Below are 109,678 nucleotides of genomic sequence, written 5' to 3'. Positions count from 1 at the left end.
GACCGGCATCGGCAGGTTCGGGCCGGCGTGTCCGAACTGGACGTTGCCCAGGACCGGGATGTCGCGGTCGCCGAGCACGTCGAGGACGATTTCGGCCAGCGTGGGGGAGTCCGGGGGCTCGGCCAGCCCGTCGATCGCGTGCGGGACACCCACGACCATGCCCGAGATCCGGTCGAGGATCCCGTGGTGGCGCAGGACGTGCAGGTAGCTCCACACGTACGACGCCAGGCCGCCCATCTCCTCCCAGAACAGCACCGCGCCGTCGAACCGGTCGAGCGGCAGTGCGAACTGCGTCGCCTGCACCAGCGCGATGCGGTTGATCACGCCGCCGACCAGCCGCCCTTCGGCCCGCCCGGCGCGCCAGCACTCCCACGACGGGGTGGCCGGCAGCGCACCGATCGCTTCGGTACTGGTCAGCAGCTTCGAGTAGAGGCTCTCCAGCTCGGCTCTGCGCGGTGCGGACGCCGTCTGCCAGTGGCCGCCGAGCCCGGGCGTGGCCAGGTCGGCGTGGAACCCGATCAGGCCCGTGCGCGCGTGGAGCACCAGGTGCAGCAACGAAATGTCGCTGTAGCCGAGGATCGGCTTGGGATCGGCGACGATCGCGTCGAAGTCGATCAGGTCCAGGTAGCCGAGCACCGTCTGGCCGCCGTCGTGCGCGATGATCGCGCGCACCTCGCGATCACGCAGGAGCCCGTTGAACTCCGCGGCGATCTCCGCCGGCGCCGCCGCGCTCCACCACCGGTGCCGCCCCGCTTCGAGCAGCGGCGCCCGGCGCACGCGGAAACCCATCCGTTCGAGCACGTCCACCGCCTGGTCGAGGTCGGCCTCGTAGGCGGCGTGCAACGGCCCGGACAGCGCCGCGATGACGACGAGATCCCCAGGCTCGACGGCGCGCGGGCGAAGCAGAGCCGATCCGGTCACCCGGCGCAGTATCCGCGGCCCCGCAGCACTTCGCGACGTATTTACCCGCGTGAGCTCAGGCCGACGGCAGCCGCGCGGCCACCACCGCGGCGATTGACTTCGCGGTGGCGCAGATGACGTCGAGCTTTCCCTTGTTCGCCTCGTCCGTGAGCTCCACGAGGACGACCTCGTCGCGTTGGGCTGGCGTGCCCTTCACGGTGGGCAGGGTGGGTGTGTAGGTGCGGTGGACGACGGTGACGTCGCAAACGTCGCCTTCGTCGTGCGGGTCGACGTACGCCGAGCGGCCGCCGACGGTCGTGGGGGTCTGGCCGTCGGGCGGGTCGGTGGCCAGGGGCCATTGGCGGTCGTAGTACAGGTCCACGGATTCCGCGTCGTCGCCCCAGGAGCAGGCCCAGTTCGCGAAGTACCGGTCCGTCGGGTGGTCCGGGCCGACGACGCGGCGGAGCGTGGCGTCGTCGACGAGGGTGCAGGCGTCGACGCTCGCCAGGGACGCCGGCGGGAACGGCTGGGCGCGGCGGGCGATGGGGCCGCGGACGACGCGCGCGTAGGCGTCGCCGACCACGGCGTCGGACATGGCGCACAGTTGCGGGGAGTCGCCGCCGTCGGCGCGGACGGTGCTGACGGTGACCAGCCGCAGGTCGGGCAGGACGAAGTAGCGGCGGCACTTGCCGGGGTCGGCGTTCGGGCGCTGGATGTCGCCGAGGCGGCCGCGGACCGGCGGCACCTGCGGGTACTCCTCCGGCGCGGTCAGTTCCAGGCTGGTGACGATCGTGCTGCCGTCGGCGAGGGTGGTGTCGAGGTCGCAGCGGGCGAACGTGCCGAGGTTGGGCTCGAGGAAGACCTTGCCGTACGGGGCCAGGGAGTTCACCGTCAGCAGCGAGCACGGGTCGGCGGTACGCGGGTCGCCGACGAGGTCCGACGTCGCGTTCGCGGACGGCGGCTCGCTGCGCGTGAAGACGAGGAACCCGGCCACCAGAAGGACCACGGCTCCGAGCACCCCGGCGGCGACGAGCTTGAGGCGCCGGGGGTGCCGCCGGCGGGGGAGCCGCGCGGTCGGGGCTCCGCTGAGGAGCGCTTCGGCCTCGGCGGCGGTGGGCCGGTTCGCGGGCTGCCGGTCGAGCATCACCGCCAGCGTGAGGGCGAGCGGGCCGGCGTTGCGCGCGGCGTCGACCTTGCCTTCCGCCGCTCGCCGCAGCTGCCCGAACGGCCCGTTTTCCCCGCTGCCCCAAGGCGAAACACCCTCGACGGCGGCGAACAGCGTCGCGCCGAGGGAGAAGACGTCCGCGGCGGGGCCGGCGGCGTAGCCGTTCGCCACCTCCGGCGCGAGGTAGCCCGCGGTGCCGCCGACGCTGGCGCTGCCGGTGAGCGTGACCTCGTCCCAGCGGGAGATGCCGAGGTCGGCGAGCTTGGCCGTGCCGTCCTCGGTGACCAGGACGTTGCCCGGCGTGATGTCCCGGTGCACCATGTCGCGCGCGTGCATCGCGACGAGCGCGGACGCGATCTGCGCCCCGATGGCCGCCGCGCGCTCCGGCTTCAGGACGCCGTCGCTGCGCACGACCTCCTCCAGGCTGCGCGCCGGCAGGTACTCCATGACCAGCCACCGGTCGTCCCCGTCGACGACGGAGTCGAACACCGCCACCACGTGCTGGTGGTGCAGCGACGCACCCAGCCGCGCCTCACGCCGGATCTGCCCGCCGTCACCGTCGAGCGACCGCTTGAGCGCGACCGTCCGCCGCAGCTCCAGATCCGTCGCGCGCCACACGACCCCCATCCCGCCCGCGCCGAGGCGCTCCTCCAACCGATACCGCCCGGCCACCACCTGCGCAGACACGCGCACAGTGTAGGGGCTGGACGGCCACCGATTCACGCCAATCCGATGCTTGGCTCCGGCGCGGACCCGTGGCGAGATGCCAGGGCGGTGGCGCGGATCGGCCAGGACGCGGGAGCGGCCCGTTGCTCCGGGGTGGTTCCGGCCGGAGTCGGTCGCCCGCCCGAGGCCGTGGACGGGAGGGGCCACTGGCTTTCCGGCGATCGTGGTCGCCGTGTCGGTTCTCTCGCCGGGCCACCCACTGTCCTATGAGGACGACGCCGGCACCCTCGGCGTCCCGGACCGCGGTGGTCCGGGACGGACGGTGGGTCAGCTGAAAACGACCTCGGCGTCGAGGAACTGGCGCAGGTTGGCCAGGAACACCTTCGGGTACTGGAACTGCGAGGCGTGGCCCGAGTCCGGGTAGATGATCAGCTGCGAGTTCGGGATGTGCTTCGCGAGGATGTGCGAGTTGACCGTCGGCAGCATGATGTCGCGGTCGCCGTTGACGATCAGGGTGGGCTGGGTGATGGCCTGCAGAGCGGTGTCACGGTCGGCCTCGGGCCACTGCGCCCAGCTCACCACGGCCTGCTGCTGACGCTCGCCGACGGCAGTGGTGGCCTCGGGGTCGTAGTCCGTGGTGCGCTGGTGGCGGCGCTGCCAGAAGTCGCGGCCGGCTTGCTTGGCGGCATCGCTGCGGCCGAAGAAGAGGTAGAGGTAGTCGTCCAGGGTCAGGTCGGGGTGCATGACGACGTCGAGGACCTTCGTCTCGGCCTCGCTCATGTCGCCGGCGGGCGGGATGGTGCCCAGCAGCACCAGCCGGCGCACGAGTTCGGGGTGCCGGAAGGTCAGGGCCTGGGCCACGGCGCCGCCGATGGAGAAGCCGACCACGTCCACCAGCGCGAGGCCGAGGGTACGCAGGAAGTCGGCGGCGAAGTCGGCCATGCCTTCGAAGGTCACCGGGACCTCGCCGGCCGATCCGGAGACGCCGACGCTGTCCAGCAGGATCACGGGCCGGTCGGCGGCCAGGCCGTCGGTCAGCAGCGGGTCCCAGTTGTCGAGGCCGCCGCGGAAGTGCTGCAGCAGCAGGACCGGTGTGCCGGTGGCGGCGCCGAAGCGGCGGTAGGCGATGCGGTCGCCGTTGACGGTGATGTGCTCGGTCGGGGCGGTGACGTGTGTGGTCATGTCTTCTCCTCAGCAGCTGGCTTTCAATCAACAAGCTAGCCGCCCGGGAAACCGATCGGTACCCGTAGAAGCCATGGCGATGATCACGTAGAAACCACGAACTTCACCACGATTGAGAGCTAGAGTGGTACCGATCGGTACCCGGAAAGAGTGGTGAGATGGCACAGGAGACGGCCGGCCCGCGATCGCGGATCCTGGCGGTGGCGACCGAGCTGTTCTACCGCCACGGCATCAACACCACCGGCATCGCCGAGGTGGCCGACCGTGCCGGCGTGTCCAAGCGAACGCTCTACCAGCTGTTTCCCGGCAAGGACCTGCTCGTGGCCGCCTACCTCGACGGCATCGCCGCCACCACCGAGCGCGACACCGGCGACGGCAACAACGAGTACAAGCTCTTCGACCTCGCCCTTTCCCCCCGCGAACGGCTGCTCGGGCTCTTCGATCGCCCCGCCCCCGTCGCCCGCTACCGAGGCTGCCCGTTCCACGACGCCGCCGTGGAGCTGGCCGGCCTCGACCACCCCGGCCTGCCGCTGGTCATCGAGCACAAGCACGGGATCCTGCGCCGCCTCATCGACACCGCCCGCCAGGCCGGCGCCACCGATCCGGACCTGCTCGGGCGCCAGGTCGCGGTCCTGTTCGAAGGTGCCATGGCACTGTCCACTTCGCTCAACAGCACCGAGGCGTTCGACTTCGGGCGCACCGCTGCCGTCGTGCTGCTGGACGCTGCATTGCCGGCCTAGTGGTGCGCCGGTCGATTCCCGAAGTACGCCTCACTCGGCGTTGTACTTGGCCTTCCACTCCGGCACCAGCGCCTCCTCCGTCGCGCCGCCGAAGGTGTAGGCGGGGGAGAGGATGGGGTGGACCTCGGCGACGTGGATGAGCACGGCGTGATGGAACGGGTAGCCCGGGCCGTTGGCCGCCAGCAGCCAGTCGGAGAGCCACGTGTGCACGGGGTCGCCCGGGGGGAGGATCTCGGCGGTGCCGCGGAAGCGGTAGCCGCGGCGGCGGAAGAAGTCGATCGAGTTCACCTCGACCCGCGGGTCGAGCCGCAGGTTCTCGACGGTTCCCGGCGAAGCCATGTCCATGAACGCCAGGTGCTCGTCGTCGTACACGCTCACCGAGCCCTTGGGCGAGAGGTTCGGTGCGCCGTCGGGGCGCACGGTGGCCACGAAGGACAGTTTCGCGTCGGCCACCACGCGGCGCATGTCGTCGTCGAGGACGGTCATGGGACTACCTCTTTTCGGATGCGGCCGCGAAACAGCCGGTCGAGGCTGAACGCGAACGCGCGGGCGGGCGCGAGGGCCAGGAGCAGAGCCGCGGCGCAGGCGCTGAAGACCGAGGCGCTCAACGGCGCTTCCCAGCCGAGGAACAACGCCATGGACAACCCGAACACGAGCTGCAGGGCCGTCGCCGCCCAGGCCGACCATCGCAGCGCGACCCCGGCCAGCAGCGTGAGGCCCAGGGTGAGCTCCGCGACGGTCGCGGCCCACGCGGCGACAGTGGCCAGGCCGTCAGGCAGGTATGGGACGAGCTGGTGCGTGTACGCGGTGAAGGCCGCGAAGCCGCCCCACGCCACGTTGCCGGTGTGCGGCGGGCCCCAGAGACCGAAGCGGTCGGCCACCGAGGAGAGGAAACCGGCGGCCAGCGCCAGCCGCGCGAACACGGTCGCGACCGGCCACGCGCGCGACGGTACGGCGGTGGTCGCCACCTCGTCCGCCACCTCGTCCGACACCGACATCAGGCCTCCTCCTCCGGCGAGGGCCGACCGTCCGGGTCCGTCCTCCCCTCGCGAACACCCTCGAGGCTAAGTCCTCGCACGCCGTGAGGGGAAAGACCGACCGCGGGCGAATTGAGTACTTTCGAGTTATGGATCTTGAAGCACGGCACCTGCGCTACGTGGTGGCGGTGGCGGACACGCTCAACTTCACCCGCGCCGCGGAGCAGCTGAACGTGTCGCAGCCGGCGTTGTCGGCGCGGGTCAAGGCGATCGAGCGGCACCTCGGTGTCGCGTTGTTCCGCCGGACCACCCGTTCGGTCACGTGCACGGACGCCGGCGCACGGTTCGTCGAGCGCGCCCGCGAAATCCTCGGGCTCCTGGGCGATGCGGAACGCGAGGCCCGGCAGTCGGTGTACGGGCGGATGCTGCCGGTCGGCTTCTACGGCGTCGCGGCCGGCGACCTGACCGCCGAGATCATCGACCGCTTCCGGGAACGCAGCCCCGGCGTCGAGGTGGAGCTCAAGCGCCACGGCTGGGCGGATCCCTCGGCCGGGCTGCGCGACCGCACGACGTCGCTCGCGTTCGTGCGGCCGCCGTTCCGGTCCCACGGGCTGCGCCTGCTGGTCCTGGGCACCGAACCCCGCGTGGCCGGCCTGCCGTCGCGGCACCGGCTCGCCGGGCGCGACAGCGTGGACGTGACCGAACTGCTCGGCGACCCCGTCGCGGTCCGGCGCACGACGGACCCGGTGTGGGCCAAGTTCTGGTCCGGGGGCAGCGTCCGGCCGGCCGCGCTCAAGCCACGGCTGGTCGAGGTCGGCGACGTCGACGAAGAGCTGCAGGCGGTCGCCGCCGGTCGCGCGATCACGTTGACCGCGGCGGTGGCCGAGACCTACTTCCCGCGCGCGGGCGTCACCTACGTGCCTCTGACCGGGCTGCCACCCAGCCGTCTCGCTCTCGCTTGGCACGCGGACGAGACCGATCCCGTCTGCCACGCCTTCGTCGCCGCCACCCGCGACGTGCTCGCCCGGCGACGGGTCGCCCGCTGAGCTCAGTGGCCGGACATCCCGCCGTCCACCGCGAGGGTCGTGCCGGTGATGTAGGACGACGCGTCGCCGGCCAGGAACACCACGGCGGCGTCCAGCTCGTGCTGCTCGCCCAGCCGCCCGAGCGGGCTGTGCTGTTTCACGAACGGCAGGAGCACGTCGTCGGGGATGGCCTCGGTCATCTCGCTGGCGAAGTAGCCCGGCGCGATCGCGTTGACCCGGATGCCGCGGCGGCCCGACCACTGCTGGGCGAGGTCGCGGGTCAGCCCGATGACGCCCGCCTTGCTCGCCGCGTAGGCCGCCTGCGGCGCGTAGGACTTGATGAGCGCGAGCACGCTGCTGATGTTCACGATGCTCGACCCGGCCGCCATCACGCGCCCGCACGCCTGCGCGGCCCAGTAGACGCCGTTGAGGTTCACGTCGACGACCCGGCGGAACTCCTCGGGCGTCTCGCGGAGAGCCGGTACGGCGGTGCCGACGCCGGCGTTGTTCACGAGCACGTCGATGCGCCCGAACTCGGCGAGCGCGGCCTGCGCCATGGCGTCGCAGCCGGACGGGTCCGAGACGTCGGCAGTCACCACGGCGGCGCGCCGGCCCAGATCGCGAACGCTTGCGGCGACCTCGACCAGGCGGTCGGCGCGGCGGGCGGCGAGGACGACGTCGGCGCCGGCTTCGGCCAGCGCGCGGGCGAACCCCGCGCCCAGCCCCGAACTGGCGCCGGTGACGACGGCGACCTTGCCGTCGAGACGGAAGAGATCGAGTACCCCGGTCACGGTCACCCCCGGCCGATCCGCGCGGCGGCGCGCAGCCCGGCGGCGGCGAGCGGGGCGACGGCGCCGCCGACCGACTCGAAGCCGGAGCCGCGCGTGAGCCCCTGCTGGTAGCGCGCGTGGATGCCTTCGGCGATCACGGCGATCTTGAAGTAGCCGAGCGCGAGGTAGAAGTCGAGCCGGCCCAGGTCACGGCCGCTGATCTCGGCGTAGCGCTGCGCCAGGTCGCCCACCGCGGGCAGCCGGTCGCTCGTGGACGCGGCCGCGCCGGCGAGCACGGGCGCGAACGCGGGGTCCGAGTACACCAGGTGCAGGCCGAGGTCGGCGAGCGGATCGCCCAGCGTCGCCATCTCCCAGTCCACGACCGCGCGGGCCGTCGCCGGGTCGTCCGGCGCCAGGATGATGTTGTCGATGCGGTAGTCGCCGTGCACGATCGACGCGCCGCTCTCGGCCGGGCAGGTCTCGGCCAGCCGCGCGTGCAACGCCTCGATGTCGGGCAACGGGCGGGTCTGAACCCGCTGCCACTGGTCGTGCCAGCGGCGGACCTGGCGGCCCAGGTACCCCTCGGGCCGGCCGAAGTCGCCGAGCCCCACCGCGTGCGGGTCGACGGCGTGCAGGCGGGCCAGCACGTCGACGAGGCCTTCGGCGCAGCGGCGGATGTCGTCGTCGGCGAATGCGTCCAGCTGTTCCGTGGTCCGGATGACCACGCCGTCGACGTGCTCCACGACCGAAAACGGCACCCCGATGACGTCTTCGCCGCCCAGCACCACGGCGCGGGCCACCGGCACGTCGCTGTCGCGCAGCGCCGCCACGACGCGGTATTCGCGGCCCATGTCGTGGGCCGAGGGCGTGAGCCCGCCCAGCGGCGGCCGGCGCAGCACCCAGCGGCTGCGGCCGTCGGTGAGCACGTAGGTGAGGTTGGACCGGCCGCCCTGGAGCATTTCCGCGCTGAGGTGACCCCCGAAGCCGGGGACCTCGGCGGAGAAGAACGTCGCGAGCGCTTTCAGGTCCAGACCGTCCACTGTGGACGTCATCGCACGGCCTTCGAGTGGCGGCGCAGCACGCGGCGCGCGATGGCCCAGCGGTGGGTCTCCGACGGGCCGTCGTAGATGCGGAACGGGCGGACCTCGCGCAGGAACCGGCCGAGCAGCACGTCGCCGGAGATGCCGAGCGAGCCGCAGATCTGCACCGCGCGGTCGACCACGCGCCAGATCGCCTCGGCGCAGAACGTCTTCGCGATCGCCGTTTCCTGCGACGCGGGCCCGCCCCGGTCGAGCTCCCAGCACGCTTGCCGGATGAGTCCGCGCGAGGCCGCGATGTCGATCTCGTTGTCGGCGATCATCTGCTGCACCATGCCCAGGTCGCCGAGCCGCGAGCCGAACAGCTCGCGCTCGGCCGCGCGGGCGACGGCGATGTCCTGCGCGCGGCGGGCGATGCCGAGCCAGCGCATGCAGTGGGTCATGCGCGCCGGGCCGAGGCGGACCTGCGCGTAGCGGAAGCCTTCGTCGATTTCACCGAGCACCGCGTCCTCGGGGACGACGCAGCCGTCGAAGTCGAGCTCGATGTGGCCGCCGAAGAGGCTTTCGTCGAGCGTGTCGATGTGCCGGACCACCTTCATGCCGGGGGTGTCCGCGTCGACGAGGAACATCGTCGCGCCGCCCGTGTGGCCGGGTTCGCCCGAGGTGCGGGCCATGCAGATCGTGAACCCGGCGCCCTCGGCGCCGGTGATGAACCACTTGCGGCCGGTGATGCGCCAGCCGTCCTCGACGCGTTCCGCGCGCGTGGCCAGTGCGCCCGGGTCGGAGCCGGCGCCTGGGGCGGGCTCCGTCATCGCGAAGCACGAGCGGACCTCGCCGCTCGCGAGCGGGCGCAGGTAGCGCTCCTTCTGATCGTCGCTCGCGATCGCCTCGAGCATGTGCATGTTGCCCTCGTCGGGCGCGGCGATGTTCAGCGCGAGCGGGCCGAGCAGCGAGTAACCGGCCTCCTCGAACACGACGGCGCGCCCCCGCATGTCGAGCCCGTGGCCGCCGTACTCGGCGCTCACGTGCGGGGCGAAGACGCCCGCGTCCTTCGCGGCCTGCTGCAGCTGCCGGCGGACGTCGTCGGAATGCACCACGCCCTTGTGCTCTTCTTCGACGGGGATCACCACGTCGCGGACGAACTTCGCGGTGCGCTCGGCGAGGTCGGCGACCTCCGGCCCGGGCGAGAGGTCGACGGCCATGGCGCTCTCCCATCGGCTAATGACTATTAGCCGGTGACTATAGGCGGGTTCTCGGGCTGTGTCACAGTGCGGTGGCATCAGTCACCCTGGTGGCCGTGAGTCGGCTATCCTGCGTTAGCCGAAGGGAGGTCGCGTGGACCGGTCCGGCCACATCCGTGAGGCCGCGCTCGAGCTGTTCACCCGCAAGGGGTTCGAGAGCACCACCATGGGTGACATCGGCGCCGCCGTGGGAATCCGCGGCCCCAGCCTGTACAAGCACGTCGCAGCCAAGCAGGACCTGCTGGTGGCGATCATGGTCACGACCATGGACGACCTGCTCACCGCGCACCGCGCCGCCGTCACCGGCGTCGCCGACCCCGTGGAACGCCTCCGCCGCGCCACCGAGGCCCACGTCCGCTACCACGCCCGTCACCGGCTGGAGGCCTTCGTCGGCACCCGCGAGATCCGCAGCCTGGCCGAGCCGCACCTGACCCGGGTGCTCGCCCTGCGCGCCGAGTACGAGGCCTGCTTCCGCGCGGTCGTCCAGTCCGGTGTGGACGCGGGGGCGTTCCAGGTGGACTCCGTTCGCCTCGCCTCGTACGCGATCCTCGACCTGGGCATGGGCGTCGCCGTCTGGTATCGCGCCGACGGCGAACAGTCCGAGGACGCGCTGGTGTGGCAGTACAGCCGGTTCGCGCTCCGGTTGGTGGGGGTCGCGGGCTAGTCCCGGTCGCGAAGCCACCCTCGGATCCACTGTGGACACCCTCGCCGAAGGCGGGCTGTGTGCTGCCCTTGACAGCGATTGAATCGCGGTTCACCATTGAACCACGGTTCATTCCTGCGTCACTCAGCCCGGAGGTCGAGACGTGACGAAACCCGGCAAAACCGACGCCCGACTCAGCCCTCGGGTGGCGGCGCGCCAGGCCGACGCGCGGCGGCGCATCCTGGAAGCCGCGCGCGTGGTGGTGGCCGAGCACGGGTTCGCGGCGGCGCAGGTCGCGGTGGTGGCGTCGGTGGCCGACGTGGCGACCGGCTCGATTTATCGCCATTTCCCGTCGAAGGCGTCGCTGTTCTCGGAGATGCTGCGGGTCGTCTGCGAACGTGAGCTGGAGGTGGTGCGCGCCATCGCCGGTGAGGGCGGGCGCAGCGCGGGGGAGCGGATCGGCGACGCCGTGGCGACCTTCGTGGACCGGGCGCTGCGCGGAGACGGCCTGGCCTACGCCGTGATCGTCGAGCCCATGGATCCCGAGGTGGACCAGGTGCGGCTGGAGGCCCGCGCGGGGCTGGCGGAGGCGTTCGCCGGCCTCATCGAGGAAGGCGTCGAGTCCGGCGAGTTCGCGGCGCAGGACGCGCGCGTGCGCGGTGCGGCGATCGTCGGCGCGTTCCTGGAGGGCGTCGTGACCCCGTTGGCCGAACGCGAGACGCAGCCGCCCGACCGGGAGGCGATCAGCGGCGAGATCGCCCGGTTCTGCCAGGCCGGCGTCGCCCACCCACACCCTGGAGGCAATCGATGACCGGCTTCACGCAGCAGCGCCCGATCCCGGACAACCTGATCCCGGATCTCAACGGGGTCAACGCGTTCACCACCGACAAGGTCGCCTCGTGGATCGTCGGGCAGTACTCGCCGTGGGCCGCGGAACGGGCGGCGGCGCTCGGGGCGAAGGTGTGGGATCCGCCCGTGCTCAAGGCCGCGCGCGACGCCCAGCGCCACACCCCCGAACTGCGCACCCTGGACCGGCTCGGCAACGAGGTCCACGACGTCGACTTCCACCCCGCCTACCACGAGCTGATGGCGCTGGGCTTCGGTTCCGGCGTGCATTCCCTGGCCTGGACGGCGGACCAGCCGGGCGCGCACTCGGCGCGCGCGGTGCTTTCCTACCTGTGGAACCAGATCGACGGATCCACGGCCTGCCCGCTCGGGATGGCCTACGCGTCGATCCCCGTGCTGCGCAGCCAGCCCGAGCTCGCGCCGTGGGCCGAGGCGATCGCGGCGGAGGGCTACGACCCCGCCGACGTCCCGATCGCCGGGAAGTCCGCCGGCACCATCGGCTACTTCATGACCGAGAAACACGGCGGTTCCGACCTGCGCGCCAACGTCACCGTCGCGCGCCCGGTGAACCGCCGCGGCCCCGGTGAGACGTACTTGCTCAACGGCCACAAGTGGTTCGCCTCGGTCCCGATGGCCGACGCCTACCTCACCGTCGCGCAGACCGAAGGCGGCGTCTCGTGCCTGCTCGTGCCGCGCCGGCGCCCCGGCGGCGAGCTCAACGGCATCAAGATCAACCGCCTCAAGGACAAGCTCGGCAACCGCGCCAACGCGTCCTCGGAGATCGAGTACCACGACGCGCACGCCGTCCTCGTCAGCGAGGAAGGCAAAGGCGTGCGGACGATCCTGTCCTCGGCGGAGTACACGCGCCTCGACTTCGCCGTGGGGTCGGCCGGGCTGATGCGTGCGGCGCTGTCCCAAGGTCTGCACTACAACGACCGGCGCACGGCGTTCGGCGCGCGGCTTTCGCAGCTGCCGATCCAGGCGCCGGTGCTGGCCGACCTCGCGCTGGAGTGGGCCGGGGCCGCGCACCTCGGGTTCCGCGTGGCCCGCGCGGAGGACCACGGCGACGACGTGGCCGAAGGGCTCGTCAGCCGGCTGCTGACCCCGGTGGCGAAGTTCTGGAACTGCCGCCGCGTGTCGAGCGTGACCGAGGAGGTCATCCAGTCCATCGGCGGAAACGCCTACATCGAGGAGCATCCCTGCCCGCGCTACTACCGCGAGGCGCCGCTCAACGCGATCTGGGAGGGCACCTCGAACATGATGGTGATGGACGTCGGCCGCGTCCTCACCCGCGAGCCGAAGGCGATCGAGCCGGTGCTCGACGAGATCCGCCCGGTCGCCGCCGAGCACCCGTTGCTGGCCGCCGTCGTGGCCGAGGTCGAAGAGCTCGTGACGGCCCCGGAGGACACGGCCCGCTACCTCGTCACGCGGCTCGCGCTCGGCGTGCAGGCCGCGCTCCTGGTGCGGCACGCGCCGACGGTCGTCGCCGACGCGTTCGTCGCTTCCCGTCTGGGTTCCGGCTGGGGCCCGGGTTACGGAACCCTGCGCGGGCACGACTTCGAGGCGATCATCGACTACGCCCGGCTCGGCTGACGGTTCAGCGCCGGGCCCGCCGGCGCGAACGAGCCGACAGCAACGCGAGAGAACCGAGCCCGACCTCCAACCCGAGGAACGCCCAGTAGCTCGCGTCGGTCTTCGGGTGGTCGACGGCGAGCGAGCCGAGGCGGACGGCGGCGGCACCCAGCCACGTGGCGCCGACGGCGACGTCTGCCGCCGGCTGCTTGCTGGCCAGGGCCCAGCCGCCGAGGGCCGCGTACGTACCGCCGAGCCCGGCGCGGATTTCCGTGCTGCCGCGCGGGTCCGCGGCGGTGATCCGGAGGGTCTCGGCGACGTTGCCCGGAGCGACGACGCTCGCGACGCCCGAGAGGAACAGGCCCAGGCTGCTGATTTGTCCACTGTGCACAGTGCGAGGATACCGGAGCCGGCGGGGCCGGGGTGTCCATTGTGCCCGTTCGTCCGCCGTCGTGGCCCGTTCACATCGGCAGCGGCCGGTCCTCCACGACGTTTTTCATGACCAAGGTCGAGCTGATGCGCTGAACGCCGGGCAACGTCGCGAGCCGTTTGTCGTAGAGCTGCTGGAACGCGGGCAGGTCGCGGGCGACCACGCGCAGCAGGTAGTCCGGGTCGCCGAAGAGCCGTTGCGCCTGAACGACGTTCTCGACGTCGGCGACGGCTTCCTCGAACGCGGCCACGGTGGCGCCGTCGGACTCGCGCATCGTCACGAACACCAGGCAGTCGAAGCCGAGCCCGAGGGCCTGGGCGTTCACGTGGGCGCGGTACCCGGCGATGATGCCGGATTTCTCCAGGGCGCGGACCCGGCGGTGACAGGGGGAGAGGCTGAGCTGCAGCCGTTCGGCCAGCTCGGTGATGGTCTGGCGGCCGTCGCGCTGCAGCTCGGCAAGAATCTTCCGGTCCAGGGCGTCCATGGCTGCAATTCTCCCTCATGAGCGGCGGATCCGGGGAACTTTGGAAACATTTCCCGGCCGGTTCGCCATAGCCTTTCCGCAGGTGGGGGACCTGGAGAAAGGAATATCGATGGCGATCGGCGGCATCTTCGCGTTCTGGGGTGTGTCGTTCCTGCTGGTGCTCACGCCCGGCGCGGACTGGGCGTACCTGATCAACGCGGGCCTGCGGAACCGCTCGATCCCGCTCGCGGTGGGCGGGCTGCTCGTCGGCTATGTGGCCCTCACCGCGGTGGTCGCGGCGGGCGTCGCCGCGCTGGTGGCCGGCTCGCCGGTCGTGCTGACGGTGCTCACCGCCGTGGGCGCGGTCTACCTGATGTGGCTGGGCGCGACGGCGCTGCTTCGCCCGGCCACGCCCGGGTCGGCGGCGGACGACGAGACCGGTTCGTGGCTGCGGCAGGTCGCGAAGGGTGCGGGCATCAGCGGCCTGAACCCCAAGGCGCTGCTGCTTTTCCTCGCGCTGCTGCCGCAGTTCACCGATCCGTCGGCGGCGTGGCCGGTGGCCGGCCAGATCCTCGTGCTCGGCCTGGTGCACACCCTCAGTTGCGGACTCGTCTACACGGGAGTCGGGCTGGGTGCCCGGGTGGTGCTGTCGGCGCGGCCGAGCTGGGCTCGCGCCGTGTCGCGGTTCTCCGGCGGGGCGATGATCGCGATCGGCACGACGCTGCTGGTCCAGCAGCTCGCGGCGTGACCGTCAAGGACGGTCCTTCTTGACCGGTCGCGTGGGATCGTTCGAGGCCGCGGAGATGACGGTGTCCATTTCGGACGCGGTCAGCGGAGCGTGCGTGAACGCCCGCCCCGCCGGCGCGAAACCGGCGAGCAGCACCTCCACATGTCGTTGCCACGCCTGGACTCCGGTGGCCCGCGTGGTGTCGGCGACGCCCTGCAGCGACCAGCACGCGACGGCGACGTCTTCGGCAGTGAGCTCCTCGCGGGCCAGGCCGTGCCGCTGCGCGCCGGCCAGGAGCAGGCCCTGCAGCTCCCGCGAGCGCCGCAGCAGGGGACCGGCGTCGGGCATGGTCCAGCGGTGCGCCATCAGGCCGCTGTGGGTGGCCAGCAGCTCGCCGATGTCGTGGAAGTACCCCGCCAGACCGGTGCCGTCGGCATCGTCGAGGTGGCGTTCGCCGATGGCGACGACGTCACGCAGGAGCCGACGGCCCAGCTCGTCCAGGAGCGCGTTTTTGGTCGAGAAGCGCCGGTAGATCGTGCCGAGCCCGACCCCCGCCCGCTGGGCGACGACCTCGATGCTGGTCTCCACGCCGTCCTCGTTGAACGTGGCCGCGGCGGCGTCGAGGATGCGCGCGAGATTGGCTTCGGCGTCCCGCCGCAGCGGGCGCGGGGTGTCAGGCAAGCGAAGGCTCCTCGGCGTCGGTCACACGTACTCGCCCGGCCGGTGGGCGGAGTCGGGGAAGTCGGCTCCCCGCGCCACATCCTCCCAGGCGCGCGTCTCGGCGAGCATGGCTTCCAGCTTCGCGGTGACCTGCTCGAACCCCAGCCCGCCCAGCACCAGCCGGTGCGGCGGACGGCCCGAGGCCACGGCGTCGACGACCGCGCGGGCCGCCCGCTCCGGATCACCCGGCTGGGTGCCGTTCATCTTCACCAGTGCGTCGCGCAGCACGCCGACCGTGCCCTCGTAGTCCTCGCGGATCGGCGTGGCGCTGTGCGAATACCCGACGCTGCCGGTTTTCGTGCGGAACGCGCCCGGCTCGACGACCATGACCCGCAGCCCGAGCGGTTCGACCTCCTGCCGCAGCGATTCCGAGATGCCCTCGACGGCGAACTTGGCGGCGTTGTAGTACCCGACGCCGGGAAACGCGCGAACCCCGCCGACCGACGAGACGTTCACGACGCACCCGCGCCGGCGGGCTCGCATGCCGGGCAGCACCGCGCGGATCATGGTGGTGGTCCCGAAGAAGTTGACCTCGAAGACCTGCCGCAGCTCGCGTTCCCCGGTGTCCTCGACCGAGCCGTGCGAGCCGCCGCCGGCGTTGTTCACGAGCACGTCCACCGAACCGAACCGGGCCTCGGCGGCCGCGACCACCTCGGCGGCCTGCCCGGCGTCGGTGACGTCGAGCGGCAGGACCAGCACGCGCTCGCCGGCCCGGTGCGCGAGCCCGTCCGGCCGGCGGGCGGTCAGCACCACCCGGTCGCCGGCCGCCAGGGCCGCGTCGGCATACGCCTGCCCGAAACCGGAGTTCCCACCGGTGATCAGCCACGTCCGCACGGCAACCCAACTCCTTCCGTCAGCTCTGGAAGCGGAAAGGAATTTCCGGTTCCAGGGCTGACCATACGCTAAGCGGGAAGGTTTTTCCGCTTAGAGCTGTGCGAGCCCGCCGTCGACGGCGAGCTCGGCACCGGTGAGGTACGACGAGGCCGCGCCGGCCAGGAAAAGCGCCGGCCCGGCGGCTTCGAGCGGGTCGGCCGGCCGCTTGACCGGGACGTTCGCCGTGGCCCAGTCCCGCATCGCCCGGGCAACGTCCGGGTTGTCCGCGCCGGTCAGGGGAGTGGCGACGGCGCCGAAGCCGAGCGTGTTGACGCGGATGTGCCGATCCAGGAACGCCCGCTGCCCCGCGAAACCGCGGCCCAGCGCCCGCACGCCGGCCTTCGCCGCGGTGTAGAGCGGGTCGCCGAGGGTGCCGCGGTGGAAGCCGACCGACGACGTCAGGATCACCGAAGCGCCGTCGGCCAGGAGGTCGAAGCACGCGGTGACGGTGAAGAACGCGCTCTTGAGGTTCGCGTCGATCACGGCGTCGAAACCGTCCTCCGTGGTCTCGAACAACTCGGGGGCATTGGCGGCGCCGGCGTTCGCGAACAGCACGTCGACCCGGAGACCGAGTCCGGCGAGCTGGGCGGCCAACGACCGTGCGCCGGCTTCGCGCGCGAGGTCCGCCGCGATCCACGACGCCCGCGGCCCGATGCTCTCGGCCGCGGCCCGCAGCCGGGCCTCGTTGCGGCCGGTGATCACCACGCGGGCACCCTCGTCGGCGAACAGCCGCGCCGTGGCGAGGCCGATGCCGCTCGAACCGCCGGTGACGACGGCGGTCCGGGACTCGAGAGTCGTACCCATGTCAGCACTGCCCCCGCCCGCTGGTGGCCAGTGCGAGCAGACCTGCCGGACCCTCGGGCGAAAGCAGCAGGTCCTGCGCGGCGTGCGTGGCGGCGACCGCGTCGGCCATCCGCGGCAGCATTTCCGCTTCGTACGCGGCGATCGCGGAGTCGACGTCGACGTGGTCCGGCGAGGTCAGCGCGGTGACGAGCACCAGCGCGTCGAGCAGGCCCATGTTCACGCCCTGCCCGGTGAACGGGGGCATCACGTGTGCCGCGTCGCCGACGAGGGTGAGGCCGCTTCGCGCAGCCCAGCGCTGCTCGGTGGGCACGGTGTAGAGGGGCCACCAGACGAACTTCGCCTCGACCTCGTCGAGGATCCCGCGCATCTTGGGCGCCCAGTCCGCGAACTCGCGGTCGAGCTCGCGCCGGATGAAGTCCGGGTCGGCGAGCGTGGTGCCGGTGGCGCGGCTGGGATCTTCCGCGCGGCGCTGAGCGAAGTACACGCGGATCGACCGGTCGCCGTTGCGCTGGCACAGGAATGCCTTGTCGTGGCCCAGAACCAGGCCGGAACCCTCGCCCACGACCTCGGCCGCGTACGAACCGGGCCGCGGGTGCGTGATCTCGCCGGCGATGAACGTGACCCCGGTGTAGACGGGCGCCTCACGCGCCACGGCCGGGCGGGTCCTGGACCCGATGCCGTCGGCGCCGATCACCAAGTCGGCATCGACCGTCTCCCCCTGGGCGAGGGTCAGCCGCCACCGCTCGCCGCGGCGCTCGACGGACGTGAGGGCGCGGCCCCACTCGACCGTGCCCGCGAGCAGGGAGTCGAGCAGCAGCGAGCGCAGCTGGAGGCGGTCGATCTCCGGGCGGACCTCGTCCTCGTCGGACTCGTCGGTGGCCAGGAGCAGGTTCCCGTCGGTGTCGAAGTAGCTCGTGCGCTGGCCTTGCGGCCGGGCGAGGCGCGTGAATTCGCCGGCCAGCCCGGCCGCCGCGAGCACCCGCAGCCCGCCGTCCTCGCCGAGGTCGAGCGAACCGCCCTGCGTGCGGGCGCTGCGGTCGGCGTCGCGTTCGAGCACCTTGACGCCGACGCCATTCAGGTGCAGCAGGCGCGCGGCGGCCAAACCGGCCGGACCGGCGCCGGCGATGACGATGTCGAGCTCCTTCAGACCTGCTGGTGTGGGCATGGTCAGGTTCCCTTCAGTCGGTAACTCACTTTAAAAGGTAAGTGACTAACCTGAAGTTGCCCACTGCTCGTGAGGTGAGTCTCACCCATAAGGTGACTCGCTCACCTTTTGGGTACGGTGGCGGGATGGTGAAGCGCATCGAGCCGGCGGACCTGCCGCTGCGGGAACGCAAGAAAGCGCTGACGCGCCAGGCGATCCTCGACGCGGCCGCGCGGCTGTTCGCCGAGCACGGCTACGACAACGTGACCGTCGCCGACATCGCCGACGCGGCGACCGTGTCCGTCAAGACGCTCTTCGTCTACTTCCGCTCGAAGGAAGACCTCGTCTTCGCCGAGTCCGACCTGCTCGACGCGCTGCTGGCGGGCCTCGACGCGCGCGAGCCGGGGGTTTCGGCCGCGCAGGCCGTGGCCGACGTGCTCATCACCGTGATCCACGACGAGGCCGGCGCCGCCCGCGGCATCGAGGACTACCACCACGCGTATGGCGGCTCGGTGTCGCTGCGCTCCGGCCTGCTGCGCATGTGGTCGGAGTGGGAGGACCGCGTCACCGAGCACCTCGCCGGCGACGCCCCGGCCACGCCGATGGACCGGCTGCACGCGATCCAGCTCGTCGGCCTCGTGCGCACCACCACATCACCGGAGCTGCGCGCCGTGATCGACCCCGCGGACCCGCAGGCGCTCGAACGCTGGCTGCGCGCGGCGGCGAAAGCCGTGGAAGCTTCGTCACCCGCCGGGTGACCCCGTCCCGTGGTAGAACCGGCTGACCGTTCCCGGAACCCGACTGGCAGGATCGCGCGGATGATCGTCGACGCACACGTGCACCTGGCGCGGCTCCCGACTTTGAAGCTCGCCTGGGACACCTGGCTCAGCCCCGCGTCGGACCGGGCCGAGGTGGAGTCCGTGTACGGCCCCGACGGCGCGATCGTCCCGGAGCGGATCGACGCGCTGTTCGCGGCCGGCGGCGTGGACCGCGCGCTGCTGTTCACCGAGCACAGCCCGCGCGTCACCGGCATGCAGCCGCCCGAGGATCTCCTCCCCGTGCTCGAGTACAACCCGACGCGGTTCCGCCTGGTGGCCAACGTCAACCCGCACCTGCACTACCCGGTCGCGGCCGAGCTGCGCCGGCAGCTGGACCTGGGCGCGGTCGCCCTGAAGATCCACCCGGTCCACGGGAACTTCGCGCCGAACGACCGCGAGCTGTACCCGGCGTACGCCGAATGCGAGCAACGCGGGATCCCGGTGATCACGCACACCGGCCCCAGCTCGTTCCCCGGCGCGAGCGGCCGCCGCGGCGACCCGGTGCTGATGGACGACGTGCTGCGCGACTTCCCGGACCTCACCGTCGTGCTCGCCCACGGCGGCCGCGGCTGGAGCTACGAGGTCGCCGGCTTCATGGCGCTGGCCCGGCCGAACGTCTGGCTCGACATCGCCGGCCTGCCGCCGCGCAAGCTGCCGCAGTACTACGACCGGTTCGACCTCGACCGCATCGCCACGAGGTGGATCTTCGGCACGGACTGGCCCGCGTCCCCCGCCATGGGCGTCAACCTCAAGGCCGTCGCCGACCTCGGCCTCGCGCCGAACGTGCTCGACGCGGTGCTCGGCGGCAACGCCGAACGCGTGTACCGGCTGACCTGACGTTCAGGCGCTCACGAGGCTGTCGCGCAGATACGCGGCCAGCCGGATCCGCAGGCCGCGCAGATCGGCGAGCGCGATGGTGAAGCTGTAGACGGGGCGGTAGCCGACGACGTCGGACGCCTCGCCGCACGGCCCGCTCAGGTACACGAACCCGTCGTCGGTGTCGGTGTGCGGCTCGGCCCACAGCTGCTCGGCGCCCCGGCCGGTGCCGCGGTAGGCCCGCCAGAACAGCGGCGTCTTCATGATCTCGCCCAGCGTCGCGGCGAACCCCGCGACGTCGTGCTCCGGCAGGCCGAGCCCGCGCCCGTCCCAGGCCCGGGGCAGCGCACGCACCGCCGTGTGGTCCTCGACCAGCGGTGTGCACGCGAACACCGCGACGTCTCCGCATAACCGGACCGTCCACCGCCGCATGTCCGCGGTCACCGGAATCTGGAACATCCCTCGCCCACCCTCCTCCCCCAGGAGAATCGTCCATCGTAGACCGACGCGGCCCACGGAGAAAAGCCTTCCATCAGGCGACATTCGCGATGATCCGTGATCCGGAGCACCTCGGCCCGAAGGCCCGGTCGTTATGATTATTTACCGCCCTCGGCCGGTCGGCCGGGGTGCGATTTGGTTGACATGTCCCCTAAATTTGTGCTTCTCTGGATCTCGGACCACGGACGAGGAGAGCGCGGATGGATGACGTCGAGAGGCGAGTCAAGGGGCACCTGGACGCCTGGATGATCGCCGACGCCCGAGAGCGGGCGGCGGCGCTCGGCCGCGTGTACACCGACGACGTGACGGTCGTCGAGCCGGATCGGGTGCTGCGGGGCCGCGAGGTGCTGAACGAGCGCATCACGGAGCTGCACCGGCTCTTCGGCGGGCTCGAGTTCACGGTCCTTGGCCCGATCGAGCGCAACCAGGACTACGTCCTCTACCGGTGGAGCCAGCCCGTGCCCGGGCGGGCCGAGCCCGTCACCGGCTGGGACGTGCTGACGTTCGAGGGTGAGCGCATAACCCACGTCGTGATGTTCATCCCCGCGTTCGAGGACCTCGGGATCCCCGAGCCGGCCTGAGCCCCACCCTGGAATGGGGGTAGGCGGGTTGAAGGCCGCGCGGTGTTCTGTGACGATGGCAGCGCCGGCGTCCACAAAGGACTCTCGGCACCGTCGAGCACCGAGGAGGCCGGCATGCTCGGCACCGGCAAGAGCGTGGCCCTGCCCGGCGGCCGGGTCGCCTACTCCGAGCGTGGCACCGGTCCGGCGGTGGTGTTCGTGCACGGGCTGCTCGTCAACGCGAACCTGTGGCGCAAGGTCGTTCCGCTCGTCGCCGACGCGGGGTTTCGGTGCTTCGCCCCGGACTGGCCGCTCGGCGCGCACCGGATTCCCCTGGCGGCCGACGCCGACCTGACGCCGCCGGGGGTCGCCCGGCTGATCGGGGAGTTCCTCGACGCGCTCGATCTGACCGACGTCACCGTGGTCGCCAACGACACCGGCGGCGCCCTGACGCAGCTCCTCATGGCCGAGAACCCGGAGCGGATCGGCCGCGTCGTGCTCACGCCGTGTGACGCGTTCGAGGAGTTCTTTCCAGCGCCGTTCGACGCGCTGCCGCGGCTGATGCGCCTGCCCGGCGCGGCCTGGGCCGGCAGCCGGCTGCTGCGGCTGCCCATCGTGCGGCGGCAGCCGTCCGCGTTCGGCGCGCTGGCCAAGCGCGGGATTCCCGCCGAGGTGCTGGACTCCTACCTGCGCCCGGCCTATGACAGTGCTGGGATCCGCCGGGACCTGCGGCGCTTCCTCCTCGGCGTGCACCCCCGGTACACCCTGGCCGCCGCCGAGGCCCTGCCCGCGTTCGGCAAGCCCGTGCTGCTGGTCCGCGCGGCCGACGACCGGATCTTTCCCGCTTCGCTCTTCGACCGCCTCGCGGCCGTCCTGCCCGACGCGCGGCTGGTCACGGTCGCCGATTCGGGCGCCTTCGTGCCGGAGGACCAGCCCGCCGAGCTGACGCGGCTGATCGTGGACTTCGCCGGCCGGGCCCGCGGCTAGTGGCCGCCGCTGTGCGGTGGGACGGTGAAGGCGACCGTCTTGCTGTCGAGGATCTTGTGCGTCGGGTCCGCCAGCCCGATCCACACCTTGTGCGGCCCCGGCGGCAGGCTCTGGAGGATCAGCGGCTCGCCGCTCGCGTCGGCCCAGTGCCACGGCGCGTCGTCCACGGTCACGTGGATGTGGCCGATCCGCGGCGACACGTCGAGCGCGGCGGGCCCGTACACGGGCACGATCCGCAGGTTCTCCGCGCGGTAGCGGATCACCACCAGCCCCATCGCGAGCTGGTCGGGCAGGGGACGGTCCACGACCAGAGCCGGCGGCGGCTGCGAGGCGAGCGGTACGACGGGTGCCGGTGACCAGCCGGCCGCGGCGGGGGCCGGCGGGGGAGGTGGGCTGGGAGCGGCGGCGGTCGGGGTGGTGGGAATCGAACACGAAGTCACCACGCCCACCACCAGGGCGGCGAAACTGATCGCGATCGCCCGTGCTGTGTTCGGAAACGGACGTCGGCTGTGGGGATTGGTCACAAGATCAAGTTAGCCTCCGGCCGCTGCTCACCGCGCCCGTCGGATGACGCTGTGGTTGTACGTCATCGCTGTGCCTGGCGCTCGGCGAACGTGGCCGGAACCGTGACGGATCAAGGAAGACCGGCGTGCGGCACGTCCACGCGAGCCGCGGCGAGGCGGCCTTCGCGGGCGTTCTTCCGGGCGTTCTCGTCGAAGTCCGGCGCGGTGCACATGAACAGCGTGCGGCCGTCGGTGCCGCCGAGCATGCAGGCGAACACGCCGGTGCCCGTGGGGATCTCGTCGGTGATCTCGCCGCCCTCGCGCACGCGGATCACGCGGGCGCCGACGGCGTCGGCGATCCAGAGCGCGCCCTCGGCGTCGAGGCAGCAGCCGTCGGCGCCGATGACGATCTGCGCGAGCGCGACCGGGAGGTCCTCGCCGGTCGGCACGTCGCCGAACTGCGCCCAGATCCGGCGGTTGGTCAGGGACCCGTCGCCGGCGACGTCGAACGCCGTGACGCGGTTGCCGAAGGTCTCGTTGACCAGGAGCACGCCGTCGTCGGTGAGCACGCTTCCGTTGGGGAACCACAGGTCCTGCGCGACGGTGGTGACGGTGCCGTCCGGGTCGGCCCGCAGCAGCGACGCGGATTCGAGCGGGGCGCCGCCCATCAGGTCGAAGCCGAACTCGCCGACGAACGCGCGGCCGCGGGCGTCGACGACCATGTCGTTGGGGTGGCCCTTGACGTGGCCCGACAGGTCGGCGTGGGGCACGAGCGTGCCGTCCGGTTCGCGGCGCAGCAGCAGGCGGTCGCGCATCGACACGACCAGGAGCCGGCCGTCGGGCAGCCAGCCGAGGCCCGACGGCTGCTGCGGGACCTCGGCTTCCGTGCGCAGGTCGGTGCCGTCCTCGGCCGCCGAGCACACGCGGTAGGTGTAGAAGTCGGCGAACCAGATGCGGCCCTCGTGCCAGCGCGGGCACTCCAGGTAGGACAGTCCTTCTAGGACGGTGGTCGTTTCGCGGCTCATGATTCCCCTGGGGACGGTGTGGGTTTCGGGTCAGCCGGCGGCGGCGTCGAGGAAACGCTCGAGCTCGCCCCGCACGTCGGACCCGCACGGCTGGAAGACGATCTCGGTGACGCCGCGCGAGGCGTAGTCGTCGATCTTGCGGCGGACCTCGGCGCGGGTTCCGCTCAGCGTCACCTCGCGCAGCGTGGCGCTGCCGCCGGCCTGCCAGGCGGCGCCGTCGGCTTCGTTGAGGTCGACGCAGTGTCCTGAGTGGATGGTGAGGTGCCGGTGTTCCTCGGGTGTTTTCTCCACCACCTCGAGCCATTCCGCCCCGCCGGGCAGGGTGCGCACCGCGTCGGGGCCGCCGAACTCGTAGGCGCCGTGGAAGGACAGCGCCCAGCCCGGGCCGGCGGCCGAGCGCGCGTGGGCGGAGTCGGTGGGCTCACCCTCGTCGAGCACGGTGCCCCATTCGAGGAAGGCGACCCAGGGGTGGTCCTTCATGAACTCGGGCGTCTGCAGCGTGGCGAACAGGCCGTCGCCGAGCTCGGTGGCGACCTTGTTGCCCTTGGGGCCGAGCGCGCCGACGAGGATCGGCACGTCGACGGGCCGCGCCGGGGCGTGGCCGTCGGGGTGCAGCATCCGCATCTGCGCGCCTTCCCACTCCACGATTTCGCCGCGCAGCAGGCCGCGGTACGCGCGCAGGTAGGACTCCATGAACGCCCAGCGCACGGCGCCGTAGCCCATCGCGCGGCGGCCGGAGAACCCGGTGCCGAACGCGACCGCCACGCGGCCGGGGGCGAGCGCGGCGAGGGTCGCCGTGGCGGCGGCGTTGACCATGGGGTGGCGCAGGCTGGGCACGAGCACACCCGGGCCGAGGCCGATGCGCTCGGTGCGGTCGGCGGCGAGGGCGAGGGTCATCCACACGTCGGGGCTTTGCTGGGGTGTGTCGTACACCCAGGCCCGGTGGTAGCCGAGTCGCTCGGCCAGTGCGATGTGGTCCGGAGAGTCCAGGGCGGTGGGGAACGCGCAGGACACGTCCACGGTGTCCTCCTCCCGATCGACGGCGGATCGCGGCAGAACGTCTACCTGGGACAATGACTAAGCGCATAGTCATAATCGCTGGTGGTGTGGGACGATACACACACCCTTGGGGCGGAGCAAGGGCAGCCCTCCAGCGCTTCCGATCCGGAAAGGACCCCCGATGAGCGCCCAGCGATCCGCGCTCCCCGACCTGGCCGACGACTCGCCGGGCCTCTGGGACGCCGGCTTCGGCAAAGCCGCGCGCGGCCTGCTCACCGGCGGCGTGCGCTGCTTCGCCGCCCAGGGCTTCCACGCCACCACGACCCGGGACATCACCGCCGCGGCCGGCCTCTCGCCCGCCGCGCTGTACGTGCACTTCAGCTCCAAGGAGGAAGTGCTCTTCGAGATCACCCGCGCCGGGCACAAAAGTTCACTCGATGCGCTCAATCGCGTCCCGACCCACGCGGACCCCGCCGAGCACCTGCGCGCCCTCGTCGCCGCCTTCGTCTCGTGGCACGCCCGCCACCACGTCGCCGCCCGCGTCAGCCAGTACGAACTGGGCGCCCTGACCCCCACGCACTACGACGCCATCGTCGGCCTGCGCCACCAGTCCACCGCGATCTTCCACGACGCCCTCACTCACGGCCCCGCCCTCGGCCCCTTCCCACCCGCCGACGCCCACCGCCTCGTCCGCGCCATCCTCTCGCTGGGCGTCGACCTGGTCCGCTGGTACCGCCTCGACGGGGCGGACTCGCCCGAGGAGCTGGGGGAGTACTACGCGGACCTGGCCCTCGGGATGGTCTCGGCGGCCGCCACACGCCGCGGCCGCTGATCCGGAGTGGTCCGGACCGCGCCGCCCGCGTGCGGCCGGGCTGCGGTTTTCTCGGGGTGGGCGCGCTGCCTGCCGCGCCGGGCGGGGCCGATGCCGGCGGCCGTGCGCATTGTCGACCTGGCCGGAATGTGTTGGGCGCAACCGTGGACTGGTCCGCCATAGAGGGCCGAAGAGGGCCGAGTAAACGGCATCGTGCTCGCGCGGATATCCCGGTTGGGCAGCGATTTTCCTGGAGCGGCAGGAGGACTATCGCGCCGAGCGGTATTGCACGCAGGCGGGCGACCGTGGCTCGGGTGATGGCACGGGACTGAGGGGCCGAGCTTGTGCGGCGGGGCGGTGGGTTTCCGGGAATGAGTGGGGGACTGCAGTGCAAGCCGGGGTCGGCGCCTGTCGGGGTGCGGGTGCCCGGCGAGTCGTGGGGCGACCGGCCCGAGGGCCGATTCACCTGAGCCGCCGGGGATTCCGGCGCCGACCAAGGCCCGGGGCGGCCACCGCCTCCGGCCGGCCATGGTGGCGCGGGCCGGGGCGCAGCGGCTTCAGAGCGTGACGAACCGCCCCCCGATTTGGTGAAACGATCACGCGCCGTGGATGATCACGGGGTGATCACGTTCCGAGGCCCTGGGGGGCACGCGACGCCGGCCGGAGTGGTGAAGCAACTGTTCGAGGAGGCGGCCGCGCGCCGGGGGGCGGTGGTGGTGCTCGTGGCGGCGGCGGTCGTGTTCGTGGCGGGGGTGCTCGCGATCGTGTGCACGCTGTGGCCGGTGGATCTGGAGGTCTACCGCCTCGGCGCGCAGGCGCTGGCGCACGGGCGCGACCTCTACGGCCCGCTGCCGCCGACGCGGTCGGGCATGACGTTGCCGTTCATCTACCCTCCGTTCGCCGCGATCCTGTTCCTCGTGCCGGCCGCGGTGCCCACGCCGGTGGCGGCCGTCCTGATGCTGGCGATTTCGCTGACCGCCCTCGGCGCGACGGTGTACGTCGTCGTGCGGCCGCGCGCCGGGAGGCGGACGGCGGTGCTGGCCGCGGTCGTGGTCGGGGCGGCGTCGCTGGCGTTCGAGCCGGTGCGGGAGACGCTGTGGTTCGGGCAGGTCAACCTCGTGCTCATGGCGCTGGTCGTGATCGACTGCCTGGGACCGAAAACCCGTCTGCCGCGCGGGGTGCTGGTGGGCCTGGCCGCGGCCGTGAAGATCACGCCGGCCGGGTTTCTGCTGTTTTTCTTGCTGAAGAAGGACTTCCGCGCGCTCGGCACCGCGCTCGTCACGTTTGTCGCCGCGGGTGCGGTGGGTTTTGTGGTGGCCCCCCAGGCTTCCGCGGCCTACTGGTTCGGCGGCGGGCTGACCGGGGCGTCGGGCATGAGCGGCTCGATCTTCGCCACCAACCAGACCATCCAGGGTGCCGTCCACCGCTTCGGCCTCCCCGCGACGCCCACACTCGTCCTGGTCGCCGCGGGGACCCTGGCCGCGCTGCTCCTCGCCGCGGCGGCCATGCGCCGGGCCGACGAACCGGTCGCCTTCCTCCTCAACGCCGCCGCGGTCCTCGTGTGCTCACCCATCTCGTGGTCGCACCACTGGGTCTGGATCGTCCCCGCGACGATCGTCCTGGCCGCCCGCGCCACGACCGGCCGCGCGGTGGCCGGCCTGGCGGCGGTGGTCGCGATCTTCATCGTCGCGCCGCATTCGCTGTTGCCGAACAACGACTTCCGCGAGCTGTCCTGGGGACCACTGGAGCACGTGATCGGCAACAGTTACCTGTTGCTGGCACTGGGTTTCCTCGTGTGGCAGTTCGCCACGCGCCACCGCCGCGCGCTCACCCCGCCACTGGTTCAGTGAGCCCGGCGAGGCCGATGTAGGCCTCCGAAGCCTCGTAGACCTTCCGGCCGTCCAGGTCCGCGGACAGCTTCGGCGCGACGAAGTCCCGGGCCCACTGCGCGGTCTGGAACCGCAGCGGCGGGTTCTCCCGCCCGAGCAGGTCGAGGATCTGCGGGCCGACCTCCTCGACCGCCTGCACGCCGCCGGTGTTGCCGATCACGCGGGACAGGAAGTCCCACGGCTCGGGGTACGGGCTGTTCTCCACTACGTCGGTGGGCAGCAGCTTTTCGAAGCGCCGCAGGGCCATCACGTCGGTGGCCACCGGCCCGGGCTCCACAATGGTGGTCCGCACGCCGTAGCGCGCGACGACGGGCGCGAGCGACTCGACAGCTCCCTCGAGCGCGAACTTCGAAGCCGCGTACGCGTCGTTGTACGGCGCGCCGACCAACCCGTTGGCGCTGGTCGTGACAATCAGCCGGCCCTTGCTCGCGCGCAGGTGCGGCAGCGCCGCCTTGATGACGGCGAGGTTGCCGAAGAAGTTCGTCTCGAGGACGAAGCGGAAGCCGTCCATCGTGATCTGTTCCGCCGTGCCGAGGGCGAAGATGCCGCCGGCCTGGGAGACCACGGCGTCGAGGTGGCCGTGGGTTCGGGCGACGTCGTCGATCAGCGCGTAGACGGCCGGGTGATCGGTGATCTCGAGGAACCGGATGTCGAGCTCGACGCCGCGCGCCTTGGCGTCCTCCGCGAGTTCGGTCATGCGCTGCTCGTCGCGCCCGGTGGCCACGACGGTGTACCCGGCCGCCGCCGCGTCGAGCGCGATCGTGCGGCCCATCCCGGACGTGGTGCCGGTGACGAGGAGAACCTTGCTGGTCATGGAAGCCTCCTGACAGTTACGCACACTGTGTGCGTTAATCACCAAGCTAGCCTCGCCGCACTCGTCCTGTCAACGCACATGGCGTGCGTTATGCTGGAGCGGTGACTTCCTTCCAGCGCGCGCGTTCGCCCGAGAGCAAGCGTCAGCGCGCGGAAGCCCTGGTGGACGCGGCCCGCACGCTCGCGCGGGAGCGGGGCGTCGCGTCGGTCACGCTGACGGCGATCGCCGACCAGGTCGGCGTGCACCATTCCGCGATGCGCCGCTACTTCCCCTCGCACAAGCACGTGCTGCTGCGGCTGGCGGCGGACGGCTGGGCGACCTGGGCGGACGCGGTCGCCGAAGAGCTTCGCGGCCGCACGGTCTCACCGGGGGAGCTGGCGGAGGTGCTCGTCGCGTGCCTGGCCGCCGATCCGTTGCTGTGCGACCTGTTCGCCAACGTCCCGCTGCACCTGGAGCACGACGTCGACGTCGACCACGTCGTGGAGTTCAAGCGGACCAGCCGCGCGGCGATCGACGTCCTGACGGCGGCCATCGCGGCCGCGGCGCCTTCCCTTGCCGCGGCGGCGATCGACGTCGTCATCGCGGCCAACGCCCTCGCTGCCACGCTGTGGCAGGTCACCCATCCCGGGTCCGAGCTCGCCGCCGCGTACCGGGCCGACGCGTCGCTGTCGATCGTCGGCCCCGGTGACTTCGTCCCGACGCTGACCCGGCTGCTGGCCGCGGCGTGCGCCGGGCTCGCCGGCGCGGCGGGCGCCGGGCTTCAGGACGTGCGGGACTTACCACCGGCCAATGACGCCTGAGAGCCGTGCATCACCAGTTGTGCGTATTCGGACAGCTTTTCGGGAGTTCCCGCACGCGTGATGAGGCCGAGGTAACCGTCGGGGCGGATGAGGGCGAAGCCGCTCTCGCCGGTGCCATAGCGATCGGTGAACGAGCCGTCCGGGTCGTGGAGCGCACCGAGGCCGCCGGAGCCGATGGGCACGACCGTGCCGAGCCCGGCCAGGGCCGCGCGGTACTCGTCGAGCACCGCGTTGTCCTGGACGCTCGTGAGGAGCAGGTGGCCGGGCCGGCGCAGCAGCTCGTCGAGTGAGGTCGGCGTGCCGTCGGCGGTGCGCAGGCCGGGCAGGTCGGGCGCGTGGTCGCCGGGGTGCGGGTGCCGTCGTGAGGTCGCGCGGCCGGTGACGATGGGGCTGCCGCGGTAGTGGATGTCGACCTCGGCGATGCCGGTGATCAGCTCCTCGCGCACGGGCGGGAGGTGCCCGACCAGGAACAGCGCGAGGTTGCGCAGTCCGCGTTCGGGGCCGTTGACCGTCATCACGTCGGTCATGCGCGTGGTCTGCTTGACCACGGACGCGCCGACCCGGTGGCGTTCGGCGTGGTAGGAATCGAGCAGCGCGGGATCGGCGCGGCCGGTGGTGACCAGCGCGAGCTTCCACGCGAGGTTGACCGCGTCGTGGATGCCGGTGTTCATGCCCTGGCCGCCGGCGGGGCTGTGGATGTGCGCGGCGTCGCCGGCCAGCAGCACGCGGCCGTGGCGGTAGCGGGGCACCTGGCCGTGGTGGATCTCGAAGTAGGTGAGCCAGTGGGCGTCGGTCACCCGCCACGCGCCGCCCGCGCGCTGGTCGACGAGCTGTTGTGTCTCGGCGATCGTCGGGACCGCGCCGGGCGCCGGGCGTTCGACTTCGAACAACAGGCGCGTGCGGCCCTCGGGCATCGGGAACACGCCGCCGATGCCGTCGGGGTGTGCGAACATCCGCACGGTGTCGGGTGAGCGTTCGGACTCGGCGGCGACATCGGCGAACAAGAAATGTTGACCTTCGAACACGCCCTCGATCCGCGTGCCGACGGCCGTGCGCGTGGTGCTGTGCCCGCCGTCGGCGCCGACGACCCAGGCGTAGCGGGACCGGTCACGCCCGGCCGCCGAGGTGAAGGTGGCCGTGACGCCCGTCGAGTCCTGTTCGAGGCTCTCCAGCGTCACGCCGCGTTCGACCCGCACGCCCAGGTTGGCCGCGTGTTCGGCGAGCAGCGCCTCGGTCCGCGGCTGGGCGAGGTCGAGGATGCGGCGGTAGCGGGTGGCGAGGTGCTCGGTGCCCAGCCGCACCGTGGGCTGCTTCGGGTCACGCCCGGCGTAGAGCTCCAGCGCGGTCATGGCGGACGCCTCGCGCTCCAGCGGCGCGAGCACGCCCATGGCGGCCAGGTGCTCCTGCGTGCGCGGGTGCACGACCACTGCGCGGGACTGCGTGGTGGGCTCGGCCAGCTGCTCGACCACCCGCACGCGCGCGCCCTGGCGCACCAGTTCCGCGGCGGCGGTCAGGCCCACCGGGCCGGCCCCCACGACCAGCACGGTGTCCTGCCCGGACGCGGTCACGGAGCGAGCGTCAGGTCGCGGTCGTCTGTTCTGATCAGTGTCATTTTCCCCGTTCCTCTCGGCGTTGCGAAAGGGCTACCCCAGTTCTGTCGTGGTGGCTTTCAAGAGCGTTACAGGGTTGTCTCGATCGGATTTTTTCCCTGAGTCCACAATGGACTTGTGACGGGTGGTGCGCCGGTTTTTGTCGGGCCCCTCGCGTAGCGTGCGGTGTCATGGTGCTGACAGTGGAAATGCGCGAACAGTTCCTGGCCGAGCCGCACGTCGGCGCGTTGTCGGTGGTCGAACGCCCCGACCGCGCGCCCCTCGTCGTGCCCATCTGGTACCAGTACACGCCGGGTGGCGAGCTGTGGATCCGCACGCCGCCGGACACGCGCAAAGCCCGCGCGATCGCGGCGACGGGACGGTTCACCTTGATGGCGCAACGAATCTCGCCCACTGTCCGCTACGTCTCGGTGGAAGGACCGGTCACCGGTACCGGACCCAGTTCCGACGGGCAAACGCGGGAAATGGTGTCGCGGTACCTGCCGCCGGAGAAAGTCACGCCCTTCCTGGACTTCGAGCGAACCCACATCGGCGAGCACATCGTGATTTCGATGCGGCCGCAACACTGGTTCTCGTCCGATCTGGGGCCGGCCTGATTTCGCGGTAACCACTCGTTCGAGCCGCTTTCCCACTATGGTGAACGGGCTCACGCGACGACAGGGGGCGGCGGATGACGACGTCGGACAAGGACGAACCTGCGGATCCCGGCGTTCCCGGTGCCCCCGGCGAGGACTCGTCGCGATTCGGTGCGCCTGACGCACCGACGCCACCGTCGGGATCCCTTTCCGTCGGCGGCCTTCAGTTCGGCGTCGAACCCCTGGGCGGTCCAACCTCGCGACCCGGTGGCGGTCAACAGGGTGTCCAGCCACCGGGTCCACCCTTCCTCGACGACGGCCCTCCTTACGGCGGGCTGTCGAGTACGACGGGCGCGCCGTCGTGGCCGGGCGACATCGATTACGGCACTCAGCCCGGCGAGCCGCCCGACCCCTATTCGTCACGTTGGGCGGAAGGTGGCGCTTACGGCGCGCAGCCGCCAGGGCCGGCGTTTTCGTCGGTCGACGGCGATCTGCGTGACGAATCGAGCTTTCGCGGGCAGAACCAGGAACATTACGGTGGGCAGCCGCCGGGGCCGGCGTTTTCGTCGGTTGGCGAACGGCCGCCCGAGGAGCCGCGTCCTCGAGCGGAGGATCAGTATTACGGCGGAATGCAGGGCGGCCAGCCACCCGGGCCGGCGTTCTTCGAGAACTCCCCGGCTGAAAGCGGACCGTCGTCGGAATCGGCGTTTTCGCCGGGCGGCGCGGCGGATCCGCTTGAGGAGCCGTGGCCACAACCGTGGAATCAGAGCCAGCAGGGTGGTTCTCCGCCCGGGCCCGCCTTCGTCGAGAGCGGCCCGACGTACGGCGGACCGCCGCCGGAACCGCCGTTTGCGCGGCAGCCGCTGCGAGACGACGGGCTGTTGGAGCCGGAGAGTTCGCCGCCGCCGGGGCCGACGTTCGCGCTGCCGCCGACGTGGGCGCCGCCGCAATCGCCGCAGCCGTGGGGTAGCGGGGCGCCGCCGGGGCCGCCGCTTGAGCCGGACGTGTACGACGTCGCCGACGGAAGTGGCGGACGGTCGAGGGTGCCCGGGCCTTTCGGCGACGTGCGCGAGCCCGGGTGGCGGCGGTTGCTGCGGCGGCTGCGGGGGCGCGGGTAAGGCATGACCGGGATTCTTCAAGGCGCCCTCGGGGGCGCCCGCGCCTTGCTGGTCGGGTGGATCCTGCCGAGCCTGATCAACGTTGTGGTGTTCGGGTTCGTCGTGGCGCCGGGGCCGAGGCGGGTCGGGGCGTTGAGCGTGGACGCGGGGTGGGCGGCCGTCGCGGGGTTGCTGGCCACGGCCGTGCTCGGACTGGTGCTGGCGGCGCTGCAGACGCCGCTCTACCGCGTCCTCGAGGGGTACTTCGCGTGGCCGGGCTGGGTGTTCCGCGGGCGGCGCCGCCGGCAGGTCGCGCGGATGCACCTGTTGCGCAACCGGGTCGACGCGGTGACGTTGTCCCGCCGGGAAGGCCGGCTGCCGGAGGAGGACCGGGCGACGCTGGCGGCGTTCCGGGCACACCCGGTCCTCGGGCCCTGCCTCGAGCGGGACCTGCGCAAGGGCCCGGTCTGGCACGCCCTGCTCGCCGAGCGCCTGCACCGCTACCCGCTCGACGACCAGCAGGTCGCCGCCACGCGGCTGGGCAACGCGATCCGGCGGTTCGAGGAGTACGGCCACCACCGGTACCGGCTCGATTCGCAGGTGCTCTGGCACGAGCTCAACGCCGTGGTGCCCGAACCCGTCCGCAAGCAGGTGGAGGACGGGCGGACCAACGTCGACTTCTTCGTCAGCCTGCTCTGCGGCCACGTGCTCGTCGCGGTGGCCGCGGCTGTCGACCTCATCGCGGGCCGGGCGGAGCTGCCCTGGGTGACGGGCGGGGCGCTGGTGGGCCTGCTGGTGCTGGCGGTCGTCTGGTACCGGGTGGCCGTGGTGGCCACGGACGAGTGGGCCGGCGCCGTCCGCGCGATGGTCGACCTCGGCCGCGCGCCGCTCGCCACCGCGATGGGGTTCACGCTGCCCGCGCGGCTGGCGGACGAGCGCGAGATGTGGCGGGCGGCCGTCGAGTTCGTCGGCACCGGGCCGACCGACGCGCTCGACCCGTACCGGGTTAAGCCGGAGTAGCGGCGCGCCGGTCCCGCAGCACGGCGAAGACGATCGCGGCCAGGCCGAGGATCGCGACCACGGCGTTGGCGGTGGTGAGCACGACGGCCTGCCACATCACCGGCGGGTGCGTGTCGAACAGGTGGAAGAAGAAGTGCGGCACGGCGAAGAGCGAGAACGCCGCCGCGGCAGGCACGACGTAGTGCGCCTTCGGCTTGACCAGCGCGATGCCGAGCATCAGCGCGATGGCCAGCGTCGCGCCGCCGAAGTCGCGGGCGAAGTGCTCGCTGAACGGCGGGTTCAGGTCCACCGTGGGAAACGTCGTGTAGAAGCTTTCGGGGAAGAGCTGGTTCCAGCCGCCGACGACCAGTTCGTCGAGGAACGGGATCACCAGGGCGGCCCGGATGGCGAGGGTGTTCATGGGAGTCCTTTCAGGACAGTCGGTTCGCGACGCGGCGCAGGTACTCGGCGAACGTGCGCTCGCCCCGGGCGTAGTCCTCGCGCGGGAGCAACGCGCCGCCGGTCATGGCCTTGCCGACCGCGCCCGGCAGGCGCACCGGCAGCACGATCTTGCGGGACCCGCGGGCCTTGACCAGCCGGCGGGCCATGTCGGCCATCTGCAGCTGCTCGGGTCCGGCGAGCGGCCGCACGTAGCCGCCCGGCTCCTGCCCGACCTGCCCGACCTGCGCGACCAGCGCGCCGGCGACCTCGTCCGCCGAGACCGGCTGGGAAAGTTCTTGCGGCACCACCACGAACGGCCCGCGGGCACCGTCCACAAGGGGCTCCGGGAACTCGTGGAACTGCGTGGCCCGCAGGATCGTCCACGGGACCGGGCCGGTGCGGACCAGCTCCTCCTGCTTGCGCTTGCCGAAGTAGTAGCCGAGGTCGACGTCGTCCACGCCGACGATCGAGAGCGCGATCACGTGCCGCGCCCCGGCCGTCGCGGCGGCGTCGAGGAGGTTGCGCGTGGCGGCGGCGAAGAACCCGACCGCGGGCTTCCTGCGCACCGACATGACGTTGGTGACGTCGACGACCTCTTCGCAGCCGTCGAGCTTGCCGGCCAGGCCGGTGCCGGTCGTCAGGTCGACGCCCCGCGACCGCGCCAGCACCACCGGCTCGTGCCCGGCCTCGGTCAGCTTCCGCACCACCAGCGCGCCGATCAGCCCGGTCCCGCCGGCGACAGCCACTCGCATCGTTCTTGCCTCATTTCGTCTCGGGTGTGGATCACTGTGCAGACTGCGCAGGTCCGGCGAACGTGACAGGCCGGCGTGTGATCCACACCTCCGGGTGCCGCGAACCGGTCCAGCGGCGTGGGGGCGAAGTGGACTACCGGTCCGGCGTGGGCGCGGGTTGACTGGATCGCGCCGGGTTGTCCACACGAGATCGTTGAGAGGGAAAGATGCGGATCTTCCTCGCCGGTGCGTCCGGCGTTGTCGGGCGCCGGGTGGTGCCGGCGCTGCTCGCCGACGGCCACGAGGTGACCGGGCTGGCCCGCGGCGCCGCGTCGGCCGACCGGATCACCGCGCTCGGCGCGACGGCCGTGCTCGGCGACGTGTACGACGCGCCCGCGCTGGCCGAGATCATCCGCGCCGCCGCGCCGGACGTCGTGATGCACCAGCTGACTGACCTCGGCTCGGGCGACCGCGCCGCGAACGCCCGCCTGCGCACCGTCGGCACGCGCAACCTCGTCGACGCGGCCGTGGCCGCCGGGGTGCGGCGGATCGTCGCGCAGAGCATCGCGTGGGCCTACGAGCCCGGTGCCGCGCCCGCGCCGGAGGAGACGCCCCTCGACCTGGCCGGCACCCCCGACCGGCTCGGCTCGGTGTCGGGCGTCGCCAACCTGGAGACGGCGGTGTCGGAACTGCCCGAATGGGTGGTCCTGCGCTACGGCACTCTCTACGGCCCCGGCACCTGGTACACCGACGGCGCCCTCATGGCCCAGCTCGCCGCGGCCGGCACCCTCGCGGCCACCGCGGACGTCACGAGCTTCCTCCACGTCGACGACGCCGCCTCGGCCGCCCTCGCCGCCCTCACCTGGCCCACCGGCCCGGTCAACATCTGCGACGACGACCCCGCGGCGGGCTACGACTGGGTCCCGGCGTTCTGCGCCTCCGTCGGCGCCCCGCCCCCGGCCCGGTCCGACGCCGCGCGCACACCGTGGGCCCGGGGCGCGGACAACACCCACGCCCGGAAGGACCTGGGCTGGACGCCGAGCCGGCCCTCGTGGCGGGAGGGGTTCAAGCAGAGCTGACTTCGGCCGCAGCGTGCGGCGCGGTCCGGGGCACTCCTCTCTGGGGCGGCCGTGGCTGTGCCCCTGTGCGGTGGGAGGGATTCACCTTGGGGTGACCACCGAGGCGGCGAATGGTGCGGGCCGGCGCGGCTGGGCTCCGGGGTGAAGAAGGCGCACTGGCTGTTCCGGTAAGCGTGGCCGGCATCGAGAAGGGCCGCGCTGCCCGGTTCCGGTCGGTGTGGCTGGCGTGGCGAGGAGCGCACTGCCCATTCCGGTCGGCGTGGGTGACGTTGAGAAGGGTGCACTGCCTGGTTTCGGTCGGCGGGGCGAAGAGTGCATGGCCCGTTCGGTCGGCGTGGCCGCCGTGCTGCTCCCTGGCGAGCGCCGTCCGGCGGCGCAGGGTCTGGGCTGGTTCGTTCGGCTCCGCCTCGGAGAAGGTCGCGTCGGCGTGGCTTGGCGTAACGGCGGGAAGGGCCCGGCGTGCGAGTGGCCGGAGGGCTTCAAGCTGGACCGTGGCGGCGCACCGCCGTGGGCCGCGGCCCGGCGGCAACGGCCGCAGGTGAGACTCGCGGTGGGCCGGCAAGCCGAATGCCGAACCCAACGGGGGTCACCAAGCGGCGATCTCGGCGCCCTCCAGTAGCTCGGCCAGCGTGTCCAGCGCCGGGCGCCACGAGTGTTGCGGTGGGGTGGCGTAGCCGAGGATGAGGCCGGCGCGGGGGTCGGCGCCGTGCCAGTAGCCGGAGGTGTGGAGGCCCAGCAGGCGGACGCCGGAGTGGAGGCCGGCGTCGACGAGGCGTTTCTCCTCGTGCCGGGAGGCCAGGGGGAGCAGGGCGTGGAGGCCGGCGGGGACGCCGTCGAGGGGGACGTCGGTGAGGGTGGCGAGGCGGGTGGCCAGTTCGGCGCGCCGTTTCTGGTAGGTGGCGCGGGCGCGGCGGACGTGGCGGTCGTAGTCGCCGCGCTGGAGGAGGTCGGCGAGGGCGAGCTGGTCCGGGGCGCCGACGGACGCGCCGGTGGCGGCCAGCGCGTCGAGGACCGGGAGGCGCAGCCGCGGCGGCAGCACGAGCCAGCCGAGGCGCAGGCCGGGCGCCAGGGACTTGCTGGTGCTGCCCGCGAAGACCACGCGTGACGGGTCCAGGGCCTGCAGCGCGCCCACGGGATGTTTGTCGTAGCGGAACTCGCCGTCGTAGTCGTCCTCGATGACGAAGCCGTCGCGGGCGCGGGCCCAGTCGAGGAAGGCCGTGCGCAGATCGGGGCTCAGCACGACGCCACGCGGGTGCTGGTGGGCCGGCGTGAGCAGCACCGCGCGGACGTCCGGGTCCAGCCCGGCGGGGTCCGCGCCACAAGGACCCACCCGAAGCGGTGCGGTGGCCAGCCCGGCGCCGTGGATGAGGCGCCGGTGGTGGACGAGGCCGGGGTCCTCCGTGCCGATCACCGACATCCCCGACTCCCGCATTGCCCGCGCCAGCAAGGCGAGGCCGTGGGTGAAGCCGGTCGTGATCACGACGGCCTCGGCCTCGGCGCGGACACCGCGCGTCCGTGACACATACGTGGCAACGGCTTCGCGCAGCAGCCGTGAGCCCGCCGGGTCGCCGTAATCCAAAGTGGACGGTCCGGCCGCCGCCAGGGTGCGTTTCACGCTGGCCGACCACAGCGTGTGCGGGAACAGGCTCAGGTCCGGCCGCCCCGGCCGCAGGTCGAGCAGGCGCGGCTCCACCTCCGGCACCGGCTTCGCCGGGGGGAGCCGGGTTTCGGCGACCCGCGTGCCCGACCCGGTCGTGCTCACCAGCCAGCCCTCGGCCACCAGCTGCGCGTACGCCTCGACGACGGTGCCGCGCGCGATGCCGAGGTCGTCGGCCAGGCTGCGGGTGCCCGGCAGGCGCGTGCCGGCGGGCAGCCGCCCGGACGTCACCGCCTCCCGCAGCGCGGACTCGATCGAACGGGCCCGCGGTTCGCCGCCGGCTTCGAGGTGCAGGTCGATCCCGAGCGAGCTCACCCCGCGACCGCCGCGGCCAGCCGGGTGAGCTTCGCCGGGTTCACGACGAAACAGACCTGGTCGATGCCCCGCGGCGACGCCTCCACCCAGCACGCCGCGAGCGGTTCGCCGGCGCGGGTGACGAGCACGACGTGCTGCCCGTTCGCCGCAACAACGGAGGTCTCGACTTGCTGTCCGTGGATCCCGACCGTCCGCGCCAGGTACTGCGCCACGCGTTCGCGGCCGGACACCGGCTTGCGGGCGGCCGTCGCCACGCCGCCGCCGTCGGAATAGGCCACGGCGTGCTCGGCCAGCAGGCTCCGCAGGCCTTCGAGATCACCCCGCTGCGCGGCCGCGAGGAACGCCCGCAGAAACCGGTCGCGCTCGGCCGCGCTCACGCGCGCGCCGCGTTCGCGGGTCACGTGGGCCCGCGCCCGGTGGCCCAGCTGCCGCGCGTGCTGCTCGCTGAGGTCGAGGAACCCGGCGATGTCGCGGTACGGGTAGTCGAAGGCCTCCTTCAACACGTAGACCGCGCGCTCCTGCGGCGTCAGCCGTTCGAGCAGCACCAGCACCGCCAGCTCGAGTGCCTCGCCGCGCTCCACCGTGACGTCGGCGCCGTCGGCGGTGGGGATCGGCTCGGGCAGCCACGGGCCGACGTAGAGCTCGCGGCGCGCCCGGGCCGAGGTCGCCGCGGTCAGTGCCAGGCGGCTCGCGGTGGTGACGAGGAACGCCTCGGCGTTGCGCACCACGCCGCGATCCGTGCCCTGCCAGCGGATCCACGTGTCCTGCACCACGTCCTCCGCGTCGGCGGCCGTGCCCAGCAGCCGATAGGCGAGGCCGAACAGGCGCGGGCGCAGTGCTTCGAACGCCGCCACCGCGTCGGTCAGGCCACCACCGGCCACTTCGGTCACTTCAAAGCTCCTTGTGCGCTGCAGGGGATTCCGATGGTGGCAGGTGCGCTCCCGTGCCCGCAACCGGAACCTTGACTTCCGGGGTCCAGATTGTCTAGGGTGGCGGCCGTGCGGATGAACCAGGGTGTCGAGTGGTCCGCCCACGTCCTGCTGTCGCTCGCGTGGCTCGACGACGACGAACCGGTGTCCACCGCGTCCCTCGCGGCCAGCTACGAGCTTCCCGTCGCGTACCTGAACAAGCAGCTGCAGGCCCTCGTGCGCGCGGGCCTGCTGCGTTCGCTGCCGGGCGCGCGCGGCGGGTTCGTGCTCGCGCGCCGGCCCGAGGACATCACGCTGATGGACGTGGTCGCCGCCATCGAGGGGCGGGAGTTCGCGTTCCAGTGCACCGAGATCCGGCAGCACGGGATGGGCCAGGAGGCGCCGCAGAGCGCGTTCCGCCGCAAGTGCGCCGTCGACTCGGCCATGCAGCACGCCGAGCTGCAGTGGCGCAAAGCGCTGGCGGCCAAGACGATCGCCGACATCCGGGCCGAAGCCGACAGCCACGCTCCCTCGGCCGCCCGGCTGGCCCGCAAGGCCTACGGACGCAGCTGACGAGAACGGCCTGCCGCCTCCGAGCCGGAGACAGCAGGCCGGGCAGACAGCAGGCCGGGCGGACGGTCAGGCCGAGCGGCGCGCCTTCGGGTGCCGCAGGTGGTCGCGCTCGCGGATCTCGTCGTCGTCGAGGAACGTGAGCATCGGCACGTCGGGCGCGCAGACCATGCAGACCACGAACTTGCTCTCGATGTCCTCACGCAGGTTGCCGGCCTGGTAGTGCACGACCTCGCCGCCGGGCTCCCAGAACGCCTCGCCGGCCTTGATCGGGTACGGCTCCTCGCCTTCGAGTTCGAAGAGGATCTCGCCCTCGATCACGTAGCCGAACACGGGACCGGAATGCCGGTGCGGCCCGCTGCCCGGGTCGCCCGGCGGGATCGAGACGGTGCCGACCATGAAGTGCGCGCTCTCCGGGACGAACGGCGGGGTGCGCGTGAGCAGGTTGTCGTAGGTGCTGCGTGAGCCGGGTGAAAGAATCATACGGCGAGGTTAGGTCCGCGTCCGCGCGCGTGACCGGTCCGCTCGAGCGCCGATTTCCTGTACCGGTCGGACCCGCGCCACCGGCACTGTCGCGATCGGACGGTGGCCACCGGGGACCACCGTCCGATCGCGACGGTCAGAACGGCCAGCCGGCGTCGCGCCCGGCCTCCAGCAGCGGGATCATGCGGAAGGCCTGGTCGGTCAGACCGCCGAAGGTGTGCCGGTTGCGGCCACCGCTGGACGAGTGGCCACGCCGGTACCCGGCGAGGTTCCACGTGTACAGCGGGGTGGCCGCGGGCACGGACATCCCGACGTCACCTTGTGCGGCCTGCTCGTCGGTGAGGATCACGACGCGGTCGTGGCCGCGCTCGTGCTTCCCGACGGCCAGCTGCGTGTCGGTGCCGTGGCCGAGGAAGTAGCCGTCGGCGGTCCAGCGGTCCACCGACTTCAGCAGCGACTCCCGCGGCCGCAGCGGGAACTCGCGGGTGTCGTCGGAGAACGAGACGACGTCGGCCTTCTCGCACCGCTGCCCGAGCGCGAGCCCGAACACCGCGGCCGCGTCCCACCGCTTCAGCGTGCCGTCCTTGGAGAACCGCGAGGTCATCGACCACGAGGTGTCCACCAGGATCAGCGTGCGGCCGGGCAGCACCGGGACGTGGGCGAGCGAGTGCGTGATCGCCTGTTCCAGCGCCCACGCCCACCGCAGCGACGGTGCCGCCCGGTAGGCCGACAGGAACCGCATCGGCAGCTGCCGCGACCGCGCCACCTGCTCCGGGTCGGCGAGCCGCGTGGCGACGGCCTGCGCCACCTCGTCGGAAACCCCGGCCTGGTCGAAGTTGCGCAGGTTGCGCAGCAGCGCCATGTAGCCCATCGACAGGATCATCGACTCCCACGCGGCCGCAGTGAGCGGTCCCTGGAGCCACCCGGCGAGCGACTCCCACGTCATCCCGGCGCGCCGCAGCGTCTCGGCTGCCGTGGCCGACTCGACCAGCTCGCGCCGCCGTTCGACCGGCCACGCCGTCAGCTCCCGGTGCGCGCCGAGAGTCCCCAGCGCGGCGGGGATCTCGCGGTCGGCGTGGAACCGGACGTCGAGGACGTGCTCGAACAGCGCGTCCTGCCGGCCGGTACGCGGGCCGGGGTGCGTCAGCCCGAGGACGTCGGCGAACCGGAACCCGCGCGCGTCGGAGTCCCACTTGAGGTAGGAGCTTTCGGTGTAGAGGCGCTGGGCGGCGTCGGCGATCCCGCGCTTCACCGGCTTGGGCACGGTGCGGCCGTGGACGCTGGTCCAGTAGGCCAGCAGTTCACCGGGCTCGTCGGCCCGCTGGAGCACGCTGTTCACGACCTGGCGCGACAGCCCGTCGAGGCCGGCCTCACGCCGGGCCGCCGCGAACTCGGCCGCGCCGACAAGCGCCGCGGTCCGCAGGTTCGCGTCCCGGCGCAGCCACGCGAGGAAGCGCACCGTCCACTCGGGATCGGCCAGCGTCGCGGCGCGCACGAGCTCGGCGTACCGGGTGTCGCGCTGCTCGGCGTTCTCGTAGAAGGTGTGCTCGCCGACCATGTTGGTCACGGCGAGCAGGAACAGCTCGCTCTGGGCGTCGCGCGCGTAGCCGGCACCGCCTTCGTGGGTGCGCCCGCTCGCGACGGCCTCGCTGGAGATCGGCGAGCGGGCCGCCCGCAGGGCGCCGAGGATGTTGAACTTGGCCATGGGTCGACCCCCTCTGTTTGTGTGCTCGGTCATGAGAAGGGAGCAACGGTTTCAGGTGTGCCCGAGAAAAAGTCGGCCACGGTACGTTTAGCTGCTCTGGCCGGATTGAGCTACACCCCGACGAGTCGGGGTGACGGGATTTGAACCCGCAACCTGCCCGTTGAAAGCGGAAGTAACCGTCACCTGCGCACCGGGCACACCTGAAACCGTTGCTCCCGAAGGAGTTCCGGTCCGGTTCGGTGCGCCCGAGAAAGATCGGCGACGGTGTACAGGAATCGAACCTGCGAGCACCAGAGAAGTAACCGTTGCCTGCGCACCGGGCACACTCGAACCTTGACGATTACTGTAGCCGCGCGGATCCGGTGGTGTCGCGGGGTTTTTCCGGCACCGGGTTCAGGGTTCGATCACCAGCCGCGAGATCAGGCCGTGGTCGAGCGTGAAGCGGAAGTGCAGATCGACCGCACCGCCGGGGAAGTTTCCTTCGAGGTGGTGCGTGGCGACGACGTGGTTCTCGTCGATCTGCTCGCCGGCGATCAGCGTGCTGGTGTAGGTGTACTCGCTCGCGGCGCCCTCGAGCCAGCCGCGGATTTCGGGTGCGCCGTGGTAGGTGTGGCCGTCGTCGGCGACGGTGGCCTCGGGCGTGAAGTGCGGCAGCGCGCGGTCGGCGTCGCGGGTTTCGTGCGCGGCGAGATAGTCGGTGACGGCCTGCGGCAGTGCGGTGGTCATGGGGCTCTCCTGGGGTCGAATCGGGATGACCCCACCACCGTCGGCCCTCTCCCGGGGAGAGAGTCAAACCCGGGTTGACCCTCTCCCCGGGAGAGGATGCACAGTGGCGGGATGCGGCCAGGCCTGACGATCGGGGAGTTCGCCCAGCTCACGCGCTTGAGCGTGCGCACGCTGCGCCGGTACCACGAGGCGGGGCTGCTGGCGCCCGCGTCGGTCGACGACGCCACGGGCTACCGCTACTACGCCCGCGAGCAGATCCCCAACGCGCAGGTGATCCACCGGCTGCGCGAGCTCGACGTGCCGCTGGCCGAGGTGAAACACATCCTGGCCACGAGCGATCCGCGAACGCGCGCCGACCTCATCGCCGGGCACCTGCAGCGGCTGGAGGACCGGCTGGACCGCACCCGCGCCGCGGTCACGTCGTTGCGGCAGCTGCTCAAGCCCGACGTCGAGGAGCTGGCGGTCGAGCTGCGCTCGGTGCCCGCGCGGACGGTCGCGGCGATCGAGGCCACTGTGGACCTCGACGACGTGCTGGAGTGGTACGACGCGGCGATGTCCGAACTGGACGCCGCCGTCGCCGGGCGCGAGGGCTTCACACCTGCGGGCGGGCTGTACGACAACGAGCTGTTCACCGCCGGCCGCGGCACGGCCCTGGTCTACCGGCCGGTGCCCGACGCGCCCACGGTCGGTCGCGTCGCGCCGCGGACCCTGGCGGCCACGGACCTCGCCGTGACGGTGCACGCCGGCGACCACGACGACATCGACGTCACCTACGGCCGGCTCGGCGACTGGGTGGTGGCCCACGCGCTCGCGGTGGCCGGTCCCGTGCACGAGACCTACCTGTGCGGCCCGCGTGACGACCCGGACCCGCGGACGTGGCGCACGGAGATCGGCTGGCCCGTGTTCCGGGTCTCGCCGGCCTGAGACCGCGCGCGCCCTGCGCCGGGTGGAGGGCCGTTTCGGGGACGCGAGCAGGTGTGCGGCGCGTTCGACGAGCTGCCGCCCGACGTGCTGCCGGACCGGCCGACCGGGACATCGACGACCCCGCGGAGACCGAGCTGACGGTCACCGAGGGCATGAACACCGATCTGCTCCACCGAGTCGGCCACGCCGACCTCGTCCGCCGCTTCGACGAAGCGGCCGCGCCGACCGTGCGCTGGTGGCCGCCGAGCGCGGGATGCGGCGGTCTCCGCCCGGCGTCCGGCCGACGTACGATACGGCGGCTCGCACGCGGACTCCTCCGCGCGCCCGGCCCGAGGAGTCGCCGTTGTCGGCCGTACCGTCCGCCCCCGCGTCGTCCACCTGGGCGCCTCTGCGCCGGCACGTGTTCCGCGCGCTGTGGTTCGCGCAGCTGGGCTCGAACGTCGGCAGCTGGATGCAGTCGGTCGGTGCGCAGTGGACGGTCGTGCACCAGCCCAACGCGGCCACGCTGACGTCGATCGTGCAAGCCGCGAGCCTGCTCCCCGTGCTGTTCGTGTCGTTGCCCGCGGGTGTGCTGGCCGACGTGCTCGACCGGCGGCGGATCATCGCGGTGCTCACGGCGGTGATGGTCGTGATCACGGGCATCCTGGCGGTGCTGAGCAGCCAGGACCTCGTGACTCCGGCGACGCTGATCACGATCACGCTGCTGCTCGGCGTGTGCCAGGCGCTGATGAGCCCGGCCTGGCAGGCGATCCAGCCCGAGCTGGTGCCGCGCGAGGAGCTGCCGTCGGCCGCCGCGCTGGGCAGCCTCAACGTCAACATCGCCCGCGCGATCGGGCCCGCGCTGGCCGGGTTCGTGCTGGCGCTGACCGGCCCGGCGGTGGTGTTCGGCATCAACGCGGTGTCGGACCTGCTGATCCTGGTCGCGGTGCTGATGTGGCGGCGCACGGCCACCGAGTCGGCCGGCCCGGCGGAGCCGCTGGTGCCTGCCTTGCGAGCGGGAATCCGGTATGTGCGGTACGCGCCCGGTGTCCGCCGGATCCTGGTGCGTGCTTCGGTGTTCGTGCTGCCCGCGTCGGCGTTGTGGGGGCTGCTGCCGGTCGTGGCCGCGGACCGGCTCGGTCTCGGTTCCGGCGGCTACGGCGTGCTGCTCGGCGCCCTCGGCCTCGGCGCGGTGGGCGGCGCCGTGCTGATGCGGCCGATGCGCGCGCGGTTCGGCCGCAACACGCTGCTGGGCGCCGCCACCATCGCGTACGCGGTCGGGGTGTTCGCCGCGGCGCTGCTGCCGAACGCGGTGGTGGTCGCGGTCCTGCTCGTGCTGGGCGGCGCCGGCTGGCTGGCCGGTCTGTCCACTTTGAACACCACGCTGCAGCTCGCCCTGCCCGCCTGGGTCCGCGCGCGGGCCCTGGCGGTGTACCTGATGATCTTCCTGGGCGGCCAGGGCGTCGGCGCGCTGATCTGGGGCCTGGTCGCCGCCGGCCTGGGCGCCGCGACGACGCTCGCCGTCTCCGGTGTGCTGCTGGTGCTGGGCGCGGCGTCGCTGTTCGTGCTCCCCATCCACGCGCGGACGGGCGAGCTGGACCGCACGATCGTCACGCCCTGGCCGGAACCGGAGATCGCCGTGCTCACCGGCGAGGAGGAAACCGTCGACCCCGCGGCGGGACCGGTGCTGGTCGAGGTCGCCTACCACGTCCCGGCCGAGAGCTCGGCCGAGTTCCTGGCCCTGCTCACCCGCGTGGGCGTCTCACGCCAGCGCACGGGCGCCCGCCGGTGGAGCGCCTACCGCGACCTGAGCGTGCCCGACCGCTACGTCGAGGTGTTCGAGGTCGCGACCTGGGCCGAGCACCTGCGCCAGCACCACGAACGCATCACCGGTGAGGACGCCGGGCTGTACCGGGAAGTGGCGGGGTTTTCGGTGGAACCCCCACAGACCCGGCACCTGCTGGCGAACTGACCCCGGCTAGATCACGATGTTGCAGTAGAGCCGGTGTTCCTCGGCCGCCGCGCCCCGGGCCAGGACGGCGAGTTCCTTCAGGAACGCGACGATGGGCTCGACCTCGCCGCCTTCGTTCCGGGCGACGAAGGCGACGGCCGCGTCGTGCAGTGCCTCGTCGCCGGCGGTGGCCAGCGAGTCGCGGAAGGCGTCGGCCAGGGACACGACGAAGACCTCGGGCTCTTCGTCACCCTCCTGCTTGATCTCCGGGCAGTGGTGCGGATCCGCCTCGACCTCGGCGATCGTGCGGCCGGTCAGGGCCGCCTCGATCGGCAGGAGGTCGAAGACCGGATCCGCACCCTTGACGACGAGCTCCGGGTAACCCGCGCGCTTGGCCGTGTCGCCGTCCACGAACAATCGCGCCGCCGTGGCGTCGTCAACGGCCACGAAGTAGTCGTACAGCATGCCCAGAGGCTAGCGGGCTCACCAGGTGGCTTAGGCCGCGCTCTCGTCCGGGTCCCAGGGGCCGATGACCGGGCCCGCCGAGCCGAAGCCGTCGCCGAACACGACCGGCCGGCGTGGTGTGGTGTCGTGGTGGAGCTGGAAGACGTCGAAGCGGTTGTAGGCGCCGACGATGTCGTGCATCTGCTTGGGCTGGATGCAGCGGGCGAGGTCGATCTCGGCGTAGACGATGCCTTCGGCGTCGATGAGGGGCTCGACGACGGGGTTGCCGTCGGGGCCGAAGATGCCCGAGAGGGCGCTGTTCGGGCGGCGCATGAGCTCGGTGATGCCCGGGTCGTCGCCGGCGGCGATCTCGATCATCTCGTCGGTGATGGTGGAGCAGGCGACCACGGAGAACAGCTTGCCCTCGAAGGCGTGGGCGGCGCTGCGGACGGCGATGGCCTGGGCCATGTCGTAGTCGGCGGGCGCGACGGGCAGGGAGATGTAGCTGGCGACGTGGACCAGTTCCCCTTGCGCCAGCAGGGAGAACCGCGCGAGCGTGTTGGTGTTCTCGCCGCACGCCAGCGCGCCGAGCGGGCCGACGGCGGAGTCGAGCACGCGCACGGTGCTGCCGTCGCCGCCGCCCCACGTGAGCTTCTCGGCCCACGTCGGCACGAGCTTGCGGTGGACGTTGAGGACCGAGCCGTCGGGGCCGATGGTGACGACGCTGTTGTAGATCAGCCCGAGGCTGTGGCGGCTGCGCTCGTTGACGCCGATGACCACCGTGGTCTTCGTGGCCGCGGCGGCCGCGCGCAGGGCGTCGAGGTGCGGGCCGGGGATGTCGATGGCACAGCGGTAGAGGCGCTCGTACCACGGCGAGCCCTGCACCGGGTTCATCGTCCAGTTCCAATACGGGTAGCCGGGCACGAAGACCTCGGGGAACGCGATGAGCGACGCGCCGTGCGAAGCGGCCTCGGTGATGAGCGAGACGGCCTTGGCGACCGTCGCGGCGGTGTCGAGGTACACGGGCGCGGCCTGCACGGCGGCGGCAGTGAAACGGGGGAAGTCTTCCACGGCTCAGACGCTCCTGTTCGGGGTTCCTGCGGGTACGGGGGTCCAGCGCGAACGGGCCGGCGAGGGTTCGCCCGTGCGCAGGGTGAGCAACGGGCGGGCGCGGCCGCCGCTGGGTGGTTTGGCCTCGCCGCCGGCCTGGATGGGCGGCCAGTACGCGCCCGGCCCGGAGTAGCCGAGCTCGGCGGCCGCGTGCAGTGCCCACGACGGGTCGTGCAGCTGCGCCCGGCCGACGCCGACGAGGTCCGCGCGGCCGGCGAGCACGATCGAGTTCGCGTCGTCGCAGGTGGAGATGCCGCCGACGGCGATGGTCGGCACGCCGACGTCGGCGCGGATGCGTTCGGCGAACGGCGTCTGGTAGCTGCGGCCGTACTCCGGCTGTTCGTGCGCGACGACCTCGCCGCTGGACACGTCGATCGCGTCCACCCCGTGTTCGGCCAGCGCCGCGGCGATGCGCACGCTGTCCTCGATCGTCGTGCCGCCCTCGGCCCAGTCGACGGCCGAGAGCCGCACGAGCAGCGGTTTGTAGTGCGGCCAGACGGCGCGCACCGCGGAGACGACGGCGAGCGGGAAGCGCAGCCGGTTCTCCAGGCTTCCGCCGTAGCCGTCGGTGCGGCGGTTCGTGAGCGGTGACAGGAACGTCGAGAGCAGGAACCCGTGCCCGGCCTGCAGTTCGAGGACGTCGAAGCCCGCTTCGTCGGCCCGGCGGGCGGCCGCGGCGAAGTCCTCGATCAACGCCGGGAGCTCGGTTTCGGCGAGCTCGTGCGGCACGGGGAGGTCGCCGTACGCCAGCGCCGAGGGCGCGACGGTCCGCCAGCCGTTGGCGGGCAGCGCCGGGCCCAGCGCAGCCGCGTCGGGCACCGTCGTGGAGCCCTTGCGCCCGGAGTGGCTGAGCTGCACGCCGATCAGCGCGCCGCTGTGTGCGTGCACCGCGCTGGTGATGCGGCGCCACGCCGTGGCCTGCTCGTCGGTGTACAGGCCGGGGCACGCGGGGGTCACGCGCCCGTGCGCGGTCACGGCCGTCATCCCGGCGAGCACCAGCCCGGCGCCGCCCAGGGCTTTGCCCGAAAGGTGCAGCAGCTCCGCCTCGCCGGGAACGCCGTCGATCGCGCTGTACGTCGCGATCGGCGCGGCGACGATGCGGTTGCGCAGGTGCCGGCCCGCCAGGACCAGCGGCTGGAACAGCGGCGGCGTGCCGTCGTCGCGGCCGCCCGGGGTGTGGGTGCTGAACCAGCGGTCGACCGAGCGGATGTAGGCGGCATCGCGCAGGCGCAGGTTGTCGTAGGTGACGCGGCGGCTGCGCGTGAGCAGGTTGAACGCGAACTGCGGCGGCTCCTGGCCCACCACGTGGCCGACCGTCTCGAACCACTCCAGGCTCGCCTGCGCCGCGCGCTGCGTGGACTCGACGACGGGCCGGCGTTCGGTCTCGTAGTGCTCCAGCGCCGCGGCGAGATCGCCGGTCTCCAGCGCGGCGGCGAGCGCCAGCGCGTCCTCCATGGCCAGCTTGGTGCCCGAGCCGATGGAGAAGTGCGCGGTGTGGGCGGCGTCGCCGAGCAGCACGACGTTGCCGTGGCGCCACGTTTTGTTGCGCACGGTGGTGAAGCGCAGCCACTTCGAGTTGTTCGTGAGCAGTTCCGCGTCGCCGAGGAAGCCGCGCAGCAGCTCGCGGCAGCGTTCGACGCTCGCCGTGTCGCTGACGCCCGGGCCGAAGGTGGCTTCGGTAAACCCGGCGCGGCGCCAGGTGTCGTCGTTCATCTCCACGATGAACGTGCTGCGGTCCGTGCTGAACGGGTACGCGTGCACCTGGACCGGGCCGAACTCGGTCTCCTCGACCAGGAACGTGAACGCCTCCAGCACGCGATCGGTGGCCAGCCACATGTAGTGACACCGGCGCACGTCGAGCGAGGGGCGGAACACCTGCTCGAAGCGTGTGCGGATGGCGGAGTTCACGCCGTCGGCCGCGATCACGAGGTCGTACTCGGCCGCGAGCCGCTCGACGTCGGGCGCCTCGGTGCGGAACCGGACGTCGACGCCGAGGTCGTGGCAGCGGCGCTGGAGGATCTCCAGCAAGCGTTTGCGCGCGATGGCGGCGAAGCCGTGGCCGCTCGAAGTCTGCGTGGTGCCGCGGTAGCGCACGTCGATGTCGCTCCACCGGGCGAACTCCCGCTCCATCGAGGAGAACACGGCGGGGTCGGCGTTGGTGATGCCTTCGAGCGTCTCGTCGGAGAAGACGACGCCGAAGCCGAACGTGTCGTCGGCGGCGTTGCGTTCCCAGACGGTGACCTCGCGGCTCGGGTCGAGCTGCTTGGCGAGCGCGGCGAAGTAGAGCCCGCCGGGCCCGCCGCCCACGATGGCGATCCGCATCACGCCGGCACCTCCTTCGTGAGCGCGGTCCGCACCGCTTCGGGCCACGGCGTGGCCGCCGGTGCGTCGGGTTCGGCGTGGACGACGACGACGGATCCGTCGGCCGCGACGCCGTTCGGGCCGTGGACCTCGAAGGCGAACGTGAGCGACGTGCGCCCGAGCTGCGCGACGCGGAACGTGACGCGCACCGGGTCGCCGAACCACAGCCGGCCGCGGTAGTTCACCTCGTGGCGCACGCGTGGTGTGCGGCCGAACAGCCACGCGAGGTCCTTGCCCCGCAACAGGTCTGCTTCGGCCTCTTCGGCCCAGCGCAGGACCACGGAGTTGTGCTGGTGGCCCGACGCATCGGTGTCGTGCCATTCGACCCGTCGCTCGATCGTGGTCTCGAGACCGGCGAGCGGGGGAGAACCCGCGGAAGGGGATGTCGGCATGAGTTTTCCTCCTGGCGCCCTTGACATCACGAACGGTATAGCTGAACTATGACTGTCGTCAAGAAAACGACATATGGACGGGAAGGCGCGATGACCACACACAGCGATGACCAGCTGGGCCGCGCACGGGTGACGGACAACGAAGATCTGCGGGCGTACTACGAGAAGCTGGAGCAGCTCGACGCCGGTGCACTGTGGACGATCGCGAACAAGATCGAGCCGTGGTACCCGCAGCCGCAGTCCGTACCGATCAAGTGGAGCTACGAGCAGCTGCGCCCGCTGGTGCTCGAAGCGCTCAACCTCGTCAGTGGCGACGACGCCGGCCGCCGCGTGGTGGCGCTCTACAACCCGCTGCGGCGCGACATCGCCGCCACCGTCGGCCTGCTGTACACCGGCCTGCAGGTGATGGGTCCCGGCGAGTCGATGACCGCGCACCGGCACCAGGCCGCCGCGCTGCGCTTCGTGCTGGAGGGCAGCGGCGCGTGGACGATCGTCGACGGGCAGAAACTCAAGGTCGGCCCGCGCGACTTCGCCATCACGCCGAACTGGACCTGGCACGAGCACGGCAACGAGGGCCTCGAAGGCGTCGACGGTCCGGTCATCTGGCAGGACGGGCTCGACATCCCGCTGGTCAACGCGCTCGACGCGCCGTTCTACGAGGTGCACCCGGACATCTACCAGAAGCAGGACGGGGTCGTGAACTCCTCACTGCTCACCTACGGCGCCGGACAGCTGCGCCCGTTCGGCGACACCTGGCACAAGAACCACTCGCCGCTGCTGGCCTACCCGTGGGAACCGACCTACGAAGCGCTCCTCAACGCGGCGAAGGCGAGCGACGGTTCGCCCTACGACGGCATCATCATGGAGTACAGCAACCCGCTCACCGGCGGTTCGGTGATGCCGACGATGAGCGCGCACATGCAGCTGCTGCGCGCCGGCGAGTCCACGCTGGCCCACCGCCAGGTCGGGTCGAAGATCTACACCGCGGCCAAGGGCAGCGGCACCTCGATCGTCGCGGGCAAGCGCATCGACTGGTCCGAGGGCGACATCTTCTGCGTCCCGTCGTGGGCGTGGCACGAACACGCCAACGCCAGCCGCTCCGACGACGCGTGCCTGTTCTCGTTCAACGACTTCCCGGTGATGCGTTCGCTCGGCTTCTTCCGCGAAGAGGCCTATTCGGACAACGACGGCCACCAGCTCGTCGCCTGACTTCCCTGTCCACTTCGAACGGAGTTCCTTTCATGCTGCTCGTCACGTTCGCCGGTTCCGACGGCCAGGACCGGCTCGGGATCCAGGACGGCGCCGACGTCATCGACGTCCGGGCCGCGGCGACCCACCGCGGAACCGCCGCCCCGGCGTCGATGCTCGACGCGATCCACGCCGGCACGGCGGCGCTGGAGTCCCTCGTGGACTCGCCCGTGCGGAGTCCACTGGAGACGGTGACCCTGCGCGCGCCCCTGCGGCCGGGCAAGATCGTGGGCGTCGGGCTCAACTACACCGAGCACGTCGCCGAGTCCGCGCGCACGCTCGACACCGACAAGGAGCTGCCGCAGCGCCCGGTGCTGTTCAGCAAGCCGGCCACCGCCGTCGTCGGGCCGGGGGAGCCGATCCGGCACGACGGTGACCTCACCGCGCAGCTGGACTGGGAGTGCGAGCTCGCCGTGGTGATCGGGAAAACGGCGAAGCGCGTCTCGAAAGAAAACGCGATGGACCACGTCTTCGGCTACAGCATCGTCAACGACATCAGCGCGCGCGACCAGCGGCGGTCGGGCCAGTGGTTCTTCTCCAAGGGCCAGGACTCCTACGCGCCGTTCGGCCCGGCGATCCGGACCGCGGACGACGTGGCCGACCCGTACGCGCTGGAGCTGTCGCTGCGCGTGAACGGTGACGTGAAACAGAAGTCGAGCACGAAGTACATGCTGTTCCGCATCGCCGAGCTGATCGCCGACATCAGTTCCGGCATGACGCTGGAGCCGGGTGACGTGATCGCGACCGGGTCCCCGGCGGGGGTGGGCGCCAGCTTCACCCCGCAGCAGTTCCTCACGCCCGGCGACGTGGTGGAAGCGTCCATTCAGGACATCGGCACGCTGCGCAACCCCGTGGTGGACGCCCGATGACCGGCCGGACCTACCGCATCGGCCAGATCGTGCCGAGCTCCAACGTCACGATGGAGACCGAGATCCCGGCGATCTTCCGGGCGCGCGAGACCGTCGCGCCGGAGCGGTTCACGTTCCACTCCAGCCGGATGCGGATGAAACACGTGCGCAAGGAGGAGCTCGCGGCGATGGACGCCGACTCCGGGCGGTGCGCGGCCGAGCTTTCGGACGCCCACGTCGACGTGCTCGGGTACGCGTGTCTCGTCGCCATCATGAGCCTCGGTCCCGGTTACCACCGCACTTCGGAGTCGGCGCTCGCCCGGATCACCGAGGAGAACGACGCGCCGGCCCCGGTCGTCACGAGCGCGGGGGCCCTGGTGAACGCGCTGGACGTGCTGGGGGCGAAGTCGATCGCCGTGATCTGCCCGTACCTCAAGCCGTTGACCGAGACGGTCGTGGACTACATCCGCGACGAGGGCGTGGCCGTGACCGACTACGTGGCGCTGGAGATCCCCGACAACCTCGAGGTGGCCGCCCACGACCCGCGCAAGCTCGTGCCTCTGGCGCGCGACCTCGACCACAGTGGAGCCGACGCGGTGGTGCTGTCCGCGTGCGTGCAGATGCCTTCACTCGCGTCGATCGACATCGTCGAGAACGAACTCGGCAAACCCGTGCTCTCGGCGTCGATCGCCACCGCCCACCAGATGATGCGCGCGCTCGGCCTGCCCGCCGTCGCGCCCGGCGCCGGCGCGTTGCTGTCCGGCCGCTACGCCGAATCCCCTTATCCCGTCCCGCCCGCCGTCGGCTGACGGACTCCCAGGAAGGCCGCAGATGGAGCTCACCCCATCGGCCCACATCGACTCGTTCTGCCGCGACAACCTCCCCGCGCCGGCGGACCGGCCCGAGTTCCGGTTCACGCTGCCGGAGCTCGCCTACCCGCCGAGGCTCAACTGCGCCGTCGAGCTGCTGCGCGGGAGCATCGACCGCTTCGGCCCCGACCGGCCGTGCCTGCTCACCGACACCCAGGCCTGGAGCTACGCCGACCTCGACCGGCGCAGCGACCAGGTCGCCCACGTCCTCGTGCGGGACTTCGGGGTGGTGCCCGGAAATCGGGTGCTGCTGCGCGGGCCGAACAACCCGTGGCTGGTGGCCGCGTGGTTCGCGGTGCTCAAGGCGGGCGCGGTGCCCGTCACGACGATGCCGCTGCTGCGGGCCCGCGAGATCGACGACCTCGTGGAGCTGACGCGGCCGCGCCTGATCGTCACCGACCACCGCTTCGCCGCCGATCTCGCGGACGTCGCGTTGCCGGTGCTGACCTACGGCGCCGACGGTCCCGGCGACCTGGTGGCCCGGGCGGGCGAGGTCCGGGAGGCGTTCACCGCCGTGGACACCGCGGCCGACGACGTCGCCCTGCTGGCCCCGACGTCCGGCACCACCGGCAAACCCAAGGCCACCATGCACTTCCACCGCGACGTGCTGGCCACCACGGACACCTTCGCCCGGCACGTCCTCAAGCCCGTCGCCGACGACGTCTTCACCGGCACTCCGCCGATCGGCTTCACCTTCGGCCTCGGGGGCCTGGTCCTGTTCCCCCTCCGCTTCGGCGCTTCGACGCTGTTGCTGGAAAAAGCGTCGCCGGACGAGCTCGCCGACGCCGTCGAACGTCACCACGTCACGGTGCTGTTCACCGCGCCCACCGCGTACAAGGCCCTGCTGTCTTCCGGAAAAGCGGCGGCGCTGTCGAAACTCCGCCGCTGTGTGTCCGCGGGCGAACACCTGCCCGTGGCCACGTGGGAGGAGTTCCACACCGCGACCGGCATCAAGATCATCAACGGCATCGGCGGCACGGAGATGCTCCACATCTTCGTGTCGGCGGCCGACGACGACATCCGTCCGGGCTCCACGGGCCGCGCGGTCCCCGGCTTCGAGGCGACCGTCCTCGACGACGCCGGCCGGCCCGTCCCCGACGGCACACCCGGCCGCCTCGCGGTGAAAGGCCCCACGGGCTGCCGCTACCTCGCCGACAGCCGCCAGAAGAACTACGTCGACAACGGCTGGAACGTCACCGGCGACACGTACCTCCGCGACGCCGACGGCTACTTCTGGTACCAGGCCCGCAACGACGACATGATCGTCTCCTCCGGCTACAACATCGCCGGCCCCGAGGTGGAGCAGGCCCTGTTGTCCCACCCGGACGTGCTGGAGGCCGCCGTGGTCGCTGCCCCGGACCCGGCGCGCGGCACCATCGTCCACGCGTTCGTCCACTTGCGACCGGGCGCGGCCGAGGACGCCGCCGCGCTGCAGGCGTTCGTGAAGCAGGCGATCGCGCCGTACAAGTACCCCCGGGCGATCGACTTCGTCACGGAGCTGCCGAAAACCCCGAGCGGGAAGATCCAGCACTACCGGCTCAGGGAGCTGGTGGCCACGCGGGACCGGTGACGCCGAGCCGTCGCTCGCCCGGTGGGCGACGGTCCGCTCCTTGCCCATCCGGCCCCTTCGCCCGGTGATCGCCGAAGCCGGCAGGCACCGGGCGAAGGGCCGGGCGTCACCGAGCGGCTTCCCGGCCCAGCAGCAGGTCCGCCGCCCGTTCCGCCACCGCGAGCACCGTCGCGTTGGTGTTCGCGCCGATGAGGGCGGGGAGGACCGAAGCGTCGGCGATGCGGAGGCCGGTGACGCCGTGGACGTTCAGCGCCGGGTCCACCACCGGGCCCAGCGCGCAGGTACCGCAGGCGTGGAAGTAGCTGCCCGTGCTCTGGCGCAGGAAGTCCTCCTCGGCCGCGGGGTTCATCGAAGCCGGCCCGGGCAGGACTTCCTTGTCGCGCCAGGGATCCAGCGCACCGGCGGTGCCGACGTGGCGGGCGAGGCGCAGGCCGGCCAGCATGCCGGCGAGGTCGCGCGGGTCGCTCAGCAGCGCGGGGTCCACGACGGGCGCGACGGCCGGATCGGCCGACGCCAGCGTCACCGAGCCGCGGGAGTGCGGGTACAGGTAGCTGAAGCCGATGGTGAACCCGGGTCGCCGGGCCGGAAAGGGGCGGCCGGAAGTACGGGATGTCCAGGAACAGCAGCTGCACGTCGGGCGCCTCGAGGTCGGCGCTGCTGCGCACGGCGGCGACGAGGTCGCTGTGGTTGTTGGCGCCGTCGGGCAGGGCGCGGGCGTTCGAGTAGACGACGCCGGTCAGCGGGTGGTCCTGCAGGTTCCGGCCGACGTCCGGCAGCGCGATCCGCGGGGTGACCCCGGCCTGCGCCAGCGCGGCCGGGTCGCCGATGCCCGAGAGCATCAGCAGGTGCGGCGAGCCGATCGCGCCGGCGGCCAGCACCACGGACCGCTCGGCTTCGGCGGAAGCCGTGCCGTCGCCGGCGCGGTACTCGACGCCGGTGCAGTGGCTGCCGGCGAGCACGAGCCGGGTCACGAGCGCGCCGGTCACCACGGTCAGGTTCGGCCGGTTCAGCACGGGCGCAGGTAGGCGTCGGCGGCCGACTGGCGCGCGCCGTCGACGATGTTCATCTCCAGCCAGGTCGCGCCTTCCGGCTCGGCGCCGTTGAGATCGGGCGTCTCGGGGAACCCGCGCTCCCGCACGGCGGCCAGCGCGGCGTGGGCCAGCGGGTGCCGCACGGGCGGCGGCGCGACCCGCATGGGGCCGTCGGTGCCGCGGTACTTCGGGTCGCTGCCGGGACGCGCGGTCTCGCTGCGGCGGAAGTAGGGCAGCAGGTCGTCGTAGCGCCAGCCGTCGACGCCCCACGCGTCGTAGCCGGCGCGGTGGCCCCGCAGGTGCGCCATGGCGTTGATCGAGCTCGACCCGCCGAGCGTGCGCCCGCGCGGGTAGGGCAGCTCGACGCCGTGCAGGCCCGGCTGCGGGGTGGTGTGGAAGTTCCAGTCGACCGGGCTGCCCAGCAGCGCCGGCCACGCGGGCGGCACGCCCATCACGTCCGGTCCGGTCGCCGGGCCGGCCTCCAGCAGCAGGACGGTCGTCGCCGCGTCTTCGCTCAGCCGCGCGGCGAGGACCGAACCGGCCGTGCCCCCGCCCACGACCACGTAGTCGTACTTCATCTCTCGGGTGTCCCTCCTCGACGGGCCCCTCCGGGTGCCCACGGCCCCATGAAGCCAGACCCACGCGGGTGAAAGAGGGCTCAGCCGGGACTTGCCGTTCCTAGGATCGGCGTCACACGAGCGACCGGTCGGGGCAGTTCCGCGGGTACGGCCGGTCCGCACCGGACGGCCCCGCGTCCGGGGCGACGTAGGCTGTGACCAGGCGAAAGGACGGGTGCCGATGCGGGGCTCCGAGCTCGGCGAGTTCCTGAGGACCAGGCGCGCCCGCGTCGACGTCGCCCAGGTCGGCCTGCCGCCGACGGCGCGGCGCCGCGTGCCCGGGCTGCGCCGCGAGGAGGTCGCGGCCCTGGCCGGGCTCAGTGCCGATTACTACGCGCGCCTGGAGCAGGGCCGCCAGCTCACGGCGTCACACGAGGTGCTCGACGCCCTGGCCCGCGTGTTCGGGCTCGACGAAGCCGAACGCTCCCACCTGCGCCGCCTGTCCGCGCGCCGCGCCGGTCCGCCGGACACCCCCGCGCGCTGCGTGGGGCCCGGCATGCGCGGCCTGCTCGACGAGCTGGGCCGCGTGCCCGCGATCCTGCTCGGCCGCCACACCGAGGTGCTCGCCGCGAACCGGATCGCGCGCCTGGTGTTCGCCGACTTCCCCGGCATGCCCGCACGCGACCGCGTGGTGGTGCGGTGGCTGCTGTGCGACGAGTCCGCCCGCGCCCTGCACGACGACTGGGAGGGCATCGTCGAGGAGATGATCGGCATGCTGCGCCTGGCGGTCGGCCGCGACCCCGGGGACCTGCGCGCCCGGCGGCTGGTGGCCGAGCTGTCGGCTACCAGCCCGCTGTTCCGCCGCGTCTGGGCCGACCACCGCGTGGAGGCGACTCCGCGCTCGACCAAGCGGATGTTCCACCCCGTCGCGGGCGAGCTGAACTTCTACGTCGAGCACCTGGCCTCCCAAGGTGCCGGCGGACAGAGCCTTTTCACCTTCGTTCCCCGCCCCGGAACGGGCACCGCGGAGGCGGTCGACGAGCTCCTGGCCAGGGAAAACGTGCCGGTGAGCTGACCTTCGCGTCCAGGGTGGACCCTGGTCGGCTGTGACCGGGCCACCTCCGGTGATTCATTCGTGACCCGATCGGGTAAGTCGACAGGAAGTGCGCTAACCGCGGATCGGGGAGGTGGTGGCGTTGACCGGGGCCCGAAGTGCCGGCCGTCCGGGCACGTGGGTGCTGCCGCTGCACGGCACCACGGCGGCGACCGTGCGGACCATGCGGAGATGGGTGTCGGAGCACCTGGCCACGCTGGGTGACGAGCACCGCGACGACGTGCTCCTCGTCGCCACCGAACTGCTGGCCAACGCCCACGACCACGGCGGCGGCCCGCGCCACCTGCAGCTGTGGCACAGCCTGCGCCCGTGCACCGTGCGGGTCGAGGTGGCCGACCGCAATCTCGTGCAGCCGACCATGGGCCTGTCGCGCCTGCCCGGCCCGCGCGGCCGCGGGCTCCTGCTCGTCGATCGCCTGTCGGTGACGTGGGGCGTGCTGCCCGAGACCGAGTTCGAGCGCAAGACGGTGTGGGCGCAGATCCCGTGCCTCGGCCGGTGCCCCCGGCCCGGGCGGACCGCCGACCAGACCACCTACGGCGGCGGGTCCGGCGAGCTGGCCGGCTGAGGCCACGACTGTCCCCTGTGGACGGACTCATCCGCCGGGGGTGACCTCGCCGCCGTGGCCGCCCTCGTGCGTCGCGGCTCCGCGAACCCGCCCGCGGGAGCCCCGCCGCCGACGCTCTCACCGCGCCGGCCCAGGTCTCATCCGGCACGGGTGAAGCGCGAGCCGTGTGCGGACGGTGACCGTATCCCCGGGACCCACCGGCCGGAGCCGCCGCGCAGGTCCGGCCACACCGGCAGTGACATCGGGGAGTCGCCCGTCGACGCGGGGCACCGCCGCAGCCCCCAACCCGGACGAGGGTGAGGTGGTCTCGTGAAGCTGCGCGGACGAACCGGTGCCACCAAGCGCAAGCGCTCCCAGCCGGGGCCGGTCGCGCCGACCTTCCCGCCGGGGAGCGCTCTGCCGCGGGTGCTCGTGATCATGGTCGGCGCCGCGTCGGTCGTCATCACCTTGGCCGGCCTGCGGGCGATCGCGTTCATCGTCGGGCCCGTGTTCCTGGCGATGGTCATCGTGGTCACCGCGAGCCCCGTGCAGGCCTGGCTGCGGCGCAAGGGCTGGCCGCGCTGGCTCACGACGGTCGTGCTCGTCACGGTGGTCTACCTGGTGATCGTGAGCCTGGTGTTCGTGGTGATCGTGTCACTGGCGCAGCTCGCGACGTTGCTGCCGACCTATGCGTCGAAGGCCAGCGACCTGCTGCGGTCCGTCACCGACAAGCTCGCCCAGTTCGGCGTGGGACCGCAGCAGCTGCGCGAGATGGTGTCTTCACTGGATCTCGGCAAACTCGCGAACTTCGTCGGTTCGCTGCTCTCCGGCATCGGCGGTGTGCTCACCAACCTCGTGTTCCTGCTGGCGCTGCTGCTGTTCCTCAGCACCGAGGCCACCTGGGCCGACAAGCGGCTGGACGCCATCGACACCGACCGGCCGTGGCTCACCGCCGCGTTCCACCGCTTCGCCGCGGGCACCCGCAGCTACATCCTCGTGACCACCGTCTTCGGCTTCATCGTGGCGGTGCTCGACGGGGCTGCGCTGGCGATCATCGGTATCCCCGTGCCGATCCTGTGGGGGCTGCTGGCCTTCGTCACCAACTACATCCCCAACGTCGGGTTCGTGCTGGGGGTGATCCCGCCGGCGCTGCTGGGCCTGCTCGACGGCGGCTGGGAGAAGATGATCGTCGTCATCGTGGTCTACTGCGCGCTGAACTTCGTGGTGCAGTCGCTCATCCAGCCACGTTTCGTGGCCGGTTCCGTCGGGCTCTCGACGCTGGTGACCGTGCTCTCCCTGGTCTTCTGGACGTGGCTGCTCGGCCCGCTGGGCGCGATCCTCGCCGTGCCGGCGACGCTGCTGATCAAGGCGCTGTTCGTGGACATCGACCCGACGGCGGGCTCGGCCGACGCACTCATCCGCATGGTCGCCAGGAGCCCCGACCGCGAGCCGGCTCCCGAAGCGGCTGCCGAAGCCGCGGCCGAGGAGCCCGGGGGACCGGCGAAACCCCGCGCCGACACCGGCGCGGACCCCGGAGAACCGGGGCCCGCGCCGGCCTGACCGCCCCGGTCAGAGCTTCTTCATCTCCTTGCCGTGCACCGCGAGCGCGTAGATCACGAGCACGTCGATGGCGATGATGAGCATCGACCACAGCGGGTACGCCGGCAGGAACGCGAGGTTCACGATCGCGCTCAGGCCCGCGAGGACGATTCCGGTGATCTGCGCTGCCCGGTTGCCCATGAAGACGCCGATGCCGACGAGGATCAGCAGGGCGCCGAGGGCGAGGTGCACCCAGCCCCACGTGGTGTAGTTGACCGAGACGACGAGCCCCGTCTCGTCAACCACGAAATAGCGGGTGTTGAGCAGCGCGACGAGCCCTTCGATCACCTGGAAGGCGCCCAGCAGCATCATCATGGTCGCGGCGAAGGCGACCCAGCCGGTCCAGCCGCTCGGTATCGACTGGCTGTCAGGGCGACGGCCGGTGGTTCCGCCGGCCTCGGTGTGCGGCGCTCGTGCTCCCGTGTCGGTCATGGTGAGAGTCCTCTCGTGTCCGCGGGATCCGTGCCCGTGGCGGGCTTGCGGAAAGCGTCGGACCCCGGCGCGGGTCCGGCCTCATCTGTCGCGGATGAAGCCTCACGCGAGACCGTGCTCGCGGGCGACGAGCACGGCGTCGCGGCGGTTCGTCACGCCGAGCTTCACGTAGATCGCGCGCACGTGGGTCTTCACGGTGTTGACGGACACCGTCAGGTCCGCGGCGATCTCGTCGAGTGAGCGTTGCGACGGCAGCCGCTGCAGCACGACCTGCTCGCGCTCGGTGAGGCGGTCGTCCACGGGCGCCGGGTCGAAGCGGCGCAAGCGGTCGCGAACCGACGCCGCGAAGCCGTCGAGCCGGCCGAAGCCGCCCGAGTGGTCCACGAGCAGGTGCCGCACGGCCGGGTCGGCCAGCGCGAACGGCCGCACGAAGTCACCGCCGACCGCCAGGCCCAGCGCGTGTTCCAGCGTCCGCAGCGCCTCGGTGCGGCGCCCGGCGCGCAGGGCGAGCGCGGCTTCGGTGAGCTCGACGTCGACGGGCGTGGTCGGCAGGAGCGCCGCGCGGCGGGTGCGCACCGCGGCCGCGGCCTCGTCGGGCCGGCCCGCGGCGAGGTGGGTCCACGCCTGCATCAGGTCCAGCTCGCGCGTGTCGGGGAGACGGTCGCGCGCCCACAGGAGGACTTCGTTGGCGTGCAAGGGTTCCCCGAGGAACACGGCCGCGTGGTGCTCCAGCACGGCGACGAGCGCGGCCGGGCCGGCGGCGAGCTCGCCGAGCTCGTGGCGGGCGCGGCGCATGGTCTCGAGGCCGTCGCGGCGGTCCTCGCTGTCGAACTGCGCCGCGCCGCCGAGGAACGCGCCCAGCGGCATGGCCGCGTCGCACGCTTCGCGGGCGGCAGCCGCCGGGTCGAGCCGGAGCAGGTGGTCGCACGCGAGCACGAGCCGGCAGACGGCCAACCACGGCGACCGCGGCCAGCCGTGCCGGACGGCGAGCTCGACGGCCTCCTGGCCGGCCGCTCGGGCCGCGTCCTGGTTTCCGCCGAACGCGTCGGCCACGGCGAGCGCGGCGAGGCCGTGGAGCACGAGGTAGTCCTGGCCGTCGGCGCGTGCGGCGGCGAGGGTGTCGCGGAGGCGTTTGGTCGCGTCGCGCCACGCGCCGCGGCAGAGCGAGGACCACGCGCGGTCGAGGTCCGCCCAGGTGCCCGGCTCGGCGGGGCCGGGCCCGTCCGGACGGCGGCCCTCGGCCAGCGCGTGGTGGCGGGCCAGCAGGGGGTCGTCGGACGGTTCGGCCGGGTCGCCGCTCTGGATGGCGGCGAGCGTGCGGGCGGCGCGCAGGCCGGGGTCGAGGTCGGCACCCAGGTGGGCCAGGGTTTCGCGCACGGCGACGTCGTCGCCGGCGAGCAGGCACGGGATGGCGTGGGCGTGGAGGAGCTCGACGATGCCGTCGCGGTCGAGGCCGGCGACGGCGTGTTCGAGCGCTTCGCCGATGCGCTCCTCGTTCGCGAACCAGCGCGCGGCCGTGGCGTGCAGCTCGCCCGCGAGGCCGGGGTAGCGCAGGTCGAGGTCGGCCCGCAGGTAGGAACGCAGCAACGGCTGCACGCGGTAGGAGGCGCTGGGGTCGTCGATGCGCGCGACGAGGAACGTGTGGCGCTCCAGCTCGGCCAGCACCGCGCCCGCGTCTTCGCGCGCGGCCAGCTCACGGGCCAGAGCGGCCGGCACGGCGTCGCACACGCTGATCCGGCGCAGCAGCTCGGGCGCGCCTTCCGGCAGGCGGGCGAGCACCTCGTCGGCCAGGAACCCGGCCACGGAGCGGTCGTCGCCGTCGAGCTGGGTGAGGAAGGCGTCGACGTCGGCCCCGGTCCGCAGCGATACCGCGGCCCAGTGCACGGCGGCGGTCCAGCCCGCCGTGCGCTCGACGAGGCGGCGCACGTCGTCCTCGCCGCAGCGCACGCCCGTGACCCGCAGCAGCTGCGCGGTCTCGGCGGTGGTGAAGCGGAGGTCGTCCGCGCTGACGCGGGCGAGGTCGCCCTGCACCTGCAGGCGCGCGAGCTGCAGCCGGGGATCGGCGCGCGCCGCGAGCGTGAGGCGCAGCCCGGCGGGCGGGGTGCGGATGAGCGCGGTCATGTCGTGCAGTGGGCCGGCGGCCACGATCTCCTGGAAATCGTCGAGTACCAGGTGGACCGGGGCGGGCAACGCGTCGAGGGCGTCGACGAGCTCGGCGAGGAAATCCGCGCGGCTGTCGCCTTCCGGCGCCGCCACGGTGTGGACCCGGCTGTCGGCGGGCACGGTTTTGTCGAGCGCGCAGAGGATCGCGGACCAGAAATGGCGCGGGTCGTTGTCGTCGGGGTCGAGGGAGACCCATGCGACGGGCCGGGTCGTGGCCCACTCGGCGAGCAGCGCGGTCTTGCCGAAGCCGGCGGGCGCGCAGACGGCCGTGACGGGACTGCCGGCGGCCGCGTCGAGCGCCTCGAGCAGTCGTGGGCGCGTCACGAAATCCGGTGGCAGCAAGGGCATTGTCACCTTCGCGCCCGGCACCCGCCACCGGTTGGTCCTCGACCGGCCGGCTCCACTCACGCCTTCGACCGTAAGGCGTCGCTGTGACGAAGGAAGGGCCGAACGTCCCAACTAACTGTCCACGAGACCGCGTCGGACGGCCGAACGCACGGCCTCCCGTCGCGAGCCGACGCCGAGCTTCCGGTACAAAGCGCGGACGTGCGTTTTCACGGTGTTGGGCGACACCATGAGGTCTCCGGCGATCTCGTCGAGCGAGCGGACCGTCGGCAGAAGGCGCAGCACCGTCCGCTCACGTTCGGTGAGCGCGACGGCGTCAGGCTGCCTTCCGCGGACCGCGCGCGCTTGGCGGAGGTCCGTGGTGAAGCGGTGGCCGCCGGGCACGTCGAGCAGCGCCAGGTCGAGCACCTCCGGGGCCGCGGTGACGAGCGGGCGGAGGACGCCGAGCCGCTCGGCCGGGCCGAGCGCCTTCGCGACGGCGCGCCGCGCCCGGACGTCCTCACCGCAGCGCAGGGCGATTTCGGCTTCGAGCAGCCAGGCCGTGACCGGGGTCCACGGCAGCACCGGGGCGACCGCGCCGTCGAGCAGCGGGCGCAGCAGGTTGCGCGCGTGGCCGTCGCGGCCGAGCACGACCTGCGTGCTCGCGCGGACCAGGAGGATCTCGGCGGCCGCGGGGATCCGTTCGCGCGCCCAGGTGAGCACGTCACGGGCGGTTTCGCCGCGGCCGAGGCGCGTGGCGGCGTCGTGCTCGCACACGGCGGCGAGGGCGACGACGCCGTCGGGCAGGGGAGCGGGACCTTCGGCGAGACGGGCGTCGGTCATGCGGCGCAGCCCGGCCGAGCGCTGCCCGCCGTCGAAGCGCGCGGTTCCTTCGAGGGTGGCGGTCAGCAGCGTGAGGCCGTTGTCACCGAGGGCGTCGGTGGTGGCGAGCACGCGCGCGACGCGCTCGATCTGGGCGAGGCAGGCCGACGCGTCCGCGCGCAGCAGGGCCCCGCAGGCCAGGATCAGTGAGGTTTTCGCGCCGGCGACGGTGTCGCGCCAGCCGTGGGTTTCCGCGAGCGTGTCGGCGTCGCGGGCGAGGGCGGTCATGGCGCGGAAGTCGCCCGTGGCCGCGGCGATCCCGGCGAGCACGGTGAGGCACTGCTGTTCCAGGTGCCCGTGGCCGTGCGCACGGGCGAAGGCCAGCGCCGACTCCACGGGCCGGCGGGCCTCGACGGCGCGGCCGGCGGCGAGCAGCGCCTGGCCGGACTCCAGCAGCGTCATGGCGCTGAGCGCGGAACCCTGCACGGCGACGGCGTCGATGTCGCCTTCCAGCGAGCCCGCGGCGTGGGCGAAACGGGAGTCGACGAGCCCGCGCAACGCGTGCAGCTCGCGCGACGGCTCGCGGGGCCACGCGCGTTCGGCCAGCGTGACCTGGGCGCGCGCGGCACCGGGGCGGGCGGCGTCGAGGTGTTCGAGCGCGCCGGTGAGGGCGAGCCACGGGTCGTCGCCGACCACGTCGTCGCTGAGCGCCGCGCGGGCTCGGCGCAGCACGTCGTGTTCGCCGGCGAGCAGCAGGTCGAGCGCGTGGCGGCGCAGCAGGTCCGCGACGAGCGCGGCGTCGCCGGCCTCCAGCGCGTGGGACACGGCGTCGCCGGCCTGGTGGCGCGCGCGCAGCCACTCGGCGGCGCGGCGGTGCAGCGCGGGCACCCGGCGGGGCGTGCGGAGCATGAGGTCGGTGAGCAGGTGGGCGCGCAGCAGCGTGTGCAGGCGGTAGATCCGGCGGCCGGCGCCGGTGCGGAACAACATCGCCGTGCGGTGTTCCAGGTGCGCCAGCACTTCGCCCGCGTCGGCGCGCCCGGACAGCGCGGTGGCGAGCGACGCGGAAACGCTTTCGCAGACGCTGATCTCGCGCAGGAACTGACGCTCCTCTTCGGACAGTGGCGCGAGGACCTCGTCGACGAGGTAGGCGCTCACCGTCGGGTCGGCGCCGGTGAACTCCGCGCCGCCCTTGAGGGTTTCGGCCGCCAGGCGCAGCCCGCTCGCCCAGCCTTCCGTGCGCGTGACGAGCCGGTCGACCTGCTCGGCGCCGATGGTGACGCCTTCGGCGGTGAGCAGCGCCGCGGCTTCGTCGGGGCGGAATCGAAGGTGGTCGGAGCGCAGGTCGGCGAGCCGGCCGGACAGCCGCAGCCGGGCCAGCGGGAGCGGTGGGTCCCAGCGCGTCGACAGCACGAGCCGCAACCCGCGCGGGCGCAGGCGAAGCAGCTGTTCCACGTCGCGCAACGGTTCCGTCGCCACGAGCTCGTGCACGTCGTCGAGGACCAGGCGCAGCGGCGCTGGCAGGGTGTCGAGGGCGTCGACGAGGTCGGCCAGGAAACTCGGGTTGTCCGCGTCGAAGTCGTGCAGGCCGGGCGCCGCGGGGGTGAGCGCGTCGAGGAGTCCGGAGCGGAACCGGTACTGGTCGTTGTCGGCGGCGTCGAGCGAAAGCCACGCCGCGGAACCGAGTCCGCCGCTGCGCAGCCATTCCGCGAGGACGAGGGTCTTGCCGGATCCCGCGGGCGCACACACCATCGTGGCGGCTTCCGGCGCCGCGCGATCGAGAGCTTTCAGCAGCCGCGGCCGGGACACGAACCCGTCCGGCAACTCGGGCACACTCCTCTTGCGCCGCGGCACGCGCGGCTTTTCCTTGTGGGACACCCGCTTCTCCCTCCAGCCCCGCCGGATCCCACTGTTGCACGCCCACCGCCCGAACACGAGCTCATCCGGCACGGGCGAGGACGCCCACCCGTGCACGCGCGACGGTGGCGGCGAGGGGCGCTCGAAGGGCCAGACGGGAGGCTCAGGTGTCGCAGTCCAGCTACGTTTTCCGCGTCTCCGGCCGCCTGTCCGACCGCGCCGCCCACGCCGTCGTCGACTTCGGCGAGCTGGAAGTCGCCGCCGCCCCACCGGAAACGATCATCTACTGCCACGTCACCGACGAGGAACGCCTGCACCGCTTGCTGAGCCTCTTCCGCGTCCTCGGCCTCGACGTCGTTTCCATGCACCAAGTCCCGTGATTTTCCCGCCGGCACGGCTTTTTCACGCCCGTCGGCATTCGGGTGAGCTTCGTCGGCCCGGCTAACACCCCGTGGTGGAGCGGCGACTTACCGACTCCGCTCGTCACGAAGGGAAGTCCGCCAGGTCAGGGTGGTGGCTGCGGCCGGGCTCGCCGCGGCCGGCCCAGGGGGTCACGGACGGTGATGGCTTGGGGCGATCACGGCGCCGTCCCGCGGTGACCGCGGAGCCGCCGACACGCCGCGGGCGGTCAACGCGTTCGACCCGCTCTCCGATGTCGCAGCGGGCTGGTTCATCCCGACCGCACCCTCAGCGCGGCCGAGGCGACGGCCTCGGGGGCAGCTCGTCCAGGAGAATCGCGTCGAGCCGCCCCGAAGCCCTCCGCAGGCTCCGCGCCGCCAGCCGCACCAGGACCCCCGCGGCCACGACGACGAGCACCCCGAGGCTGATCACCCCGGCGTGCGCCAGCAGCACCTCCCGGTGGTGCCGCGCCAGAAACCCGACGGCGATCCCGACGGCCAACGCGTCCACCAGCGCCAGCCGAACCAGCCCCGGCCCCGGCGGACGTCGTGCGGCACCCATTGCTCAACCCTCCCGAGCGGGGTCGTGGCGGCGACGTCCTTGCAACCTAGACGACCCGTCCCACTCCACGGCACAACCTCAACCTGTTCGGCGTACTGCACCGGCCCACCCCGGGCCCTGTGATATTTTGGATCGAACTGGGGCTCATGTGCTAATGCAAACTTGGGTGCCAGCGAGGGGCCGGTAGCTCAGTTGGTTAGAGCAGGGGACTCATAATCCCTTGGCCGTCGGTTCGAGCCCGACCCGGCCCACTCTTCAAGCCTATATTGTGCCTCTCACCTGCGTAAACGTGGTCATTAGTTGATCTTCGCGAGACTCTTGGCAAGGTGCCAACAACTGGAACAGCGCTTGGAACCCAAGGGATTATCCGAGTACGACTGATCTCATGACCGCCGCTGAGGCACCGGACGAGGTGCTGGACTCCGGAGGACATCAGGGCGCTCGTCGGGGACTGAAGAACGCATCTGAAGGCCAAGAACCGCGCTGACTCCACGATCGATGCGTACCTCGAGAGCGTCGCCATGCTGGTGAACTACCTCGACGACGAGAACAAGTCGATGCTGGCTCGTGAGGTCGACCGGCGAGAACTCGAACGTTACTTCGAGTATTTGCGGGAACGTCCGAACTTCCGCACAGGGAAGTCACTCTGCGCTCGAGGCCGTCGGGGTCGACGCCGATCGTGGCGGCGAGTTCCCGGACGGTGCCGGCGGTGTGCAGGTAGCCGGACTCGGTGTACCGCCTGAGGACGGCCTTGGGCAAGTGCGGGCGGATCATGCCGAGCCCATACCGGGAGAGGGTCCGGGAGTCGAGCACGAGCCAGGCCGGGATGGTCGGCACGGACTTGTGCGAGTCGTACATCGCGGTCTCGTGGAGCGGCCCGATCTGGTGACGGATCCGCGGTTCGCCGATCGAGAAGACCGGAAACGTCATCGCCCGGAGCTCAGCGACGAGCTCAACCGGGCGCTGCGGCTTCGGAGCGCGCTGGAGTGGGAGACCGAGCTGTCGGCTGCCGGCGTGCCCGCCGCACGCATTCTCACGGTGCCCCAGGCGCTGCGGTCGGAGCAGCTCGCGCACCGCGGGTTCTTCACCGAGATCGGGTTTCCGGGTGACGCCGGTCGGACGTTGCGCAGCAGCGGCAACGGCGTGCTCGTCGACGGCGAACCGCTCCGGCCGACCAGCGCGCCGCCGCGGCTCGGGGAGCACAACGACGAAGCCGCCGAACTCGTAAGGCGCTGGCGGGACACCGGCATTCCGTCGCCGGCGCGGCCGATTCCCGACCAGGTGTCGCTCGGCCGGACCGAAAGGGACTGACATGACGGTCACGCCTCGACAGGCCACTGTGGACGATGTCGCCGACTGGTGGGCCAACAGCATCTGCCGGATGGAGCCCGGTGTGGTCGAGCTCCGGGGAATCCCGGTGCAGGAGCTGATCGGCCACCGCGGCCTGGTGTCGACGATCTGGCTGATGGTCCGTGGCAGCAGTCCGACCACCGCCGAGGCCGCGCTGCTGGAGGCGGCGATGGTCGCCTCGGTCGACCACGGCCCGCAGGCGCCTTCCATCGCGATCGCCAGGATGACGGCGACGTGCGGCGTCGGCATGAACAACGCGATCGCCTCCGGCGTCAACGCCCTCGGTGACTCCCACGGTGGCGCCGGACAGCAGTGCGTGGAGCTGCTGTCCGACGTCGTGGCGAGGGAATCGACCGGACTGGATCTCGAAGCCGCGACGGCGGAAGTGGTCGCCGAGTACCGTGCGCGCGACCCGTACTTGCCCGGGTTCGGCCACCGTCCTCCACGGTCCGAACCTCAATCTGCTGGGGGAGCGCCGTCCGGAGACGTACGGGACCACCACGCTCGCCGAGATCACCGCCGACGTCGACCGGACCGCGGCGCGGTGGGGCGCCACGGCCGTCCATTACCAGTCGAACCACGAAGGCGCCCTCGTCGACTGGGTGCACGCCCACCGCGGCGCGGTCGACGCGATCGTGATCAACCCGGCCGGGCTCACCCCGGTGGCCTACTCGCTCCTCGACGCCATCCGGGACACCGATCGCCCGTTCGCCGTCGTGCACATCTCCCAGTGGCACGCCCTCGACGGTAAGGAGCGCATCGACATCTTCGCCGCCTCTGCCGCGGTGTACCTGGCCGGTGCGGGCTGGCAGGGTTACGCGCTGGCCGTCGAGGCGCTCGTCTTCAAGGTTCAGAGCATTCTGGCCGCGGAGATCCCTCCGCGAGTGACGAGTTAGCGGGCATCGGTAGGAAAGACGACATAGCGGGTCGGTCAGGGTCGGAATGCTGGTACTCCGCCGGCGGCCGGCGGCGGCGGGTCAGGCTTGCACGTCGGCCCGGTCGACAGCGCGGGCGGCGCGGTAGGCGAACGCGATGATCGGGCCAAGGGTGGCGCCGCCTGCCCAGTAGGCGCGCCCCGACGCGGAGGCCACGCAGTTGCCGACACCGTAGAGGCCGGGTATCGGCGCGCCGAGGTCGTCGAGCACGCGTCCGTCGGGGTCGGTCCTCGGGCCGCCCTTGGTGTCCAGAGTGCCGCCGGTGACGAGTGCGGCGTAGTAGGGGCCGGTGTCGCTGATCGGCCACATGGTCGGGTTGGTGCGGCCGGGTTCTTCCTTCACCGGTCCGTTGAACACGAGCTGGATCGCGGTATCGCCCCGGGCGAAGTCCTCGTCCTTGCCGTTCGCGGCGAAGCCGTTGAACCGGTCGATCGTCCCCGGCAGGTTCTCTTCGAAATCGTCGGCGAGTTTGAAGCCGCCCGTCTTGGAGGCGAGGGCCGAGAGCCGCTCGCGGATTTTCGCCGTGAGCTCGGCGAGCGTCTGACCCTTGATGACGTGCTCGTCGTCGTTTCCGGGCGGGACGATCAGACGGCCGTACTCGTCGCTGGCGGAGTGGTCCTGGCTGCGTTGGTCCCACAGCTGCACGAGCACCAGGTTCGGGTAGCTGCCGGTCGCCGGGTCCCAGCGGAAGAACGTCCGCGCGGCTTCGTTGTAGGGCTGCTTCTCGTTGGCCACGCGCTCGCCGTGGCGATTCACGAGAATCATCGAATCGCCGGCCACCGAGAACATGCCGACCAAGTCGGATCGCCCGGTCTTCTCCAGCGGTACTGGGCACATCCAGGCGTGGTTCATGGTGCCAAGCTGCGTTCCCAGTGGCGAAGCGATGCGCACGAAGTCACCCTCGTTCGTCACCGCCGCGCACCCCGGATAGGCCGGCACACCGAGGTGGTCGCGGCGCAACTGGTCGTCGTGGGTGAAGCCACCGGTCGCGAAAACCACGCCCTTGCGTGCGAGGACCCGAACGGTGTCTCCGGAAACCGTAGTGGCCTCGACCCCGGTGACGCGGCCGGCGTCGAGGATGAGCCTCTGGACCCGATGCCCGGTGTACACGTGCACGCCGTCTCGCTCGGCGGCGGCGGACAACTGCTCGACCGCGCGCGCACCGCCGTCGGACATCGATTCCCGCGCGTCCGCCGGCACCAGCACGCGCCCCTTTGGTGCCTTGTCCTCCGGCAGTTCCGACCAGTAGTCCGGCACGTCCGGGCAATGCCGGTAGGTCAGCGCGCCGCGTTCGGCGAGGAGCTCGGCAGCGGGGCTCGCGCTCTCGTGGAAGGCGCGCACCATGCCGACCTCCCACTCGGTCAGACCGGCCGTCGGGCTTTCCGGGTCATACCTGGTCGGCTGGGAGAGGCGGGCGACGTAGCGGAGGAAATCCTCGAACCGGTCTTCGATGCCGAGGGCGCGCATGGGCTCGTTGTTCGGCACCCAGTACCAGAACGCGGCTTTCCTGACTGTGCCGCCGAGCTCCGGTGCCTTCTCCAGCAGGATCACGTCGTTGCCGAGCCACTTGCTGAACAGTGCGGTCGGCAGACCGCCGCCACCGCCTCCGACCACGATTACATCGGTTTCGAGATTTGCGGACGTGAGAGATGTGGGTCGGGCGCTCTCCCTCGGAGCAACCAAATCCGTCGTCATGCGTTCACTGTGAGACGGCTCCGCCCCGCGTGGTTGTCTCACAATGAGACAGTGGCGATGCCGGCCCGGTGGAAGAGAATGAGAGCGCCGGGAGGGTCGGTACGGTGAACACAATCCGGTGAACACAATGGAGTGACAACGGATGGGCTACGAGATCGAAACCCGGGACGGCCTCGCCCGCCTGCGACAGGCCAGGGAGCTCTTCCTGACCGAGCGGCGATTACCGGAAGACCTGCCGGCTTGGTTGTCCGCTGCCTGGCGCCGTTCGTACTTCGCCGAACTCGACGTCACTCGCGACCACGTGCCCGCCTCGCCTGTCTCGCTGGACACCCCGCTGGTCCGCGCCGCGACTCCGGTTCTGACCAAGCTCGCCGGCGACCTCGTCGGGCTCGGTGCCGCCCTGGTGCTCAGTGACCGCCACGCCCGTGTTGTCGGCTGTTGGGCCGATGACGAAGCAGTGGGCGCCCACCTCGCCCGGATCGACACCCGATTGGGTGCGGACCTGTCGGAACGCTCCACCGGGACCAATGGGATCAGCCACGTCCTGGACACGGGCGGTCCGTGCGTGATCGGCGGGCCCGAACATTTGTTCGGGCTGTACCAGAACACGGTGTGCGCGGGTGCGCCGGTGACCGACCCGGTCACGCGGAAGGTCAGCGGCGCCGTCGCCGTAGTGTGCGGGCTCGACGCGCCGTTGCGGGTGCTGCACGCGGTTGTGACCACGGCGACCGGCGCGATCGAGCGGGAACTCGTGCACGCCGCGTCGGCGCACGAGCACCGCCTGCTCGAGGCCTACCTGCGAGCCGGGCCTGTCCGGTATCCGATCGCTGTGCTGGACGGCCGGACCAGGCTCGTCAGCGACTCCGCCGCCCGCCTCCTGCGGCCTCGTGACATCGACACCCTGGAGTCCTACGCGATCGAGGCGGCACGCGATGGCGCATTGCCCACCACCGAACTGATCCTCGACGACGGGGTGAAGGTCCGGCTCAGACTCGCAATACCGGGTGACAGCAGAGGTGTGCTGGTCGTCGTCGAACCGCCGCGGCCCCGCACCGCACAACGGAGTGCCAAGCTTTCGCTGTTCGCTGACGCGGGGCTGGCGGGGACCTCGCCGGCCTGGCGCTCGCTCGAGCGTTCCGTAGTGCGGGCGGGCACCCGGCCGATGTTGCTGGTGGGCGAGCCAGGTGTGGGCAAGGCCGACGTCGCGCGCGCGGTGCTCGGCGATTCCGCTGTCCTCGACGCAGTAGACGACGACGCCTGGCTGGAGGATGTCGCCGACGCGTTGGCGGCACCCGCCGTGCTGTTGCGTCATGTCGAGCGCTTGCGGCGCGGCCGAGCCACCCGGCTCGCCGCCCTTCTTGCCGAAGACCATTCCGCACGGGTGATCGCGACATTCACCACCGGCACCGGTTCGGCCACCGCGGAGGTGCTGCGTACCGGCTGGTCACCTGTCGAGGTCGTGGTTCCCCGATTGCGTGAGCGAACGGCCGACATCCCCGAACTCGCGCAGCGATTCGCCGGAGGCGCGCACTTCACTCAGGACGCGCGCTCGACGCTGCAGCGCCACGACTGGCCGGGCAACCTCACCGAATTGAAGGCAGTGGTCGCGTGGGCGGAGGCTGAAGCATGCGGGACGACCGTGAGCGCACGCCATCTGCCAGGACGCCTGCGTTCTTCACCCGCCCACCCTCGCCTGACGGAGCTGGAAAAAGCCGAGCGCCTGGCCATTTCCGACGCCCTGCGCACGGCGAGCGGCAACCGCGTGCGGGCGGCCGCCCTGCTCGGCATCGGCCGCGCGACGCTCTACCGGAAGCTGCGCCGCTACGGACTGGAGTGAACACGCGCACGTAGCCGGGCACCACTGACCGGTCACCCGGCGCGCGCTTGGCCATCGGACCTCCCCGGCTCGCCGGTGAGCCGGGCGGCCGGCGCCCGGCGGCATCTGGCACGAGCCTAACCGGGCATTCCGGCAGCCGCCGGGAGAAAAGTGCAGGTCACCAGCCTGACGGGTGTTTCTACGTCGGTTCGGCGTTCACCACGTCGGTGGCCAGCCCCGCGCAGCGCGGGCACGTCCTGAGGTTCATGCCGCCGACCTGGGGCCGAACGGCGTCACCCGGATGACAACGCGCAAGGTGCTGTCGCACAACGGATAGTCGGCCTGGCCGCGTACCGCGCGCCGGAGCCCGGCGGGCTGCGAAACCACATCGCCGGCACGCGCGAACCGGCGGCTCACACTGCGCGAACGTGGCGCCGGCGTCGTCTCGGTGAAGCCTGAGCTCAGGCCGCACTGGGACGGGAACCCGAGCTCCGGCACCCGCCCAAGCGGCGGTGTGGGGAGATGGAATACGAGCCTTGGTTCCGAGAAGCGTGCGTCGCACGGCGGCGCGCGGGGGGCGCTGCCGGTCAAGCAGAGGCCGGCAGCGCCCGCCTTTCGCCGCGGCCGAGCAGGCCGAGTTCGGGTCGCCCTGGGGATGCGCCACGGAGGCGGCGGCGGACGACTGTGGGCACGCGGCGCCGGTGGCCGCGTGCCGAGTCAGTCGTCGGTGTTGAGGCCCTGGGCCTGGTTGAGGCGCTGGGCTTCGTGGAGCTGGTCTTCGAGGGTGATGATGCGGCAGGCGGCGTCGATGGCGGTGCCCTGATCGACCAGTTCCCGTACGCGGGTGGCCAGGCGCAGCTGGTGCCGGGAGTAGCGGCGGTGGCCGCCGGCGGAGCGTTGCGGGGTGATCAGGCCGGCCTCGTCGAGGCTGCGCAGAAAACCTTGGGTGGTGCCGAGCATGTCGGCGGCCCGGCCCATGGTGTAGCCGGGGTAGTTCTCGTCGTCGAACTTGTCGGCCCCGCTGGGCGTGGCCGGTCCTTCTTGGTCAGGGATCATTCCACCTCCACATCACGAAGGACCCCGGGTGCCGCATGCGGCACCCGGGGTCCTCAAGGGTTGGGTTTCACCATTGTCAACCGACGTGACCGCCGGCGTCTTGCACCCGCGTCCGGCGGAAAGCCGGATCCCGCGGGGATCGCTCATTCGTAACCGAGCACCACCTCCGAACTCGATGGGACTGCGGCACCCGCGCGGCGCTACCCAGCCGCTGCGGGCGATCCAATGATGTTCCCGTTCCCTTCTTTCCTGTGTTTTCCACTTACTCGGTACTGCTACTTCACCTGCTGCGAACGTCATCGCGGGGAACCCTTCCACTGATCGGTCCCAGCACACTGACGCCGCTGGCCACTGCCCGGAGCCCCGTTCACTGATCGGCTCCGGGCACCTGACCGGTCCTGCAACTGCACTAACACACAACAACAACCACTGCTGATACTGCTGATCTTCACGGGCGCACACGCTCCGCCCGCGTCCTGCACTACCGCTCCGGGGCCAGCTACTACCTGGGCCGAACCTCTTCACCGCCCGGTCCCGGGTACTGCTCCCGGTCACCAGCCGGAACCTGTTCCTTGATCGGCTCCGTCCTGCCTGACCGTCTTGTCTCACCTCGCGGGTAGTTACGTTTTCTCCCGCGCCTGCTTGACGTTGTCTCTCTCGTACGTGGAGAACATTACACACACTCGCCGTTGAATGTCTACTCCAGCCGCCATAGATTTTCTGGGTCGGGTCGGACGGATGGTGGGGTGAGGGGGCACACGAGCATGAGTGACGAGGTCACGCACGATCCGCTCGGTGATCGGTACGGCCTGCTCGGGGTGCGCGACCTGAGCGAGTACGCCGAAGCCCTGACGCGGTTGGTGGAGCGGGGGCGGCAGGAGCGATGGGTGGCGATGCTGTCGGAGGCCGAGGCCTATGCGGCGGCGGAGCTGCTCGGGCAGTTCGCGCAGCTCGATCCGTCAGGTGAGTTGAACCAGCTGGCCGCCTCCCTGGCCAGCCGCCTCTACAGCCGCCTCGGCGCCTGAAGGCCGGACATTCGCGGGTTGGGTGCTCCGGGATAGCACCCAAAGGTGCCCGGCCGCGACGGATCAGTGGCCGGGCAACGCCACGCGGGTGCCGGAGATGCGACCGGCGACGGTCCGTCTCGCGGCAGGGCGCCGCAGTCGCGGCGCGCAGATCGCGCCCGAGGCTGGCGGTGGCTCGTCGGCTGCACGGCGGGTGGCCCAGAGCGAGGATGAGGTGGCGCTGGGACACCCACTTCGGACCTGGCCTACAGGGCGGAGGAGGTGTCGGTGCCGCCGACGATGTGGATCGGGCCGATGTCGATCTGGGAGTCGTCCATCGTGCGCAACACCGCGATCATCAGCCCGGCCGCGACCGTGGTAACCGTCGCTGAGCGCTGTGAAGGTGGCGCTGCCGGCCGCTGTTTGACCGGCAGCGCCCTCGCGCGCCGCCCGTGCGACGCACGGTCCTCGGGCCGCCGCCCATGGGTACGTCCGCATTCAGCCGGCTACTTCCCAAGTTCGGTTGCCTTGCGGTGTGCCGCCGCGGCGGAGGCAGCTGCGAGCGTGCTGCCTTCGGCGGCCAGGGCGTCCAGCACGAGCGCGCGGCGCTCGTGCCAGGCGGCCCAGGTGTCCGGCCCGGCGGCGGTACCTGGGCGGGTTAGGTGCAGCGCGCCGAGCTCACTCAAGGTGTTCGTCGCTTTTCCTTCCTCGTGCGCGGGTGTTTCGTACCCATTCAGAGTGGCTGGCGGCTTCGGAGTTCGCTTCGGAAGAACTACGGAAGAACTACGTACGCAGCGTCAGAGGGGTATAAGCCCCGTGCGTGTAGATCCGGCGGGGAGATCTGCACGGCTCTGGAATAAGCAAGGAGCAGGGCCTAAGCCTGCCACCGGAAAAGGATCACCGACCCCGTCGCCGGCGGCTGGCCCGGTGATGGTCGAGAGGAACGGCGTGGGGTCAGCCATGCGCCACGCCCGGCGTGCGGACATTCGCGGCGGACCGGGCTAGTACTGCAACGGCAGTTGGTGGTGTTGTGGTAGATCATCCTGGTGGTGGTCGATGTGGTGATGGATCGGCTGGATCGGGTGCATGAGCGGATAGGGGGCCGGTTCGCGCGGTCGGAGCCGCGTAATCGTGCGCGGGAGTATGTGTCCGGGCTGGTCGCGGGCTTGGAGCGGAAGATCGGGTGGACGCTGGCCGAGCAGGCCGGCGAGATGTCGCCGGATGGGATGCAGCGGCTGCTGCGCTGGGCGGACTGGGACATCGACGGTGTTCGTGACGATGTGCGGGACTACGTGGTCGAGCATCTGGGTGAGCCGGGTGGGGTGCTGATCGTGGACGACACCGGGTTCCTGAAGAAGGGTGTGCGGTCGGCGGGGGTGCAGCGGCAGTATTCCGGGACGGCGGGGCGGATCGAGAACTGTCAGATCGGTACGTTTCTGGCCTATGCCTCCGAGCGTGGGCATGCGCTGATCGATCGCGAGCTGTATCTGCCCGAGCCCTGGATCGCCGACCCCGCCCGGTGCCGGCGGGCGGGGATCCCGGAGGGGACCGAGTTCGCGACCAAGCCGCGCCTAGCCATGGCGATGCTGGCGCGGGCGTTCGCCGCGAAGGTGCCGGTCGCGTGGATCACGGCTGATGAGGCCTTTGGGCAGGTCAAGTATCTGCGGTTGTGGCTGGAAGCTCACGATGCCGCGCACGTGCTGGCCACCAAGGTCAACGACACCCTGGTCACCACCGGCGGTCGCGAAGCCCGAGCCGACCAGCTGATCGCGGATCTGCCTGCCCGGTCGTGGCGGAGGTTGTCGGTCGGCGCCGGGGCGCACGGGCCGCGTGAGTACGAGTGGGCGCGGGTCCCGATCCGGATCGGCTGGCAGCCCGGACGCGGGCACTGGCTGCTCGCCCGCCGCTCGCTCTCGGATCCGACCGAGATCGCCTACTACGTCTGCTACGGACCCCGCCGCTCGAGCCTGCTGGACCTGGTCTGGATCGCCGGCACCCGGTGGCGGATCGAGGAATGCTTCCAGCAGGCCAAGAACGAAGCCGGACTCGATCACTACCAGGTCCGGTCCTGGCGGGCCTGGTATGCCCACATCACTCTCGCGATGCTCGCCCACGCCTGGCTCGCCGTCTCCCGATCCATTGCCATAAAAGGGGAACGGGTGCCGGTGAGCCAGGCACGATCGGGTTCACGCTACCGGAGATCCGGCGGCTGCTCACCAAACTGATCCTGCGTGTCACCAACGCTGCCGACCACGTCTGGGCGTGGTCCCGCTTGCGGCGCCGACGACAACACCAAGCCCGACTCAGCCACTACAAACGACGCGGCTACCCACTCACCTAACTGCCATTGCAGTACTAGGCGGGTCGTGATCGCACCCTCCCCTCGCGCGCGACGCCGGGGAGGTGCCGCATGACTGGCCTCGTCTCGCCCCTTGCGCTGCCGGGCCGGGTCACCGTGCCAGCCCGAGCAGAGACGTCACGTCTCGTTCCGATGGGCCTCCCGCTGCTTCGCGATCTCAGTGCTGTGGACGGTCCACGGCTGTCGATCGCGCTGATGGACAGCGGCGGCCGGCTGCAGGACCGCGGCGCCGTCGCGGCCCTCGGCTGGAACCCGGGGGACCGGTTGCTGATCACGCTGGTCGAGACCTCCGTCGTGATCCGCCGGCGCACGGACGGAGTGTTCGTGATGCCCCGCAAGCCCTACGTCGTGCTCCCGGCCGCAGTCCGCCGCGGGTGCGGAGCGCTGGCGGGCAGTCGCCTGTTGTTGGTCGCCGACCCCGTCCAGGACGTTCTCGTCGTCCACCCGGAAGCCGCCCTGCAAATGATGCTCCGTACCTTCCACGCCGCGCTGGCCACCGCTGAGGAGTCGTCATGACCAACCCCGCAACCCCACAGGACCTGGAAGCGGCCCGGCTGCTGCTGTCCCGCCTCGGCGTCGACCCGGCCGATCTCGTCACCGCTGGCCGGGAAGAGCCCGTAGCGGCGGACACGGAGGGGGATGAGCGGCCGATGCCGACGATCCGTGAGTGGATCCCGGTGGTGGCCGGCCTGGTGTCCCGGAGCACTTCGGCCTCCTACGGGTCGTGCTGGAACAAGGCCGAGGCGGAGTGGGGTGATCGGGCCATGGACACGATCACCGCCAGCGAGATCAAGGCCCTGTCGGAGCTGGTGCGCAGCACCGCTCTGGTTCGCCGGAACTCCCGCGGTGGGCGTAACGCGGCGGAGAACTTCGTCGCCGCTGTGGCTGTCTCTACAGGAACCTGGAGAACGACGGGCGCCTCGATCGGCACCGCAACCCGGCCCGCCGGGTCACCAAGCCGCGCCGCAATGCCTCCACCCGCCGCGCACTGTCGAACAAGCAGTTGGCTGAGCTCAACGACGTCGTCGCCAGCACGGGCGATGACCCGGAGCTGGACTCGCTGATCTGCCGCCTGCACGAGGAGACCGCGAGCAATGCGCGGTCTGGACGTGCAGGTTCGTTCCGCCGCGAACACCGTGGTCGTTAGCAGTGAATCTGCTCCGGTGGACGGACAGGGGAAGTGCCCGCCACCGGACACCATCAAGCTCTAACCAGGAGAGGCGCCGTGCCATACGACCACCCCTCGGTCCGACCGCGCTGTAAACGAAGTGACCGGCGAGGTTCGCGGCTGGCTCATGGGTCACCGCAGTGTGAGGTGGTTAGAGGAGAACGACGACCTCGACGTTTGAGACATCATGGACGACAAGAGGAGCGCCGCGTGGAAGCTGGGCTCCAAGATGTTGCCCGGGGATGATGATCGCGTGCGCCGGCGGTAGTCGGCGACTAGGTCTACGTACAGCTGACCCACCGGCAGCCTCGCCGCCGCGGCCGAGCCCGAGAACACCGCACTCATCCAGCTGATCCGCCTGTCCGCGCTGCTGCTGGTCTCGCATCGAGAAAAAAACTAGCACTCAGGGCGAGCCCAGTGCCGTGGCGATTAGCAGCGGGGCCGCAGCGGCCCATGCCTGCGGGGAGGCCGAGTGTGGATACGGGACCGGGTGCGGGGTTTCGCCGCGCGCGTAGCCGGTCATCACTTCGGGCAGGCGGTTTCCCGGCTGGTGCGTCGCAGCGGCCAGCAGGCCTTCGGCGATGCGGGTGGCTTCGGCCGTGAGTCCGGCCCGGGCCAACCCGGCTACGGCGATCGCGGTGTCGTGGGGCCAGACGCTGCCGTTGTGGTAGGACACTGGGTGGTACGGCACCTGGTCGGCGGCGAGTGTGCGGAGTCCCCAGCCCGAGAAGAACTCCGGCGCGCCGAGGCGGTGTCCGACCTGTTGGGCGAGCCCTGTCGGCAGGATGTCCGACCAGAGCACGTGCCCGGCGTTGGACGCGAGGGCGTCGACCTTCCGGCGGCGGCCGTCGAGGGCCAGTGCGACGAAGTCCTCGCCCGGCAGCCAGAAGTCGTCGGCGAAGTCGGTGCGCAGCTGGGCGGCGCGGGTGAGCAGCCGGTCTGCGAACGGTGCGTCCTGCCAGACCTCGCGGGCGATCTCGGCGGTCGACAGGAGTGCTTCGTAGGCGTAGCCCTGGGCCTCGCACACCGCGATCGGTCCCTCGGCGAGCTCGCCGTCGGCGAAGCAGATGGACCGGGCGGAGTCCTTCCAGCATTGGTGCACCAGGCCCGCGCCGTCCGTGCGGTACACGAGGTAACCGTGCTCGTCGAGACCTCCGTGGTCGAACATCCAGCCGACGGCGGCGCGTGCCGCGTCCTCCAGCTCGATGGCCACGCCGTCGCCCGCCACGCCCCGGTGCCGGCCGAGCAGCACGAGGAACAATGGCGTTGCGTCGACGGTGCCGTAGTACTGCCCGTACGGCGTCTGCCCGAAGCGGCTCAGCTCGCCGCGGCGCACCTCGTGCACGATCTTGCCCGGTTCTTCGACCCGTTCCGGGTCGACCGTGGTGCCCTGGACCGCGGCGAGCGCGCGCAACGTGGCGGCCGCCAGTTCCGGCCGGTACGGCAGCGTCGAGAGGGAAGTGATCAGGCTGTCGCGCCCGAACAACGTCAGGAACCACGGCACGCCGGCGCCGGGGACGCGCAGGTCCGACCGGCCCGGCGCCGGCACCCGCAGATCCGCGAGATCGGCGAGCCCGGCCGCGACGGCGGTGCGCAGCTCGGGCCACGCGATCTCCGGAACGCCCGTCGTACCCAGGAATTCCTGGCTGTCCGCTTGCGCTTCCCGCACGACGTCGGCGAGAACCGCGGGTCGCGCCCCCGGATCCGGAATCCGGTCCCCTTCTCCCGCGACCACTTCCACCCGCAGCGACGTTTCCCCGTGCGGCGGCAGTGTGAGCGTCCAGCTGATCCGGTCGCCGGTGCACACGGCCGGCGCGGAGGAGCGCACGAACGTCCACTTGCGATAGTCGGCTCGTTCGTAGGCGAGCAGCACGTCACCGTTCGCCCGGTTCGAGGCCGAGTACTTCCCTGGCCGGTCGTACTTCCTGGTGCCGCGCAGCTCGAACTGGTCGGCGAAGTCGGCCGCGAACCGGAACGACACGGTCACCTCGCTGGGCACCGCGAGATGGCTGCGGACGCGGACGTCCTCGACCAGCGTGCCGGTGCCCAGCGCGTGGTCGCGGAACACGGAGTACGCGGGGTCCTCGTTGCGCGGCGTGGCCGGCGTGAGGATCACGCTCGCCGAGTGCCGGTCGTGCTCTTCGCTCAGCACCCGCAGCGAAGCCTCGGTAGAGAGCTCCCACCTGGACAGGTGCCGGGTGTCGTCGACGTACAAGCCTTCGGTGCCCGCCGCGACAACGGCCGCGGGGCCGGTGATCAGGAACGTCGTGCCCCGCACGAGCGTGTGCGCGGTCATGCCGTCCGCCCGTCCGCCGCCGGCACCTCGAGCAGGTCGATCGCCACCGCGGCCGTCCAGCTGAAGTCGTCGCTGCCGTGCCCGGCGCCGGTGAGCGGGTCGACGTACTCGCGGAACCCGGCGAGCCGGATCGCGTCCAGCATGCCCTCGCCCAGTCGGCCGGCGAGCTGGTCGTGCCCGTGCGTGCGCAGGCCGTGCCAGATCAGCCAGCCGGTGTTGAACCACGCCGGGCCGCGCCAGTAGCGCGCTGGCTCGAAGTCGGCGGAGGTGAGGTCGTAGCTGGGCACCGGGCTGAGCTCACCGAGGCGGAAGTGCTCGCCGCGCGCGGTTTTCAGCAGTTCCTCCACGACCGGGAGGCCGGGCACGACCAGCGGCACGAGGCCGCCGACCGTGCGCTGCCGCAGCAACGACTTCGTGTGCGCGTCGCGGGCGAAGAAGGTGCCTTCAGCCGGGTCGTAGAGCCGGGCCACGAGCGAGTTCGTGAGCGAAGCCGCTCGTTCGCGGTGCGGTGCGGGGTCGGTGCCGAGCTCGCCGGCCATCGCGGCAAGCGCGGTCTCCCCCACGGCGAGCAGCGCGTTGGTCAGCGGGTCCTCGACGGCGAACGCCGAACCGCCGAGTGTGTCGACGAAACCGGCGTCGCGGTAGTCGGCGGCTAGCCGCACGTACCGGCCGTAGTCGAGGTCGGTCGGACGCTCGCCCGCCCCCGCGTGCCCCAGGTCCCGCCGGACGAACGTCGCCGGAGCGACGGGAGCGACCCGGCCGAGCGGTTCGTCCCACGCCGGGCTGTTGTCCAAACCGGACTCCCACGGGTGGATCACGCACACGAGCCCGTCGCCGGCGAGGTCCCGGCGGTCGAACAGGTAGTCGTGCCAGCGCTGCAGCTTCGGGTAGAGGCGGCGCAGGAACCCGCGGCGGCGCGAGGTGACCGGGTCCGCCCGATGTACCTTCCACGCGGCGAGCGCGTGGAGCGGGGGCTGCACGAGCCCCGAGGTGACCAGCCCGGTCGACGCGAGCCGGGCGCCCGGGCCCCAGAAATCGGGGCCGGGGAAGTACGCGTTCGCGGGCACTGCCGGGTTGAAGACGATCTGCGGGACCCGCCCGTCGGGCCACTGCGCGCCGAAGAGCGACTCGAGCTCCCGCTGAGCGCGCACCGCCGACAGGTGCCGCAGCCCCAGCGCGATGAACGCCGAGTCCCAGCTCCACTGGTGCGGGTACAACCCCTGAGCGGGCACGGTGAACCCACGGCGCCAGTTGGCGAGCAGGATCCGCCGCGCCCGCCGGGCGAGGTCGTCGGTCATGCGAGCCGTCGCAGGAACGGTGGCACGGAGGCCACCGCGTCCGCGGGTTCCCCGCGCAGCCGGCTTTCCAGCGCCAGGTCGCCCTCGTAGCCGAGGGCGGCGAGCGCGCCGAGCACCGCGGGCCAGTCGAGGTGCCCGGCGCCGGGCTGGAGCCGGTTCGAGTCGCTGACCTGCACGTGGCCGAGGTAGGAGGCGAACCGTACGAGCGAGTCCGCGGGGTCGTCCTCCTCGATGTTCATGTGGTAGGTGTCCGCGCCGATGCGAACGGAGTCCAGGCCCACCTCGTCGATCAGCGAAGCGGCCTGCTCGAGGCGGTTGACCATATGGTCCTCGTAGCGGTTGAGCGGTTCGAGCAGGAGCAGCACGCCTTCGGCCCGCGCGTGCTCGCCGAGCTCGGTGAGGCCCGCGAGCAGCACTTCGCGGTCCTGCTCCTCGGTGCGCGGCGGCTCGAACGGCGGCAGCCGGCGCGAGAACATGCCGTAGGACGCCGGGGTCATCGCCCCGATCCCGCCCAGCTCGGCGATCACCGAGAGCTGCGAGCGCATCTGCTTGATCGCGTCGGCGCGCACGTCGGGGTCGAAGGCGCCGAAGAAGTGCAGCATGTCGACGCACACGGTGCGCATGACGACACCGTTGCGGGCCGCGCGGTGCAGCTCCGGCAGGCGGTGCTGCAGCGCGAAGTCCTTCTTGCCTCGCAGTTCGATGGCGTCGTAGCCGGCCGCGGTGGCGAACTCCCACTTCTCTTCGAGGGTGTCGCCGGGCAACAGCTGTTCCTGGCAGGCGAGTTTCAGCATCAGTTCTCCGTGTAGTCGAGGACGACCTGCAGGGCTTCGGCCGGGCGTTCGTCGAGCAGTTCGTAGGCCTGCTCGACCTCGCCGACCCCTACGCGGTGGGTGACGAGCCGGACGGGGTCGACCGCGCCGTCGGCGGCCAGCCGCAGGAAGGTGCGGTTCATCCGGTCCTGGTCCCACCGGCCGGCCAGCCGCCACGGCACGCCGCCGATCTGCGAGGCGACGATCTCGACGCGGTTGTGGTGGAACTCCTCGCCGAGCCGCAGGCCGGTGCCGTCGCCCTGGTAGAAGCCGGCGGTGACCACGCGCCCGCCGACGCCGACCGTGCGGACGGCTTCGTGCAGCGCGCGGTAGGTGCCGCTGAGCTCGATCGCGACATCGGCGCCGTGGCCGCCGGTCGCGGCCCGGATCCGTTCCGCGGCGCTCGCGGCGGTGACGTCCACCGTCTCCACGGCACCGAACTCCTCCGCGATCGCCAGCCGCGCGGGAATGGCGTCGCACGCCACGACGCGCCCGCCGTTGAGCGTCGCCAAGCGCGTGGCGAGCAGGCCGATCACACCCTGGCCGAAGACGGCGACCGTCTCGCCGAGGTGGACGTCGGCGCCGAGGACCCCGTTGAGCGCCACCGCGCCGACGCGCGCGAACGACGCGGCGAGCGGGTCGAGCCCGGCCGGCACGACGTGGTCGGCGAGCTTCGCCGCCGGCACGACCGCTTCGCTGCGGTGGCCCCAGATCCCCCACACCACCTCGCCCACGGCCGGCGCCCCTGGCTGTCCGGCGACGTCGGCCGAGACTTCGAGGACCTCGCCCACCTCGGAGTAGCCCCAGCCTACGACCGGGTAGGTCTGGCTCGCGTCGCCGTCGACGAACAGCCGGCGTTGCTCATCCCAGACCCGGGTGAGGTAGGGGTTGGTGCCGCGGTAGGCCGTCAGCTCCGTGCCGGCCGAGATTCCGGATTACAGCGTGCGCACGCGCACCGACCTGGTTCCCAGCTCTTCCTGCTGCGTTTCGACCACCTCGACCCGGCGAGGGCCTACGAACTGAACCACCGTGCCCACCAGGGCCTCCTCCGACCGCCTTGTCGATCATTTATGGCTATCTGCCGGGCAGAAGCTACCCCACTTATGCCAAAAAATCTACATAACTTGTCTTGCTTTAACGCCTAACTGGTGCTGTGATCGTCGCCAGGCACGACGCAAAGGAGCACCGATGTCTTCAGTACGAAGGTGGACGAGAGTCCCGGCCCGATCGGCCGCCGCACTGGCGGCCGTGGTGATGGCCGGTGGCGCGCTGGCCGCCTGTGGCTCCGGCTCCGACGACAGTGGCGACGGCACGCTCACCGTCTGGAGCATGGAAAACCAGTCAGACCGGGTCGCCGCGGCGCAACGGATCGCCGATCAGTTCACCGCGCAGAGCGGCGTCAAGGTGAAGATCGTCGGGCTGGACGAGGACCAGTTCAGCCAGCTGGTCACTTCGGCCGCGGCCGCGGGCAACCTGCCGGATGTCGTCGGTGGCCTTTCGCTCACCGGTGTCAACGAGATGGCCGTGAACGACCTCGTCGACACCGACGCCGCGGCGTCGGTGGTCAAGAACCTGGGTGCCAGCACGTTCTCCGCTCGCGCGTTGCAGATGGACGTCAGCGGCGGCAAGCAGCTCGCGGTGCCGTCCGACGGCTGGCCACAGATGCTCGTGTACCGCAAGGACCTCTTCGCCAAGGCAGGCCTCCCGGCGCCCGACACGTTCGACAAGATCCGCCAGGCGGCCCAGAAGCTCAACTCGCCGGACGTTGCGGGCATCTCGATCGCGACCGACCCCGGTGACGCGTTCACGCAGCAGACGTTCGAGGACTTCGCGCTGGGCAACGGCTGCCAGCTGGTGGACCAGGCCGGGAAGGTGACGCTGGACAGCCCGGCGTGCGTGAACACGTTCTCGCTCTACAACGACCTGGTGCACCAGTACTCCGTGCCCGGTGCCCAGAACGTCGACTCGACCCGCGCGACCTACTTCGCGGGCAAGGCCGCGATGACCGTGTGGTCGTCCTACCTGCTGCCGCAGCTGGCCGGGCTGCAGAAGGACGCCGCGCCCAGCTGCCCGCAGTGTCAGGCCGATCCTTCGTTCCTCGCGAAGAACACGGGGTTCATCACGGCCATCAAGGGTCCCGACGGCTCGGCCGCGCAGAACTTCGGTGAGCTCGGCTCCTGGGTGATCACCCAGGGAGACCGCTCCGCCAACGCGCAGAAGTTCGTCGGCTACATGCTGGACCAGGGGTACGGCGGCTGGCTCGGGCTCGCGCCGCAGGGCAAGATCCCTGCGCGCACCGGCACCGCCGCCGAACCCGGCAAGTTCACCAAGGCTTGGGCGAGCCTGCCCGTCGGGACCGACGGCAAGAAGCCGCTGTCCGAGGTGTACTCACCAGAGGTGATCCAGCAGCTGCAGAGCAGCCTGGACAGCTTCCAGCAGTGGGGCATCACGCAAGGCCAGGGCGGGCTGGCCGGTGCTTCGCTGGCCGAACTGCCCGTGCCCAAGGCCGTCAGCGCCATGACCGGCGGCACCGTGGACCCGGCCGGAGCCGCCAAGCAGGCGAGCGCCGCGGTCCAGGACATCCAGAAATCACTGAAGTAGGGAAACGCGGATGACCTCGGCGCACACCGTCCGGAACCGGCCCGCCCCCGCGAAGCCGACCGGCCGGCCCCCACGGCGGCGGCGAGCGCTCACCCTGCGGCAGCAGGAGAGCAGGGCCGGGCTGGCCCTGCTCTCCCCGACCCTGATCATCGTGCTGGTGGTCGTGGTCCTGCCCGTGGTGTGGACGATCGTGCTGGCGTTTCAGCGACTGCGCCTGGCGACGTTGCAACGCGAAGGCATCTTCGGCCGCTTCACGTTCCAGAACTTCGCCAAGGTGCTCGGCTCCGCGGACATGTGGAGCTCGCTGGTCACGACATTGGTCTACACCATCGGCGGCACGGTGCTGTCGCTGGCGCTCGGCCTGGTCGCGGCGCTGGCGCTGCGCAAGCCTTTCCGCGGCCGGGCGTTCCTGCGCAGCGCGATGCTGCTGCCCTACGTTTCGCCGGTGGTGGCCGCGACGTTCGTCTGGGAGATCATGCTCAGCCCCCAGTTCGGGGTCGTGAACGCGTGGGGCAAGAGTTTCTTCGGCTGGGACAAGCCCGTGGCGTTCCTCAGCCAGGAGACCTCGACGATCTCGCTGTTCGGCTGGCACTTGCACGTACCGCTGGCCCTGCTGGTCGTGATCGCGTTCGAGGGCTGGCGCTACTTCCCCTTCACGTTCCTGTTCCTCATCGCCCGGTTGCAGGCCGTACCGGCCGAGCTGGAGGAGGCCTCGCTCGTCGACGGCGCCACGCCGACGCAGCGGTTCCGGCACATCCTGCTGCCGCAGCTCTACCCGGTGTTGGCCCTGCTGTCGGTGCTGCGGTTCATCTTGACCTTCAACAAGTTCGACGACGTCTACTTGCTCACCGGCGGCGGTGCGGGCACGGACGTGCTGAGCGTGCGGGTCTACGACTTCCTCACCGCGCAGTTCGACATCGGCGGCGCGGCCGCGCAGGCGCTGGTGCTCGCGGCGGTGCTGGTCGTGTTCCTCGCCGTCTACCTCAAGTTCTTCGCTCCGGAGGATCGCTCGTGAACCGGATGACTTTCGAGAACCGGCTGTTCGGGATTCTCCGCTGGGTGACGATCGTGTTCCTCGCGATCGTGACGTTGTTCCCCTTCTACTACATGGTCTTGCTCTCGGTGCGCTCGCAGGACTCGCTGTTGCGGAACCCGGGCGACATCCTGCCGAAGCTCTCGGACTTCACCGTGTCCACCTATTCCACAGTGCTCAAGTCGGTGGCCTCCGGGGGCGACGGGTTGCTGAGCCTGCTCGGCAACTCGGCGCTGGTGGCGCTCGGCACGGTCGTCGTCACCCTGGCGCTGTCGCTGCCGGGTGCGTACGCGGCCAGCCGCCTGCGCTTCGCCGGACGGAAGCAGGTGCACTTCCTGTTCTTGGCGGTCTACCTGTTTCCGTCTATCCTTTTGGCGATCCCGCTGTTCGTGATCTTCAGCAAGGCGGGCCTGCGCGACTCTCTGGTGGGGCTCTTGGTGGTGTACGTGGCTCAGGCACTGCCTGTGTCGATCTACATGCTCCGCAATTACCTCACCACCATCCCGGAGAGCATCGAGGAAGCGGCCGCGATCGACGGCAATGGACGGCTGGGCACGATGTGGCGGGTGACGCTGCCGCTGGCGGCGCCGTCGATCGTGGCCACTGGTCTGTACGTCTTCATGATCGCGTGGAACGAGTTCCTCTTCGCGTTGCTGTTCCTGGTCGAGGACCGCTCGAAGTGGACGGTGTCACTGGGCCTGTCCCAGCTGGCCGGGGGCCTCGAGGTGCCGAAAACGGTGTTGATGGCCGGCTCGGTGGTGCTCACGATCCCGATCGTGATCCTGTTCTTCGCGGCGGAGCGGTTGCTCGCCGAAGGTCTCACCAGCGGCGCGGAAAAGGGGTAGAAGATCATTACAGTCGCACCGGTGACGATGTCTTCCGGCTACCTGCTCTGGTTGGTCCGCACGGGCAAGGCACGTACTCGCGCCGACCTGCAACAGCAGACGGGCTTGTCGCGCTCGACCGTGCAGCAGCGCCTGAAGCCGTTGTTCGACCGCGGTTACCTGCGTTCCCACGGCACCGAGGACTCCACCGGCGGCCGGCCGTCGGTCCTGCTTGAGTTCACCGACGACGGGGTCGTGCTGGTCGCCGACCTGGACACCGCGGACGCCCGCCTCGCCGTCGTCGACCTCGACGGCCGCCGGCTTGCGCAGGAGCGGATCGACCTGGAGGTGGCGACCGGCCCGGTTCCCGTTCTCGACACGCTCGACGTCCGGTTCCGCGCGCTGCTCGAACAGGCGGGCCGACCGCAGGGACATGTGCGGGGGATCGGCGTCGGCGTACCCGGGCCGGTGGAGTTCGAGACCGGCACCGTGCGCCAGCCCCCGATCATGCCGGGCTGGGACGGCTACTCCATCGCCGACCACCTCGCCGGCCGCTGGGACGTCCCGGTCCTGGTGGACAACGACGCGAACATCATGGCTCTGGGGGAGCACACCCAGCACTACCCGAACTCGTCGCCCCTGGTCCTGGTCAAGATTTCGGCCGGCATCGGGTCGGGGCTCGTCTTCAACGGCGGTCTGCTGCGCGGGGTCGACGGCGGGGCCGGTGACATCGGGCACATCCGGCTGCCCGGGCACGACGACGCCGTGTGCATGTGCGGTTCCCGCGGCTGCCTCGCGGCAGTGGCGAGTGGGGGAGCGCTGGCGCGCCGGCTCACCGAACGCGGCGTGCCGACGCGGTCGAGCCGCGAGCTGGCCGCGCACCTCGCCGCCGGACGGCCGGAGGCCGTCGAGCTCGCCCGCGAGGCCGGCCGACTCGTCGGCGAGGTGCTGACCACGGTCGTGTGCATGGTGAACCCGGAGGTGCTGGTCATCGCGGGCGACCTCGCCGACACGCACTTCGTCACCGGCGTCCGCGAGGTCATCTACCAGAAGGCGCTGCCCCGGGCGACGCGGCACCTTCAGGTGACCAGCACGGGCCTCGGGGACCTGGCCGGCCTGCACGGCGCGCAGGCGATGGTGCTCGACGCCGCGTATGCCCCGGCCGTGGTCGACGAGCGGCTGGACAGGGAAGGCGCGTCGTGATCGGCGAACCTGTCCGCGTCGGACTGGTCGGAGCGGGACCGTGGGCACACACCATGCACGCCCCGACGTTCGCGGCCGGACCCGAAACCACGCTCACCGCGGTGTATGCGCGCCGGGCAGAAGCAGCGGCCGAACTCGCCCGGAAACACGGTGCCACCGCGACGACCGATTTCGACGAACTCCTGGGGATGTGCGAGGCGGTCGCGTTCGCCGTGCGCCCCGACATCCAGGCCGACCTGGCTCGCCGGGCGGCCCGTGCCGGGAAGGCCGTGCTGCTGGAGAAGCCCGTCGCGCTGACCCTGCCGGCCGCGCGGGAACTCGCAGAAACCATCGAGGACGCCGGCGTGGTGAGCCAGCTGGTGCTCACCAAGCGGTACCTCCCCGAAACCCGCCAGTTCCTCCACCGGGCCAAGGCGTTCGACGCCGTCGGCGCCCGCTCGTGTTACCTGCACGGCGCGTTCCTGGGTGGGGACCTGGCGACGGGCTGGCGCCTGGAGTTCGGTGCGTTGCCCGACCTCGGCCCGCACCTGCTCGACCTGCTCGAAACCACGCTTGGCACCATTCGCGGGATCCGGGCGGCCGGGGACTCGACCCGGTGGATCGAGCTGACCTGCGAGCACGAGAGCGGCGCGGTCAGCCAGGCCTCCCTCTCCGGAGCGATCGGGCTCGACCGCGTCCGGACGACCGTCGAGCTGTTCGGCCCCAACGGGGCTTTGGGCTACGACACTTCAGCGATCGATCACACCCAGGCGTGGCCGATCCTGCGGGCCGAGTTCGCGGCCGCCGTGCGGATGGGACGCGCCCACGAGCTGGACGTGTGGCGGGGGGTCCGGCTCCAGGAGCTGATCACTCGGGCCACCGAATCACTGCGCGTCGGCTTCTGACCGCCGGCGTCACGGATTCACCAACTGAGGAGGCTTATCGTTGCGGCGAGCATCCTCGATGTTCGTCGACGGGTGTGGTGAAGGAGAGCGCAACGCCGACGACCGCGGCCAGGGCCGCTGGCACCGTGGCGTCACGCCGACAGGCGTTCGGTGATTCCGGTGTGCAATGCGCGGCTGCCTCGGTCGTCAGCGCCGCCGGACGAGCTGGCACGGGTCGTCCACTTCGGACAGCGCAGTGAATTCGACGGGGATCTGCCGGAGTTCATCGGCTGCGAGCTCGCGGCGTTCATCGTGTGGGGATGGATTGCCTACAAAAGCGGCGGCTGGTGGGACGCCGTCGGACAATGGCTCGGTGCGGTCGGATCTCCCGCCGCCCACGCCGCGGCCGTGGCCGGTAGTAGGCATTTCTGCGCGCAGACCCATCACGGCTGCGCCTCGGCGCAGTGCCGAAAAGCCTCCCGGAGGCCGGGGTCATCACCGCCGGGGCAGGTAGACCGACGCGCGACTCACCCGTTCGACGGCGCCAGGGTTGGCGGAACGGGCCCGATGACCCGTAGTTTTGGGGACCCCGGGCCCGCACTGCGGCGATGCCACGCGGGTTCGGTGCGCGGGCGTAGTTGTAGGTGGCTTGCAGCAGCTCGGTATCGGCGCTGTTCTGCCCGTCAGGCTGGTCTGGTGGCCGGAGTTGTCGTAGCCATCGGTTTGGCTGCCGGCTCCGGCCAGGTGGTGTTGGTACGGCGGTCGGCATTGTCATAGCCGGCGAGACCGTCTAGCGCGGGCAGAGTGGGTGGGCTGGTAGAAGTCTTCGGCGCCGGTGGTGGTCTCGCCCGGACGGCCCGCGGCTCAGCCGCCAGGTGTGCGGTACGCCGGGCTCGGCGGTGACTGTGGGCTGCCCGGGGTCAGCTCGTGTCGAGACTCTCGGGCAGTGTCAGGTACCAGGTCATGGTCACGGTGGTGCCCACGTCGGTGGGAGCGAGGATGGTGTGGTCGGCGAGAGCGCGCATGATGCTGAGGCCCCGTCCGTACAGCTGGCCGGGGTCTGTGGAGGGTGGTTGCCAGCGGCCGTCGTCGGTGACGGTGATCCGGATCAGGTCATCCTGGTGGTGGGCGTGCAACTCGACGGCGCCGGCGATGCCGGAGGGGTAGGCGTGGCTTGCCGTGTTGATCAGCGCCTCGTAAGTGGCGAGTTCGACGTCGTGGGCGAGATCTCCCGTGAGGTCGTGGGCGCTGAGCCATTCTGCCAGGGCGTACCGCATGAGCGTCGCGTCGTCGGCGTGGGCGGGTCGGCGCATCGACAACTCGGAGTTCGCTGCAGCAGCGCGGTTGCCGGTCGGAGGCATGGGCACCACCTCACGCGGTCGTGATGGAGCTGCTGGGGCCGTGGCTGCGGCATACCCGCACCCGGCCCAGGTATACACCCCGCCCTGGGTGGCGCCGAGCGGGTCAGATGTCGTCTGCGGCTAGAGCCTCGGCCACTGACGAGTACAGGGCGAACCCCTGGTCGAGGCCGACCAACCGCAAGGTGCGGTCCAGATAGCGCTTGACCGCCAGGCACAGCCTGGTGCGCTCGCCGGCGGCTTGGCGTCCCTCGCACAGGGCTGCGAGCGCCATCGAGGCGAAGAAGTCGACCGAGGTCAGGTCGACCACCAGAACGTCGGGTGTGGTTTTCAGGGCCTCGCGGATTGCTCCCTCAAGCAGGGGCGTGGTGAGCGCGTCGAATTCGCCGCGTGCGGTGACCACAACAGCGGAACCCTCGTGATGCAGGCTGACGCACGTCTCGCCGGCGCCTGGGGCGGGGTGGCGATCGGATGCCTGCATTGCCCGATCGTCTCGCACTCAACGCTACGGTGCACCACCTGAGGGGAGACGAATGTTCACTCTCGTTTTCCGCTGTTACAACCGTTTCCTCTGGAAGCGATCCCGGTATCCACGCAGAAGCCCTCGCGCGGGATGTTAAACGTCGACGGTGACTTGATCGGCGAAGGCACTGGCTGTCGCGAAACGCGCGGTCGATCATCGAACAAGACTTGCGTGACGGCAGTGGAGGCCACCAACGGACCTTCGCCGCGCGTGGGCCCGCCGGTTCGAGGTGTCGAGTGACGGAATCCGGGTAGCCGAAATTTGAGGCTATCGGAAGCGAATCTCGAGGAGGAATCGTGGCCAGCAGCGAAACCGATCAGGTCACAGGTACACAGGACAAGGACTACAACATCATCTGGTTCGTGGAGGCGTGTCTGAGCAATGCGCTGCGAATGGAGTCCTACATCGCCGACGCCGACCGCGCGGGCGACCGCGAGCTGGCCGCCTTCTTCCGCCGGGCGCAGGAGGAAAGCCGGAAGGGTGCGGAGCAGGGCAAGAAGCTGCTCGCCCAGCGGCTCGGTGCCGCGGGCTGACTTCCGTGACTCCGCGCGTCCTGCACGGGGCCGGTCACCCAGCTGACCGCTCGATCACAGCCGCGACGGGCGAAGTGGTGATCATGATTGTTCTCCTCGCTGCCCTGCAGCGGTCACCTCGCGAAGAGTCGAGCGCGAGTCCGTCGCCGCGGAGGCGACAGCCACCGCAGCCAAGTCGGTGCGGGCCGCGCAGATCACGTCGTTCGCCTCGGGGAAAGGTGCGTCCGCGGCAACCACTCTCCCGCGCAGCGCGGCTCCGCTCTGTTCCAACCACCAGAGCGTGAAACTGCAGTCGGGCGGACGAATCCGGGCGTGCACTGGCACGGCCCCAGGCGTAGTCCGCTCGCTCAGGGCCGGCCACCGCGGCGTCACGTCTCGTCTCTCACACGGCGAAGGTGTGCCCGCCGCCTGCGAGGTGCCGGTCGAACCAGCCGACGGCCGCGTCGGCAACCTGTTCCAGCGCGCCGGCTTCTTCGAAGAGGTGCCCGGCTCCAGGAACCACCACCAGCTCGCGGTCACCGGACAACCGGGCTGCTGCGGCTTTGTTGAGTCTGCGCACGGTGCCGTCGTTTTCACCGACGATGAGCAGCACCGGGCAGCGCACGTCGTCCAGTGCGTCACCCGCCAGGTCCGGTCGGCCGCCCCGGCAGACCACCGCCCGCACCAGATCCGGCCGGGCGGCCGCCGCGCCCAGCGCCGCGGCCGCTCCCGTGCTGGCGCCGAACAGACCCACCGGGCAGGCGCGACCGCAGGGGTGCCGGCCAGTTTGTCCAGCGCCTGCAGTAACCGGTCACGCAGCATCCCGATGTCGAACCGGCGGCGGCCGCCGGCCGCCTCGGCGCGGTCCTCCTCCTGGCTCAGCAAGTCGAGCAACAGCGTCCCGAAGCGGTTGTCCTGCAACGTCCGGGCGACCGCCTGGTTGCGTGAGCTATGCCGCGAGCTTCCCGAGCCGTGCGCGAACACAACCACTCCGGTGGCATCGGCGGGGACTGTCAGATCGCCTTCGACCACGGATGTTTCGGTGTCTACTGTGAACGGTTCCGTCATGACCTTTTCCTGCTGTCGAACACCGGTCTTCCCGTGGCGCTCGGAAACGAAACCCGGGCGCGAGACCTTCTGCGCCGCGGCTGGGCTTGGCGACCGAAGCACATGTGGTCGGCGACAACGGTCCGCGGCAAGCCGAGGGGAGCATCCAGCCGGTGGGGTTCTCCAGCATGATCAGCCGCGCATGCCGGGCCTGACGCAGTGCTTGAAGGCGCGTGCCGCAGATCGGTTCCTATCGATACTACGTCGGCGGTTTCGATTGCCGCATCGCTGCCCGTGGCTCCCATCGCGATAGTTATCTCGGCCGTCACGGGCGCTGGTGTGCCGCCGTCGCCCATCCTCGCGAACGAGCCTCGTCGCCCGCGTAAGTTGTCCACGGTGGCCAGACGGCCGGTCCTGTTCCAGGTTTTCGGCTGAGTCCGCGCCGACTCAACCCTGGCCAATGACCTCGAACGGGGGACCTCGTCCCCGAAGGCCACGTGCTAGGAGATGGGCCCGCCGGCAAGGCAGAGGCCGCAGCTCGATGCTCTCACCGGTGGTCTCGCGCGCCTCGACAAGCACCCCGAGTGCGGCTGAGGAGAAGAACTCTGACTTCGGTCAAGTCGGTCACCAGCACCGGCGGGGCCCCGACGGGGGCCTCGCGTCTCGCGAGCCGCAGCCGGGCGTGGTGTGCACGTCGAACTCGCCGCGCGCGCTCAGTACCAGCGCCGGTCCCTCGCGGCGCTGGCTGACGCTCGCCTGTACTCCGGGTGCGGGTGCGTCCCCTCCGAGGTTCGGGTGGAACTCTGGCATGGTCCCGATTTTGGCGCAGCGGTCGCCGTGCTGCGCGGCAACAGCTCGCGGTCAGGACGTGCACCATGCCACGCTGCGCCAGCGAATTGCCCCACCCGCAGGAAGCTGACAACTACCCCGGGCAGATGGGCTTGGTGACCCGGGGTCTGGGAACCCCCGAGCCTGTAGCGCACGACCCTATGCGGGTGCGGTGCCGCGGGTAGCGCCCAAAGGCGTCTTCCGGATCGAGGATCTTGCCGTTTGCCGTGTTTCCTGTGGGGACGTGCTGGTAGGCCCTGGGTGGTGCGCTGGTGACAGGCCATTGTGTGGCCGGAAACTGACGTGTCCGCAGGTGGCCTCGCGGTCAAGGAGGGGCCGCGGGGCCACCGTGCGATTGTGTGGGCACGGTGGTGAGAAATTCGTCCAGCAACGCTTGTGCGACGTCGCGGAGCTTGACGTTGGTGTTCTGCGACAGCGTCACGAGCACGGCGAACGCCTCCTGCGGGTCGCAGCGGCGCTGGGCCATCAGCACGCCCTTGGCCTGCTCGATCACCCCTCGGGACTGCAGCGCCTCCCGAAGGTGCCGGTTCTCTTCCGCGGTCACCGCCGCGGCGTCAACGCCGTCTGGCGCGTGCTGAGGAGCCGGTGCCGGCCAGCTGGTCCGCTCAGTCTGCGCGTCCACCAACGACATGGTTGCTCCCCTCGCTCCGCGGGCCGCGGTGAGCTGCTTGATCGCCTCGGCGGCGGATTCGGTCACGGTGAACATCGATGGTTTCACTTTCTCTGCGTCGGCGAATCGGCGGTTTTCGCCCGCGGGTGTTCAGCCTCGCGCGCTGGCGATCTCCGGTGGTTCTCTGGTTACTTGATCGGCGCGAGATCATCAGTGGAGTGTCCGGGCAGCGGCAAGTACCCGGTTCGGCCGGCGCTCAACCGCCGCGGCGGGTCGATGGTGGCCTGCGTCGGCGGGGAGGTTGATGACGGACGGACGCGGGAGCGACGGCAACCGTGCTGTGGACCGGAGGCTCGGCCGCGAGGTCGAGGTCAAACTTCGGCTCGGCAGCCTCTGACGGTTGCCGGACCGCTTCTCTTCGGCGTCCTCCGAACTGGGCAGGGTTCTTGTTGGCCACTTCAGCCCCCTCGGCCCAAAGGTGTCGGAGCAGCACACCGGCGCGGCTGTGAATGAAGACGTTTCGCCAGCTTGGGTCCGGATAATCGGGAAGGTCGATGGGGGCTCCGGCGACCCGGCCGACCTGCCCGGTCGTAGCCGTCCGGCGGGTCGTCGAGTCTGCTGACGCGGTGGTTGGAGCCGCGCGAGAGGGTTGTGGTCGGTCCGCGAAAGACGTTCCGTCAGGAGCTGGCTCGGCTCGGTACCGAGATGACCGAAATGTGCGTCGTCTGCGCGCAGGCGATGCGCCAGGCCACGACGGCGTTGCTCACCGCGAACGTGGGGCTGGCCGAGCAGGTGCTCGGGAGCGACATCGAGCTGGATCTCCAGCGCGCCGAGTGCGAAGAACACGCTGAGGCGCTGCTGGCGTTGCAGGCCCCGGTCGCCCATGAGCTGCGACTCGTGCTGGCCGCGGTGTACTGCGCCGACAGGCTCGAGCGCATGAGTGACCTGGCCGCGCACGTCGTCGGCTGATTCCGTGGATGAGTGACTTATCTGGCGTTGAAACCCCGGCTCGGTGGTCGGGTCGAAGCGGACACCGAGGTCCGGGGTGTGAGAGGAGAATTCTGTGTGGCTCTTGTGGTGCCAGTTCGGTTCCTCACCTTTTTCGGCCGACCGGCCCTGGGAACAGGGCCGGCCCGGAGGGTATTAAAGTCGCTTCAGGTCCTCGGGTATTAATCGGGCGAACTGCCATAGGGGCGTTGCGAGACGCCCTTGTGGCCCTCGGCGGCCTCGCCGGGCTCCGGGCCGATTTCCTCGCCGCGGCGCGTTGTGCTTTCTCCCGCGCCGAACGGTGAGCCGGGTTCGATGTCCGTGTCGGAGAGTGTGCCGCCCGGGGAGTAGTCGCGGTGGGGGTCGGGTTCGTGCTCCGGCTTCTCCCGCGCTTTTCTCCCGGCTTCGGCGGCGGTGTTGCCCTCGGTGCCGATGTCCTCGGACCAGCCGTGCTGGTCGTCGTGGCCGGCCATGATGCGCTCCTTTCGGCCGGGCTGTAAACCCAAGCGGGTTTGTATCTCCGCTGCGTACCCGGTTGAAGGCCGGTCAAACGCGCCGTTACCACCCCACGGCATACATCGTTTCCCGGTCCTTTGTCGACGGAAGGGGTTCCGGAGAGCAAGTAGTGAAAGCTATTCGTCAGCAGTTCGATGATCTACCACAACACCACCAACCTGCCGTTGCAGTACGAGGTGAGTGGGACAAAGGTTGCCCACGCCGGTGGTGTTTCGGGGCGCTGGTCGATGGTGCAGGCGTAGTGGCGTTGCCAGGTTCGGTCGCCTGCGCGCTCGTGGCAGATCAACTCGAGGTCGATGGTCGTGCCGACGTAGCCGTCTTTGGTGCTGACGAAGAACCGCAGCTCGCGTCCGTGCCGGACGTCGTCGAAGGTGAGCTCGACGGAGTCACCCGAGGGGGTCACGGTCAGCGAACGCAGCGCCTGACCTCGCTCCATGCGCAGCACGAGCTTGGCCGCGAAGTACTCCGTGTCCACAGTGAAGGCGTCGACCGCCGACACGGAGAACTCCGGCGCGTCACGCTCGTCGCGTTCCTCACGCATCAGCGCCACCTGAAGCAGATGGGCGACGCCAGCCACGACGTGGCCGAGCAGGTCGAGCGGATGCAGCGGCAGATCACCGAGCTGCGTGCCACCATTCCCGAGGCCGGAACGGAGAACCGTCGTGGCTGACATCGGTGACGGGTGAACTCGTTCAGGTCAACGTCAGTAATTCAGCGAAATGTTGGTAACCGAAGGTGGAACATTTATCCGCAATGGCCCGACCCTGACCTCACCTTCGTCAGGCCGACTGGCACCGCCGCTCCCACTCCCGGCGTGTGGAGGTAGATGGTGGCGCCGTGACCCTTTTCGAATCCGCCATGGGAGTACGGATTGCGCCATCGCTCGACGACGTCGGAGAGGCGCTGCCGATAGCGGCCGGCATCACCTTCCTTGCCAAGTAAGCGATCGAATTTGTCGCCCCACCGTGACCCGATCATGGCCGTGAGGTCGTCGTTGGACGGGTCAAAACCACTGAACGCCAGCGCCAGCACGAGGTCATGCTCCAGCAGGCTGATGTACGCCGAGATCGCCGCCACCATGTCGTGGAAAGCGTTCAACTGCATCTGGATCTTGCCGCTCGTGAACGACGTGGCGGTACCGGTGCTCAACTCTCCGACAGTCGTCATGTCTCCGATGACCGTCGGATCGACGGCACGTCCGCGGAAGTACTCGTAGGCGCGACGCAGCGATACGTGTTGGTTGATGACGGTGGTGTTCCCGTTGCCCAGAAGCTCTGGCGCCGCGGCCAGGACCAGCTTCTCAACGGTGCGAGTCGAGGACTGGAGCTTCTTGGCGATCTGGGCCTGCGTCTTCTGCGCTTCCTCCTCGGATGCTTCAGTCCACAGGTAGAGCCGCAGGCCAAACTTCTGATGTGCCAGCCGGCACCTCTCGCCGCAGTACGTGAAGTTGACCCACCACGCGACCTTCTCGGCAGGTCCGTACGCCATCAGCCCGATGAGAGTGAGCGCGTACTTGAGCAGCGCCGGGACCGGCGCCTCGTCAGGGCTTATCCCCGCCCGGTAGGCCATCCCTACCTGCTCCTCTTCGCCTTCGGGCCAAGGCCCGAAGTCACGCAACGCCGTTCGCTTCAGGCGCTCGCCTGCTTCGGCTTCTCCGGGGAGAGAGTTCATCACGACGAAATCGTTCGAACCGCTCTGCGCGCTACAGCTCAGGGATGCTGCTGACGTCGAGGGCGGTCCGCGAGGGGCGGCATCGTGGTGGTCGCGCGGCAGCCGCTCGTGGTTGGTCGTCGAACTGGCGCTGGTCAGGCCGACGTTGCCGTCGCAGGCACGGTGTCGAGGGCCTTACCCAGGTGCCGGTAGATGGTGGGACGGGTGACGCCGAACTCGGCGGCGATCTGGGCGACGGTGTAGCGGCGCTTGCCATCGTCGCCACGCTCCTCGTACATCTGTCGAGCGAGCTGCACCTGACGGGCGCCGAGTTTCGGTTTCTGCCCGCCGGTGCGGCCGCGCGCGCGAGCCGCGGCCAGGCCGTCCATGGTGCGTTCGGACATCAGGGCGTGCTCGAACTCGGCGATCGAGCCGAGGATCTGGAAGAACATCCGCCCGACTGCGGTGGAGGTGTCGATGCCCTGGTCGAGCACCACCAGGTCCACACCCTTCGCCTGCAACTGCTTGGACAGCTCGATCAGATGCTCCAGTGACCGGCCGAGCCGGTCGAGCTTGGTCACCACGAGCTGGTCACCGGCCCGGTTGGCCGACAGCAGCGCCTTATCCAGCTCCGGCCGGCGCGCGAGCTTGCCCGAGGCCTTGTCGAGGAAGATCTCGTCGCACCCGGCCGCCGCGAGCGCGTCGCGCTGAGCCTCCGGGTGCTGGCCGCGGATGGACACCCGCCCGTATCCGATCCGCATGGTCCAGACCGTATCGCAAACCCCCGAGAACGTGACATTGGCGCGGACACGGCATGCTTTACAGATCTCTCCTGCGAAAACGCCGATCAACCACGAGCGTCTCGCGAACGATCGTTTCTGAGACACGCCTTGCGGTCGGACGGTCATGGTCTGGCTATGGGGCCGAGCGAATGTCGCGCCTCGGCGATCACGTTCGATCGGGGTGGCGTTGGACGGGGCCGGCGCGCATGTCTGGCGCTGGCGGTGTGGTGTGGGGGTGCACGCGGACAGGAATGTCGCGGCTGTGTGTGGAGCGTCGGTGCGCTTGAGTGGACTGCTGGGCGTAGTTGCGGAGCTGGCGGTAGGCGGCGATCACGGCCGCGAGCCGGTCGCGGTCCGGGTGTGGTGCGTCGGGGTGGCAGTCGCGGATCGCGCGCCGGTAGGCGGCGGTGATCTCGGCGGCGGTGGCGCCGGGGGACAGTCCGAGCACCGTGTGCGGGTCGGGCAGTGCCGGTGGGTGAGAGGTGTTCATGGCGCGGACCGAGGCGGACCGGGCGCAGCGGTGGTGAGCTGGCTGAGTTCGGTGTAGTAGGCGCGCGCGGCGGTGTGGGCGGTGTCGAGGGCGTGGCGCAGGGTGGCCAGTTCCCGGCAGGCGGAGGCCAGGTGGGCGGTGGCCGGTGCGCCGTCGACCTGGCGGAGCTGCTCGGGGCATTGGATGTGGTGACCGGTGTATTCGGTCAGCAGGGTGACTAGATCGGTCAGCTCGCCGGTGAGCTGGGTGAGCTGCCAGCCGGCGTCGCGCAGCTGACCCGGGCCCGGCGTCTGGGCCAGGTCGGCCGCGCGGACCGCGCGCCGCAGATCGCGTGCCGTCGTGGCCAGCGTGGTGGTGATGGTGGCCGGTTGGCGTCCGGTGGTGCTCATCGTTTCCGCTCTCCTCGTTTTGTGGTCCAGCCGGCCCGGGTCAGGGCCAGGGCTCGCGCTCCTCGAGTACCGGTGCGTCGCGGTGCTGGTCGGCAACGTCGGCCGGATCGGCGTCGAGCGAGTCCCCGATGCCCGACAGCGCCGGTTCGTTCTCGTCGGGCTCGGGGCGGGCGAGACGCTGCTGGTCGGCGACATCGTGGGTGGGGGCTTCGTCGAGCATGACCGGTTCTCCTTTCGGATTGATGAGGCTGGTCAGGCCGCCGCGGGGCCGGAGTGGCCGGCGGTTTGGTGCAGGCGGTCCCGAGCGCACCGCGGCAGCCGGTTCGGGTGCCGGTGGCGAAGACGACGCCGGCCCCGCCCGCGGCGGTCGAAGCCGCGCGAGGCGGGGCCGCGAAGGGGCCGAGCCGGGGTTCGGGCCGCTCAGGCGTTGATCTGCTTGGCCTCGCTCCCGCCGCTGATGGCGATCTTGCGCGGCTTGGCCTGCTCGGCGATCGGTACCCGCAGGGTCAGCACACCCGCGTCGTAGCGCGCGTCGATGTTGTCTGCGTCGAGGGTGTCGCCCAGGAACAGCTGGCGGGAGAACACCCCGCGAGGCCGTTCGGACACCTGCACCTCGGCGCCTTGGTCGTAGTCCGGGCTGCGTTCGGCCTTGACGGTGAGCACGTTGCGCTCCACGTCCAGGTCGATGGACTCCGGTGCGACACCCGGCAGGTCGAACTGCACCACGTATTCATTGCCGGACCGGTAGGCGTCCATCGGCATGACCGCCGGCCGCGACGTGGTGCCGTTGGCGCCGAAGAACTGCTGGGTCAGCCGGTCCAGCTCCCGGAACGGGTCAGTCCGCATCAACATGACCATCCGCCTCCTTTACTCCTTCCCTGGGCGTCACCGCTGGCGTGCGGGTGGCCGGCGGCGGTTTGTGTGCCTATACGGCTGGGTTGGTGTGCTCGTCGAACTCCGGCCGCCGCCACCGCCGGTGGCGGCGGCCGGAACCAGTTCGGTGGGTTGCATGTGCGATCGCTACGTCGTTTACCCCGGTGCCCGCCCTGGCTGCAGTCGCGCCGGCTCGGATGTCGCGAAAGTGCGCCGCTAGACGCGGGGCCGGGACCGCTGTCAGGGTCTCCTCGGCCGTCTGGCGAAGCAGGCATCCTCGCCGGCGAACGAACTGCGCGGTGGCGGGCTCCAGCGAGTGTGCGGGCATCACCTACCTTTCGAGATCACTCGCTGATTGCTGAGCGCACTGGTCAACGGAGGGGAACGCTGCCGATGACCGCCTCGCATCGCCGACACCACCCCGGCGACCGGCCGGTCGCCGGTGGCGGCCGCCCGGGGCGTGCGGCCGGGTTGCCGCGGGCCCGCGGATCCAGGCCGCGGCCGTGCCAGAGGTGGCGGAAAAACTCCGAAGTTGGCGGTGATGATCGCGTCGAACTCCGCGCGCAGCCAGGTCTCGTCGGCGCAGACCAGCTCAGCGAACCCGCTGGTCACCGCCCCGTGACGTGTGGTGTCCGGCATCGTCGATCACTCCCCGGCAACATCATCGTGTTCGACACCAGGTCATGTACCGCCTATCCATTTCTATAGCGCGCACTGCAAGTTGTGTCAAGCATTTGAACTAGATAATCTGGAGCGGCTGACGCGCTCCTGACAATCGGCGAAGGAGGTGAGCGTGGCTGGTCTGGGGAACCTCGACGACCAGGACTACCCGGCCTTCACCACCGGGCAGGCCGCGAAGATGCTGGGCGTGCAGGAAGCGTTTCTGCGCAGCCTGGACACTGCGGATCTGGTGCGGCCCCAGCGTTCGGACGGCGGACATCGTCGCTACTCCCGCCGCCAGCTCGTTCTCGTGGTCCGGCTGCGCGAGCAACTCGATGACGGCCACAACCTCGCCGCCGCTGCCCGCATTATCGGCCTGCAAGACCAGCTCGCGGACGCCGAAACCACGATCCACGACCTGCGCGCCCAGCTCGACGAGCGCTGACTCGACTCATCGCCGGTTATGCAGCAGCAGCCACGGGCAACGCTGTCCTTTCGTTCAAAACGGACTCGGCGTCGGCGAGCACCTCGTCGATCGCGCGGAGCTGGACCTGGGTCCGGCGGACGGCGTCCTCGGCCTCCGCACGCAGGGCCGCCGCCCGCTGGTGCGCCGTCATGACGAGGTCGTCGGCTTCCGTAGCCGTGGATCGGCGGCGCGGTCACGCCTTGATCAGCTGCTCGCTCATCTCCCAGAGGCGATGCGCGGAATTCGGGTCGATGGAATGCGGCACGACGTTCTGCGACTGGATCAGGTCGACACCCTGGGCGGTGGGATCCGCGGTGTCATCCAGCGGGGAGATGTCGTTGTCTCTCAGATAGATGCCGCCGATGTCGGCGAGCAGCGGGCTGGTCGCGGCGAACACGATGGTGGCGGCACCCTGCTCTGGCGTCTTCTTCCCGCTGTCCGGGTCGATGATCGGCCGGCCGGACTCGTCGACCAGCCCCATTGCCTGCTGCATGGCCCGCACTTGGTCGGCGGGCATGGAGCTGCCCAGGTTGGTGCCGACGATGACGCCCGGGTGCGCGGCGTAGCCCCGGATCCCGTCGGGGGCCCACCGGCGGTCCAGCTCGACGGCGAACAGCACGTTGGCGGTCTTCGATTGGGCGTAGGCGAGGTGGCCGTCATAGCCGGTGGCAAAATGCGGATCGTCCCAGCGGATGTCGGAGATGCGGGTCGCACCGGAGGTCGTGTTGACCACGCGGGCACCGTGCGCCGCGCGCAGCGCGGGCAGCAGGCCCAGGGTCAGCTGGAAGTGGCCGAGGTGGTTGGTCGCGAACTGGGCCTCGTAGCCGCGTGCATCCAGGACCAGTTCGGCGGGAGCCATGATGCCGGCGTTGTTGAGCAGAATGTGGAGCGGACGACCGGAGTTCAGGTAGCGGCTGGTGAAGGCGTCGATCGAGCCCGGGTTCAGCAGGTCCAGTTGACTGATCTCGACGCCCTCGATGCCGTCCAGCGCCGGCGCTGCGCGGTAAGGGTAGCGAGATCCGACGGTGACCGAGGCGCCGGCCTTGGCCAGCGCACGGGTGGCCTCCAGGCCGAGCCCGACGTGGCCGCCGGTGACGACGACGTTCTTGCCGAACAGGTCGATGTCCGCGAGGATCTCATCGACCGTCGAGGCCGCGGTGAAGCCGGATCCGAGGGGGCGCTGCTTGTGTGTCATGCCCCCAGTCTGTGCCTGAGGGGTTCGTACGCTGAATAATTGACGATTCGCATTTCTTGCGCGATAGTCCGAGCGTGGTCGGTGATCAGCTCTCCGAGGTGTTCGACCTCGTCGAAATCCGCGGTCTGGTGTCGGGCGGGTTCGCGGCACGGGGACCGTGGGTGGCGCGCGCCGCCATCGAGGACCCGCTCAAGCTCATCGCGATGGTGTACGGCAGGTCCCGGCTGAGCACCGACGGCGTCGACGGTGTTGACGGGCCGGTCGAGCTCGAGCCGGGCGACGTCGCCATCCTGAACAACCGGTCATGGCTTGATCAGGAGGGCGGCGCCGGCGACGGGCCGCGCCAGGAGATCACACCCGAGGAAAACTTCTCCCGGCTCGTAGGCGCCGACCGCGGCGCCGACGACGTAGTCATCGGGATCGCCGTCGACCTCAACCAGACCGGTCACGCGCTGCTGCAGCAGGCGCTCCCGACGGTGGGGCGCGTCCGGGCATCCGCTACGGCGGCGACCAACCTGCGCGGCAATCTCGACCGACTGTTCGACGAAGTGAGCGGGAACCGGATCGGCTCGGCATTCGCGATCCGGCAGTACGGTCAGCTCCTGCTGCTCGAGACACTGCGCGCCTACCTCGACCAAACCAACCTAACGCCAGGATGGCTACGGCTGCTCGCCGACGAACGGTTGCGTCCGGCGCTGCGGCTCATGCACACCGAACCCGGAAAGCCCTGGGGCCTGCGGGAATTGGCCCGCGCCGCGGCGATGTCGCGGACCTCTTTCGCTGAACGTTTCCGCAGCGTGGCGGGCCAACCGCCGGTGGCCTACCTCAACCACTGGCGGATGCTCCTGGCGCAGCGCGCTCTCCGCGACGAGCACGTACGCATCGGATCGCTGGCCGCCGAGTTGGGCTACGCGTCCGAGAGCGCATTCAGCACTGCCTTCAAACGGGAGGTGGGAGAATCACCGCTGCGTTACCGACACCGGGCGCGCGATGAGTCGCCGACCCGCGCCACCTCGGTATAAGCCTGTTGGTCACAGCACGCTCAACAACAGCACTCCGCGCCGAGCCATTGCTCGAGGTTGGGAGTGCCGGCGCGGGCAGTGCCGCGGCGGGTGGACACCGAGCTGTGCGCCTACCGGTAGGGCCGGCTGGAGTTCTCAGCGCTCGGCCCGGCCCGGCCCGAAGCCACGCAGCGCGCATCGCCGTGGTCTACGTAGCGTTTTCGACCTGCTCGGCGCCCGCGGCCGCGACCTGCGACTATGGCCGCTCTCGCGCCGGCGCGAGCGACTCGCCGCAGCGGTCGGCGCGGGCAACGCCGGCGTGCAGCTGATGATCTCGACCCTCGACCCCGGCCAGGGACGGGAGTGGATGATCGGCCGATGGTCGCCGGCCCGGTTGGCCAACAGCAGCGTCTTGTCCAGCTCGGGCCGACGTGTGAGTTTGCCGGAGGCCTTGTCGAGGAGATGTCGTCGCAGCCGGCCGCAGCGAGCGCGTCGCGCTTGACCTCGGGGTGCTGGTCGCGCGTGGACACCCGCTCTGACACACGTGGGTGCGAACCAGCTTCCGACCGAGCACGCAGCCCACAACCCCGAACCGGCCGCAACTCGCTAAGCGATGCTCCTATGCGTCAGGCAGCTTGACGAGTCACCCCTACAAAGCATTCGCGTGTACATACATTCACCGAATCAATCGGGGCACTGTCAGATGTGGCGGGGATGTGAAGAACGCCCCGACCAGCGGTCGGGGCGTTCGATACCCGAGGGCTCAGCTATTGAACTGGCCCTCGACTGAAGCGTTAGCCGAATTGAAGCTGCCCGCCGCCTCCTCAGTCGCAATCACTACCTGCTGCGCCTTCTCAGCTGCCTGCTGAGCCGCCTCCTGCTGCCGCCGCTGCTGCTCGGCTGCCTGTTCCTGTTCTGGTGTCATTGTTCCTCCCCTTATTGTTTCCATTAGGCGCTGTGAGCATATTTGACGATGCCTCTGTTCGCGCGAAGATATGTCCATAATGGCCGATTTGCTCCGAAGCTCCGGCCCGAACAACCTCTACTTTTTGCACTTTCGCGAGGAACGAGATCAGACGCTGAACTCTTTTCGGTCGATCTCCGTTTAAGGCCGCGATCGCCAAGAACCGCGTCGCACCAGCAGCGTGCCGGTCGCACCCGACAACGAACCGGCCTACTTCGAGAAGTTCACCCGCAGGTGATCACCGGACCGCGCCGGGTTCCCCGCCCGTGGCCCGGTTCGCTGCGGTGTGGTGGCGCGCCCAGCCGGGAGTCGGGCCGGTACAGCCCTGGACACATGCCCGGTGGGGCGCGGTGACCGTGGTGCGGGGCGGGAGCCGGAACGGGCCGAGATACCGCAGGCCGCAACGGGTGCAGTGCGCGTAGTACAGCAGGGCCAGTGGCCCGGGGGTGTCGGCGGCGTGCACGGGTTCGGTGCTGCCGTCGTCGCGGGTGACCGCGAGCGCGGGCCACGCCGGGTTGCAGGCACATCCGGCGGAGATGGTGGCCACAGTGGAGTCAGCGTCGGTCACGGTGCTCACTACCCGGTCTCGTCGGTGCGGAAGCGCGGCTGCCGACCGATCCGGCGGGCGACCGCGGCGACCTCGTCGACGGTGTAGGAACTGCGAGTGCCCGAGATCGACATCCCGGTCGCCTCGGCCATCTGCTTGAGCTGATAGGGATGCGGCTTGATGAACTCCCGTCCGTAAGCGACCAGCGTCCGCATCCGCTCTTCCGCCGCCCGCATCTCCCGGCGCGCGGCGAAGATCTCGGACAGCAGCGGGTCCCAGTCGTCCTTCTCGTGCTCTTCGCGCATCCGCAGATCCCGCTCGTCGGCGTCTCGTTCCCGGGAGACCTCGTCGCACCAGTCGGCGAAGATGTCCTCGTCCCCTTCGGCTTCACTGCCGACCGGTACGCACTTGTCTTGAGCGAAGGGCTCGGACGCCTGGTGAAGGCTTTCAGCGCCGCCCGCAAGCTTGAGACTTTCGAAGGCGTCAAGTCACCGCGCACCACCGCGGGGCCAACTGGGATCCGCGGGCCGTTTACCCCGGCGCCGCCGGGCATGATCGTGGTCTTCTCCGACGGCACCACCCGCGAGCCGGTGCGCTACTTCGACGTTCTCGGCCGGCCCGTGCTGATCGATCTCGATTCGAAGTCCCGCGCGCTGTACCTGGCACAGGAGGACGAAGGCATCGTGCGCATCGAAGGGCCAGAGGGCTCATCGGTGGGCTGACGGCCGTGTCCTGACCTCTCGCAACCCTGGATTGAGGACGCTGCAGCATCCTCAATCCAGGGTTGCGCGGGACGTCGTCGCGGGCCAGGCTCGAGCGGCTTCCACACCGCTCGGCACGGTCATATCCACCAGGTTGGTGTGCCCGCTCCGGGCTCGCCGTCGGCGGGAGGGGCCGGTGACCACGTGTGAGGGTTGTCGAGCTCGCATTCAGTGATCAGGTAGAGCATCGCGGGGCCGTGCCATGCACCCCGAGTCGCGGCAGGCATGGGGTCAGGATGAACGACATGCCGCGTGACGACGGCGCACGCACCTTCCCCGAGGCTCCCGGGCCCGCGTCGACGTGGTTACGTCCTCCAGCGCCGCACGTCGCTCTCCTCTGCACGGACGAGGTCAGCTCGAACTCGGCCAGCACGGCGCGGTTGTGCCGCTGCAGCGGCGTGAGCGTGGCGGGATCGGGCGGTCCGACCGACGCGCGTCGGTCGTTCGACGCGGTGGAAGAGAAGTACCAGGCCGGCCAGCGTGAGGGCGAACAGCGGTAGCCAGAGCAGCCTGTGACAGGCCCAATCCCCGCTGGGGGCGTCGAGCAGGCCGTGCGGCCGGGCGGCGACCAAGCCAGCGAAGGTGACCAGCAGCAGCGCGGACTGATGCCAGCAGTAGAGGGTCATCGTGACCCGGTTGAGCGCCGCAATCGGAGCCCAACCGGCCGGCCGTCGCAGCGCGCGCCAGCCGCGGACGCAGCAGCAAAAAAGCCCCAAGTTGCGCGGCCGTCAATGCCAACGCGAACAGCGAGGGCGGGGCGAGGTTTGACCAGCGGTCACCTGGGGCGCCGACCGCGTTCGCCGGATAGCCGGCGAACAAGACCAGCACGGCGCCGCCGGCCACGCCGAGCGGCAGCAACACCGCACCGGCCTTGCCGGTCAGCCGTCCCTCGGCCAGCGCGATTCCCAGCAGATGGGGCACCGCCCAGCTCACCGGTACGGTCAGTAGCGCCAACCAGGCGGGCAGTCCGCGGACGTGACACCCGTGGATGCCGGTCCAGACCTGGCCAGACCGTCGCTCAGCGACATGTCGTCCGAGCAGCGCACCGGCACGGCGTCGCCGAAGTACTCGTGCGTGAGCTCGTGCGTCATGGTCGACGCTGTCTGGGGTACGCGAGGGCCGCGGCACTGTAGGTCGGGATGGCCGCGGTGTCCGGGCGAGGCCGGCGCCGTATGCGAGGCTTGCGCGCCAGCGCTATACCGGACGGATCCGCATGGTGGGCGACGAGCCACACGCTCCGTATAATAGTCCCCCGCTTTCCAGGGAACTCCTATTGGGCAAGGCGACCTCCGCTGACGTGATGCTCAAAGGCGTCGAAGCGATTGAGGCGACTTGGCACTTAGTACTGCAACGACACTTCGTTATGAATCGACCGGCGTGTCGGTTAGGCTCGGGTTCGACGGTCGTGTAGTTGATCTTGTGTGCTGGAGATGGTGACGGACTGGTCGGCGCGTTTCGCTGCGTTCGCGGGGCGGTTCGCGGAGCGGTTTTCGCGGGTGGAGCCGCGGCGGCAAATGGTTTCCTACCTGCGGGGGCTGCTGGCGGAAGCCGAGCGCAAGAACGGCTGGACCCTGGCAGAGATGGCCGGTGAGACGGGTCCGCAGGGCATGCAGCGGCTGCTGAACTTCTACGCCTGGGACGCCGAGGGCATGCGTGATGATGTGCGCACTGCGGTGGTCGACGTGCTCGGGGACGCCGAACGTGGCGTGTTGATCGCCGACGAGACCGGATTCGTGAAGAAGGGCACGAAATCCGCCGGCGTGGCGCGCCAGTATTCGGGCACGGCTGGGCGGATCGAGAATTCGCAGATCGGCGTGTTCTTGGCGTACGCCTCGGATCGGGGGCGGGCTTTGATCGATCGCGAGTTGTACCTGCCGAAAGAGTGGATCGCGGATCGGGGAAGGTGCGCTGCAGCCGGTATTCCCGACGACGTCGGATTCGCGACCAAGCCCGAACTGGCACAACTGATGGTGGAACGCGCGCTCGCCGCGAGAATCCCGTTTGCATGGTTCACCGCCGATGAAGCCTATGGGCAGGTCGGGCGGCTACGGCTCTGGCTGGAAGAACACGACATCGCGCATGTGCTCGCAGTGCCCAAGTCCCAGATGGTGATTTCCATGGATCTGCGGCAGCGGCGTGTCCACGCCGTCATCGCGGACGTCGACCCGGCCACCTGGCAACGTCTGTCCTGCGGCGATGGCGCCCACGGGCAACGGATCTACGATTGGGCCGCCGTCGACATCCGCCCCCTGCGCCGACCAGAAGTCGGCCACTGGCTGCTGGCCCGCCGCTCAGTCAGCGACCCCACCGAGATCGCCTACTACATTTGCTTCGGCCCCGCCGCAACCGACCTCCAAGAACTGGTGCGCGTCGCCGGAACCCGCTGGGCAATCGAAGAAAGTTTTCAAACCGCGAAGAACGAAACAGGGCTCGACCACTACCAGGTCCGCCGATACCAAGCATGGTATCGGCACATCACCCTCTCCATGGCGGCGGCGGCATTCCTCGTCATCACCCGAGACGCCGCGAAAAAAGGGGATCCGCACCCGGTCTGATACCGCTCACGTCCAACGAAATCCGCAAACTGCTCAACCGCGTCACCGCACCGATCCGCCACACAATCCAGCATGCGATGCACTGGTCACGATGGCGACGCTCCAGCCAAGCCCGAGCACGTACTAGCCACTACCGACGACGCGGCCATCACGAAGTGTCGTTGCAGTATTAGACAATGTCTCAGTAGGTGAGTTTCTTGTAGCAGGTGAGGGTGGCAGTGAGGGTGAGGAAGGCGCAGAAGTGGTTGGCGTGGCGGTCGTATCGGGTGGTGAGGCGGTGGTAGTCGAACAGCCAGGCGATGGATCGTTCGATGACCCAGCGATGTTTGCCGAGCTTCTTGCTCGACTCGATGCCCTTGCGGGCGATGCGGACCTCGATGCCGCGGTCGCGAACCCACTTCCGCAAGTCAGCCTGGTCGTAGGCCTTGTCGGCGTGTAGTTTCCCCGGTTTGCGCCGGCGGGGGCCACGTCGGGATTTGATCGCGGGAATGGCCATGAGCAGCGGTTTGAGGGCATAGGAGTCGTTGGTATTGGCCGCGGACACCGCTACCGACAGGGGCAGCCCGGCACAGTCGGACAGGACATGGATCTTCGAGCCGCTCTTGCCACGATCGACCGGGTTGGGGCCGGTCATGGGTCCCCTTTTTTGGCTCGAACGGAGGCTCCGTCGCAGACCGCCCGAGACCAGTCGATCATGCCCTGACCGCCGAGTTCGTCGAGGACCGCGCGATGCAGCCGAGGCCACAGACCGGCCTTGGTCCATTCGGTGAACCGACGATGCGCGGTCGGCACGGTGATCCCGAACGACGGCGGCAGATACCGCCACGCGCACCCGCTGGCCAACACGAACACGATCGCCGTGAACACCGCCCGGTCATCCACCCGCACTGGTCCACCACCCTGCGGACGAACCCCGTGCTCCGGAATCAGCGGCTCCGCCAGCGCCCACAACTCATCCGGCACCAGCCGCCGAGACAGATCATCCACAACCCAAGATCATCCACCACGACCAGCCAAACCCCTACTGAGACACGCTCTTAGTGTCGTTGATTGTTTCACGCTTGGGTTGAATTTTCCCCAAGGTGCGGCACTGGGATTTCATGTCGCCGGGTGTTGTCTTCACGTTAGTTGACACGTGTTTCGTGCGACTCGGATAGTCGAGTGTTCACTGGAGACGGTGGTGGTTGCTGAGTGGGTGAGCACTGCTTGTCGGGTCACGTTGTGGACGGCCCATGGTTGTGCCGATCTCGGTTTGAGAGTAGCGAGGATTGACTCGGCGACTGCGTTGTCGAAACGCGGCTCGGCGCAGAGATGGCTGGTCGCTCTCGGGATCGGAAGACGGAAGTGCCGCGTTCGTGCCCTTTGGGCCCTGTTCCGTCAGGGTCAACTGATTGTACACAATTAAGTTGTACCATTCAGAAGTAAGTAAGAAGTCCGAATTCCGAGGAGTCAGAGATGCGCACACGTACCCGCCTCACGAAGATCGTCGCCGCGACGATGGCGCTGGCCGCGGCCGCGGTGTTCGCCGCCGTGCCGTCGTCGGCGGCGTCGCAGGGGCAGGGGACGCCGCAGCACGGAAGCCACAAGGTGAAGCCGACGATCGTGCTGGTGCACGGGGCGTTCGCCGACGCGTCGAGCTGGAACGGTGCGGTCGAGCGGCTCGAGCGGCTCGGTTACCCCGTGATCGCGGCCGCCAACCCGCTGCGCGGTGTCGCGTCCGACGGGGCCTACATCAAGGCGCTGGTGGACAGCGTCGACGGCCCGGTCGTGCTGGTCGGGCACTCCTACGGCGGCTCGGTGATCAGTGCCGCTGCGCTGAACGACCCCAAGGTGCAGGCGCTCGTCTACATCGCGGCCTTCCTTCCCGACCAGGGCGAGTCCGCGGCTGAGCTGTCCGCGAAGTTCCCGGGCAGCACGCTGGGTGACACACTCCAGCAGGTCGCCCTTCCTGGTGGCGAGACCGACCTCTACGTGAAGCAGGACCTGTTCCCGAAGCAGTTCGCAGCCGACGTCCCGTCGGCGCAGGCGCGCCTGATGGCCGTCGAGCAGCGGCCGATCGCCGCGGCGGGCCTGAACGACGCCTCGGGCCCGGGCGCGTGGAAGAACATCCCCTCGTGGAGCCTGATCCCGACCGGTGATAAGAACATCCCGCCGGCGGCGCAGGAGTGGATGGCCAAGCGCGCCCACGCGCACACGGTCGTCGTCCCGGAAGCCTCGCACGCCGTGTTGGTCTCGCGGCCCGACAAGGTCACCGACATCATCCTCAGCGCGGTCAACGCAACCACCAAGTAACGCACTCAACGAGTGGAAAGCCCCGGCACCGGCCGGGGCTTTTGGGGTGTGTCAAGTGGGGTGTACCAAGGATCTTGGACAGGGCCTCCTGTCTGAGAGGATGGGTGTATGCCCGAGCAGCGTCGGAGATTCAGCGCTCAGTTCAAGGCCGAGGCTGTGCAGATGGTGATCGAGACCGGTAAACCTGTCGCTGAGGTCGCCCGGGATCTCGAGATCAACGCCGGCACACCGGCCAGCTGGGTCAATGCGTGGCGGCGCGAGAACCCTGGACCTGCGCGACCGGTGAGCCCGTCCGAGCATGCCCGGGTCGCGGAGATGGAAGACGAGATCCGCCGGCTGCGGATGGAAAACGAGTTCCTGAAAAAAGCCGCGGCCTTCTTCGCGCGGACCTCGCAGTAGCCGAGCGCTGCGCGGTCATCGATGCGGAGAAGGCCCACTATCCGATCACCTGGATGTGCCGGTTACTACGGGTGCCCGGTCGTCGTTTTACGCTTGGAGGCACCGGGTTTCCACCGAGACAGCCACCCAAGCCCGGCGCCGCCTACTCAGGGAGCATGTGTCCCGGGTGTTCACCGAGGGACGCGGTGCCTACGGCCGCCGACGGGTCACGGCCCAGCTCAACCGCGAAGGCCACCCGTGCAGCGTCGGGCTGGTGGCCGATCTCATGCGCGAACTCGGGCTGGCCGGCTGCCAGCGCCGGGCATACAAACGCACCACCCTGCCCGGGGAACAACCCGTGCACAGTCCCGATCTGATCGGCCGTGAGTTCACCGCGGACATGCCTGGTCAACGGCTGGTCGGCGACATCACCTACGTGAGAACCAGTGAGGGCTGGCTGTATCTCGCGACCGTGATCGATCCGGCCACCCGGATGGTCGTCGGCTGGCAGCTGGCTGATCGCATGCGGACATCGTTGATCACCGACGCCCTGGGCATGGCGATCACCCACGGCCATGTCAGCCCGGGCGCAGTGTTCCACTCCGACCGCGGAACGCAGTACCCTCGGCCGAGTTTTTCCGATTCTGCAAGGACAATCAGGTTCGAACCGGTGTCGGGCGAACCGGGGTGTGTTGGGACAACGCGGCCTGACCGAGTCGTTCTTCGCATCGCTGAAAACCGAGATGTATCACCGCGAAATGTTCCCGACCTGGGGCCGTGCGCGGTTCGCTGTCGCCGACTACATCGAAGTGTTTTACAACCGGAAACGACTCCACAGCGGCCTCGGCTACCACACCCCGGTCGAGGCCTACCGTGATCACCTCACCGCGAGCGCGGCCTGAGGCAACCCACCGAGGACCGTCCAAGAACCTTGTGGCATGGATTGCGCGGTACGGACAGATGAAGTAGCTCGCAGCTGAGGACTGAGGCGTAGCGAGCACGAGACTGGCCAAAGTGATGGTCACCGCACACGAGACAGCCGTCGTTCGACTCGGCATGTGGGTTTTCTCCGTGATCCGTCCGCGCCTGCTGTGGGGCCGGCGTGTTTCCGCCGTGTCGGCCAGGCCGACAGCTTGTCGGTCAGGCGGTGATCCGGGGTTTCGCCGGTGCCAGCTTGCGCATCGAGATCGCCAGGACCAGGACAACCAGGATGAACGCGCCGACGTAGAGCGAAACCCCGCGCCTGCCATCAGCGCTGTAGGCCAGTCCTCCGATCGAACCTCCGACGCTGGAGCCCAGGTAGTAGCAGAACAGGTAGACCGCCGGGCCCTGCACGCCGAGCGTCGCGGCTCGAGGGCCGACCCAGCCGCTGGCGACCGAGTGCGCCGCGAAGAAGCCGACGGTGGTGACGACGAGCCCCACCACGACGACGGCGAGGTTGTCCGCCAGCATCAGCGCGATCCCGACCAGTGTGATCGCCGCGGCGACGGGCAGCATCCGGGGCCGCCCGAGCGTGTCGACGA

113 protein-coding genes, 1 tRNA gene and 3 pseudogenes (2 of these 117 cut by a window edge) are annotated in these 109,678 nt (G+C 70.7%); 53 read left to right on the top strand and 64 right to left on the bottom strand.

Translation table 11 applies throughout. The annotated features are described in order from the left end of the window. The 3 genes from ACQPXB_RS33255 to ACQPXB_RS33245 all read right to left on the bottom strand — a co-directional run. On the bottom strand, positions 1-921 hold the 5' portion of the coding sequence (locus tag ACQPXB_RS33255) for a S66 peptidase family protein (RefSeq protein ID WP_432845657.1). The gene continues 69 nt to the left of window position 1, outside the view; the window shows 921 of its 990 coding nt (coding positions 1-921); its start codon is at positions 919-921; its stop codon lies off the left edge, out of view. 55 nt (positions 922-976) lie between these two features. After that, complete coding sequence (locus ACQPXB_RS33250; protein ID WP_432845656.1) at positions 977-2,752, bottom strand: serine/threonine-protein kinase; 1,776 nt, start codon at positions 2,750-2,752, stop codon at positions 977-979. Between the two features lie 306 nt (positions 2,753-3,058). Next, positions 3,059-3,913 carry an alpha/beta fold hydrolase gene (locus ACQPXB_RS33245; RefSeq protein ID WP_366584861.1) on the bottom strand — a complete coding sequence of 285 codons (855 nt, stop codon included), beginning with the start codon at positions 3,911-3,913 and terminating at the stop codon, positions 3,059-3,061. Between the two features lie 158 nt (positions 3,914-4,071). Between ACQPXB_RS33245 and ACQPXB_RS33240 the strand changes: the two genes are divergently transcribed. Then, positions 4,072-4,653 (top strand): TetR/AcrR family transcriptional regulator, encoded by a 582-nt coding sequence (locus tag ACQPXB_RS33240; RefSeq protein WP_432845655.1) that lies wholly within the window; start codon positions 4,072-4,074, stop codon positions 4,651-4,653. Between the two features lie 30 nt (positions 4,654-4,683). Here the strand turns inward: ACQPXB_RS33240 and ACQPXB_RS33235 are convergent, their stop codons facing one another. Then, positions 4,684-5,139 carry a pyridoxamine 5'-phosphate oxidase family protein gene (locus tag ACQPXB_RS33235; protein ID WP_432845654.1) on the bottom strand — a complete coding sequence of 152 codons (456 nt, stop codon included), beginning with the start codon at positions 5,137-5,139 and terminating at the stop codon, positions 4,684-4,686. Next, the gene (locus ACQPXB_RS33230) at positions 5,136-5,651 is read right to left on the bottom strand and encodes a hypothetical protein (protein WP_432845653.1); all 516 of its coding nucleotides are present in this window, start codon (positions 5,649-5,651) and stop codon (positions 5,136-5,138) included. The genes ACQPXB_RS33235 and ACQPXB_RS33230 overlap by 4 nt, the downstream gene beginning before the upstream one ends. A gap of 128 nt (positions 5,652-5,779) precedes the next feature. Here ACQPXB_RS33230 and ACQPXB_RS33225 point away from each other — a divergent pair, with 128 nt between their 5' ends. Beyond that, on the top strand, positions 5,780-6,676 hold the full coding sequence (locus tag ACQPXB_RS33225; protein ID WP_432845652.1) for a LysR family transcriptional regulator: 897 nt from the start codon (positions 5,780-5,782) through the stop codon (positions 6,674-6,676). A gap of 2 nt (positions 6,677-6,678) precedes the next feature. Here ACQPXB_RS33225 and ACQPXB_RS33220 read toward each other — a convergent pair whose 3' ends face one another. The 3 genes from ACQPXB_RS33220 to ACQPXB_RS33210 are packed head-to-tail and all read right to left on the bottom strand — an operon-like array spanning position 6,679 to position 9,664. Further along, positions 6,679-7,446, bottom strand: a complete 768-nt coding sequence (locus ACQPXB_RS33220; RefSeq protein ID WP_432845651.1) for an SDR family NAD(P)-dependent oxidoreductase — start codon at positions 7,444-7,446, stop codon at positions 6,679-6,681. 2 nt (positions 7,447-7,448) lie between these two features. After that, the gene (locus tag ACQPXB_RS33215; RefSeq protein ID WP_432845650.1) at positions 7,449-8,477 is read right to left on the bottom strand and encodes a phosphotransferase family protein; all 1,029 of its coding nucleotides are present in this window, start codon (positions 8,475-8,477) and stop codon (positions 7,449-7,451) included. Continuing rightward, entirely contained in the window at positions 8,474-9,664 is a 1,191-nt protein-coding gene (locus ACQPXB_RS33210) for an acyl-CoA dehydrogenase family protein (RefSeq protein WP_432845649.1), read from the bottom strand. The genes ACQPXB_RS33215 and ACQPXB_RS33210 overlap by 4 nt, the downstream gene beginning before the upstream one ends. Before the next feature lie 133 nt (positions 9,665-9,797). On the opposite strand from ACQPXB_RS33210, the gene ACQPXB_RS33205 reads away from it, so the two are divergent. The 3 genes from ACQPXB_RS33205 (at position 9,798) to ACQPXB_RS33195 (ending at position 12,785) form a co-directional block, all read left to right on the top strand. Further along, on the top strand, positions 9,798-10,367 hold the full coding sequence (locus ACQPXB_RS33205) for a TetR/AcrR family transcriptional regulator (RefSeq protein WP_366584877.1): 570 nt from the start codon (positions 9,798-9,800) through the stop codon (positions 10,365-10,367). 142 nt (positions 10,368-10,509) lie between these two features. Then, entirely contained in the window at positions 10,510-11,157 is a 648-nt protein-coding gene (locus tag ACQPXB_RS33200) for a TetR/AcrR family transcriptional regulator (RefSeq protein ID WP_432845648.1), read from the top strand. Then, positions 11,154-12,785 (top strand): acyl-CoA dehydrogenase family protein, encoded by a 1,632-nt coding sequence (locus ACQPXB_RS33195; protein ID WP_432845647.1) that lies wholly within the window; start codon positions 11,154-11,156, stop codon positions 12,783-12,785. The genes ACQPXB_RS33200 and ACQPXB_RS33195 overlap by 4 nt, the downstream gene beginning before the upstream one ends. A gap of 4 nt (positions 12,786-12,789) precedes the next feature. On the opposite strand, the gene ACQPXB_RS33190 is transcribed toward ACQPXB_RS33195, so the two are convergent. Continuing rightward, entirely contained in the window at positions 12,790-13,155 is a 366-nt protein-coding gene (locus ACQPXB_RS33190; protein ID WP_432845646.1) for a hypothetical protein, read from the bottom strand. A gap of 70 nt (positions 13,156-13,225) precedes the next feature. Beyond that, positions 13,226-13,678: an Lrp/AsnC family transcriptional regulator gene (locus ACQPXB_RS33185; RefSeq protein ID WP_366584885.1), complete on the bottom strand. Its 453-nt coding sequence runs from the start codon at positions 13,676-13,678 to the stop codon at positions 13,226-13,228. Between the two features lie 109 nt (positions 13,679-13,787). Between ACQPXB_RS33185 and ACQPXB_RS33180 the strand changes: the two genes are divergently transcribed. Further along, positions 13,788-14,405, top strand: a complete 618-nt coding sequence (locus ACQPXB_RS33180; protein WP_432845645.1) for a LysE family translocator — start codon at positions 13,788-13,790, stop codon at positions 14,403-14,405. A gap of 3 nt (positions 14,406-14,408) precedes the next feature. On the opposite strand, the gene ACQPXB_RS33175 is transcribed toward ACQPXB_RS33180, so the two are convergent. The 4 genes from ACQPXB_RS33175 to ACQPXB_RS33160 form a co-directional block, all read right to left on the bottom strand. Beyond that, entirely contained in the window at positions 14,409-15,065 is a 657-nt protein-coding gene (locus ACQPXB_RS33175; RefSeq protein WP_366584889.1) for a TetR/AcrR family transcriptional regulator, read from the bottom strand. A 21-nt stretch (positions 15,066-15,086) separates the two neighbouring features. Next, positions 15,087-15,938, bottom strand: coding sequence for an oxidoreductase (locus ACQPXB_RS33170; protein WP_432845644.1), 852 nt, complete (start codon positions 15,936-15,938; stop codon positions 15,087-15,089). A gap of 90 nt (positions 15,939-16,028) precedes the next feature. Further along, positions 16,029-16,781: an SDR family oxidoreductase gene (locus ACQPXB_RS33165; protein ID WP_432845643.1), complete on the bottom strand. Its 753-nt coding sequence runs from the start codon at positions 16,779-16,781 to the stop codon at positions 16,029-16,031. Position 16,782: 1 nt separating this feature from the next. Then, complete coding sequence (locus tag ACQPXB_RS33160; RefSeq protein ID WP_432845642.1) at positions 16,783-17,946, bottom strand: FAD-dependent oxidoreductase; 1,164 nt, start codon at positions 17,944-17,946, stop codon at positions 16,783-16,785. Between the two features lie 125 nt (positions 17,947-18,071). Here ACQPXB_RS33160 and ACQPXB_RS33155 point away from each other — a divergent pair, with 125 nt between their 5' ends. Together ACQPXB_RS33155 and ACQPXB_RS33150 are read left to right on the top strand one after the other, a co-directional pair. Then, entirely contained in the window at positions 18,072-18,683 is a 612-nt protein-coding gene (locus tag ACQPXB_RS33155; RefSeq protein WP_432845641.1) for a helix-turn-helix domain-containing protein, read from the top strand. A gap of 60 nt (positions 18,684-18,743) precedes the next feature. Continuing rightward, positions 18,744-19,580: an amidohydrolase family protein gene (locus ACQPXB_RS33150; RefSeq protein WP_432845640.1), complete on the top strand. Its 837-nt coding sequence runs from the start codon at positions 18,744-18,746 to the stop codon at positions 19,578-19,580. Positions 19,581-19,583: 3 nt separating this feature from the next. Here ACQPXB_RS33150 and ACQPXB_RS33145 read toward each other — a convergent pair whose 3' ends face one another. After that, positions 19,584-20,018 carry a hypothetical protein gene (locus ACQPXB_RS33145; protein WP_432845639.1) on the bottom strand — a complete coding sequence of 145 codons (435 nt, stop codon included), beginning with the start codon at positions 20,016-20,018 and terminating at the stop codon, positions 19,584-19,586. A 239-nt stretch (positions 20,019-20,257) separates the two neighbouring features. On the opposite strand from ACQPXB_RS33145, the gene ACQPXB_RS33140 reads away from it, so the two are divergent. Both ACQPXB_RS33140 and ACQPXB_RS33135 read left to right on the top strand, forming a co-directional pair. Then, complete coding sequence (locus tag ACQPXB_RS33140; protein ID WP_432845638.1) at positions 20,258-20,638, top strand: nuclear transport factor 2 family protein; 381 nt, start codon at positions 20,258-20,260, stop codon at positions 20,636-20,638. A gap of 114 nt (positions 20,639-20,752) precedes the next feature. Next, positions 20,753-21,604, top strand: a complete 852-nt coding sequence (locus ACQPXB_RS33135; RefSeq protein ID WP_432856892.1) for an alpha/beta fold hydrolase — start codon at positions 20,753-20,755, stop codon at positions 21,602-21,604. Here the strand turns inward: ACQPXB_RS33135 and ACQPXB_RS33130 are convergent. From ACQPXB_RS33130 to ACQPXB_RS33120, 3 genes are all read right to left on the bottom strand, one after another. Beyond that, positions 21,601-22,044, bottom strand: a complete 444-nt coding sequence (locus ACQPXB_RS33130; protein WP_432845637.1) for a DUF6130 family protein — start codon at positions 22,042-22,044, stop codon at positions 21,601-21,603. The two genes, ACQPXB_RS33135 and ACQPXB_RS33130, sit on opposite strands and share 4 nt — an antisense overlap. Positions 22,045-22,238: 194 nt before the next feature. Continuing rightward, positions 22,239-23,132: an SMP-30/gluconolactonase/LRE family protein gene (locus ACQPXB_RS33125; protein ID WP_432845636.1), complete on the bottom strand. Its 894-nt coding sequence runs from the start codon at positions 23,130-23,132 to the stop codon at positions 22,239-22,241. 30 nt (positions 23,133-23,162) lie between these two features. Then, positions 23,163-24,152, bottom strand: a complete 990-nt coding sequence (locus tag ACQPXB_RS33120) for an LLM class flavin-dependent oxidoreductase (RefSeq protein ID WP_386952939.1) — start codon at positions 24,150-24,152, stop codon at positions 23,163-23,165. Between the two features lie 160 nt (positions 24,153-24,312). On the opposite strand from ACQPXB_RS33120, the gene ACQPXB_RS33115 reads away from it, so the two are divergent. Both ACQPXB_RS33115 and ACQPXB_RS33110 read left to right on the top strand, forming a co-directional pair. Beyond that, a complete protein-coding gene (locus tag ACQPXB_RS33115) occupies positions 24,313-24,963 on the top strand; it encodes a TetR/AcrR family transcriptional regulator (protein ID WP_432845635.1) in 651 nt (216 codons plus the stop codon). Between the two features lie 647 nt (positions 24,964-25,610). Beyond that, the gene (locus ACQPXB_RS33110; protein WP_386952945.1) at positions 25,611-26,792 is read left to right on the top strand and encodes a glycosyltransferase 87 family protein; all 1,182 of its coding nucleotides are present in this window, start codon (positions 25,611-25,613) and stop codon (positions 26,790-26,792) included. Here the strand turns inward: ACQPXB_RS33110 and ACQPXB_RS33105 are convergent. Next, positions 26,770-27,645 (bottom strand): SDR family NAD(P)-dependent oxidoreductase, encoded by an 876-nt coding sequence (locus tag ACQPXB_RS33105; protein WP_432845634.1) that lies wholly within the window; start codon positions 27,643-27,645, stop codon positions 26,770-26,772. The genes ACQPXB_RS33110 and ACQPXB_RS33105 overlap by 23 nt on opposite strands. Positions 27,646-27,746: 101 nt before the next feature. On the opposite strand from ACQPXB_RS33105, the gene ACQPXB_RS33100 reads away from it, so the two are divergent. Next, complete coding sequence (locus ACQPXB_RS33100; protein ID WP_432845633.1) at positions 27,747-28,445, top strand: TetR family transcriptional regulator; 699 nt, start codon at positions 27,747-27,749, stop codon at positions 28,443-28,445. Here the strand turns inward: ACQPXB_RS33100 and ACQPXB_RS33095 are convergent. Further along, the gene (locus ACQPXB_RS33095; RefSeq protein ID WP_432845632.1) at positions 28,406-30,013 is read right to left on the bottom strand and encodes an FAD-dependent monooxygenase; all 1,608 of its coding nucleotides are present in this window, start codon (positions 30,011-30,013) and stop codon (positions 28,406-28,408) included. The genes ACQPXB_RS33100 and ACQPXB_RS33095 overlap by 40 nt on opposite strands. Before the next feature lie 212 nt (positions 30,014-30,225). On the opposite strand from ACQPXB_RS33095, the gene ACQPXB_RS33090 reads away from it, so the two are divergent. From ACQPXB_RS33090 to ACQPXB_RS33080, 3 genes are all read left to right on the top strand, one after another. Beyond that, on the top strand, positions 30,226-30,651 hold the full coding sequence (locus tag ACQPXB_RS33090) for a pyridoxamine 5'-phosphate oxidase family protein (protein WP_432845631.1): 426 nt from the start codon (positions 30,226-30,228) through the stop codon (positions 30,649-30,651). A gap of 74 nt (positions 30,652-30,725) precedes the next feature. Then, positions 30,726-31,748, top strand: coding sequence for a hypothetical protein (locus ACQPXB_RS33085; protein ID WP_432845630.1), 1,023 nt, complete (start codon positions 30,726-30,728; stop codon positions 31,746-31,748). A gap of 3 nt (positions 31,749-31,751) precedes the next feature. Continuing rightward, complete coding sequence (locus ACQPXB_RS33080; RefSeq protein WP_432845629.1) at positions 31,752-32,747, top strand: hypothetical protein; 996 nt, start codon at positions 31,752-31,754, stop codon at positions 32,745-32,747. Here ACQPXB_RS33080 and ACQPXB_RS33075 read toward each other — a convergent pair. After that, a complete protein-coding gene (locus ACQPXB_RS33075) occupies positions 32,734-33,147 on the bottom strand; it encodes a hypothetical protein (RefSeq protein ID WP_432845628.1) in 414 nt (137 codons plus the stop codon). The genes ACQPXB_RS33080 and ACQPXB_RS33075 overlap by 14 nt on opposite strands. Before the next feature lie 10 nt (positions 33,148-33,157). Beyond that, on the bottom strand, positions 33,158-33,919 hold the full coding sequence (locus tag ACQPXB_RS33070; RefSeq protein WP_432845627.1) for an SDR family oxidoreductase: 762 nt from the start codon (positions 33,917-33,919) through the stop codon (positions 33,158-33,160). Between the two features lie 206 nt (positions 33,920-34,125). Here ACQPXB_RS33070 and ACQPXB_RS33065 point away from each other — a divergent pair, with 206 nt between their 5' ends. Next, entirely contained in the window at positions 34,126-34,977 is an 852-nt protein-coding gene (locus ACQPXB_RS33065) for an NAD-dependent epimerase/dehydratase family protein (RefSeq protein WP_432845626.1), read from the top strand. A gap of 586 nt (positions 34,978-35,563) precedes the next feature. Here the strand turns inward: ACQPXB_RS33065 and ACQPXB_RS33060 are convergent. Together ACQPXB_RS33060 and ACQPXB_RS33055 are read right to left on the bottom strand one after the other, a co-directional pair. After that, positions 35,564-36,949 (bottom strand): PLP-dependent aminotransferase family protein, encoded by a 1,386-nt coding sequence (locus ACQPXB_RS33060; RefSeq protein WP_366584933.1) that lies wholly within the window; start codon positions 36,947-36,949, stop codon positions 35,564-35,566. Then, entirely contained in the window at positions 36,946-37,839 is an 894-nt protein-coding gene (locus ACQPXB_RS33055) for a sigma factor (protein ID WP_432845625.1), read from the bottom strand. Before ACQPXB_RS33055 ends, ACQPXB_RS33060 begins: the two co-directional genes overlap by 4 nt. A gap of 114 nt (positions 37,840-37,953) precedes the next feature. Here ACQPXB_RS33055 and ACQPXB_RS33050 point away from each other — a divergent pair, with 114 nt between their 5' ends. After that, the gene (locus ACQPXB_RS33050; RefSeq protein WP_432856889.1) at positions 37,954-38,430 is read left to right on the top strand and encodes an RrF2 family transcriptional regulator; all 477 of its coding nucleotides are present in this window, start codon (positions 37,954-37,956) and stop codon (positions 38,428-38,430) included. A 66-nt stretch (positions 38,431-38,496) separates the two neighbouring features. On the opposite strand, the gene ACQPXB_RS33045 is transcribed toward ACQPXB_RS33050, so the two are convergent. The 3 genes from ACQPXB_RS33045 to ACQPXB_RS33035 all read right to left on the bottom strand — a co-directional run bounded on the left by ACQPXB_RS33045 (position 38,497) and on the right by ACQPXB_RS33035 (position 41,341). Further along, complete coding sequence (locus ACQPXB_RS33045) at positions 38,497-38,910, bottom strand: cupin domain-containing protein (protein ID WP_432845624.1); 414 nt, start codon at positions 38,908-38,910, stop codon at positions 38,497-38,499. Positions 38,911-39,046: 136 nt separating this feature from the next. Continuing rightward, entirely contained in the window at positions 39,047-40,615 is a 1,569-nt protein-coding gene (locus ACQPXB_RS33040; RefSeq protein WP_432845623.1) for a TROVE domain-containing protein, read from the bottom strand. A gap of 393 nt (positions 40,616-41,008) precedes the next feature. Then, positions 41,009-41,341: a nuclear transport factor 2 family protein gene (locus ACQPXB_RS33035; protein ID WP_432845622.1), complete on the bottom strand. Its 333-nt coding sequence runs from the start codon at positions 41,339-41,341 to the stop codon at positions 41,009-41,011. Between the two features lie 111 nt (positions 41,342-41,452). On the opposite strand from ACQPXB_RS33035, the gene ACQPXB_RS33030 reads away from it, so the two are divergent. After that, a complete protein-coding gene (locus ACQPXB_RS33030) occupies positions 41,453-42,265 on the top strand; it encodes a MerR family transcriptional regulator (protein ID WP_432845621.1) in 813 nt (270 codons plus the stop codon). A 343-nt stretch (positions 42,266-42,608) separates the two neighbouring features. Beyond that, positions 42,609-44,216, top strand: a complete 1,608-nt coding sequence (locus ACQPXB_RS33025; protein ID WP_432845620.1) for an MFS transporter — start codon at positions 42,609-42,611, stop codon at positions 44,214-44,216. Between the two features lie 6 nt (positions 44,217-44,222). On the opposite strand, the gene ACQPXB_RS33020 is transcribed toward ACQPXB_RS33025, so the two are convergent. Genes ACQPXB_RS33020 through ACQPXB_RS33005 form a run of 4 tightly spaced genes read right to left on the bottom strand, consistent with a single transcriptional unit; the run spans position 44,223 to position 48,502 of the window. Continuing rightward, on the bottom strand, positions 44,223-44,660 hold the full coding sequence (locus ACQPXB_RS33020; protein ID WP_432845619.1) for a hypothetical protein: 438 nt from the start codon (positions 44,658-44,660) through the stop codon (positions 44,223-44,225). A 30-nt stretch (positions 44,661-44,690) separates the two neighbouring features. Then, a complete protein-coding gene (locus ACQPXB_RS33015; RefSeq protein ID WP_432845618.1) occupies positions 44,691-45,710 on the bottom strand; it encodes a carbon-nitrogen hydrolase family protein in 1,020 nt (339 codons plus the stop codon). Between the two features lie 3 nt (positions 45,711-45,713). Continuing rightward, positions 45,714-48,071 (bottom strand): FAD-dependent monooxygenase, encoded by a 2,358-nt coding sequence (locus tag ACQPXB_RS33010; protein WP_432845617.1) that lies wholly within the window; start codon positions 48,069-48,071, stop codon positions 45,714-45,716. Then, positions 48,071-48,502 (bottom strand): acyl-CoA thioesterase, encoded by a 432-nt coding sequence (locus ACQPXB_RS33005; RefSeq protein WP_366584953.1) that lies wholly within the window; start codon positions 48,500-48,502, stop codon positions 48,071-48,073. The genes ACQPXB_RS33010 and ACQPXB_RS33005 overlap by 1 nt, the downstream gene beginning before the upstream one ends. A 90-nt stretch (positions 48,503-48,592) precedes the next feature. Between ACQPXB_RS33005 and ACQPXB_RS33000 the strand changes: the two genes are divergently transcribed. Genes ACQPXB_RS33000 through ACQPXB_RS32985 form a run of 4 tightly spaced genes read left to right on the top strand, consistent with a single transcriptional unit; the run spans position 48,593 to position 53,037 of the window. Then, complete coding sequence (locus ACQPXB_RS33000; RefSeq protein WP_432845616.1) at positions 48,593-49,711, top strand: cupin domain-containing protein; 1,119 nt, start codon at positions 48,593-48,595, stop codon at positions 49,709-49,711. 32 nt (positions 49,712-49,743) lie between these two features. Beyond that, positions 49,744-50,619, top strand: coding sequence for a fumarylacetoacetate hydrolase family protein (locus ACQPXB_RS32995; RefSeq protein WP_432845615.1), 876 nt, complete (start codon positions 49,744-49,746; stop codon positions 50,617-50,619). Then, positions 50,616-51,407, top strand: coding sequence for a maleate cis-trans isomerase family protein (locus tag ACQPXB_RS32990; protein ID WP_386952993.1), 792 nt, complete (start codon positions 50,616-50,618; stop codon positions 51,405-51,407). Before ACQPXB_RS32995 ends, ACQPXB_RS32990 begins: the two co-directional genes overlap by 4 nt. 22 nt (positions 51,408-51,429) lie before the next feature. Next, positions 51,430-53,037 carry an AMP-binding protein gene (locus ACQPXB_RS32985; protein ID WP_432845614.1) on the top strand — a complete coding sequence of 536 codons (1,608 nt, stop codon included), beginning with the start codon at positions 51,430-51,432 and terminating at the stop codon, positions 53,035-53,037. Between the two features lie 106 nt (positions 53,038-53,143). On the opposite strand, the gene ACQPXB_RS32980 is transcribed toward ACQPXB_RS32985, so the two are convergent. Together ACQPXB_RS32980 and ACQPXB_RS32975 are read right to left on the bottom strand one after the other, a co-directional pair. Then, positions 53,144-53,584, bottom strand: a complete 441-nt coding sequence (locus tag ACQPXB_RS32980) for a GMC oxidoreductase (protein ID WP_432856886.1) — start codon at positions 53,582-53,584, stop codon at positions 53,144-53,146. A 253-nt stretch (positions 53,585-53,837) separates the two neighbouring features. Next, positions 53,838-54,646: pseudogene (locus tag ACQPXB_RS32975) on the bottom strand (GMC family oxidoreductase); the annotation flags it as partial. A 220-nt stretch (positions 54,647-54,866) separates the two neighbouring features. Here ACQPXB_RS32975 and ACQPXB_RS32970 point away from each other — a divergent pair. From ACQPXB_RS32970 to ACQPXB_RS32960, 3 genes are all read left to right on the top strand, one after another. After that, the gene (locus ACQPXB_RS32970) at positions 54,867-55,700 is read left to right on the top strand and encodes a helix-turn-helix transcriptional regulator (protein WP_432845613.1); all 834 of its coding nucleotides are present in this window, start codon (positions 54,867-54,869) and stop codon (positions 55,698-55,700) included. A gap of 121 nt (positions 55,701-55,821) precedes the next feature. After that, complete coding sequence (locus ACQPXB_RS32965; protein ID WP_432845612.1) at positions 55,822-56,304, top strand: ATP-binding protein; 483 nt, start codon at positions 55,822-55,824, stop codon at positions 56,302-56,304. A gap of 309 nt (positions 56,305-56,613) precedes the next feature. Further along, on the top strand, positions 56,614-57,843 hold the full coding sequence (locus ACQPXB_RS32960) for an AI-2E family transporter (protein ID WP_432845610.1): 1,230 nt from the start codon (positions 56,614-56,616) through the stop codon (positions 57,841-57,843). Positions 57,844-57,852: 9 nt separating this feature from the next. On the opposite strand, the gene ACQPXB_RS32955 is transcribed toward ACQPXB_RS32960, so the two are convergent. From ACQPXB_RS32955 to ACQPXB_RS32945, 3 genes are all read right to left on the bottom strand, one after another. Further along, positions 57,853-58,314, bottom strand: a complete 462-nt coding sequence (locus ACQPXB_RS32955) for a DUF7144 family membrane protein (protein ID WP_366584971.1) — start codon at positions 58,312-58,314, stop codon at positions 57,853-57,855. Positions 58,315-58,416: 102 nt separating this feature from the next. Further along, positions 58,417-60,825 carry a LuxR C-terminal-related transcriptional regulator gene (locus tag ACQPXB_RS32950; protein WP_432845609.1) on the bottom strand — a complete coding sequence of 803 codons (2,409 nt, stop codon included), beginning with the start codon at positions 60,823-60,825 and terminating at the stop codon, positions 58,417-58,419. Positions 60,826-60,936: 111 nt separating this feature from the next. Further along, entirely contained in the window at positions 60,937-63,498 is a 2,562-nt protein-coding gene (locus ACQPXB_RS32945) for a LuxR C-terminal-related transcriptional regulator (RefSeq protein ID WP_432845608.1), read from the bottom strand. A 146-nt stretch (positions 63,499-63,644) separates the two neighbouring features. Here ACQPXB_RS32945 and ACQPXB_RS32940 point away from each other — a divergent pair, with 146 nt between their 5' ends. Continuing rightward, on the top strand, positions 63,645-63,857 hold the full coding sequence (locus tag ACQPXB_RS32940; RefSeq protein WP_220242519.1) for a hypothetical protein: 213 nt from the start codon (positions 63,645-63,647) through the stop codon (positions 63,855-63,857). Between the two features lie 307 nt (positions 63,858-64,164). Here the strand turns inward: ACQPXB_RS32940 and ACQPXB_RS32935 are convergent, their stop codons facing one another. Next, positions 64,165-64,437, bottom strand: coding sequence for a hypothetical protein (locus ACQPXB_RS32935; RefSeq protein WP_432845607.1), 273 nt, complete (start codon positions 64,435-64,437; stop codon positions 64,165-64,167). A gap of 177 nt (positions 64,438-64,614) precedes the next feature. On the opposite strand from ACQPXB_RS32935, the gene ACQPXB_RS32930 reads away from it, so the two are divergent. The 4 genes and pseudogenes from ACQPXB_RS32930 to ACQPXB_RS32915 all read left to right on the top strand — a co-directional run bounded on the left by ACQPXB_RS32930 (position 64,615) and on the right by ACQPXB_RS32915 (position 66,683). Then, positions 64,615-64,688 (top strand) — tRNA-Ile (locus ACQPXB_RS32930). Positions 64,689-65,004: 316 nt separating this feature from the next. Further along, positions 65,005-65,748 (top strand): CoA transferase, encoded by a 744-nt coding sequence (locus tag ACQPXB_RS32925; protein WP_432845606.1) that lies wholly within the window; start codon positions 65,005-65,007, stop codon positions 65,746-65,748. A gap of 1 nt (position 65,749) precedes the next feature. Next, positions 65,750-66,166 (top strand): annotated as a pseudogene (locus tag ACQPXB_RS32920) (citrate/2-methylcitrate synthase); the annotation flags it as partial. Between the two features lie 22 nt (positions 66,167-66,188). Beyond that, a complete protein-coding gene (locus ACQPXB_RS32915) occupies positions 66,189-66,683 on the top strand; it encodes a type II 3-dehydroquinate dehydratase (protein ID WP_432845605.1) in 495 nt (164 codons plus the stop codon). Positions 66,684-66,764: 81 nt separating this feature from the next. Here ACQPXB_RS32915 and ACQPXB_RS32910 read toward each other — a convergent pair whose 3' ends face one another. Continuing rightward, the gene (locus ACQPXB_RS32910) at positions 66,765-68,543 is read right to left on the bottom strand and encodes an FAD-dependent oxidoreductase (protein ID WP_432845604.1); all 1,779 of its coding nucleotides are present in this window, start codon (positions 68,541-68,543) and stop codon (positions 66,765-66,767) included. A gap of 16 nt (positions 68,544-68,559) precedes the next feature. Here ACQPXB_RS32910 and ACQPXB_RS32905 point away from each other — a divergent pair, with 16 nt between their 5' ends. Beyond that, the gene (locus ACQPXB_RS32905; protein WP_432845603.1) at positions 68,560-70,254 is read left to right on the top strand and encodes a sigma-54-dependent Fis family transcriptional regulator; all 1,695 of its coding nucleotides are present in this window, start codon (positions 68,560-68,562) and stop codon (positions 70,252-70,254) included. A gap of 696 nt (positions 70,255-70,950) precedes the next feature. On the opposite strand, the gene ACQPXB_RS32900 is transcribed toward ACQPXB_RS32905, so the two are convergent. After that, a complete protein-coding gene (locus tag ACQPXB_RS32900) occupies positions 70,951-71,289 on the bottom strand; it encodes a MerR family transcriptional regulator (RefSeq protein ID WP_432845602.1) in 339 nt (112 codons plus the stop codon). A gap of 764 nt (positions 71,290-72,053) precedes the next feature. On the opposite strand from ACQPXB_RS32900, the gene ACQPXB_RS32895 reads away from it, so the two are divergent. Then, the gene (locus ACQPXB_RS32895; RefSeq protein WP_432845601.1) at positions 72,054-72,314 is read left to right on the top strand and encodes a hypothetical protein; all 261 of its coding nucleotides are present in this window, start codon (positions 72,054-72,056) and stop codon (positions 72,312-72,314) included. 485 nt (positions 72,315-72,799) lie between these two features. On the opposite strand, the gene ACQPXB_RS32890 is transcribed toward ACQPXB_RS32895, so the two are convergent. Then, on the bottom strand, positions 72,800-72,979 hold the full coding sequence (locus ACQPXB_RS32890) for a hypothetical protein (protein WP_366584991.1): 180 nt from the start codon (positions 72,977-72,979) through the stop codon (positions 72,800-72,802). 360 nt (positions 72,980-73,339) lie between these two features. Here ACQPXB_RS32890 and ACQPXB_RS32885 point away from each other — a divergent pair, with 360 nt between their 5' ends. The 3 genes from ACQPXB_RS32885 to ACQPXB_RS32875 all read left to right on the top strand — a co-directional run bounded on the left by ACQPXB_RS32885 (position 73,340) and on the right by ACQPXB_RS32875 (position 75,716). Further along, the gene (locus ACQPXB_RS32885) at positions 73,340-74,518 is read left to right on the top strand and encodes an IS701 family transposase (RefSeq protein ID WP_432845600.1); all 1,179 of its coding nucleotides are present in this window, start codon (positions 73,340-73,342) and stop codon (positions 74,516-74,518) included. Between the two features lie 299 nt (positions 74,519-74,817). After that, on the top strand, positions 74,818-75,168 hold the full coding sequence (locus ACQPXB_RS32880; RefSeq protein WP_432845599.1) for a hypothetical protein: 351 nt from the start codon (positions 74,818-74,820) through the stop codon (positions 75,166-75,168). Continuing rightward, on the top strand, positions 75,165-75,716 hold the full coding sequence (locus ACQPXB_RS32875) for a hypothetical protein (RefSeq protein ID WP_432845598.1): 552 nt from the start codon (positions 75,165-75,167) through the stop codon (positions 75,714-75,716). Before ACQPXB_RS32880 ends, ACQPXB_RS32875 begins: the two co-directional genes overlap by 4 nt. Before the next feature lie 507 nt (positions 75,717-76,223). Here ACQPXB_RS32875 and ACQPXB_RS32870 read toward each other — a convergent pair. The 4 genes from ACQPXB_RS32870 to ACQPXB_RS32855 are packed head-to-tail and all read right to left on the bottom strand — an operon-like array spanning position 76,224 to position 81,017. Next, on the bottom strand, positions 76,224-78,116 hold the full coding sequence (locus tag ACQPXB_RS32870; RefSeq protein WP_432845597.1) for an amylo-alpha-1,6-glucosidase: 1,893 nt from the start codon (positions 78,114-78,116) through the stop codon (positions 76,224-76,226). After that, on the bottom strand, positions 78,113-79,414 hold the full coding sequence (locus ACQPXB_RS32865) for an MGH1-like glycoside hydrolase domain-containing protein (protein ID WP_432845596.1): 1,302 nt from the start codon (positions 79,412-79,414) through the stop codon (positions 78,113-78,115). The genes ACQPXB_RS32870 and ACQPXB_RS32865 overlap by 4 nt, the downstream gene beginning before the upstream one ends. Beyond that, complete coding sequence (locus ACQPXB_RS32860) at positions 79,411-80,208, bottom strand: sugar phosphate isomerase/epimerase family protein (RefSeq protein WP_366585001.1); 798 nt, start codon at positions 80,206-80,208, stop codon at positions 79,411-79,413. The genes ACQPXB_RS32865 and ACQPXB_RS32860 overlap by 4 nt, the downstream gene beginning before the upstream one ends. Next, positions 80,208-81,017 (bottom strand): zinc-dependent alcohol dehydrogenase, encoded by an 810-nt coding sequence (locus ACQPXB_RS32855; RefSeq protein WP_432845595.1) that lies wholly within the window; start codon positions 81,015-81,017, stop codon positions 80,208-80,210. The genes ACQPXB_RS32860 and ACQPXB_RS32855 overlap by 1 nt, the downstream gene beginning before the upstream one ends. Before the next feature lie 397 nt (positions 81,018-81,414). Between ACQPXB_RS32855 and ACQPXB_RS32850 the strand changes: the two genes are divergently transcribed. The 5 genes from ACQPXB_RS32850 to ACQPXB_RS32830 are packed head-to-tail and all read left to right on the top strand — an operon-like array spanning position 81,415 to position 86,771. Beyond that, positions 81,415-82,827 (top strand): ABC transporter substrate-binding protein, encoded by a 1,413-nt coding sequence (locus ACQPXB_RS32850; protein ID WP_386953023.1) that lies wholly within the window; start codon positions 81,415-81,417, stop codon positions 82,825-82,827. Between the two features lie 10 nt (positions 82,828-82,837). Continuing rightward, positions 82,838-83,842, top strand: coding sequence for a carbohydrate ABC transporter permease (locus ACQPXB_RS32845; protein WP_432845594.1), 1,005 nt, complete (start codon positions 82,838-82,840; stop codon positions 83,840-83,842). Between the two features lie 5 nt (positions 83,843-83,847). After that, positions 83,848-84,705 carry a carbohydrate ABC transporter permease gene (locus tag ACQPXB_RS32840; RefSeq protein WP_386953059.1) on the top strand — a complete coding sequence of 286 codons (858 nt, stop codon included), beginning with the start codon at positions 83,848-83,850 and terminating at the stop codon, positions 84,703-84,705. Between the two features lie 27 nt (positions 84,706-84,732). After that, a complete protein-coding gene (locus ACQPXB_RS32835; RefSeq protein WP_366585106.1) occupies positions 84,733-85,887 on the top strand; it encodes an ROK family transcriptional regulator in 1,155 nt (384 codons plus the stop codon). Continuing rightward, positions 85,884-86,771, top strand: a complete 888-nt coding sequence (locus ACQPXB_RS32830) for a Gfo/Idh/MocA family protein (protein ID WP_366585009.1) — start codon at positions 85,884-85,886, stop codon at positions 86,769-86,771. The genes ACQPXB_RS32835 and ACQPXB_RS32830 overlap by 4 nt, the downstream gene beginning before the upstream one ends. An 899-nt stretch (positions 86,772-87,670) precedes the next feature. Here ACQPXB_RS32830 and ACQPXB_RS32825 read toward each other — a convergent pair. Then, positions 87,671-88,111, bottom strand: a complete 441-nt coding sequence (locus ACQPXB_RS32825) for an ATP-binding protein (RefSeq protein ID WP_432845593.1) — start codon at positions 88,109-88,111, stop codon at positions 87,671-87,673. A gap of 103 nt (positions 88,112-88,214) precedes the next feature. Beyond that, positions 88,215-88,589, bottom strand: a complete 375-nt coding sequence (locus tag ACQPXB_RS32820; RefSeq protein WP_432845592.1) for an STAS domain-containing protein — start codon at positions 88,587-88,589, stop codon at positions 88,215-88,217. Between the two features lie 338 nt (positions 88,590-88,927). Between ACQPXB_RS32820 and ACQPXB_RS32815 the strand changes: the two genes are divergently transcribed. Then, the gene (locus tag ACQPXB_RS32815; protein ID WP_366585015.1) at positions 88,928-89,164 is read left to right on the top strand and encodes a hypothetical protein; all 237 of its coding nucleotides are present in this window, start codon (positions 88,928-88,930) and stop codon (positions 89,162-89,164) included. Positions 89,165-89,546: 382 nt separating this feature from the next. On the opposite strand, the gene ACQPXB_RS32810 is transcribed toward ACQPXB_RS32815, so the two are convergent. Both ACQPXB_RS32810 and ACQPXB_RS32805 read right to left on the bottom strand, forming a co-directional pair. Next, positions 89,547-89,897: a dienelactone hydrolase family protein gene (locus ACQPXB_RS32810; protein ID WP_386953033.1), complete on the bottom strand. Its 351-nt coding sequence runs from the start codon at positions 89,895-89,897 to the stop codon at positions 89,547-89,549. A 1,446-nt stretch (positions 89,898-91,343) separates the two neighbouring features. Continuing rightward, positions 91,344-91,745 carry an ANTAR domain-containing protein gene (locus ACQPXB_RS32805; RefSeq protein WP_432845591.1) on the bottom strand — a complete coding sequence of 134 codons (402 nt, stop codon included), beginning with the start codon at positions 91,743-91,745 and terminating at the stop codon, positions 91,344-91,346. A 609-nt stretch (positions 91,746-92,354) separates the two neighbouring features. Between ACQPXB_RS32805 and ACQPXB_RS32800 the strand changes: the two genes are divergently transcribed. Then, complete coding sequence (locus ACQPXB_RS32800) at positions 92,355-92,618, top strand: phosphate signaling complex PhoU family protein (protein ID WP_386956725.1); 264 nt, start codon at positions 92,355-92,357, stop codon at positions 92,616-92,618. A gap of 200 nt (positions 92,619-92,818) precedes the next feature. On the opposite strand, the gene ACQPXB_RS32795 is transcribed toward ACQPXB_RS32800, so the two are convergent. The 8 genes from ACQPXB_RS32795 to ACQPXB_RS32760 form a co-directional block, all read right to left on the bottom strand. Then, positions 92,819-93,109 carry a hypothetical protein gene (locus ACQPXB_RS32795; RefSeq protein WP_366585076.1) on the bottom strand — a complete coding sequence of 97 codons (291 nt, stop codon included), beginning with the start codon at positions 93,107-93,109 and terminating at the stop codon, positions 92,819-92,821. Between the two features lie 182 nt (positions 93,110-93,291). Then, a complete protein-coding gene (locus ACQPXB_RS32790; RefSeq protein ID WP_432845590.1) occupies positions 93,292-93,693 on the bottom strand; it encodes a hypothetical protein in 402 nt (133 codons plus the stop codon). A 203-nt stretch (positions 93,694-93,896) separates the two neighbouring features. Next, the gene (locus tag ACQPXB_RS32785) at positions 93,897-94,826 is read right to left on the bottom strand and encodes a hypothetical protein (protein WP_432845588.1); all 930 of its coding nucleotides are present in this window, start codon (positions 94,824-94,826) and stop codon (positions 93,897-93,899) included. Between the two features lie 131 nt (positions 94,827-94,957). Continuing rightward, positions 94,958-95,710, bottom strand: coding sequence for a recombinase family protein (locus ACQPXB_RS32780; protein WP_432845587.1), 753 nt, complete (start codon positions 95,708-95,710; stop codon positions 94,958-94,960). A gap of 40 nt (positions 95,711-95,750) precedes the next feature. Continuing rightward, entirely contained in the window at positions 95,751-96,074 is a 324-nt protein-coding gene (locus ACQPXB_RS32775; protein ID WP_432845586.1) for a J domain-containing protein, read from the bottom strand. Further along, positions 96,071-96,463, bottom strand: a complete 393-nt coding sequence (locus ACQPXB_RS32770; protein ID WP_386956731.1) for a hypothetical protein — start codon at positions 96,461-96,463, stop codon at positions 96,071-96,073. Before ACQPXB_RS32770 ends, ACQPXB_RS32775 begins: the two co-directional genes overlap by 4 nt. Positions 96,464-96,503: 40 nt before the next feature. Next, a complete protein-coding gene (locus tag ACQPXB_RS32765) occupies positions 96,504-96,683 on the bottom strand; it encodes a hypothetical protein (RefSeq protein ID WP_366585088.1) in 180 nt (59 codons plus the stop codon). A gap of 200 nt (positions 96,684-96,883) precedes the next feature. Beyond that, positions 96,884-97,315 (bottom strand): Hsp20/alpha crystallin family protein, encoded by a 432-nt coding sequence (locus tag ACQPXB_RS32760; protein ID WP_366585090.1) that lies wholly within the window; start codon positions 97,313-97,315, stop codon positions 96,884-96,886. 814 nt (positions 97,316-98,129) lie between these two features. On the opposite strand from ACQPXB_RS32760, the gene ACQPXB_RS32755 reads away from it, so the two are divergent. After that, entirely contained in the window at positions 98,130-98,441 is a 312-nt protein-coding gene (locus tag ACQPXB_RS32755) for a MerR family transcriptional regulator (protein ID WP_366585092.1), read from the top strand. A gap of 16 nt (positions 98,442-98,457) precedes the next feature. Here the strand turns inward: ACQPXB_RS32755 and ACQPXB_RS32750 are convergent, their stop codons facing one another. Further along, the gene (locus tag ACQPXB_RS32750) at positions 98,458-98,613 is read right to left on the bottom strand and encodes a hypothetical protein (RefSeq protein ID WP_366585094.1); all 156 of its coding nucleotides are present in this window, start codon (positions 98,611-98,613) and stop codon (positions 98,458-98,460) included. Positions 98,614-98,655: 42 nt separating this feature from the next. Continuing rightward, entirely contained in the window at positions 98,656-99,657 is a 1,002-nt protein-coding gene (locus ACQPXB_RS32745) for an SDR family NAD(P)-dependent oxidoreductase (protein WP_432845585.1), read from the bottom strand. 74 nt (positions 99,658-99,731) lie between these two features. On the opposite strand from ACQPXB_RS32745, the gene ACQPXB_RS32740 reads away from it, so the two are divergent. After that, positions 99,732-100,679, top strand: a complete 948-nt coding sequence (locus ACQPXB_RS32740) for an AraC family transcriptional regulator (protein WP_432845584.1) — start codon at positions 99,732-99,734, stop codon at positions 100,677-100,679. A 742-nt stretch (positions 100,680-101,421) separates the two neighbouring features. On the opposite strand, the gene ACQPXB_RS32735 is transcribed toward ACQPXB_RS32740, so the two are convergent. The 3 genes from ACQPXB_RS32735 to ACQPXB_RS32725 form a co-directional block, all read right to left on the bottom strand. After that, positions 101,422-101,583 (bottom strand): hypothetical protein, encoded by a 162-nt coding sequence (locus ACQPXB_RS32735; protein ID WP_432845583.1) that lies wholly within the window; start codon positions 101,581-101,583, stop codon positions 101,422-101,424. A gap of 277 nt (positions 101,584-101,860) precedes the next feature. Further along, complete coding sequence (locus tag ACQPXB_RS32730; protein ID WP_432845582.1) at positions 101,861-102,190, bottom strand: hypothetical protein; 330 nt, start codon at positions 102,188-102,190, stop codon at positions 101,861-101,863. A gap of 8 nt (positions 102,191-102,198) precedes the next feature. Then, a complete protein-coding gene (locus ACQPXB_RS32725; protein WP_432845581.1) occupies positions 102,199-102,474 on the bottom strand; it encodes a hypothetical protein in 276 nt (91 codons plus the stop codon). On the opposite strand from ACQPXB_RS32725, the gene ACQPXB_RS32720 reads away from it, so the two are divergent. Both ACQPXB_RS32720 and ACQPXB_RS32715 read left to right on the top strand, forming a co-directional pair. After that, positions 102,460-102,891 (top strand): hypothetical protein, encoded by a 432-nt coding sequence (locus ACQPXB_RS32720; protein WP_432845580.1) that lies wholly within the window; start codon positions 102,460-102,462, stop codon positions 102,889-102,891. The genes ACQPXB_RS32725 and ACQPXB_RS32720 overlap by 15 nt on opposite strands. A 284-nt stretch (positions 102,892-103,175) precedes the next feature. Continuing rightward, entirely contained in the window at positions 103,176-103,430 is a 255-nt protein-coding gene (locus ACQPXB_RS32715) for a hypothetical protein (RefSeq protein WP_432845579.1), read from the top strand. A 441-nt stretch (positions 103,431-103,871) separates the two neighbouring features. On the opposite strand, the gene ACQPXB_RS32710 is transcribed toward ACQPXB_RS32715, so the two are convergent. After that, the gene (locus ACQPXB_RS32710; protein WP_432845578.1) at positions 103,872-104,021 is read right to left on the bottom strand and encodes a hypothetical protein; all 150 of its coding nucleotides are present in this window, start codon (positions 104,019-104,021) and stop codon (positions 103,872-103,874) included. 339 nt (positions 104,022-104,360) lie between these two features. Between ACQPXB_RS32710 and ACQPXB_RS32705 the strand changes: the two genes are divergently transcribed. Next, a complete protein-coding gene (locus tag ACQPXB_RS32705) occupies positions 104,361-105,485 on the top strand; it encodes an IS701 family transposase (protein ID WP_432856633.1) in 1,125 nt (374 codons plus the stop codon). A gap of 181 nt (positions 105,486-105,666) precedes the next feature. On the opposite strand, the gene ACQPXB_RS32700 is transcribed toward ACQPXB_RS32705, so the two are convergent. Next, positions 105,667-106,463 (bottom strand): IS5 family transposase gene (locus ACQPXB_RS32700; RefSeq protein WP_432856882.1). Its coding sequence is split into 2 segments (ribosomal slippage): positions 105,667-106,119 and positions 106,122-106,463, totalling 795 coding nucleotides; the frame shifts between segments, so codons are not numbered across the junction. Positions 106,464-106,940: 477 nt separating this feature from the next. On the opposite strand from ACQPXB_RS32700, the gene ACQPXB_RS32695 reads away from it, so the two are divergent. The 4 genes and pseudogenes from ACQPXB_RS32695 to ACQPXB_RS32680 all read left to right on the top strand — a co-directional run bounded on the left by ACQPXB_RS32695 (position 106,941) and on the right by ACQPXB_RS32680 (position 109,057). Beyond that, the gene (locus tag ACQPXB_RS32695) at positions 106,941-107,777 is read left to right on the top strand and encodes an alpha/beta fold hydrolase (protein WP_432845577.1); all 837 of its coding nucleotides are present in this window, start codon (positions 106,941-106,943) and stop codon (positions 107,775-107,777) included. A gap of 108 nt (positions 107,778-107,885) precedes the next feature. After that, positions 107,886-108,176 carry a transposase gene (locus ACQPXB_RS32690; protein WP_386955730.1) on the top strand — a complete coding sequence of 97 codons (291 nt, stop codon included), beginning with the start codon at positions 107,886-107,888 and terminating at the stop codon, positions 108,174-108,176. A 55-nt stretch (positions 108,177-108,231) separates the two neighbouring features. Beyond that, positions 108,232-108,786: pseudogene (locus ACQPXB_RS32685) on the top strand (IS3 family transposase); the annotation flags it as partial. Between the two features lie 58 nt (positions 108,787-108,844). Next, positions 108,845-109,057 (top strand): IS3 family transposase, encoded by a 213-nt coding sequence (locus ACQPXB_RS32680; protein WP_432845576.1) that lies wholly within the window; start codon positions 108,845-108,847, stop codon positions 109,055-109,057. A gap of 238 nt (positions 109,058-109,295) precedes the next feature. On the opposite strand, the gene ACQPXB_RS32675 is transcribed toward ACQPXB_RS32680, so the two are convergent. After that, positions 109,296-109,678, bottom strand: partial view of an MFS transporter gene (locus tag ACQPXB_RS32675; RefSeq protein WP_432845575.1) — the final stretch only. The gene runs 841 nt beyond the window's last position; the window shows 383 of its 1,224 coding nt (coding positions 842-1,224); the start codon falls outside the window, past its right edge; its stop codon occupies positions 109,296-109,298.

Origin of the sequence: Amycolatopsis sp. CA-161197, assembly GCF_050942255.1 — a bacterium.
Lineage (GTDB): Bacteria > Actinomycetota > Actinomycetes > Mycobacteriales > Pseudonocardiaceae > Amycolatopsis.
The sequence above is the reverse complement of the archived record's forward strand: the minus strand, read 5'-3'. Positions and strand labels throughout refer to the sequence as shown.

Coding starts and splice junctions, on each gene's coding strand:
- ACQPXB_RS33245 (WP_366584861.1), bottom strand. CDS start 3,913: ATGACCACACACGTCACCGCCCCGACCGAGCACATCACCGTCAACGGC.
- ACQPXB_RS33215 (WP_432845650.1), bottom strand. CDS start 8,477: ATGACGTCCACAGTGGACGGTCTGGACCTGAAAGCGCTCGCGACGTTC.
- ACQPXB_RS33240 (WP_432845655.1), top strand. CDS start 4,072: ATGGCACAGGAGACGGCCGGCCCGCGATCGCGGATCCTGGCGGTGGCG.
- ACQPXB_RS32745 (WP_432845585.1), bottom strand. CDS start 99,657: ATGACACACAAGCAGCGCCCCCTCGGATCCGGCTTCACCGCGGCCTCG.
- ACQPXB_RS32935 (WP_432845607.1), bottom strand. CDS start 64,437: ATGGGTGCCGCACGACGTCCGCCGGGGCCGGGGCTGGTTCGGCTGGCG.
- ACQPXB_RS32705 (WP_432856633.1), top strand. CDS start 104,361: ATGGTGACGGACTGGTCGGCGCGTTTCGCTGCGTTCGCGGGGCGGTTC.
- ACQPXB_RS33080 (WP_432845629.1), top strand. CDS start 31,752: ATGACCGGGATTCTTCAAGGCGCCCTCGGGGGCGCCCGCGCCTTGCTG.
- ACQPXB_RS33235 (WP_432845654.1), bottom strand. CDS start 5,139: ATGACCGTCCTCGACGACGACATGCGCCGCGTGGTGGCCGACGCGAAA.
- ACQPXB_RS32970 (WP_432845613.1), top strand. CDS start 54,867: ATGCGGGGCTCCGAGCTCGGCGAGTTCCTGAGGACCAGGCGCGCCCGC.
- ACQPXB_RS33135 (WP_432856892.1), top strand. CDS start 20,753: ATGCTCGGCACCGGCAAGAGCGTGGCCCTGCCCGGCGGCCGGGTCGCC.
- ACQPXB_RS33070 (WP_432845627.1), bottom strand. CDS start 33,919: ATGCGAGTGGCTGTCGCCGGCGGGACCGGGCTGATCGGCGCGCTGGTG.
- ACQPXB_RS32690 (WP_386955730.1), top strand. CDS start 107,886: ATGCCCGAGCAGCGTCGGAGATTCAGCGCTCAGTTCAAGGCCGAGGCT.
- ACQPXB_RS33195 (WP_432845647.1), top strand. CDS start 11,154: ATGACCGGCTTCACGCAGCAGCGCCCGATCCCGGACAACCTGATCCCG.
- ACQPXB_RS32735 (WP_432845583.1), bottom strand. CDS start 101,583: ATGACACCAGAACAGGAACAGGCAGCCGAGCAGCAGCGGCGGCAGCAG.
- ACQPXB_RS32850 (WP_386953023.1), top strand. CDS start 81,415: ATGTCTTCAGTACGAAGGTGGACGAGAGTCCCGGCCCGATCGGCCGCC.
- ACQPXB_RS33150 (WP_432845640.1), top strand. CDS start 18,744: ATGATCGTCGACGCACACGTGCACCTGGCGCGGCTCCCGACTTTGAAG.
- ACQPXB_RS32955 (WP_366584971.1), bottom strand. CDS start 58,314: ATGACCGACACGGGAGCACGAGCGCCGCACACCGAGGCCGGCGGAACC.
- ACQPXB_RS33050 (WP_432856889.1), top strand. CDS start 37,954: ATGAACCAGGGTGTCGAGTGGTCCGCCCACGTCCTGCTGTCGCTCGCG.
- ACQPXB_RS33160 (WP_432845642.1), bottom strand. CDS start 17,946: ATGCCCACACCAGCAGGTCTGAAGGAGCTCGACATCGTCATCGCCGGC.
- ACQPXB_RS32820 (WP_432845592.1), bottom strand. CDS start 88,589: ATGCAGGCATCCGATCGCCACCCCGCCCCAGGCGCCGGCGAGACGTGC.
- ACQPXB_RS33185 (WP_366584885.1), bottom strand. CDS start 13,678: ATGGACGCCCTGGACCGGAAGATTCTTGCCGAGCTGCAGCGCGACGGC.
- ACQPXB_RS32725 (WP_432845581.1), bottom strand. CDS start 102,474: ATGCGCGAAGAGCACGAGAAGGACGACTGGGACCCGCTGCTGTCCGAG.
- ACQPXB_RS33165 (WP_432845643.1), bottom strand. CDS start 16,781: ATGGGTACGACTCTCGAGTCCCGGACCGCCGTCGTCACCGGCGGTTCG.
- ACQPXB_RS32895 (WP_432845601.1), top strand. CDS start 72,054: ATGAGTGACGAGGTCACGCACGATCCGCTCGGTGATCGGTACGGCCTG.
- ACQPXB_RS32800 (WP_386956725.1), top strand. CDS start 92,355: ATGACCGAAATGTGCGTCGTCTGCGCGCAGGCGATGCGCCAGGCCACG.
- ACQPXB_RS32995 (WP_432845615.1), top strand. CDS start 49,744: ATGCTGCTCGTCACGTTCGCCGGTTCCGACGGCCAGGACCGGCTCGGG.
- ACQPXB_RS33075 (WP_432845628.1), bottom strand. CDS start 33,147: ATGAACACCCTCGCCATCCGGGCCGCCCTGGTGATCCCGTTCCTCGAC.
- ACQPXB_RS32710 (WP_432845578.1), bottom strand. CDS start 104,021: ATGACGCACGAGCTCACGCACGAGTACTTCGGCGACGCCGTGCCGGTG.
- ACQPXB_RS32750 (WP_366585094.1), bottom strand. CDS start 98,613: ATGACGGCGCACCAGCGGGCGGCGGCCCTGCGTGCGGAGGCCGAGGAC.
- ACQPXB_RS33115 (WP_432845635.1), top strand. CDS start 24,313: ATGAGCGCCCAGCGATCCGCGCTCCCCGACCTGGCCGACGACTCGCCG.
- ACQPXB_RS32795 (WP_366585076.1), bottom strand. CDS start 93,109: ATGGCCGGCCACGACGACCAGCACGGCTGGTCCGAGGACATCGGCACC.
- ACQPXB_RS32790 (WP_432845590.1), bottom strand. CDS start 93,693: ATGCGTGAGGAACGCGACGAGCGTGACGCGCCGGAGTTCTCCGTGTCG.
- ACQPXB_RS32715 (WP_432845579.1), top strand. CDS start 103,176: ATGCCGCGTGACGACGGCGCACGCACCTTCCCCGAGGCTCCCGGGCCC.
- ACQPXB_RS32825 (WP_432845593.1), bottom strand. CDS start 88,111: ATGCCTCCGACCGGCAACCGCGCTGCTGCAGCGAACTCCGAGTTGTCG.
- ACQPXB_RS32765 (WP_366585088.1), bottom strand. CDS start 96,683: ATGCTCGACGAAGCCCCCACCCACGATGTCGCCGACCAGCAGCGTCTC.
- ACQPXB_RS33030 (WP_432845621.1), top strand. CDS start 41,453: ATGCGGCCAGGCCTGACGATCGGGGAGTTCGCCCAGCTCACGCGCTTG.
- ACQPXB_RS32780 (WP_432845587.1), bottom strand. CDS start 95,710: ATGACCGTCCGACCGCAAGGCGTGTCTCAGAAACGATCGTTCGCGAGA.
- ACQPXB_RS32860 (WP_366585001.1), bottom strand. CDS start 80,208: ATGCTGAAACTCGCCTGCCAGGAACAGCTGTTGCCCGGCGACACCCTC.
- ACQPXB_RS33225 (WP_432845652.1), top strand. CDS start 5,780: ATGGATCTTGAAGCACGGCACCTGCGCTACGTGGTGGCGGTGGCGGAC.
- ACQPXB_RS32840 (WP_386953059.1), top strand. CDS start 83,848: ATGACTTTCGAGAACCGGCTGTTCGGGATTCTCCGCTGGGTGACGATC.
- ACQPXB_RS33125 (WP_432845636.1), bottom strand. CDS start 23,132: ATGAGCCGCGAAACGACCACCGTCCTAGAAGGACTGTCCTACCTGGAG.
- ACQPXB_RS32805 (WP_432845591.1), bottom strand. CDS start 91,745: ATGTTCACCGTGACCGAATCCGCCGCCGAGGCGATCAAGCAGCTCACC.
- ACQPXB_RS33010 (WP_432845617.1), bottom strand. CDS start 48,071: ATGCGGATCGCCATCGTGGGCGGCGGGCCCGGCGGGCTCTACTTCGCC.
- ACQPXB_RS32845 (WP_432845594.1), top strand. CDS start 82,838: ATGACCTCGGCGCACACCGTCCGGAACCGGCCCGCCCCCGCGAAGCCG.
- ACQPXB_RS32865 (WP_432845596.1), bottom strand. CDS start 79,414: ATGACCGACGACCTCGCCCGGCGGGCGCGGCGGATCCTGCTCGCCAAC.
- ACQPXB_RS32835 (WP_366585106.1), top strand. CDS start 84,733: ATGTCTTCCGGCTACCTGCTCTGGTTGGTCCGCACGGGCAAGGCACGT.
- ACQPXB_RS32770 (WP_386956731.1), bottom strand. CDS start 96,463: ATGAGCACCACCGGACGCCAACCGGCCACCATCACCACCACGCTGGCC.
- ACQPXB_RS32775 (WP_432845586.1), bottom strand. CDS start 96,074: ATGAACACCTCTCACCCACCGGCACTGCCCGACCCGCACACGGTGCTC.
- ACQPXB_RS32875 (WP_432845598.1), top strand. CDS start 75,165: ATGACCAACCCCGCAACCCCACAGGACCTGGAAGCGGCCCGGCTGCTG.
- ACQPXB_RS32900 (WP_432845602.1), bottom strand. CDS start 71,289: ATGATCCCTGACCAAGAAGGACCGGCCACGCCCAGCGGGGCCGACAAG.
- ACQPXB_RS33020 (WP_432845619.1), bottom strand. CDS start 44,660: ATGCTGTACGACTACTTCGTGGCCGTTGACGACGCCACGGCGGCGCGA.
- ACQPXB_RS32985 (WP_432845614.1), top strand. CDS start 51,430: ATGGAGCTCACCCCATCGGCCCACATCGACTCGTTCTGCCGCGACAAC.
- ACQPXB_RS32870 (WP_432845597.1), bottom strand. CDS start 78,116: ATGACCGCGCACACGCTCGTGCGGGGCACGACGTTCCTGATCACCGGC.
- ACQPXB_RS33145 (WP_432845639.1), bottom strand. CDS start 20,018: ATGTTCCAGATTCCGGTGACCGCGGACATGCGGCGGTGGACGGTCCGG.
- ACQPXB_RS33210 (WP_432845649.1), bottom strand. CDS start 9,664: ATGGCCGTCGACCTCTCGCCCGGGCCGGAGGTCGCCGACCTCGCCGAG.
- ACQPXB_RS32695 (WP_432845577.1), top strand. CDS start 106,941: ATGCGCACACGTACCCGCCTCACGAAGATCGTCGCCGCGACGATGGCG.
- ACQPXB_RS33045 (WP_432845624.1), bottom strand. CDS start 38,910: ATGATTCTTTCACCCGGCTCACGCAGCACCTACGACAACCTGCTCACG.
- ACQPXB_RS32905 (WP_432845603.1), top strand. CDS start 68,560: ATGGGCTACGAGATCGAAACCCGGGACGGCCTCGCCCGCCTGCGACAG.
- ACQPXB_RS33090 (WP_432845631.1), top strand. CDS start 30,226: ATGGTGCTGACAGTGGAAATGCGCGAACAGTTCCTGGCCGAGCCGCAC.
- ACQPXB_RS33105 (WP_432845634.1), bottom strand. CDS start 27,645: ATGACCAGCAAGGTTCTCCTCGTCACCGGCACCACGTCCGGGATGGGC.
- ACQPXB_RS32950 (WP_432845609.1), bottom strand. CDS start 60,825: ATGCCCTTGCTGCCACCGGATTTCGTGACGCGCCCACGACTGCTCGAG.
- ACQPXB_RS33085 (WP_432845630.1), top strand. CDS start 30,726: ATGACGACGTCGGACAAGGACGAACCTGCGGATCCCGGCGTTCCCGGT.
- ACQPXB_RS33040 (WP_432845623.1), bottom strand. CDS start 40,615: ATGGCCAAGTTCAACATCCTCGGCGCCCTGCGGGCGGCCCGCTCGCCG.
- ACQPXB_RS32760 (WP_366585090.1), bottom strand. CDS start 97,315: ATGTTGATGCGGACTGACCCGTTCCGGGAGCTGGACCGGCTGACCCAG.
- ACQPXB_RS33005 (WP_366584953.1), bottom strand. CDS start 48,502: ATGCCGACATCCCCTTCCGCGGGTTCTCCCCCGCTCGCCGGTCTCGAG.
- ACQPXB_RS33035 (WP_432845622.1), bottom strand. CDS start 41,341: ATGACCACCGCACTGCCGCAGGCCGTCACCGACTATCTCGCCGCGCAC.
- ACQPXB_RS33065 (WP_432845626.1), top strand. CDS start 34,126: ATGCGGATCTTCCTCGCCGGTGCGTCCGGCGTTGTCGGGCGCCGGGTG.
- ACQPXB_RS32990 (WP_386952993.1), top strand. CDS start 50,616: ATGACCGGCCGGACCTACCGCATCGGCCAGATCGTGCCGAGCTCCAAC.
- ACQPXB_RS33230 (WP_432845653.1), bottom strand. CDS start 5,651: ATGTCGGTGTCGGACGAGGTGGCGGACGAGGTGGCGACCACCGCCGTA.
- ACQPXB_RS33000 (WP_432845616.1), top strand. CDS start 48,593: ATGACCACACACAGCGATGACCAGCTGGGCCGCGCACGGGTGACGGAC.
- ACQPXB_RS33180 (WP_432845645.1), top strand. CDS start 13,788: ATGGCGATCGGCGGCATCTTCGCGTTCTGGGGTGTGTCGTTCCTGCTG.
- ACQPXB_RS33155 (WP_432845641.1), top strand. CDS start 18,072: ATGGTGAAGCGCATCGAGCCGGCGGACCTGCCGCTGCGGGAACGCAAG.
- ACQPXB_RS33140 (WP_432845638.1), top strand. CDS start 20,258: ATGGATGACGTCGAGAGGCGAGTCAAGGGGCACCTGGACGCCTGGATG.